The 115,343-nt window shown below is 47.3% G+C and carries 102 protein-coding genes and 1 tRNA gene (1 of these 103 only partly in view); 34 read left to right on the top strand and 69 right to left on the bottom strand.

Features of this window, described 5'->3' with window-relative positions; all coding sequences use genetic code 11:
• Positions 1–142: 142 nt before the first annotated feature.
• The gene (locus QN395_RS02310; RefSeq protein WP_322121135.1) at positions 143–1,144 is read right to left on the bottom strand and encodes a helix-turn-helix domain-containing protein; all 1,002 of its coding nucleotides are present in this window, start codon (positions 1,142–1,144) and stop codon (positions 143–145) included.
• Between the two features lie 177 nt (positions 1,145–1,321).
• Between QN395_RS02310 and pobA the strand changes: the two genes are divergently transcribed.
• The 4 genes from pobA (at position 1,322) to QN395_RS02330 (ending at position 4,687) form a co-directional block, all read left to right on the top strand.
• On the top strand, positions 1,322–2,503 hold the full coding sequence (gene pobA, locus QN395_RS02315) for a 4-hydroxybenzoate 3-monooxygenase (RefSeq protein ID WP_322121134.1): 1,182 nt from the start codon (positions 1,322–1,324) through the stop codon (positions 2,501–2,503).
• A gap of 171 nt (positions 2,504–2,674) precedes the next feature.
• A complete protein-coding gene (locus QN395_RS02320; protein WP_322121133.1) occupies positions 2,675–2,917 on the top strand; it encodes a hypothetical protein in 243 nt (80 codons plus the stop codon).
• A 374-nt stretch (positions 2,918–3,291) separates the two neighbouring features.
• A complete protein-coding gene (locus tag QN395_RS02325) occupies positions 3,292–4,164 on the top strand; it encodes a hypothetical protein (protein ID WP_322121132.1) in 873 nt (290 codons plus the stop codon).
• A 55-nt stretch (positions 4,165–4,219) separates the two neighbouring features.
• Entirely contained in the window at positions 4,220–4,687 is a 468-nt protein-coding gene (locus QN395_RS02330) for a hypothetical protein (RefSeq protein WP_322121131.1), read from the top strand.
• 359 nt (positions 4,688–5,046) lie between these two features.
• On the opposite strand, the gene QN395_RS02335 is transcribed toward QN395_RS02330, so the two are convergent.
• Positions 5,047–6,099, bottom strand: a complete 1,053-nt coding sequence (locus QN395_RS02335) for a catalase family peroxidase (protein ID WP_322121130.1) — start codon at positions 6,097–6,099, stop codon at positions 5,047–5,049.
• 320 nt (positions 6,100–6,419) lie between these two features.
• On the opposite strand from QN395_RS02335, the gene QN395_RS02340 reads away from it, so the two are divergent.
• On the top strand, positions 6,420–7,532 hold the full coding sequence (locus QN395_RS02340) for an NADH:flavin oxidoreductase/NADH oxidase (protein WP_322121129.1): 1,113 nt from the start codon (positions 6,420–6,422) through the stop codon (positions 7,530–7,532).
• A gap of 207 nt (positions 7,533–7,739) precedes the next feature.
• Here QN395_RS02340 and QN395_RS02345 read toward each other — a convergent pair whose 3' ends face one another.
• Together QN395_RS02345 and QN395_RS02350 are read right to left on the bottom strand one after the other, a co-directional pair.
• Positions 7,740–10,043, bottom strand: coding sequence for a xanthine dehydrogenase family protein molybdopterin-binding subunit (locus QN395_RS02345; RefSeq protein ID WP_322121128.1), 2,304 nt, complete (start codon positions 10,041–10,043; stop codon positions 7,740–7,742).
• Positions 10,040–10,546 carry a (2Fe-2S)-binding protein gene (locus QN395_RS02350; RefSeq protein ID WP_322121127.1) on the bottom strand — a complete coding sequence of 169 codons (507 nt, stop codon included), beginning with the start codon at positions 10,544–10,546 and terminating at the stop codon, positions 10,040–10,042. Before QN395_RS02350 ends, QN395_RS02345 begins: the two co-directional genes overlap by 4 nt.
• Positions 10,547–10,851: 305 nt before the next feature.
• Here QN395_RS02350 and QN395_RS02355 point away from each other — a divergent pair, with 305 nt between their 5' ends.
• Positions 10,852–11,631: a hypothetical protein gene (locus tag QN395_RS02355; RefSeq protein WP_322121126.1), complete on the top strand. Its 780-nt coding sequence runs from the start codon at positions 10,852–10,854 to the stop codon at positions 11,629–11,631.
• A 74-nt stretch (positions 11,632–11,705) separates the two neighbouring features.
• On the opposite strand, the gene QN395_RS02360 is transcribed toward QN395_RS02355, so the two are convergent.
• Positions 11,706–12,434: a hypothetical protein gene (locus tag QN395_RS02360; RefSeq protein ID WP_322121125.1), complete on the bottom strand. Its 729-nt coding sequence runs from the start codon at positions 12,432–12,434 to the stop codon at positions 11,706–11,708.
• Positions 12,435–12,829: 395 nt separating this feature from the next.
• Between QN395_RS02360 and minC the strand changes: the two genes are divergently transcribed.
• The 11 genes from minC to prmC all read left to right on the top strand — a co-directional run bounded on the left by minC (position 12,830) and on the right by prmC (position 26,095).
• Entirely contained in the window at positions 12,830–13,753 is a 924-nt protein-coding gene (gene minC, locus QN395_RS02365) for a septum site-determining protein MinC (RefSeq protein WP_322121124.1), read from the top strand.
• A gap of 104 nt (positions 13,754–13,857) precedes the next feature.
• Positions 13,858–14,673: a septum site-determining protein MinD gene (minD, locus tag QN395_RS02370; RefSeq protein ID WP_322121123.1), complete on the top strand. Its 816-nt coding sequence runs from the start codon at positions 13,858–13,860 to the stop codon at positions 14,671–14,673.
• A gap of 1 nt (position 14,674) precedes the next feature.
• Positions 14,675–14,938: a cell division topological specificity factor MinE gene (gene minE / locus QN395_RS02375; RefSeq protein WP_322121122.1), complete on the top strand. Its 264-nt coding sequence runs from the start codon at positions 14,675–14,677 to the stop codon at positions 14,936–14,938.
• 634 nt (positions 14,939–15,572) lie between these two features.
• Positions 15,573–16,268 carry a response regulator transcription factor gene (locus tag QN395_RS02380; protein WP_322121121.1) on the top strand — a complete coding sequence of 232 codons (696 nt, stop codon included), beginning with the start codon at positions 15,573–15,575 and terminating at the stop codon, positions 16,266–16,268.
• Positions 16,269–16,495: 227 nt separating this feature from the next.
• Positions 16,496–18,310 (top strand): FecR domain-containing protein, encoded by a 1,815-nt coding sequence (locus QN395_RS02385; RefSeq protein WP_323491953.1) that lies wholly within the window; start codon positions 16,496–16,498, stop codon positions 18,308–18,310.
• 62 nt (positions 18,311–18,372) lie between these two features.
• The gene (locus QN395_RS02390; protein WP_323491952.1) at positions 18,373–20,832 is read left to right on the top strand and encodes a CHASE2 domain-containing protein; all 2,460 of its coding nucleotides are present in this window, start codon (positions 18,373–18,375) and stop codon (positions 20,830–20,832) included.
• Positions 20,833–21,016: 184 nt separating this feature from the next.
• Positions 21,017–22,297 (top strand): glutamyl-tRNA reductase, encoded by a 1,281-nt coding sequence (gene hemA / locus QN395_RS02395; RefSeq protein ID WP_323491951.1) that lies wholly within the window; start codon positions 21,017–21,019, stop codon positions 22,295–22,297.
• Between the two features lie 146 nt (positions 22,298–22,443).
• Entirely contained in the window at positions 22,444–23,529 is a 1,086-nt protein-coding gene (gene prfA, locus QN395_RS02400) for a peptide chain release factor 1 (RefSeq protein WP_323491950.1), read from the top strand.
• Positions 23,530–23,724: 195 nt separating this feature from the next.
• A complete protein-coding gene (locus tag QN395_RS02405; RefSeq protein WP_323491949.1) occupies positions 23,725–24,375 on the top strand; it encodes a C40 family peptidase in 651 nt (216 codons plus the stop codon).
• 217 nt (positions 24,376–24,592) lie between these two features.
• Positions 24,593–25,102 carry a disulfide bond formation protein B gene (locus tag QN395_RS02410; protein WP_322121115.1) on the top strand — a complete coding sequence of 170 codons (510 nt, stop codon included), beginning with the start codon at positions 24,593–24,595 and terminating at the stop codon, positions 25,100–25,102.
• A 162-nt stretch (positions 25,103–25,264) separates the two neighbouring features.
• The gene (gene prmC, locus QN395_RS02415) at positions 25,265–26,095 is read left to right on the top strand and encodes a peptide chain release factor N(5)-glutamine methyltransferase (protein ID WP_323491948.1); all 831 of its coding nucleotides are present in this window, start codon (positions 25,265–25,267) and stop codon (positions 26,093–26,095) included.
• Positions 26,096–26,137: 42 nt separating this feature from the next.
• Here the strand turns inward: prmC and QN395_RS02420 are convergent, their stop codons facing one another.
• Together QN395_RS02420 and QN395_RS02425 are read right to left on the bottom strand one after the other, a co-directional pair.
• Complete coding sequence (locus tag QN395_RS02420) at positions 26,138–27,445, bottom strand: ATP-binding protein (protein WP_322121113.1); 1,308 nt, start codon at positions 27,443–27,445, stop codon at positions 26,138–26,140.
• Positions 27,446–27,448: 3 nt separating this feature from the next.
• Entirely contained in the window at positions 27,449–28,138 is a 690-nt protein-coding gene (locus tag QN395_RS02425) for a response regulator transcription factor (RefSeq protein ID WP_322121112.1), read from the bottom strand.
• A 736-nt stretch (positions 28,139–28,874) separates the two neighbouring features.
• Between QN395_RS02425 and QN395_RS02430 the strand changes: the two genes are divergently transcribed.
• The 3 genes from QN395_RS02430 (at position 28,875) to QN395_RS02440 (ending at position 32,447) form a co-directional block, all read left to right on the top strand.
• A complete protein-coding gene (locus QN395_RS02430) occupies positions 28,875–31,232 on the top strand; it encodes a Tex family protein (protein WP_322121111.1) in 2,358 nt (785 codons plus the stop codon).
• 287 nt (positions 31,233–31,519) lie between these two features.
• A complete protein-coding gene (gene grxD, locus QN395_RS02435; protein WP_322121110.1) occupies positions 31,520–31,831 on the top strand; it encodes a Grx4 family monothiol glutaredoxin in 312 nt (103 codons plus the stop codon).
• Between the two features lie 28 nt (positions 31,832–31,859).
• Positions 31,860–32,447 carry a UbiX family flavin prenyltransferase gene (locus QN395_RS02440; protein WP_322121109.1) on the top strand — a complete coding sequence of 196 codons (588 nt, stop codon included), beginning with the start codon at positions 31,860–31,862 and terminating at the stop codon, positions 32,445–32,447.
• A 101-nt stretch (positions 32,448–32,548) separates the two neighbouring features.
• On the opposite strand, the gene QN395_RS02445 is transcribed toward QN395_RS02440, so the two are convergent.
• Positions 32,549–32,716: a hypothetical protein gene (locus QN395_RS02445; RefSeq protein WP_322121108.1), complete on the bottom strand. Its 168-nt coding sequence runs from the start codon at positions 32,714–32,716 to the stop codon at positions 32,549–32,551.
• 75 nt (positions 32,717–32,791) lie between these two features.
• On the opposite strand from QN395_RS02445, the gene QN395_RS02450 reads away from it, so the two are divergent.
• Positions 32,792–35,089, top strand: coding sequence for an HYR domain-containing protein (locus tag QN395_RS02450; RefSeq protein WP_322121107.1), 2,298 nt, complete (start codon positions 32,792–32,794; stop codon positions 35,087–35,089).
• A 271-nt stretch (positions 35,090–35,360) separates the two neighbouring features.
• Here QN395_RS02450 and QN395_RS02455 read toward each other — a convergent pair.
• From QN395_RS02455 to petA, 6 genes are all read right to left on the bottom strand, one after another.
• Positions 35,361–35,436 (bottom strand) — tRNA-Thr (locus tag QN395_RS02455).
• Positions 35,437–35,490: 54 nt separating this feature from the next.
• Entirely contained in the window at positions 35,491–36,018 is a 528-nt protein-coding gene (locus QN395_RS02460; RefSeq protein WP_322121106.1) for a ClpXP protease specificity-enhancing factor, read from the bottom strand.
• Positions 36,019–36,153: 135 nt separating this feature from the next.
• Positions 36,154–36,765 carry a glutathione S-transferase N-terminal domain-containing protein gene (locus tag QN395_RS02465; protein WP_262838127.1) on the bottom strand — a complete coding sequence of 204 codons (612 nt, stop codon included), beginning with the start codon at positions 36,763–36,765 and terminating at the stop codon, positions 36,154–36,156.
• A gap of 176 nt (positions 36,766–36,941) precedes the next feature.
• Positions 36,942–37,706, bottom strand: a complete 765-nt coding sequence (locus QN395_RS02470; protein ID WP_322121105.1) for a cytochrome c1 — start codon at positions 37,704–37,706, stop codon at positions 36,942–36,944.
• Between the two features lie 61 nt (positions 37,707–37,767).
• Complete coding sequence (locus QN395_RS02475; RefSeq protein WP_322121679.1) at positions 37,768–39,180, bottom strand: cytochrome bc complex cytochrome b subunit; 1,413 nt, start codon at positions 39,178–39,180, stop codon at positions 37,768–37,770.
• On the bottom strand, positions 39,180–39,794 hold the full coding sequence (gene petA, locus QN395_RS02480) for a ubiquinol-cytochrome c reductase iron-sulfur subunit (protein WP_322121104.1): 615 nt from the start codon (positions 39,792–39,794) through the stop codon (positions 39,180–39,182). Before petA ends, QN395_RS02475 begins: the two co-directional genes overlap by 1 nt.
• Positions 39,795–40,086: 292 nt before the next feature.
• Here petA and mscL point away from each other — a divergent pair, with 292 nt between their 5' ends.
• On the top strand, positions 40,087–40,506 hold the full coding sequence (gene mscL / locus QN395_RS02485) for a large conductance mechanosensitive channel protein MscL (protein ID WP_322121103.1): 420 nt from the start codon (positions 40,087–40,089) through the stop codon (positions 40,504–40,506).
• Between the two features lie 79 nt (positions 40,507–40,585).
• Here mscL and QN395_RS02490 read toward each other — a convergent pair whose 3' ends face one another.
• Positions 40,586–41,338 (bottom strand): Nif3-like dinuclear metal center hexameric protein, encoded by a 753-nt coding sequence (locus QN395_RS02490; RefSeq protein WP_322121678.1) that lies wholly within the window; start codon positions 41,336–41,338, stop codon positions 40,586–40,588.
• A 50-nt stretch (positions 41,339–41,388) separates the two neighbouring features.
• Here QN395_RS02490 and QN395_RS02495 point away from each other — a divergent pair, with 50 nt between their 5' ends.
• A complete protein-coding gene (locus QN395_RS02495; RefSeq protein WP_322121102.1) occupies positions 41,389–42,555 on the top strand; it encodes a Do family serine endopeptidase in 1,167 nt (388 codons plus the stop codon).
• Positions 42,556–42,877: 322 nt separating this feature from the next.
• The gene (locus tag QN395_RS02500; RefSeq protein WP_322121101.1) at positions 42,878–43,567 is read left to right on the top strand and encodes a DUF2461 domain-containing protein; all 690 of its coding nucleotides are present in this window, start codon (positions 42,878–42,880) and stop codon (positions 43,565–43,567) included.
• Here the strand turns inward: QN395_RS02500 and tatC are convergent.
• From tatC to QN395_RS02650, 30 genes are all read right to left on the bottom strand, one after another.
• Positions 43,564–44,328 (bottom strand): twin-arginine translocase subunit TatC, encoded by a 765-nt coding sequence (gene tatC / locus QN395_RS02505; RefSeq protein ID WP_322121100.1) that lies wholly within the window; start codon positions 44,326–44,328, stop codon positions 43,564–43,566. The two genes, QN395_RS02500 and tatC, sit on opposite strands and share 4 nt — an antisense overlap.
• Before the next feature lie 59 nt (positions 44,329–44,387).
• Positions 44,388–44,879: a Sec-independent protein translocase protein TatB gene (tatB, locus tag QN395_RS02510; RefSeq protein ID WP_322121099.1), complete on the bottom strand. Its 492-nt coding sequence runs from the start codon at positions 44,877–44,879 to the stop codon at positions 44,388–44,390.
• Positions 44,880–44,926: 47 nt separating this feature from the next.
• A complete protein-coding gene (gene tatA / locus QN395_RS02515) occupies positions 44,927–45,154 on the bottom strand; it encodes a Sec-independent protein translocase subunit TatA (protein WP_322121098.1) in 228 nt (75 codons plus the stop codon).
• 68 nt (positions 45,155–45,222) lie between these two features.
• On the bottom strand, positions 45,223–45,594 hold the full coding sequence (locus QN395_RS02520; protein WP_322121097.1) for a histidine triad nucleotide-binding protein: 372 nt from the start codon (positions 45,592–45,594) through the stop codon (positions 45,223–45,225).
• Between the two features lie 168 nt (positions 45,595–45,762).
• The gene (locus QN395_RS02525) at positions 45,763–46,101 is read right to left on the bottom strand and encodes a phosphoribosyl-ATP diphosphatase (protein ID WP_322121096.1); all 339 of its coding nucleotides are present in this window, start codon (positions 46,099–46,101) and stop codon (positions 45,763–45,765) included.
• Between the two features lie 24 nt (positions 46,102–46,125).
• Positions 46,126–46,527: a phosphoribosyl-AMP cyclohydrolase gene (gene hisI / locus QN395_RS02530; RefSeq protein WP_322121095.1), complete on the bottom strand. Its 402-nt coding sequence runs from the start codon at positions 46,525–46,527 to the stop codon at positions 46,126–46,128.
• Entirely contained in the window at positions 46,524–47,288 is a 765-nt protein-coding gene (gene hisF, locus QN395_RS02535) for an imidazole glycerol phosphate synthase subunit HisF (protein WP_322121094.1), read from the bottom strand. The genes hisI and hisF overlap by 4 nt, the downstream gene beginning before the upstream one ends.
• Positions 47,289–47,290: 2 nt before the next feature.
• Complete coding sequence (gene hisA, locus QN395_RS02540) at positions 47,291–48,076, bottom strand: 1-(5-phosphoribosyl)-5-[(5-phosphoribosylamino)methylideneamino]imidazole-4-carboxamide isomerase (RefSeq protein ID WP_322121093.1); 786 nt, start codon at positions 48,074–48,076, stop codon at positions 47,291–47,293.
• 66 nt (positions 48,077–48,142) lie between these two features.
• Positions 48,143–48,793, bottom strand: a complete 651-nt coding sequence (hisH, locus tag QN395_RS02545) for an imidazole glycerol phosphate synthase subunit HisH (RefSeq protein ID WP_322121092.1) — start codon at positions 48,791–48,793, stop codon at positions 48,143–48,145.
• 140 nt (positions 48,794–48,933) lie between these two features.
• Positions 48,934–49,530, bottom strand: a complete 597-nt coding sequence (hisB, locus tag QN395_RS02550) for an imidazoleglycerol-phosphate dehydratase HisB (RefSeq protein ID WP_322121091.1) — start codon at positions 49,528–49,530, stop codon at positions 48,934–48,936.
• A gap of 82 nt (positions 49,531–49,612) precedes the next feature.
• On the bottom strand, positions 49,613–50,692 hold the full coding sequence (gene hisC, locus QN395_RS02555; RefSeq protein WP_322121090.1) for a histidinol-phosphate transaminase: 1,080 nt from the start codon (positions 50,690–50,692) through the stop codon (positions 49,613–49,615).
• A gap of 138 nt (positions 50,693–50,830) precedes the next feature.
• Positions 50,831–51,604, bottom strand: a complete 774-nt coding sequence (locus tag QN395_RS02560; RefSeq protein ID WP_322121089.1) for a site-specific DNA-methyltransferase — start codon at positions 51,602–51,604, stop codon at positions 50,831–50,833.
• Between the two features lie 4 nt (positions 51,605–51,608).
• Positions 51,609–52,970, bottom strand: coding sequence for a histidinol dehydrogenase (hisD, locus tag QN395_RS02565; RefSeq protein ID WP_322121088.1), 1,362 nt, complete (start codon positions 52,968–52,970; stop codon positions 51,609–51,611).
• A 12-nt stretch (positions 52,971–52,982) separates the two neighbouring features.
• Complete coding sequence (hisG, locus tag QN395_RS02570) at positions 52,983–53,630, bottom strand: ATP phosphoribosyltransferase (RefSeq protein ID WP_322121087.1); 648 nt, start codon at positions 53,628–53,630, stop codon at positions 52,983–52,985.
• The gene (gene murA / locus QN395_RS02575) at positions 53,630–54,880 is read right to left on the bottom strand and encodes a UDP-N-acetylglucosamine 1-carboxyvinyltransferase (RefSeq protein ID WP_322121086.1); all 1,251 of its coding nucleotides are present in this window, start codon (positions 54,878–54,880) and stop codon (positions 53,630–53,632) included. The genes hisG and murA overlap by 1 nt, the downstream gene beginning before the upstream one ends.
• Positions 54,880–55,116 (bottom strand): BolA family protein, encoded by a 237-nt coding sequence (locus tag QN395_RS02580; RefSeq protein ID WP_322121085.1) that lies wholly within the window; start codon positions 55,114–55,116, stop codon positions 54,880–54,882. The genes murA and QN395_RS02580 overlap by 1 nt, the downstream gene beginning before the upstream one ends.
• A 23-nt stretch (positions 55,117–55,139) precedes the next feature.
• Complete coding sequence (locus tag QN395_RS02585) at positions 55,140–55,895, bottom strand: ABC transporter permease (protein ID WP_322121084.1); 756 nt, start codon at positions 55,893–55,895, stop codon at positions 55,140–55,142.
• Positions 55,892–56,797, bottom strand: coding sequence for an ABC transporter ATP-binding protein (locus QN395_RS02590; RefSeq protein ID WP_322121083.1), 906 nt, complete (start codon positions 56,795–56,797; stop codon positions 55,892–55,894). The genes QN395_RS02585 and QN395_RS02590 overlap by 4 nt, the downstream gene beginning before the upstream one ends.
• 227 nt (positions 56,798–57,024) lie before the next feature.
• Entirely contained in the window at positions 57,025–57,306 is a 282-nt protein-coding gene (locus QN395_RS02595) for an STAS domain-containing protein (protein ID WP_322121082.1), read from the bottom strand.
• A gap of 82 nt (positions 57,307–57,388) precedes the next feature.
• Positions 57,389–58,018: an ABC transporter substrate-binding protein gene (locus QN395_RS02600; protein ID WP_322121081.1), complete on the bottom strand. Its 630-nt coding sequence runs from the start codon at positions 58,016–58,018 to the stop codon at positions 57,389–57,391.
• A gap of 110 nt (positions 58,019–58,128) precedes the next feature.
• Positions 58,129–58,905 (bottom strand): VacJ family lipoprotein, encoded by a 777-nt coding sequence (locus QN395_RS02605; protein ID WP_416200137.1) that lies wholly within the window; start codon positions 58,903–58,905, stop codon positions 58,129–58,131.
• Entirely contained in the window at positions 58,902–59,375 is a 474-nt protein-coding gene (gene mlaD / locus QN395_RS02610) for an outer membrane lipid asymmetry maintenance protein MlaD (protein ID WP_322121080.1), read from the bottom strand. Before mlaD ends, QN395_RS02605 begins: the two co-directional genes overlap by 4 nt.
• A gap of 144 nt (positions 59,376–59,519) precedes the next feature.
• Complete coding sequence (gene mlaE, locus QN395_RS02615) at positions 59,520–60,287, bottom strand: lipid asymmetry maintenance ABC transporter permease subunit MlaE (protein ID WP_322121079.1); 768 nt, start codon at positions 60,285–60,287, stop codon at positions 59,520–59,522.
• Entirely contained in the window at positions 60,284–61,117 is an 834-nt protein-coding gene (locus QN395_RS02620) for an ABC transporter ATP-binding protein (protein ID WP_322121078.1), read from the bottom strand. Before QN395_RS02620 ends, mlaE begins: the two co-directional genes overlap by 4 nt.
• Before the next feature lie 317 nt (positions 61,118–61,434).
• A complete protein-coding gene (locus QN395_RS02625; protein WP_323491947.1) occupies positions 61,435–63,153 on the bottom strand; it encodes a putative bifunctional diguanylate cyclase/phosphodiesterase in 1,719 nt (572 codons plus the stop codon).
• Positions 63,154–63,178: 25 nt separating this feature from the next.
• Positions 63,179–63,619, bottom strand: coding sequence for a response regulator (locus QN395_RS02630; protein WP_322121076.1), 441 nt, complete (start codon positions 63,617–63,619; stop codon positions 63,179–63,181).
• 7 nt (positions 63,620–63,626) lie between these two features.
• Complete coding sequence (locus QN395_RS02635) at positions 63,627–64,928, bottom strand: sensor histidine kinase (RefSeq protein ID WP_322121075.1); 1,302 nt, start codon at positions 64,926–64,928, stop codon at positions 63,627–63,629.
• 369 nt (positions 64,929–65,297) lie between these two features.
• On the bottom strand, positions 65,298–66,761 hold the full coding sequence (locus QN395_RS02640) for a glutamate synthase subunit beta (protein ID WP_322121074.1): 1,464 nt from the start codon (positions 66,759–66,761) through the stop codon (positions 65,298–65,300).
• Between the two features lie 124 nt (positions 66,762–66,885).
• Positions 66,886–71,574: a glutamate synthase-related protein gene (locus QN395_RS02645; RefSeq protein ID WP_322121073.1), complete on the bottom strand. Its 4,689-nt coding sequence runs from the start codon at positions 71,572–71,574 to the stop codon at positions 66,886–66,888.
• A gap of 509 nt (positions 71,575–72,083) precedes the next feature.
• Complete coding sequence (locus tag QN395_RS02650) at positions 72,084–72,782, bottom strand: transposase (RefSeq protein ID WP_322121072.1); 699 nt, start codon at positions 72,780–72,782, stop codon at positions 72,084–72,086.
• A 547-nt stretch (positions 72,783–73,329) separates the two neighbouring features.
• On the opposite strand from QN395_RS02650, the gene QN395_RS02655 reads away from it, so the two are divergent.
• Entirely contained in the window at positions 73,330–75,492 is a 2,163-nt protein-coding gene (locus QN395_RS02655; protein WP_322121071.1) for a carboxy terminal-processing peptidase, read from the top strand.
• Positions 75,493–75,694: 202 nt separating this feature from the next.
• Here the strand turns inward: QN395_RS02655 and QN395_RS02660 are convergent, their stop codons facing one another.
• On the bottom strand, positions 75,695–76,798 hold the full coding sequence (locus QN395_RS02660) for a glycerophosphodiester phosphodiesterase (RefSeq protein ID WP_416200168.1): 1,104 nt from the start codon (positions 76,796–76,798) through the stop codon (positions 75,695–75,697).
• Between the two features lie 107 nt (positions 76,799–76,905).
• Complete coding sequence (locus QN395_RS02665; protein ID WP_322121069.1) at positions 76,906–79,254, bottom strand: TonB-dependent receptor; 2,349 nt, start codon at positions 79,252–79,254, stop codon at positions 76,906–76,908.
• Between the two features lie 406 nt (positions 79,255–79,660).
• Between QN395_RS02665 and QN395_RS02670 the strand changes: the two genes are divergently transcribed.
• Complete coding sequence (locus QN395_RS02670; protein ID WP_322121068.1) at positions 79,661–80,497, top strand: hypothetical protein; 837 nt, start codon at positions 79,661–79,663, stop codon at positions 80,495–80,497.
• Between the two features lie 83 nt (positions 80,498–80,580).
• On the opposite strand, the gene QN395_RS02675 is transcribed toward QN395_RS02670, so the two are convergent.
• The 3 genes from QN395_RS02675 to QN395_RS02685 form a co-directional block, all read right to left on the bottom strand.
• On the bottom strand, positions 80,581–82,050 hold the full coding sequence (locus tag QN395_RS02675; RefSeq protein WP_322121067.1) for a GAF domain-containing sensor histidine kinase: 1,470 nt from the start codon (positions 82,048–82,050) through the stop codon (positions 80,581–80,583).
• Positions 82,051–82,422: 372 nt separating this feature from the next.
• Positions 82,423–83,271 (bottom strand): hypothetical protein, encoded by an 849-nt coding sequence (locus QN395_RS02680; RefSeq protein WP_322121066.1) that lies wholly within the window; start codon positions 83,269–83,271, stop codon positions 82,423–82,425.
• Positions 83,272–83,284: 13 nt separating this feature from the next.
• Positions 83,285–83,809 (bottom strand): RNA polymerase sigma factor, encoded by a 525-nt coding sequence (locus QN395_RS02685; RefSeq protein WP_322121065.1) that lies wholly within the window; start codon positions 83,807–83,809, stop codon positions 83,285–83,287.
• Between the two features lie 152 nt (positions 83,810–83,961).
• Here QN395_RS02685 and QN395_RS02690 point away from each other — a divergent pair, with 152 nt between their 5' ends.
• Together QN395_RS02690 and QN395_RS02695 are read left to right on the top strand one after the other, a co-directional pair.
• Positions 83,962–85,344, top strand: coding sequence for a S8 family serine peptidase (locus QN395_RS02690; protein ID WP_323491946.1), 1,383 nt, complete (start codon positions 83,962–83,964; stop codon positions 85,342–85,344).
• A gap of 269 nt (positions 85,345–85,613) precedes the next feature.
• Positions 85,614–86,486: a hypothetical protein gene (locus tag QN395_RS02695; RefSeq protein WP_322121063.1), complete on the top strand. Its 873-nt coding sequence runs from the start codon at positions 85,614–85,616 to the stop codon at positions 86,484–86,486.
• A gap of 57 nt (positions 86,487–86,543) precedes the next feature.
• Here the strand turns inward: QN395_RS02695 and QN395_RS02700 are convergent, their stop codons facing one another.
• From QN395_RS02700 to QN395_RS02745, 10 genes are all read right to left on the bottom strand, one after another.
• Positions 86,544–87,527: a PP2C family protein-serine/threonine phosphatase gene (locus QN395_RS02700; protein WP_322121062.1), complete on the bottom strand. Its 984-nt coding sequence runs from the start codon at positions 87,525–87,527 to the stop codon at positions 86,544–86,546.
• A 50-nt stretch (positions 87,528–87,577) separates the two neighbouring features.
• Positions 87,578–89,800: a tetratricopeptide repeat protein gene (locus QN395_RS02705; protein WP_322121061.1), complete on the bottom strand. Its 2,223-nt coding sequence runs from the start codon at positions 89,798–89,800 to the stop codon at positions 87,578–87,580.
• Positions 89,801–89,881: 81 nt separating this feature from the next.
• Positions 89,882–91,093, bottom strand: a complete 1,212-nt coding sequence (locus QN395_RS02710) for a hypothetical protein (protein WP_322121060.1) — start codon at positions 91,091–91,093, stop codon at positions 89,882–89,884.
• Positions 91,090–92,490: a hypothetical protein gene (locus QN395_RS02715; protein WP_322121059.1), complete on the bottom strand. Its 1,401-nt coding sequence runs from the start codon at positions 92,488–92,490 to the stop codon at positions 91,090–91,092. The genes QN395_RS02710 and QN395_RS02715 overlap by 4 nt, the downstream gene beginning before the upstream one ends.
• Positions 92,491–92,814: 324 nt before the next feature.
• On the bottom strand, positions 92,815–93,603 hold the full coding sequence (locus QN395_RS02720; RefSeq protein WP_322121058.1) for an FHA domain-containing protein: 789 nt from the start codon (positions 93,601–93,603) through the stop codon (positions 92,815–92,817).
• A 59-nt stretch (positions 93,604–93,662) separates the two neighbouring features.
• Positions 93,663–94,976: a VWA domain-containing protein gene (locus tag QN395_RS02725; protein WP_322121057.1), complete on the bottom strand. Its 1,314-nt coding sequence runs from the start codon at positions 94,974–94,976 to the stop codon at positions 93,663–93,665.
• A 58-nt stretch (positions 94,977–95,034) separates the two neighbouring features.
• Complete coding sequence (locus QN395_RS02730) at positions 95,035–96,243, bottom strand: toxic anion resistance protein (protein WP_322121056.1); 1,209 nt, start codon at positions 96,241–96,243, stop codon at positions 95,035–95,037.
• 490 nt (positions 96,244–96,733) lie between these two features.
• On the bottom strand, positions 96,734–97,873 hold the full coding sequence (locus tag QN395_RS02735; RefSeq protein ID WP_322121055.1) for a hypothetical protein: 1,140 nt from the start codon (positions 97,871–97,873) through the stop codon (positions 96,734–96,736).
• A gap of 58 nt (positions 97,874–97,931) precedes the next feature.
• Complete coding sequence (locus QN395_RS02740) at positions 97,932–98,309, bottom strand: hypothetical protein (RefSeq protein WP_322121054.1); 378 nt, start codon at positions 98,307–98,309, stop codon at positions 97,932–97,934.
• A 44-nt stretch (positions 98,310–98,353) separates the two neighbouring features.
• Complete coding sequence (locus QN395_RS02745; protein ID WP_323491945.1) at positions 98,354–99,274, bottom strand: LysR family transcriptional regulator; 921 nt, start codon at positions 99,272–99,274, stop codon at positions 98,354–98,356.
• 136 nt (positions 99,275–99,410) lie between these two features.
• On the opposite strand from QN395_RS02745, the gene QN395_RS02750 reads away from it, so the two are divergent.
• From QN395_RS02750 to QN395_RS02775, 6 genes are all read left to right on the top strand, one after another.
• A complete protein-coding gene (locus QN395_RS02750; protein ID WP_323491944.1) occupies positions 99,411–100,400 on the top strand; it encodes a fumarylacetoacetate hydrolase family protein in 990 nt (329 codons plus the stop codon).
• A gap of 78 nt (positions 100,401–100,478) precedes the next feature.
• Complete coding sequence (locus QN395_RS02755; RefSeq protein WP_322121051.1) at positions 100,479–101,273, top strand: cyclase family protein; 795 nt, start codon at positions 100,479–100,481, stop codon at positions 101,271–101,273.
• A gap of 68 nt (positions 101,274–101,341) precedes the next feature.
• On the top strand, positions 101,342–102,517 hold the full coding sequence (locus tag QN395_RS02760) for an alpha/beta hydrolase family protein (RefSeq protein WP_323491943.1): 1,176 nt from the start codon (positions 101,342–101,344) through the stop codon (positions 102,515–102,517).
• Complete coding sequence (locus tag QN395_RS02765) at positions 102,514–103,071, top strand: cupin domain-containing protein (RefSeq protein WP_322121050.1); 558 nt, start codon at positions 102,514–102,516, stop codon at positions 103,069–103,071. The genes QN395_RS02760 and QN395_RS02765 overlap by 4 nt, the downstream gene beginning before the upstream one ends.
• Before the next feature lies 1 nt (position 103,072).
• Entirely contained in the window at positions 103,073–103,903 is an 831-nt protein-coding gene (locus tag QN395_RS02770; RefSeq protein WP_322121049.1) for an SDR family oxidoreductase, read from the top strand.
• A gap of 35 nt (positions 103,904–103,938) precedes the next feature.
• The gene (locus QN395_RS02775; RefSeq protein ID WP_322121048.1) at positions 103,939–104,904 is read left to right on the top strand and encodes an NAD-dependent epimerase/dehydratase family protein; all 966 of its coding nucleotides are present in this window, start codon (positions 103,939–103,941) and stop codon (positions 104,902–104,904) included.
• Between the two features lie 268 nt (positions 104,905–105,172).
• Here the strand turns inward: QN395_RS02775 and QN395_RS02780 are convergent, their stop codons facing one another.
• The 9 genes from QN395_RS02780 to QN395_RS02820 form a co-directional block, all read right to left on the bottom strand.
• A complete protein-coding gene (locus QN395_RS02780) occupies positions 105,173–105,952 on the bottom strand; it encodes an EthD domain-containing protein (RefSeq protein ID WP_322121047.1) in 780 nt (259 codons plus the stop codon).
• A gap of 93 nt (positions 105,953–106,045) precedes the next feature.
• Entirely contained in the window at positions 106,046–107,227 is a 1,182-nt protein-coding gene (locus tag QN395_RS02785) for an MFS transporter (RefSeq protein ID WP_322121046.1), read from the bottom strand.
• Positions 107,228–107,380: 153 nt separating this feature from the next.
• Complete coding sequence (locus tag QN395_RS02790; protein WP_322121045.1) at positions 107,381–108,511, bottom strand: FAD-dependent oxidoreductase; 1,131 nt, start codon at positions 108,509–108,511, stop codon at positions 107,381–107,383.
• Positions 108,512–108,560: 49 nt separating this feature from the next.
• Entirely contained in the window at positions 108,561–108,905 is a 345-nt protein-coding gene (locus QN395_RS02795) for a Rieske (2Fe-2S) protein (RefSeq protein WP_322121044.1), read from the bottom strand.
• Positions 108,906–108,907: 2 nt separating this feature from the next.
• Positions 108,908–109,912: a VOC family protein gene (locus QN395_RS02800; RefSeq protein WP_322121043.1), complete on the bottom strand. Its 1,005-nt coding sequence runs from the start codon at positions 109,910–109,912 to the stop codon at positions 108,908–108,910.
• Between the two features lie 124 nt (positions 109,913–110,036).
• Positions 110,037–112,547, bottom strand: coding sequence for an efflux RND transporter permease subunit (locus QN395_RS02805; protein ID WP_323491942.1), 2,511 nt, complete (start codon positions 112,545–112,547; stop codon positions 110,037–110,039).
• On the bottom strand, positions 112,544–113,563 hold the full coding sequence (locus QN395_RS02810) for a WD40/YVTN/BNR-like repeat-containing protein (protein WP_322121041.1): 1,020 nt from the start codon (positions 113,561–113,563) through the stop codon (positions 112,544–112,546). The genes QN395_RS02805 and QN395_RS02810 overlap by 4 nt, the downstream gene beginning before the upstream one ends.
• Positions 113,564–113,619: 56 nt before the next feature.
• Positions 113,620–114,999, bottom strand: a complete 1,380-nt coding sequence (locus QN395_RS02815) for a DUF1329 domain-containing protein (protein ID WP_322121040.1) — start codon at positions 114,997–114,999, stop codon at positions 113,620–113,622.
• Between the two features lie 44 nt (positions 115,000–115,043).
• On the bottom strand, positions 115,044–115,343 hold the 3' end of the coding sequence (locus QN395_RS02820) for a DUF1302 domain-containing protein (protein ID WP_322121039.1). The gene runs 1,371 nt beyond the window's last position; the window shows 300 of its 1,671 coding nt (coding positions 1,372–1,671); its start codon lies beyond the right edge, outside the window; the stop codon is at positions 115,044–115,046.

Below are 115,343 nucleotides of genomic sequence, written 5' to 3' on the forward strand. Positions count from 1 at the left end.
CGGACGATTCCAAAAAAGACGCAATCTCGTAAATATGTGCGATGTACGCACGACTCATTATTTTCATCAAGAATACATGCGGTGTTCCATCTGATTGGCATCTGAGAAACACAAACATTAGCTACCATTTTTTATATATTGTTCATGCACTCGTTCCCGCTTTTTGTTTAAACTCTTTGGGAGACAATCCCACTTGCCGTTTAAAAAATCGCGTGAAATAAGACGGGTCCGAAAACCCCAGCGTATACGACAACACGCTAATACTCATCGATGTGTAGACCAGATTGCGCTTGGCTTCTAATATCAGGCGTTCGTGAATTAAACCCAGCGCCGATTGCCCGACAGTCTGGCGGCATAAGGCATTTAAATGAGCTGCTGTAATACCTAGCTGATCGGCATAGTAAGAGACGGCTTGATGCGTCGTGTAGTGCAACTCAATCAATTCAGAAAAGCGTGGAAAATGCGTTCCTCGACGGGCAGAAGCCTGGCTTAATACTGCGGCACTGAGCTTGCTTTGGAGGCGATCTTTTTGTAGCACATTTGCTGGTGTTAAAGCTACCGTTTCGCTGCGAGTCAGCCAGATCAGGATACTCGCCAGCAGCGACTCAATCAATTGGGCGCGATGCGGCAATCTGCCGCGATACTCGTTGTCCAGCATCGTAAACGCGGCCTGAATATACCGACTCTCTTCATCGTTTTTTAATGCATGAATGTTGGCGACTGTTAACGCGCTGATGTTGTTGATACTAGTTGTTATGTCGCTAGCTTGCAGTCGTGATTCGCCCATCGATTGCGGCGCTCTCTGCATTAGTTGCTGCATCAAATTTTGTATCAGCGGATAAGCAATCGTGACCACATGCCCGATGGCATCACGTTTGAATTTAAAACCATGCACACACATCTGCGGCAGCATCAAAATCTGTCCCGCCTTCATTTCATATTGAAGATCATCCAGTTGAATTTTTGCACTGCCCGCCACCAGATATAAAATCTGGAATAAGCCATTATGCTGATGTGTTGCAATATGCCAATTGTGCAAGCGACTACGTGCGGCAATTGACTCGCAGTGCACCATATCAGCCATCGGCCATGGATCGCTCTCACCATATAACTTGTAGACGGGGATGCTTTTTTGTTCTGTCATACAACGCTCAAGATAGTTCAAAAGAAGAATTTCAAATGGTAATTAATCTGCTAAAAGTACCATTTATAAATAAATAAATCCATTTCAAATAATCCGTTACAGGAACATTATTGTAAAAAAATAGCGTTTCAATTCCATGCAATGACGCCATGGTGAATAACAACGGAGACCATTAAAATGAAAACCCAAGTCGCAATTATTGGCGCTGGCCCATCTGGACTATTGCTCGGTCAGCTATTGCAATTACAAGGTATAGACACGGTGATTTTGGAAGCGAAATCGCCGGAGTACGTGTTGCAAAGAATCCGCGCAGGTGTGCTGGAACAAGGCACGACTGATCTGATCCGGAAAGCAAAAGCAGGTGCCCGTATGGATAAAGAAGGTCAGATTCATGAGGGATTTACGCTGGCGTTTAACGGCCGCAATGAACACATCGATCTGAAATCCTTAACCAATGGTAAAACCGTGATGGTGTATGGCCAGACAGAAGTGACACGGGACCTGATGCAGGCACGATCCGACGCAGGCGCACTGAGTATTTATGAAGCGACCGACGTGCAATTACATGATTTTTATACCGATAAGCCACGCGTCACATTTACCAAAGACGGCGAGCATATCGAACTGAGCTGCGACTATATTGCAGGATGCGATGGCTTCCATGGTGTATCGCGCAAATCTGTCCCGGCGGATGCAATCAAAACCTTTGAACGCATCTACCCTTTTGGCTGGCTAGGGATTTTGTCTTCCACACCGCCGGTTGCACACGAATTAATTTACGCTAATCATGAACGCGGCTTTGCCTTGTGCAGCATGCGCTCCGCCGTATTAAGCCGCTACTATGTGCAATGTCCATTAGATGACAAAGTAGAGGACTGGTCGGATCAGCGGTTTTGGGATGAGTTAAAAAGTCGCTTACCTGCCCATGTCGCAACAGATCTGGTGACTGGCGATTCAATCGAAAAAAGTATCGCGCCGCTGCGCAGTTTTGTGGCGGAACCAATGACCTTTGGTCGCTTATTTTTGGTAGGCGACGCTGCTCATATTGTTCCACCAACAGGAGCAAAAGGGCTAAACCTGGCCGCCAGCGATGTGTACACTTTATACTACTGCCTGCGTAAAACATATCAAGACGGTCGGGTCGATATCCTCGGAAAATACTCAGAACTCTGCCTGCGTCGCATCTGGAAAGCCGAGCGCTTTTCCTGGTGGATGACATCGGTGCTGCATAAGTTCTCCGACGATCCTTTTGCACAGAAAATGCAATCGGCAGAGCTGGAGTACTACACCAGCTCCTTAGCAGGGCGCACCACGATCGCAGAAAATTATGTTGGCCTGCCCTATGAGCAAGTACTTTGAACAAGCAGAGTAAGCAAGTGATTTCACGTGGATCAACATAAAAGGCACAAACTAAAATAAGGCTAAGATATTCAAATATTGAATAGTCGATATGGTTAAATGAAATTAGCGTTATAACTGACTCCGCGATATGCTGCACTGCATCATTACTGCAAACCAACGGAGCCCGTTATGTCTATCATTGAATACTTGCCAATCGCTTTCGTCATCGCCGCATTTGCATTGCGATTCTATGTTTCTTCACAAGATGCATTTGCGAAGGCATTGAGTTCCGTTGCAGACAAATCTGTAGCAGAACAATTTAGCCGGAGATTGCCATCTTCTAAGCCGGAGATTACAACTAAACCACAAGTAACGCGCTCTGTCGCAAACGGCAGAAAAAATACCAGCCATTTAATGGCGGTTCCACAATAAGCTGCATGCCCACCACGGTAAGAGAATTGATGTTGATTCATAGCTAGTAACCATTAACCGTCCCGCTTGGTTAAATTTAACGATTTTTAAAAATGCCAAATTGTGAAAACGGTTTGGCTTTTTTATTTTCACGCAGACACATTCAATATCACCCAAATCAACGCAACAATATTGTGTCGATGATTTATCACGCCCTAAACACCTTGCTTGTTTTTTTATCGTACAAAAGTTTTTAGTAATTTAACGTTTCTGAACTACTTGTAAATAAAATTGTAATTCTTACTTGTAATCCGAAATTTTTTTAGTAATATAAGAACAACGAATTTAGTCGGTAAAAGAAGTTGCCTTTTTTTTGATATTTTGGAGAACTCAAAATGAAATATTTAAATAGGTATTTAGTCGCATTTTTCTTATGTGGTTTAGTCGTATACCTGTTTGTTGAATCTAAAGAAAAAAAAATATTGGAAGCTAGTGTTTCATCCGCGAGTTTACAAAACACAAATTCAACAAAAACAGCTTTTCAAGAAGTTCCAAAGCAATTAGTAAATCAAGTTCCAGTTACTACACAAAGATCGCAAACTTCAAAATCCGATCAGATCGACCAACTGTCGTCTACGAAAAATCCTAGAGATGCTTATAAAGCTTTTCAAATGGTAAATGCATGTATCCAACACGAATCAACATCAAAAGTCGTTTTAAAGCCATCTGAATTAGCGGGCGATCAAAGCCTTAAAGATGCGTTGGCTTTAGAGGAGCAACAAAATGCGCACATCTGTGATGGAATCTCTCAGCGCCAGCGCGACGATCGATTTAAAAATTTAGATGTAGCAATTAAAGGCGGTGTTCGTGGTGCAGCAACTGATTATTTGAACTCTGGTCCGCTTGGAGACGTTAACGCATTAGTTACCAGGAAGACTGATCCATTAGTTGTAGAGTGGAAAAAACAAGCAGTAAATCAATTGGAGCAAACCGCAAAGCAGGGAGATCTTACTAGCTTAATGACCTTATCAAATTTATATCAGTCCGGCGAATTTACAGATCAAAATCAGCAATTAGCGTTGACATATGCTGTAGCAAATACAGAAATTAGAAAAAATAAGCTAGGTGATTCTATACAAGACACGAATCGACTAGCTTTAATGAATAATTATATTAATGCCATGTCAGTTGCTTTAACCAAGGAACAAATTATTAAAGCGACTTCTGATGGTCAAAAATTCGCAACAGAGTGTTGTTTTACGAAGTAAAAAATAACTTAGTAGTTGTATAAAAAATACTAATCAAATTTACAAGGGTGATCTCGTGAAAAAAATATATATTGCTTTGGTTTTAATGACTATTTCCATGTCTGCTAATGCTACTTATTTAGGAAGATTTCTTTGCGATCGATGTAGTTTTCAATCGGGTCCCGGGGTTGCACTTACAGATACTGATGATTTTTTTTCCGCTATGGTGTTTTTGAAAAGTACTAACATTACTAATCGATATGTCCCTGGTGACATAATTGCAATATGTGATGGAGTTTTCTGTTTAAATATTGGATATACAGCAAATGGTAATTTTTATCCGGCAACTGGGCTATATTTAGACAGAATTCAACAAGGGTATAAAAACGTGAAAAAAATTACTCAAAAAAGTGACGGTGAATCTAATGAATATATATTGACTGTTAGTGGATCAATAAATGCTCAGTTTTGTACTTGGACTGACTATTATAGTGATGGAGGATACATTGGAAGTGACTCTTTGTCCTGTACAAATACTCCTTGAAAATCATTAATCTTTGATAGTATTAAGACTACCAACTTTTAGTTAAATGTTGCTTTAATTTAAAGCAACATCTCTTATTTAACATCACATTTTAAATTTCATAATCATCCAAAGTATCGGTAGTTTTGCCACCAGTGCATTAGCCAATTCTACATAGTTGCTATACGTTTTTGGGAGTTTCATTTACATAAGAAATATTTGGCGCAACAGAAGCGCTAGAAAACTGCGCTATGATCTCTCGACAGTCCTTTGTAAGGGTGAAGATTTGGCGATAGGTTACTTAAAGCAATGCCAAGCTAGCAAAATAGCTTGGCATTTTTATTTGCGATTCGCAATCTTGGTTGTGAGCTATAAATTACTTATGGATTGCTCAAACGTCGGCCAAAACTAACAGCGTAAGCCGCAGGTCTTGCCAACAAAATCGGATCATCAGATGGTGCAATCCCCTCCAGTAAAGTGAGTGGATTAAACATTGTGCCTTTTTCAAATTTGCTGCCATCTGCGTGTACCGAACGTAAAGTTAGCGTACCTAACTCGACGATTTTTCTGGTATCTGGCCAGACTTGGGTGCCATCGTTAATGACATCATCTTTTTCTGCCAGCTGAACAGAAATACGGAATTTGACTGGCTCTTTTTTCAACCTGACTGGCAGCTCATCCATCAAGTAATTTGGTGTCGCTTTTTCTGTCTCTTCTGCAGTCAAAAATTGTTGTCCTGCCAGTGGTTCTATCCGGTAACGACCGAAATGACTTTCCCCTTTTGCGTTAGTAAATTTAAATGCATTGACACCGTAAAAAGCCTGGGTCGCAAAGCTGACCGGAGCGGGCTTAGGCATGGTGACAAACTTAAGCGTTGCAGGGTGTGTTGCCAAGAAATTTTCTACTGGCGTTGGCTTGGCAACACCGGGTCCGCTGGTCTCTATCGCTTTAAGGAAAGTCAAAAAATCCTCCGGCGTACCGACCGGAAAACCATTAGTAGAAATCACCACCATGTCTGTGCTGACACTCTTGGGCAAATCAAACCGGATTGCCATACCTTTAGGGAAGCCGTTACCATTGGCATCTGGAATATTTGGTACGCCAGACGCGTTAGAAAAGCGCACTGTGACTTTGCTGGTAGTGCGTTGTAAATGCGCCGCCTTGGTGATGCTGGCCGCGCTTGGCGCTGGCACAAAGTCACCGATAGTAACGATCCCTTTTGCATGGTTAGCGCGATAACCAGCGTGCGGGCCACCTGCCAGTTTGGTCAGAGTATCGACGATCTGTTCTGTGACCGGTTTATTTGAGGATGTATCAGGTGCGGCGGCTGTTTGCGCGTTCGCACTGGTGTAACTGCTTAACGTAGTCAGTGCTATTACGGCAAGCGTCATTGCGGTGATAGAAAATGAAGTAGATCTCAACAATGCTGGCATGATTTTTCCTTTTCTTGATTAATGAAAGTGGGTATAAATTTGGCTGGCGGGAACGGCAAGTACGAAGTTAAAAATTGGGCACAAAACTTCTGTGTGGAGCTTGAGATTTAATGCTCGCATTATTCTGAACTAGATTCCAGAATTGCGCTGAGCAGCTAAAAGTCGTGCGTCCAATGCACTTTGCAATATCACTTTATAATTTGCGCGGCACTCAAATAAGCTTGTCAGCATCAATAGCAATGCGAACGGAAATTTACCTAACTCCGCTGACGAGTTACATCAACATCCTGCACTACAAACTATCTAGACGGAGTCACCCCATGTCCCAACTTTTTTCCGCTTTTTCTATCGGTTCATTAACATTAAAAAATCGTATCGTGATTGCACCGATGTGCCAATATTCAGCGAAGAATGGTGACGCCACCGACTGGCATATGATCCATCTGGGCAGCATGGCCTTATCCGGCGCTGGCTTGTTGATTATCGAAGCAACAGCAGTCGAACCCGAAGGTCGCATTACGCCAGAAGACTTGGGTTTGTGGTCCGATAGCAATGAGGCAGCGCTGAAAAAAGTGATCCATGCCATACGTGCCTATTCCAACATGCCAGTAGCAATCCAGCTCGCGCATGCAGGTCGCAAAGCCTCTAGTCATACACCGTGGGATGGCGGCCAGTTGATATCCGAGGCGGACGGTGGCTGGGCGACTTTTGCACCGTCGGCAATCCCGCAAAATGTAGGAGAAGCATTGCCGATTGGGCTAGATAAAGCGGGCATGCAACGCATCATTCAAAACTTTGTCGCCGCCGCCAAGCGTTCACATAATCTAGGGCTGGATGCGATTGAGGTGCACGCGGCGCATGGTTATTTGCTGCATGAATTTCTATCTCCGATTTCTAACCAACGCAGCGACGAATATGGTGGCACGCTAGAAAACAGAATGCGCTTCCCGCTGGAAGTATTTGCAGCCATCCGCGCAGCGATGCCAGCGAGCATGCCCGTTGGCATCAGAATCTCCGGCACAGATTGGCTTGAAGGAGGTTGGGATATCGATCAAAGCGTGGTGTTTGGCAATGCGTTGAAAAAGCTGGGATGCGACTTTGTACATGTCTCCAGCGGAGGCATCTCACCGTTACAAAAAATCCCGTTAGGCGACAATTACCAAGTACCGATGGCAGAAAAAATGCGCAAAGAAACTGGCCTGCCTACCATCGCAGTCGGCCTGATTACCGATGCAAAAAATGCCGAAGCAATTGTAGTCGAAGGTAAGGCAGACATGGTGGCATTAGCACGCGGCATGCTATTCGATCCGCGCTGGCCTTGGCATGCTGCAGTGGAATTGGGAGCGCAAGTCGAAGCGCCAAAACAATACTGGCGCTCGCAACCACGGGGACTGAGTACCTTGTTTGGCGATGTCAAAATTGGTGGGCGTTAGAAGCCAGGAACCTGTTAAATCCATTCTCCCTCCGGCTCGCCGGAGAGAGAAGTTGAAGATCATCTTCCACGAATTCAACAACATAATACAACTAGGGATAAGAAAAAAATTAATATACTCCCCCTAAAAATCTCAAAAATACCCCAACTGTCCAATCATTATATGGTCTATTTAAAATACCCCATACCAGTATTATTAATACTGAAATTAACTCCAACTTAAATCCACCCGGCTCAAAGGCAACTGACGAACCCGTTTTCCGGTTGCCGCAAAAATCGCATTGCATACCGCAGGCGCCAATGGCGGAAAAGCAGGTTCGCCTAATCCGGTCACTGGGAAGTCCGTTTTTAAGAAATGCACTTCGATTTTTGGTGGCGTTGTGGCGATCCGAAGTAAGGGATATTCGTGAAAATTACTTTGCACAATGCGCCCTTTTTCGATGTTCAGTTCGGGGTACATCAGCGTACTCAAGCCATCAATCACTGAGCCTTGTACCTGACTCTCTGCGCCGCTCAGGTTGACGATTTGCGCGCCGATATCTGACACGACAACAACCCGGTCGACTTTCAATTCGCCTTGTTTTGATACCGTTACTTCAGCGACTTCGGCGATATAGCCGCGATGGCTAAAGTGGAATGCAACGCCTTGGCCCTGACCACGGGCAAAGGTTTTTTTACCCCAGCCAGACTTGTCGGCGACTTCTTGCAATACGCGTTTCATGCGACCGACGTTGTATGGCTGACCGCGCTCGCCAGTACCAGGGACAATTTCTTTATCACGCAATATCTCCAAACGAAATGCGACCGGATCACGGCCTGCAGCATGCGCCAGCTCGTCAATAAAACTGTGGAAAACCCAGGCAAACACATTGCTGCCGGGAGCGCGCCACGGTCCCATGGGAATACCGCATTCAATCGCAGTTTGTTCTAACAAACAATTTTCTACCCAGCGTCCGGGGAACTCATCACCGCTCAAACTACCACCACTACCCGGTTGCAATACGCTGGCGCCATCTCGCGTGACGCGGTTGGCAAAAGTCACAAAGTGATTATGCCAGGCGACCAGTTTCCCTTTTGCGTCCAGCCCACCGCGTAAAAAATGGAAGCCCCCAGCACGGAAATGATCATGTTGCAAATCATCCTCTCGCGACCAGGTCAGTTTGACCGGGGCTCGCACTTTGAGTGCAATCGCAGCGGCTTCGACAACATAGTCCGAACTCAGACGCCGGCCAAACCCACCGCCACTGCGGGTGATGTGTAAGCTAATTTTTTCTTTGGGAATATTCAGCGTAGTCGCCACCAGGTTTTGGCCCGAGGCCGGATTTTGGGTTGGGGCCCACAATTCCAAACTACCATCCGCAGGCTTAAACCACGCGGTACAGTTTTGTGGCTCCATACTGGCATGCGAGATAAACGGATATTGATACGCTCCTTCCACCGTTTTCGCAGCTACTTTTAAGGCAGCAGGTGTATCGCCATCTTTGCGTAGAGTGCTTGCGCCAGCTTGCTTAGAGAGCGCTTTGGATTCGGCGATAAAACCGTCCCAACTTTGGCTGGCGAACTTGCCTTCATCCCACACCACTTTTAGCTGCTTACGTGCGCTGAACGCAGCCCAGGTGGATGTCGCAATAATCGCAACGCCTGGCAACAAGGCATTGACGCTACCGCTGCCTTCCACCGCAAATGCATCGCGGACACCAGGCAATAATTTGATGGCATCTAGGTTGGCGCTGACGACTTTGCCACCAAAAACGGGGCACTTTACAAACACCGCGTACACCATGCCTGGCAATTTAACGTCAATCCCGAACAAAGGCTTGCCGCTGACTACCGCACCGTTATCGACACCACCAATCCGTGTTCCTAGTAATTTGAATTGCGCCGGATCTTTTAAAACCACTTGATTTGCATCGGGTACTGGCAGAGTGGCTGCCTTTGCTACCAAGGCACCAAAGCCGAGCTGGCGCTTGCTAGGGTTGTGCGTGACCATACTATTTTCGGCTACACATTCACTGGCGGGAACGCCCCAGGTCAGCGCTGCGGCGGACACCAGCATGGTACGTGCAGTCGCACCTAACCGATGGAATTCAGTGTAATTGGTCGGGGTGGAAGTAGACCCACCTGCACCCTGACTGCCATACGCCGGGTTCAGATCACCCTGCACAATGCGAACGTCTTTCCAGTTGACCTCCAACTCTTCGGCGATCACCATCGGTAAGGATGTCTTAATCCCTTGACCGATCTCCGGTTGCTTAGAAATCAATGTCACCACACCATTAGGCGCGATGCGGATAAACGCATTAGGAACAAAATCTGCCGCTGAATCTGCCGATGCGAGTGCATCAGGCTTGGCAACTTTGCCTTCTGCGCTATTGGATTGATTCCAATAAAAACCCAGCATCAGACCACCGCTGGCGATCACGGAGTTACGTAAAAACCGACGACGTCCGTTCAGTTCCAGATCGTCTGGGTTGGCAGTATTTGTAATCGGTTGTGATGTAGAGGTTTTCATTTGCTGACTTTCTCTTTTTTGGCCACTGATACAGTAGAAGAGTTAGCAGATATCTCTGCCGCACGATGTATACCCGCTCTGATTCTGACGTAGGTAGCGCAGCGACATAAATTGCCTGACATCGCGCTATCGATATCTGCATCGCTCGGTTGCGGATGCTGCTTCAGTAAGGCCGCAGCCGTCATGATTTGTCCGGCCTGGCAATAACCACATTGCGGCACATCAAGTTCTTGCCATGCCTGCTGCAACGGGTGCATGGCTTTCGCATCTAAGCCTTCAATTGTGGTGACTTTTTTACGCCCCAAAGTCGATACGGGAGTTACACATGATCGCGTTGGCACGCCGTCAATATGCACCGTACAAGCACCGCAAAGCCCCATACCGCAACCATATTTAGTGCCAGGCAAATCCAGGCTATCGCGTAATGCCCATAGTAACGGGGTATCCGGCTCCAGCTCCACAGGGCGGGCTTGACCGTTAATGTTCAAAGTGTATTTACTCATGGCAATGGCGGAGAGAGGAAGGAAATGTATATCCTAACGCAATCCTCTATTTTTAGCTTTGAGGAGCTTAGCCCACGATAGCCAGAGCAAATTTTTATTTTTATTGAGCTTACGTAAATCGATCCCCGCTTCGTTGCAGCGCCTTGCTGGAAAAATTATGCGTAAGTCCTATTTAGGTTTGAGAAGCGCCTACAAATTTAATAACGCAAACCCCATCTCCAATCTACCTGTACAATTGATGCCAGCCATCAAATAATGCTCTACATTGTAAGAATATCTTCACGATTGCAACCTAGAAAATTTCGATGAAACTCAGTCACTACAGCTTGTTACTCCCTCTGCTTAGCGGCGCTTTTTTGGCTGCTATTGCTCCGGCAGCCAGCGCTGCACCGGAAGAAATCCAAGTCTACATGGATGAGATCAATAATCCGCACGAGTTTGGACTTGATCTGCATAATAACTATGTGATCTCGGGAAACGGCACGCCCGATTATCCGGGTGCACAGGCACCGCGACATGTGTTCAGACTGACGCCGGAATTTTCTTACGGACTGACTAAAAATTGGGAATTAGGTGCGTATATTTTGACATCGCGGGACGCCCATGGCGGCTCGAATGTCGATGGCGAAAAACTCCGCATGAAGTATCTGGTCGATAAAGACGGAACATCCCCTTTTTTCTACGGTGCAAATCTGGAAGTCGGTCGGGTGAATCAACATATCGACCAGAATCCCTGGAATGCAGAGCTGAAAGGTATTTTTGGTTATCGTAAAGATCGCTGGACACTAGCGGCGAATGCGAATATCGACTGGAAAATTTCAGGTCCGGCACCCAGCCCGACCAGCCTGGAAATCGATTCTAAAATTGCGTATAAAACCGATCAGGGTTTTGATATTGGTCTAGAGAGCTATAACGAAATGGGAGCAATAAGGCATCTAGGGCAGCTCAATCAACAGAGCCAGACCATCTATGCTGTCATCGATACCAGTATCAAAGGCTGGGATCTGAATTTGGGTATCGGGCGCGGTCTAACGACGGTGTCCGACCGTTGGCTGCTAAAGGCTATTGTCAGTGTGCCGTTTTAAATCCGACTAATTCCAAACCTGTCCTGCGGCATTACGATCCCAAAACGTATTTGAACTGATGTGCCCTCTGCGCATCAAAATACATACTGAACGCGGGATGTGAACATATAACCATGTCGTCCGTAAATCGAACCGATTAAATAAGCCGCCTGATACTTGATGCTGGATTCTTTGCCTACGGGCACGCTGCCAAATAGCGCTGGTCCAGCGCGATGGGATTGCTGATCACGGGGCGCCCAATGGTCCCAGTCGCCTAATTCACCAAAGCCCTGCACGCCTAATTCCAACATCGGCTTCCAGCGATATTTGGTTTGCCACTGGTACTTCATTTGTGTCGCGCCGCCCTCGACCGACCGGTAAGTACGCTCAAAAAATACATTTCCGTTGAGCTGTAAACGCCCAAAATCAGTCTGCACTGCTGGGCCAATTTCTAATGTATAGCCTTCGTCAGTATCATGCCCGCGAGTCAAATTGGTATGCAAGGCAACGTCAACCGGATATTGTCCTTGCGTCAGCAAATAATCATTTTGCCAATTCCAGCTATCTAGTTTTAAGTCGGATTTAGAACTGCCAATATAGCTCGCATAGACCTCGGTGTACCAACGTGAAGTTACACCATAGCCAAATCCCAGCTCCGGCCAGATGGTTTGTCCCCGTCCGGGAAAGTTCGTCGTCCAATAGCGGAAATCGACTGACTTCTGGTCTTTGTTGTCGTACACCGACACAAAGTAGTAACCCGGCTCTGCCAATGCCGCTCCATAAGTCATCAGAATACTTAGTGCTATTGCTAAACGCTTCAACATGAGGACGCCTGGATGGATGGGTGGTTGTTTGTTTATTTGTTTGAATCAAGTTGATAGCATACTGGAAAAATCCAGGTCAACTTGAATAATAAATGTCCAATTAAAATACGCATCACCTAAGCGTTTTGGCCTGTAAGCCACAGAATGATTGGACTACTAAAATCGAGAACTCCTGTCTGTGCGATCAAAATACAAAATCATCGTAACAAAAGTCGACATCCCCAGCACAGTAGTTATCTAAGCTGGATCAGCCGGCGGCTATGGTTGAGCTGATTCAGGTCTGAAAGTGTCAATCAAAATTAAATGCTCACCGTCTCTGATCAATTCAAGAATCAAACTTTTTACTCTTGTGTCTAGCTTACATTCATTGTGTCGCGACTCATCGCTTATAAACGATGAGTGTTATAGAGGATTTTTTGCAATCTGGCTCATCAATTGGTACGATAAGTCTTTTGCAGTTTCGCCGGCAGGCGTTTTACGCCAGCCACATTGCGGCAGTGATTGCCTTTACCTCTCAATATTCGACCCATTTGTTACTTATGCAAAACAGCCTGACGCACAAGCCTGTAGAAATTAAAATCTCCACAGTAGTCGTAGTTGCCCTAATTTTGCATGCTGCACCAGTTGCAATCATAGAAGCAGCGTTAAAAGAAATGACGGCAGGTACGCCAGATTTTTTTGATGACGAATTCGCAGTGATCGATGTCGAGAATATCGCTTCCGAATCATTGGACTGGGTCAATTTGATCCCGCTATTTAAATCATTTGGACTCACTCCGGTCGCGGTCCGGAATGCACCAGAACAAGGCCACGCAGCAATCCGGGCGCATGGTTTGAGTATTGATATGGTGAGCCGACCACGTCAGGAGCCTGCTAGCACAGCAACAACTGCGGTGATTGAGGTGATACCTGAGAAGGCAGCAAAGCCTGAGCCGGTAACTGCACCAGCGCCAGTAGCAGCGACATCTGTCAGCAATTTACCTGCGATGGTGATTGATACTCCAGTGCGCGCAGGTCAGCGCATTTATGCCCGAGGTACCGATCTGATCATCACCGCCTCGGTCAATAATGGTGCCGAAGTGATTGCAGATGGCAGCATCCACATCTACGCACCATTGCGCGGTCGTGCCCTGGCAGGCGCAACTGGCAATACCGAAGCAAGAATTTTTGCCCTGAGCATGGAGGCGGAATTGGTCTCAATTGCAGGGATTTACCGCACGTTTGATACCGGATTCCCGGCCTTATTGCCAAATCATCCGGTACAAATCAAGCTTATTGGCGACAGTATTGAAGTATCATCGGTAAAATCGGCGGGTTGATATTTATTTATTAATATCATTATAAAAAATATATTGATTGCAAGCAGCCAAATAATCAAAAATCGCTTTCAGCAAATTGAGTTAAAAAATTAAAGGAGTTCTTTGTGGCAAGAATCATCGTTGTGACATCTGGTAAGGGCGGCGTAGGGAAAACAACTTCCAGTGCCAGCTTTTCGTCTGGCCTTGCCATGCGCGGACATAAAACTGCGGTGCTGGATTTTGACGTGGGTCTGCGTAACCTGGATCTGATTATGGGTTGCGAACGTCGTGTGGTGTATGACCTGGTCAACGTCATCAGCGGCGAGGCGACATTAAAGCAAGCGCTGATCAAAGATAAGCACTGCGACAATCTGTTTATTTTGCCTGCCTCGCAAACCCGCGATAAAGATGCCTTGACCGAAGAGGGCGTAGAACGTGTTCTGAACGAATTGATCAAGATGGATTTTGAATACATCATCTGCGACTCACCTGCGGGTATCGAGCGCGGCGCAGTGATGGCACTGACATTTGCGGACGAAGCAATTGTCGTCACCAATCCTGAAGTATCTTCTGTACGTGATTCGGATCGTATTTTGGGTATTATTCAGGCCAAATCCAAACGTGCTCAGGAGGGTGGTGAGCCGGTAAAAGAACATTTGCTGGTAACGCGCTATTCACCTAAACGGGTAGAAGCCGGTGAAATGTTGTCCTACACCGATGTACAAGAAATTTTACGCATCCCGTTGATCGGCGTGATCCCTGAATCGGAAGCGGTATTGCATGCGTCTAATCAAGGAAATCCTGCAATTCATATGAAGGGCAGCGATGTCTCTGAGGCGTATGAAGATGTGATCTCCCGTTTCCTAGGCCAAGAAGTGCCCCTGCGTTTTGTCAACTATGAAAAACCGGGTCTGCTGCAACGGATTTTTGGAGGTAAGTAATATGGCCTTGCTATCATTTTTATTTAACAATAAACCAAAGAGCGCCAACACCGCCAAAGAACGCCTGCAAATCATCATCGCCCGTGAACGCACCAGCCGTGACGGCTATGATTTTTTGCCAGCTCTACGTGAAGAACTGATCGCAGTTATTTCTAAGTACACTAAAGTCAACGCTGAAGACATCAAAGTATCACTTGATCGCCAAGGCAATTTAGAAGTGCTGGATGTGAATGTGGTGTTGCCAGACGTGGAATTGCGTAGCTAACAAAGATATAAGCGACTTTAGCGCTGCAACTATTGGATGCATTTGCCAAGTTTTACCCGAGATTTGGACTGCTTAAAAACGGCTCACTCTATACAGGAGTGAGCCGTTTTTTTTCGATTAGTAGCTTAGAAAAAATTATGTTTAACTTAATTTTTAAACATAGTTTTCAGGATTTTTCCAATTTTCTGTTTTTATTTCTTATGAAGAGCCGCTAGCATCAGGTTTTAACTTCAAAGGTCCATCTGACTAAAAATTCATCAAATAAAGCATATACTCCCCATAATTTTCTACAAATATGCCCTGGAAACCAATTTTTATATGGACAATAAATAATACTACTTACCAGTATATAAATTTATGCATTTTTTCTTACGTAAAACCACGTATCATTTTCACCAAAAATATAAAAAATAATCTTTTAGTCAACTTCTATCAGGAGTTGCTAAGCGCCTCTCCAAAACATTTTTATTTGGCAATATTAATTACTGCTTTTGTGACTAATTTAGAAAAAAATGGAGAAAATGCCTATTTATTTTGCTCATTATTACAAGCTTGCCTACAATCATTCTTGTGTTAGGTACAATGCTGTATCTTTACTACTCAATGATTGCTCAACCCCAATCTGTGTGCTCCCATGAGAATTGCCGTACTTGACGATGACAACAATTTATTAGAGCTGGTTTGCACCATCTTGACTGCGGCTGGCCATACCTGCCACCCTTTCCTAAGCGGTAAAGAGATGCTGCACAACTTACGTCGTGATAGCTACGACATGCTAATACTTGACTGGCAAGTTCCCGATTTAAGCGGAACTGAAATCCTGCACTGGGTCAGAGAGAAGCTATCACCCAATCTGCCGGTCTTGTTTATGACCAGCCGCTCTGGCGAAGACGATATCGTCGCGGGTCTGGCAGCGGGTGCAGATGATTACATGATCAAGCCGATACGCCGTAGTGAGCTAGTAGCGCGTGTGCAAGCGTTGTTACGCCGCGCGTACCCGGCGCAAACTATGTCGGAACATTTGCAATTTGGTATTTACAAGTTCGAAACGCGCGCTGGTCGTGTCAGTGTTAATGACGTGCCGGTTGAAATGACGCAAAAAGAATTTGATCTGGCACTGCTTTTGTTCCGCAATCTTGGTCGGCCTTTATCGCGTGCCTATATTTTAGAAGCGGTCTGGTCGCGTGATATTGATATTCCGTCACGCACCATGGATACGCATATCTCACGCGTCCGCAGCAAGCTCGAACTTCGGCCAGAAAACGGCTACCGGCTGGCTCCCGTTTATAGCTATGGCTATCGCCTGGAGCAAGTTACAGCGGAGCAGTAAGATTCATGCTTCAATTTCCTTTTTAAATCTTAGTTAGCACTTTGCCGAGGATATTGATCAGGGTACGGACTGAATAATTAGCAATCATATCTGCCACAGTATCTATTATCGACGTGTTTGATAGCTTGTCTGGCAGCTTGTTTAGGGTTTGATTCCATAGCTTGTTTTTATGACTTGCTAACAAATCCTGATACCAAAGCCAGGCCAATGTACCTTCGGAGATTCACATGTCGCTCGCTTCACGCCCTGCCCTCAATCCTTTGTTGCATTCCTCGCTGTATTCTTCTTTGCGTTCTTATTTTCGTACTTCTTTCTATTTTTCGCTGTCCTCGCAATTGCCATCACTGCGGTCATCGCTACGTAAAAACCTAACCCTGTTAATCCTAAGTATGGCGAGTTTAGTGCTGTCCATATCGAGCAGTGCTGTATTTGCCGCGCCAAAATCGACGGGTGAACCGGGCTCCATCTCGGGAACAGAAACCGATATGGTCTACTACGCTTTAGAGGGCGATACACTCTCTTCAATTGCGCAACGATTTACAGAAAAAACACCCAACTGGGTCATCATCGGTAAGGTCAACAATATTACCAATGACAGAACAATACCCATTGGCTCGCTCATCCTGATCCCATTAGACTTGTTACCCGCCGATCCGGTAGAAGCCAAAGTGCTGGCGATGGCTGGGACGTCAACAGCAAAATTACCCACTGGTGCCGAAGAGAATATTGCTTTAGGAAATGCCTATAAAGAGGGCACCATGATTACCACTGGTAAAAATGGATTTTTGACTTTGGTGCTACCTGACGACTCACGTATCTCAATTCCATCCAATAGTCAGGTCAAGTTGAGCAAATTACGTATCACTAAACACTCTAAAAGCCCGCGCACTGAAATTACCTTATTGCAGGGCCGGGTCGAGTCTAAAGTCACGCCATTGGAATCTAATAAAGGACGCTTTGAAGTCCGTTCGCCACTCGCCGTTGCGGGTGTCCGTGGCACACATTTCCGTGTCAGCGTGAATGATAATGGCATAGCGAATGAGGTATTGTCTGGCGGTGTTGCCGTAGGTTCGGTCAAAAAACCAAATACGCTGGTAATACCGGCCGGTAAAGGCAATGTAGTGACTCAACAAGGGGTGGGTGATGCGGTTGATTTATTACCACCACCTACACTGGTTGGTAGTTATCAATTACAAGAAAAACCAACACTGGTTTTCAATCTGGAAAAATCTAGTGAAGCAAAAAGCTACCATGTACAAATTGCCAGCGACGCGGCAATCCAAAATGTGTTGACAGAAGTTCGCTCAGCTGAAGAGCGTATAAAAATTGATGGTCTTGAGGATGGCAATTATTTTATCCGCGCCAGTACGATTGATAGCGTTGGACTTGAAGGCTTACCGTTAATCCAGGCATTCACTCTTAAAGCTCGCCCTGAACCACCTTTTAACGTACTACCTAAAGCGAAAATACGCGCAGAAAAAGTAGACTTTGTATGGACAGAGGCGGCTAATACGCAGGCATATCATTTGCAAGTTGCCAGTGATAATGCCTTCGAAAAAATCGTGCTGGATCAAAGCGATATCAAGGCAGTGCAATACAGTGCAGACAAACTTACTAACGGCAAATATTACTGGCGAATTGCAAGCATTACACAAAAAAATGGTATGGCAAATCAAGGCCCCTACAGTGACACAAAAGTAGTTAATTTTTTACCGGTTCAAAAGGTAAATCAACCTAGTGACAGAGATGCAAACTTTTTGACGTTTAACTGGCCGTCCGAACCCGGTCAAGTCTTCTTGATACAAATTGGACGTGATCCTAGTTTTGCCGATATCTACTTTTTCAGAAAAATAGATAAACCAGAATTACAAATTCCTCGTGTAGCTCCTGGCGACTATTTTATTCGTGTCAGAGCGACGGATGCAGACGGGTATGTTGGTGAATTTTCAGCACCGCAAAAATTTACTGTTGAATCTCGCTGGGTTAGCCGCTCTGGCGATCCGATCAAATCTGGCGACGCTGTCGTCAAACCGAGCTTTTAATTCCGGCATTAAATCTCTTGTAATTTCATGCGTTGCTATTCAACAGACTCTATAAATATTCAATGAATAAAAACATCAAAGTTGAAAGGATCGCTCTACGAGAATGGCTGGCCATCAGCTTTCTGATGTTATTGCTGACGGTGGGATTAGCATCGACCAATGTACTCAATCGCATCGATTTAAGCTTGTATGATCGGTTCATGCAAGCCAATTCCATCCCTGCCCGTGATGACATTATCATCGTAGCGATTGATGATTACAGCCTTGCTGAACTGGGTAAATGGCCTTTTACTAGAGAGCACCATGCGGAGTTATTGCGGCAACTTTCTGCTGCCAAACCACTGACCATCGGTATCGACGTTTCGTTCACCGAAGCAGAGCCGGTACAAGCGAACCAGACAAGTGGTGACCAACAATTAGCCGAAGCATTAAACCAGAATAATGTTGTTGTGCTGCCTTTATCATCCGAAAGCGCAGGCAAAGGATTAACCATCTTAAAGCCGATACCTATATTTGCCAGCGCCGCACGACAGCTAGGCCATATCCATCTGGAATTAGATCAAGATGGTGTCGCACGCAGCGTTTTTTTACGAGAAGGGATGAATGGTGAAATGTGGCCGCAATTTGCACTAGCGATGAAGGATATCGGCACTAAAATTGCGCCTGGCACAGAGATAAATTTGCCTGGTGCCAGAGCACCTGCCGGCGATCATGCCAAAGACAACCCGGCATTAAATAACTCAACTAAAAACAGCTCAACTAAATCTGGTACGGCACAAAACATCCAAGGCATATGGCAACGTGATTACCAAATGCATATCCCGTTTTATGGCAACAATGGCCACTTCACTTCGGTACCTTATGTTGCGGTCTTGCGCGGCGAGGTTCCCGCTAGTTTTTTCAAAAACAAATATGTCTTAGTCGGCCCTACCGCGATCGGCATGGCAGATGCCTACCCAACACCTGTCTCTGGAGAAGACGGCAATATGGCAGGGATAGAGATCCATGCCAACGTCCTGGCTAGTCTGCTGGATAATCGCTCCATCCATTTTGCTGCCAGCTGGCAAACTAGCTTGTATTGTTTTGCTTCTGTCTTGATCGCATTGCTAGGCTATTTACTTTTATCACCGCGGATCGCTTTAATAGTCACCGTGATTTTGTTTACATGCTTATTGTTGATCAGTTATTTAGCATTGCGCGAAGGCGTATGGCTACCGCCCACTGCGGCATTGTTTATTCTGATTATCGCTTACCCGCTCTGGAGCTGGCGCCGGCTAGAAGCCGCCATTAGGTATCTAGGTGAAGAATTTATCTTACTGGACAATGAACCTCATTTGCTTCCTGAGCTACAGATCGATCTGGATGACGAAGAAAAAAGTCGTCCCTTGCAAGATCGCTTAGAACAACGGATCGATGCAATGCAACTGGCGGCACGCCGGGTGCGTGATCTACGTCAGTTTGTGAGCGACAGCTTAAGTAGCCTGCCTGATGCTACGCTAGTCACCACCACAGACGGCAATGTGTTGATGTCCAACCAGGTTGCCAAAGATTATTTTAGTAGTATAGGCATACCGCAAGTGAACGATGCCTTGGTACCCTATTTATTCGCCAAAATGAGTAATCCGCAAGCGATGGACCAAACTGCCAGCAACGCATTTAGCTGGTGGCATTTGCTAGATTTACATCAAAGCAAAACGATGGCAAGCGGTATAGAAGTGGTAGATCCCCGCAGTCGTGACTTGTTGATCAAAAGTGCACCTTGCTATTCCAGCAGCAAAGAACTGGTGGGCTGGATTGTCAGTCTGATCGACATCACTAATATCCGCGCAGCAGAGCGCAGCCGGGACGAGACCTTACATTTTATCTCGCACGATATGCGCGCTCCGCAAGCATCTATTCTGGCGCTGCTGGAGCTGCAACAAGACTCCGCTACCGCTTTACCACAAGCAGAATTTTTAAGTCGTATCGAAAAAGCTTCCCGTATCACGCTCGGGCTGGCAGATAACTTTGTGCAGTTAGCACGCGCTGAATCGCAAGATTATCGAATGGAAGACACGGACTTCCAGGATATCTTGTTGGATGCGACCGAAGAAATGTGGACACTCACCCGGACCAAAAATATCCGCATCTCGAGTCAAATACCAGCAGGTGACTATCCGGTACGGGTTGATCGGGCGTTAATGACGCGCGCTCTGACCAATTTGCTCTCTAACGCGATCAAATATAGTCCGCCCAACACGATGATCAGTTGCAGCCTGGAATACGAACGGGGTCTGGCAGAAGCCTCCGTCATTTGCTCTATCAGCGACCAAGGTTATGGCATCGCCAGAGCCGATCAGCCCAAATTATTCCAGCGCTTTCAACGTTTTAGAAATGGCGAGCAACCCAAAAATGATGGCGTTGGTCTAGGGATGGTATTCGTCAAAGCAGTGATTGATCGTCATCATGGTCAGATCAGTTTCGTCAGCGCCCCCAACGAAGGCACGACCTTTAATATCAAATTACCAGCATTTAGTATTTGATCTGGTTTGATTTATATTGATCTGGATCAAACCATGTAACTGTGCAGAAACTTGATCTGCGCTAAGCGTTATAATGGCAGCCGTGTTTGCCGGTGTTTGCAAGTGTTTGCAACTACTTCAGCAGGCGATCTAAGCATTTGATCTACATTAAGCTGCCTAAGCCATACGCCCTAACCGCCCAATTATGCAACTACTAGCTGTTGGCCTCAACCACACGACTGCGCCAGTGTCGCTCCGCGAAAAGCTGGCGTTTTCGCCTGACCAGATTGGTCCGGCGGTGGTGGCTGCACGCTCCTGGTTTGGTCGCGACGGATTCAATCAGCAAACGGAAGTGGAGGCAGCGATTTTATCGACCTGCAACCGTACCGAAATGTATGCGGCGAGCCATGTGGATAATCCGGTCGATGCGACTGCGCATTTTTTGGCAGATTTCCACAAATTGCCTTATGCCGAGTTGCGCCATCATCTGTACACGCTGCCGCAAGACAATGCTGTCCGCCATGCTTTCCGCGTAGCGTCTGGTCTGGATTCGATGGTGTTGGGCGAACCGCAAATTTTAGGTCAGATGAAAGACGCCGTGCGCCAGGCAGATGCCGCGGGTGGGCTTGGCACTTATCTGCATCAGTTATTCCAGCGTACTTTTGCCGTCGCAAAAGAAGTCCGCAGCACCACTAAAATCGGTGCGCACAGTGTGTCAATGGCAGCTGCTGCTGTACGTTTGTCGCAGCGGATTTTCGATAAAATTTCTGAGCAACATGTGCTGTTTATCGGCGCTGGCGAAATGATCGAATTATGCGCCACCCACTTCGCTGCACAAAATCCGAAGAGCATCACCATCGCCAACCGCACGCTGGAACGCGGCGAAGTACTGGCGCATCGGTTTAATGGCAAAGCAATCCGTCTGGCAGAACTACCAAATAGTTTGTCCCAATTTGACATCATCATCTCTTGCACGGCGTCGTCATTGCCGATTATCGGTCTAGGCATGGTTGAACGCGCAGTCAAAGCGCGTCGTCATCGCCCTATGTTTATGGTCGATCTGGCGGTACCACGCGATATTGAGTCAGAAGTCGGCGCGCTGGATGACGTGTTTCTATACACCGTCGATGATCTGGGTAATGTGGTGCAAACTGGTAAAGAAAATCGCCAGGCAGCGGTGACGCAGGCAGAAGCAATTATCGAAACCCGTGTGCAGTCCTTTATGCATTGGGTGGACGGACGTCTGGTAGTACCGATCATTCAGGATTTACATGAAAACAGCGAAGCGATGCGTTTGCTCGAACTCGAACGAGCTCGTAAGATGCTTGCCCGCGGGGATGATATTGAAGCTGTGTTAGAAGCACTGTCCAAAGGCATCACCGCCAAATTTCTGCATGGCCCGCAACAGGCACTCCATCAGGCCAGCGGCGATGAGCGCGCCCGACTTGCGACGCTATTGCCACAACTATTCCGCACCAAGCGTTAGCGACGCACAAAACTCATCTGATGACACTGGCAATTTGCTACTCATCATCAAACTCGAATCAAAACTGATGCGCGCCAAGAACGACTGCGTATCTGCAATAATCCCATAGTGACAATCTCACTGTACTCACAATAACAGGTAAGACGATGAAACCATCCATGCTCTCTAAACTCGACCAATTGGCAGAACGCCTGGTTGAAGTGGGTCAACTATTAAATCAGGAAGGCGTCACCAATGACATGGACAACTACCGCAAGCTCACCCGTGAGCATGCCGAGTTGGAACCCTTGGTGGAGCTGTATAAGAACTATCAGCAAGCACAAAACGATATCGATTCGGCGCAAGAAATGATGGCAGATCCTGAGATGAAAGATTTTGCTCAGGAAGAGATCAATGACGCCAAACAGCGCATGGAAGAGTTGCAAGTCGATTTGCAAAAAATGCTTCTGCCAAAAGATCCGAATGACGAACGTAATATTTTACTGGAAGTTCGCGCCGGTACCGGTGGCGATGAGGCGGCGTTATTTGCGGGTGACCTGCTGCGCATGTACACGCGTTTTGCTGAACGCAATCGCTGGCAAATCGAAATGATGTCCGAATCCCCGTCCGAACTGGGCGGCTACAAAGAAGTCATCATCCGCATCGCCGGTTTTGGTGCTTACTCAAAGCTCAAGTTCGAATCCGGCGGTCATCGCGTACAACGTGTGCCAACCACCGAGACGCAAGGTCGCATTCACACTTCTGCATGTACCGTCGCGGTAATGCCAGAGGCAGATGAACTGGCCGATGTCGTGATCAATAATGCCGATTTGCGTATCGACACCTTCCGCGCCTCCGGTGCAGGTGGTCAGCATATTAATAAAACGGATTCTGCCGTGCGTCTGACCCACTTACCGACCGGGATCGTAGTCGAATGCCAGGACGGTCGCAGCCAGCATCAAAATAAAGCCCAGGCGATGCGCGTTCTGGCAACCCGCATCATGGACGGTCAGATGCGCGCGAAACAAGCAAAAGAAGCAGCAACCCGTAAGAGCCTGATCGGCTCGGGCGACCGTAGTGAACGTATCCGCACCTATAATTATCCGCAAGGCCGCATGACCGATCACCGCATCAACCTGACTCTGTACAAACTAGACTTTATTTTGGACGGCGATCTGGTGGAGCTGACCAATGCGCTGGTGGCAGAACATCAGGCAGAATTGCTGGCAGCTTTGGGTGTTGATGGAATTTAAAATGGGCTAAAGCAGGTATGGCAGATTCAACGTGAATTCACACGGGACAAATGCCAAAATACATATACTCCCCCATAAATTAAGTGAAATATAGCATTACGTCCAAATAATATATGGACGATTAAAATATACACAGATGGAGTATTTTAAAATCATTCTATTCAATCTCTGCGCACTTAGCCAAAGCTATCAACCATGATCAGAATTGAACCAGACCAATGGCTGCCGCACACTTACGCAAAAGCGCTAAGTCTGGTCGATATGCTTCGTCACCCGGCAGCCGATTACGAGGCTATGACCGCGATTGAAAAAGACAGCTTGCGGCAATCACAAATGGAAGCGGACGAAGTGGTGCGTATCTTAGGTTTCCATAACGTCCATGCGCTGGTCATGAAATCAGATCAGGTGCTGGGCTGGTTACCAGTAAGCATCCTCGCTGTTGATGCGACGCTGACCGCGTTTGTACTACCGCAATCAGCGCAACTTTCTGCAGAAACCTTCTTTCAGCAATGGCAAAACACTCCCTACATCTGGGGCGGCATCACACTTCATGGAGTAGATTGTTCAGGCCTCACGCAACGTTATTTTTTAGATGTACTGAATCAATGCATTCCCAAAAACACCTACGACCAGCGCCGTGCAGGTATCAGCAAGGCCTTGGCGGATATCACAAATAATGATCTGGTTTTTTGCACTCGCATCGGTGGTCGTGGCATTCATCACGTCGGCATTTATATCAACTCAGACATTTTGCATGCGCATGGTGAGCGCGGTGTGATCAGGCAAACTCTGGATGAATTTATGAGCCAGTATCAACTACTTGATGTCGTCAAGATTGATGTTTGATTTATGTTTTATGTTGCAAAGAGCTATCTATCAAGCATCAGTTAAAGCGTAGCTTACAATTTATTAAGCCCGTCGCCGAACCAAATCGAGCTTTACGTATCCTAATTTGCAGGTGGTGTAATTCCACGAACCAGTACACAATGCGCGTATTGTTTTTATTGATGGCACGTTGTTACTATATTTGCATAGATTGCAACGTAAGCAAACCCAGCTCACTATGAATCCTACAAAACCACTACTAATTTCTATCGCCTCTGTTTGTATTGCCTTACTAGGGATCGCCTTATACCTGCAACTGGTTGAAAAAATGCTGCCCTGCCCTTTGTGTGTAATGCAGCGCTATGCATTTGTTATGGTCGCCTTGTTTTGCCTGCTAGCGCTGGCATTGCCCGATGTTGGGCGTCGGCTCGCCAGTGCAATGGCGCTGACCGCATCGGCTTTCGGACTAGGCGTTGCTGCTTACCATGTGTGGATATTAGCCAATCCGCAATTAACTTGCGGTATCGATCCGCTGGAAACATCGCTGAATAAGATTTTTCCGGCCAAGCTGCTGCCGACGATGTTCCGAGCGGATGGCATATGCGAAACACCTTATGAACCGATTTTGGGTTTATCCATACCAGCGTGGTCAGCCGTATGGTTTGGCACTTTTTCAATTGCGCTCTTGGTTATCCTTATTCAAAACCGTAAAGCGCAAAGGCGCCATTTATTTAGAAGTCTGCGGTGATTAGTTCATATTGAAAACAGGCTTGCCAGTTTTAGAATTACGATCTACATCATTAGCGCAATATCACAAAAAATCTCGACTATATTACCCACCAAGCAGCAAGCGAACAGATACCGACATGTCGATTTCTATAGCAACTTTTTTACTGAATCGGACATAAAAATGGAATGGATTAAAGAAGGCATCACGCTTGCCGACTGCCAAAAAGCAGGCCCTCTGGATTTGATCGACACCCGCATTTTATTGATGCATGCATTAGGTTTAAGCCGGATACAACTGATCACCCAGTCGGACATGCAGCTCACCGCTGCGCAGGCGCAGCAAGTCGGCGATCTGCTGCAACGTCGTTATGATGGTGAGCCAATTGCCTACCTGATCGGTGAGCGAGAATTTTTTGGACTGCCTTTCCACATCACTGCAGATGTTTTAATCCCCCGACCAGATACAGAATTATTAGTCGAGCTGGCAATTCAGCATACGCCGCAAAATAGTCGCGTTCTGGATATGGGTACGGGCTCAGGCGCAATCGCGATTGCAATTGCACATCAACGGCGTGATACGCATGTCAGTGCAACGGATATCAGCGCAGCTGCGGTAGCAGTAGCACAAAAAAATGCTGACAGAAATGTTCCTGACGCGAATATGCATATTTGTGAAAGTGACTGGTATAGCGCACTCGCAGGTCAGCATTTTCATACTATCGTAGCCAATCCGCCTTATATCCAAAAAGATGATCATCATCTGAGTCAGGGCGACCTGCGCTTCGAGCCGACTGTCGCTTTGACGGATCATGCAGATGGTTTAACGAACTATCGGCATATCATCAAGAATGCGGCAGAACATCTGTACCCTCAAGGCTGGCTGCTGATGGAGCATGGCTATAACCAAGCGCAAGCAGTGCGTGATTTATTGACGCAACATGGTTTCATTGAAGTGCAAAGCTGGCTTGATTTATCGGGAATCGATCGCGTCAGTGGCGGTCGCCTGAAGTAAGCAAGCGGTAATTCAGTCGTAACTCCCGCCGCAAAAGTATCCTCAGATATTGCCAGGATGCTCAGGATTACGTAGCGATAATCTAATCTCTACGCACAATCCGCCGTCCTTGCGATTGGAGGCTGAAATACTACCACCATGGGCGAGGATGACGCGCTGAGCGATGGCTAGGCCCAAGCCATAACCATCATCACCCCGGGTATTGGGGCTGTTGTTGGTACTGTTATTGACGTTACTATCGAGCTCTGTACTAAGGCTAGTATTTAAACTAGAGGTCGAGTTACTACCGCGATAAAAAGGCTCAAAAATCGCCTGCAACTCATCCTCTGGTACGCCTTGTCCTTGATCCAATATACGGATCAATAACTCCTGGTCCGCTGATAACAACTGCACCTCAAAAGTAATGATGCCAAGCTTGGCAGTATGTTTGATTGCATTACGGACGACATTTTCAAGGGCGCGATACAGCAATTCATAGCGCCCTTGCAGCATAATGTTGCCACCCAAGGTGACACTCGAAAAAACCAATTGCTTGTGTTTGGACTCTGCCTCAAATCCTGCGTTATCCACCACTTCCGCCAGCAATTCATCAATCTGAATCGCGTCCATGCTAGCCATGACACCAGCCTCAATCCGCGACAAGGTGAGTAACTCCCCCACCAGCTTATCCATCCTTACCGCTTCGCGCTCTACCCGCTCCATGGTGGCCTCGACGCGCTCCGGCTGTTGGCGCGCTAATCCGATCGCCGCTTGCAAACGAGCCAGAGGTGAACGCAACTCGTGCGATACATCGTGCAACAGCCGGCGCTGACTTTCCATTAATTTGGAAAGCTGTTCTGCCATATTGTCAAATTCACGCCCCAGATCAGCCAACTCATCGCGCCGTCGTCCCATGCTACTGCCAACCCGTGTTTGTAAATTACCCGCAGCCAAAGAGAGAAAAGCAGAACGCAAATTACGAATAGGTTTGGAGGTGTACCAGGCCAGCAAAGCGGCAAATAACAGACTAACGATTAAGGCGGCCACCATGGGAACAAACGCAGAAAACCCATCAGGTGGATAAGCTGAATGCAGCCGGTGGCGACGTAAATGCGGCGGCAAATTGTCGTCCTGCTCTGGCCACATTCTCAGCTGATCCGGGTTCGGCGGAACGTACGATTCTGTCGTGGAACTAGCACTACTAGCACTAGCGCCAGTTTCAAGATGCAATTGCATGTGTTCACGAATTCCCGCAGCGAGCATCGCTTGTTCGCTTTGATGTCGCAGCGATAGAGTAACGCCAATCCCGACAATACCCGTGACTTGTGCCAGCCAGATAAAAAAGAAAAACTTCCAGAACAGACGCCCCACCGCCTACTCCTTAGTCAGCAAGTAACCTTGACGATAGACGGTCTGAATGATCGTACGTCCATCAATTAGAGGGCCAAATTTTTGGCGGATGCTGCTGATATGGACATCGATATTACGATCAAATCGCGCGAGCGGACGACCCAATCCCTGTTCTGATAAATCCGTTTTGCTGACGGTATGACCAGCATTTTTTGCCAGTACCTCCAATAAGCTGAACTCTGTACTGGTCAAATCCAGATGCTTGCCATCCCAATCTGCGCGACGCTGCGCCTGCCAGATCGTTAATGAACCAATGACCAGCGGATGCGCCTGCGCTTCGGTACCGGCAACGACTTGTGTACGTCGCAAAATCGCACGAATCCTTGCCAGCAATTCACGCGGGGTGCATGGCTTGGGGACATAATCATCTGCGCCCAATTCCAGACCGATAATGCGATCGACGTCATCGCCTTTAGCGGTCAACATCAAGACGGGCAAACGACTTTCTGCACGAATCCGTCGCAAAGCCTCAATCCCGTTCATACGCGGCATCATTACATCCAGCACCATAATGGCGTAATCCCCCATTAAAGCTTCTGCAACGGCTCGTTCGCCATCATGCACGGTCGTAATGAGATAGCCTTCACGCTCTAGGTATTCTTTGAGCATATCAACTAATTCAACATCATCATCTGCGAGTAAAACTTGGGTCATGTAAAACCTTGTTGTAAAGCGTGGCGTTGAAGGTGGCTAACAGAGTGGCTTATAGAGTGACTTTTAGGGCGGCGGCAAGAATATGATAGGACACATCGCCACCTGTGTGGAGCAGCTTGTACCGAGGCAAACTAAATTCGCTAAACGAAATCATCGAATTATCCTAAAAACGGCAGCTGAGGAGCCGAAAAAGGGGCAATCAGGTTCGTAGTGCTCTCACCAAAACCGTGACGCTGAAAACACTGAAATGATTCAATTGAATCAAATACTAATTAGTACTGACAAGTACTGACAAGCGGTCAACTGCCTTTTGTAGGATTATCATACCTAAAATACCGACTCGGCTAGGATTAGGCAACGATGATTTACCCAGTTTTACAGCAAATACTTGCCTCACGGACAAACTATCATCGATATCCAATATCGGTTTCCGGCAATCCGGCGTAGAAAAAAACTAGATTTTGTCCCGCTCGCACCTTGAAGTCGCTTGCTTATAGCCATCATTCAAAAAATAAAACCTACACATACTGAGGGTAGGTATATCAATATAAAAATGAATTGTCCATATCTTAATTGGACAATACGTGATTATTTTTAGATACTCCCTATATTATTCATATTATCGGCTTGACTACTGCGACTACAGCGTGATGTCAAGACTGGTGCAATCACACAGAGCGCGTATCATCTGCGACTTGATTTTAATTCTCAGAGTTTATCTCTCATACCATTATTTATGCTGCCTTCCATCGAACAACGTCTCGCCCTAGAACTTGCCGCCAAACCAGTACAAGTGGCTGCTGCTATTGCCCTGCTGGATGAAGGCGCGACCGTGCCTTTTATTGCGCGTTATCGCAAAGAGGCGACCGGCGGTTTGGACGATATCCAATTGCGCTTGTTAGAAGAGCGTCTGCGCTATCTGCGCGAGCTCGAAGACCGTCGCTCTGCGATCATTTCTTCGATTGAAGAACAAGGCAAGATGACCCCGGTGCTGCTCGATGCAATCACGCATGCCGAAGACAAAACCCGACTCGAAGATTTATATTTGCCGTACAAACTCAAGCGCCGCACCAAGGCACAGATTGCAATTGAAGCGGGCTTGCAAGATTTGGCCGATGCCTTGCTGGCTGACCCGGGCAAGAATCCAGAAGAAGAAGCTGCCGCCTATTTAAAAGCGCCCTTCAGCACCAGCAATGGCGACAATCCGGGCGTGGCCGATACCAAGGCAGCGCTTGATGGTGCACGCCAGATTCTGATGGAACGCTTTGCCGAAGATGCGTCCTTATTGCAAGCGATCCGCGAATACCTGCTGGACCACGGCATTGTCGAATCCAAAGTCGTCGCAGGTAAGGAAGAAGCTGGCGCCAAGTTTGCCGACTATTTCGATTACTCCGAAACCTTGGGCACCATTCCATCACACCGCGCCCTAGCGATGTTCCGCGGACGCCGCGAAGAAATGCTGGCGGTCACTTTGCGCCTGGATACAGAAGAAGAAAAGCCAAAATGGGATGCGCCGCTCAATCCTTGTGAAAGCCGTATCGCCGCTAAGTTTGGCGTCAGCAATATCGGTCGCCCTGCCGACAAATGGTTAGCCGACACGGTGCGCTGGAGCTGGCGCGTCAAAGTATTTATGCATCTGGAAACCGAATTGATGGGCAATCTGCGTGAGAAGGCTGAAGTCGAAGCGATTCACGTATTTGCCTTGAATTTAAAAGCCCTGTTGCTGGCCGCCCCGGCTGGGCCACGCGCCACTATGGGACTCGATCCCGGTCTGCGTACTGGCGTCAAAGTGGCGATCGTTGATGCCACTGGCAAGGTCATGGAATACGCCACCATTTATCCGCATCAGCCGCGTAACGATTGGGATGGATCACTGCATGTATTGGCGCAGTTGGCGGCGAAACATAATGTCTCTTTAATCTCGATTGGTAACGGCACTGCGTCGCGTGAAACCGACAAACTCGCGCAAGATTTAATCAAGCTAAAGCCTGAACTCAAACTGACGAAAATCGTGGTATCAGAAGCCGGAGCATCGGTGTATTCCGCGTCAGAATTTGCGTCGAAAGAACTACCGGATTTAGATGTATCCATTCGTGGCGCGGTATCCATTGCGCGTCGCTTGCAAGACCCGCTTGCAGAGCTGGTGAAGATCGATCCGAAGTCGATAGGCGTCGGTCAGTATCAGCATGATGTCGGCCAATCGCAACTCGCCCGTTCGCTCGATGCGGTGGTGGAAGATTGCGTCAATGCGGTCGGTGTCGATGTCAATACAGCCTCTGCACCGTTGTTGGCACGTGTGTCGGGTTTGTCGTCGTCAGTGGCGCAAAGTATCGTGAATTATCGTGATGCCAAAGGCATGTTCACCTCGCGTGCCGATCTGCGGTCAGTGCCGCGCCTAGGTGATAAAACATTTGAACAAGCGGCTGGATTCTTGCGCGTGATGGGCGGAAATAATCCACTCGATGCGTCAGCAGTTCATCCTGAATCCTATCCATTGGTGGAAAAAATCCTGGCGGATATCAAGAGAGATGTCGCAGGTGTAATCGGTGATGAACGCTTGCTGAAATCACTCAATCCGGCAAAATATGCAGACGAACAATTCGGTATCCCGACCATTACCGATATTTTGAAAGAACTGGAAAAACCAGGCCGCGATCCTCGCCCTGAATTCACCACAGCGACCTTCAAAGACGGCGTCGAAGAAATCCGCGATCTGCGTCCCGACATGATATTGGAAGGTGTAGTCACCAACGTCGCAGCATTCGGTGCGTTTGTCGATATTGGCGTGCATCAAGATGGATTAGTGCACATTTCTGCACTCTCCAACACCTTTGTCAAAGACCCTCATACCGTCGTCAAAGCGGGACAAGTCGTCAAAGTAAAAGTGCTGGAAGTCGATGAAAAGCGCAAGCGTATTGCGCTGACCATGCGACTGACTGACTCTGCGCCACAACCAGGCAGCACGCCAGAGCAAAAAGCAGATCGTAATGACGCAAAACGTCTGGATCAGCATCGCCAGCGATCGCCGGCCCCAGCCGCACCAAGCACGGGCAGCAGCGCGATGGCGGCCGCTTTTGCCAAGCTGCGTTCATAGTTAGACTGAAATAGAAACTGAGGCAAAGCCCAATATACTCCCCTTATTTTTTATAAAAATAGGCTGATCGTCCAGACTTTATTAGGACGATCTAAATATACAAGAGGGGAGTATATTTATTTGCATAGTATGCCTTTGTCGATTACCTGATCAAAAAAATCGTATCAAGATCAAGTGTTCCTCACATATCCAGCATAAAAAAAACCACGCGGGCTAACAGGCAGAGCATTTTTGCGGAAGTCCTATTTCCTTTATAATGACGCCATATTGTTAACCAAGGAATAGCCATGAGCGACGTTCAAGCCTGGATCAAAGAAACCGTAACCCAAAACCCTATCGTACTGTTCATGAAAGGTACTGCGCAATTTCCACAGTGCGGCTTTTCTGGACGTGCCATCCAATTGCTAAAAACCTCCGGCGCAACAAATTTGGTCACGATCAATGTACTAGAAGACCCAGCGGTACGCCAAGGGATAAAAGATTTTTCTAACTGGCCAACCGTACCGCAGTTGTACGTCAACGGCGAATTCATCGGCGGCTCCGACATCATGAATGAGATGTTTGAAAACGGCGAACTACAAGCCTTGATCAAAGCCTGATTTACTTTAGCATCGTCATCATCCCAATATGCCAACACCCCAACGCCTGATTATCGCCATCACTGGCGCCACAGGCGCGGTGTATGGCGTGCGTTTGCTACAAGCTATCCGCGACTTGCCGCAGATAGAGAGCCACCTACTGATTTCTGAAGCCGGCACATTGACGCTGCATCAAGAATTAGAAATGCGCCGCAAAGACGTTGAAGCACTGGCAGATGTTGTGCATAACGTGCGTGACGTGGGTGCTAGCATCGCTAGCGGTTCGTTTCAATCGGACGGCATGGTCATCGCACCATGCTCGATGAAAACTCTGGCCTCCGTCGCCCACGGCATGGCAGATAATCTGATCACCCGCGCTGCCGATGTCGTCCTCAAAGAACGCCGCCGGTTGGTATTGATGGTGCGCGAAACGCCATTCAATCTGGCGCACTTACGCAATATGACTGCCGTTACAGAAATGGGCGGCATCATCTTCCCCCCGCTTCCCAGCTTTTATCACAAACCTGCCAGCATTGACGAGATGGTGCAACACACCACTGCCAGAGTATTAGACCTGTTTAGCATAGCGACCGAACTGGCACCCCGCTGGAGCGGCATGAAGTCAGGAACAGAATAATTATCTGCTCAACCTGATACTCGTTTGAAATCCTTATTAAAATGAAATTAGTGTTGGTATAATGAAAACGAAATTTCAAGTTAATGCTCTATAACTTGACTTCAACCCAGATTTTCCATTGGAACAGCGACAAGTGTGCCTTTGGCGGACTGACTGGGTAGACGCGACGACGACGCAAGCTGCATCTTGCTAGGAGGAGCAACAACGCCAGGCAGTTCGGCAAAGGTGCAATTGTCGCTGTAGCGGTCTAATGGAAAATCTGGGTTCAAAGTACCGCACTCGGAATCGACCAATTGGGATGTTCAACTTCCATGTATCAAACACTTTTAGCAAAGAGCAAATAAATGAACATCCATTTTTTAAAATTTGCAGTCACAAGCGTCGCGCTAGTAGTAGGGTTGGCAGCTTGCGGTGGTGGCAGCAGCAGTAGCAGCACTTCCGGGGGCGCTACCAGTAACCAGGATACGATTGCGCCTGTCGTCGTAGCGCCATCGGCAACGACCATCAAACTTGCCTTGGGGGAGACTGCAATTTCTTCTGCTGATGTGCGTCTCGCAGCGTTTTTATCCGGCGCCAAAGCGACTGACAATATCAGCGTGGTCGGTGCAATTACTAATAATGCGCCGAGCAGCTTTCCAATTGGTGACACCATCGTTACCTTCACCGCTAAAGATGCTGCCGGCAACGCTGGCACGGCGACATCCACAGTAACCATAGCGACAGCTGTGCAATCGCTGTTGGCTGGTAGCATAGGCGGTCTTGGAAATCTGGATGGCATTGGTCAAGCGGCGCGCTTCAATGATCCAAGCGGCGTTGCGCAAGATGCTAGCGGCAATGTGTATGTCATTGATAACTATACGATACGCAAAATCACGCCGTCTGGCGTGGTGAGCACATTGGCGGGTACCAAAGGTAGCGCCGGAAGTGTCGACGGCACTGGCGCTAGCGCGAAATTCAATTTCAGTACGCTATCGGGAATTACGGTTGATAGCAACGGCAACTTATATGTCACAGAAAATCAACTGATCAGAAAGATCTCATCCACTGGGGTTGTGACTACCTTAGTGTTACGTGCAGCTGCTGGTGATACTGCGTTGACGTCTATCGGGGAATTACGAGGCATCGCGGTAGATAAAAGCGGCTCACTGTATGTCGCCAATTACGGCTTCAATACTATTCTCAAAATAGCATCCGACGGCACGATATCTACCTTTGCGGGCAAGGCTAAAGCCGCAGGCGGTATTGACGGCACGGGTTCTGCTGCGCGATTTTATGATGTTGGAGCATTAACGATAGATCAAAACGGAACACTTTATGTTGCCGCATCAGGGTACGCTACTACAATCCGTAAGATAACATATGATGCGATAGTGACAACAATGAACTTAAGCTATACGAATATTACAAATACCGATGTTATCTACGTGGGTATAACCGCTGATAGCACGGGTAATTTATACACGATAGCTAGAGATTCCTCTAACCTGAATACGATTCTTAAAATCACACCAACCGGCATTGCCAGTTCTGTGTCTGTGCCGAGCAATGACTCTAGATCTTACGGCATCTCAGTAGATGCAACGGGCAATATCATTTTTGCGAACCAGCAATCAGGGACGATTAGCAAAATTAGTCCTGCGGGTGCGGCCACCGTGTTGGCCGGGGCGGCAGAAGTCAGAGGCTACGCTGATGGGGTTGGTAGTGCCGCACAATTTAACTTCAGCTTCTCGCCAAGCTACACCGCCGACACTGGCGGCGGCGCGGCGGTCGACGCTAGTGGCAATATTTATGTAGCCGATACACAAAATTACACCATTCGTAAAATCACCCCGGGTGGAGTAGTGAGCACATTTGCAGGCTCTGCTGGCCTTAAAGGAACCGTCAATGGTACCGGTACCTCAGCCAGATTCTCTGGCCCAAGGTCCATCGCCATAGACAATCGTGGCAATTTATACGTCACTGATTATAGCTTCACTCCTGGCGGCGCACCATACGGCGCTTTTGATCAGTATTCGAACTGCACGGTGAGGAAAATCACAGCAGCAGGTGAAGTGAGTATTTTTGCGGGAACACTTAGCCAGTACATTGGTAGCAGCAGATGCGACCCCCCATTCAACGCACCTGAGGGTATTGCTGTGGATAGTAGCGGTAACCTATTTGTCGCGGATAGATACAATCAAACAATATTCAAAATTACTTCAAATGGCGTCACCAGTACGTTTGTTGATCGCGTAGCATCTTCAAACTTTTATCAAACGCCTTTCGAGCTAGCAATCGATGTCAGCAATAATTTGTACCTAACCACAACTGCTGCACCTGGTATGACTGGTTTTGGTGGCACCGGTAGTGGGATCTTTAAGATATCGCCGACAGGAACTATTTCTAGTCTATCGAGCATTACTACCGCTGCTGGAATTGCCGTCGATTCTTCAGGGAACGTATTTCTAGCCGATCCCACTAAGAATAGCGTTAATAAAATAATACCATCTGGAGTAAGTAGCACTATAGTAGGCACAACTGGCGATGTCGGCATCCGCCTTGGGCAGTTGCCAGCTAACATCTGGCGACCAAAAGGTATTGCAATTACTAACACTGGATTGGTTGTTACAACTCCCGCAGCAGTACTTACTATACAGCCATAAAGTCGTCATTTTCTATCCTTAGTTCTTAATGGAAAATGATGTTTTAAATGAAAAAGCAGCATCTTTTTTTTATTAAAGATGCTGCTTTTCTGTATGATTTTCTTACTGTGATTTATTACCTGTTTTGGCAAAGCTGCCGCGAGGTCTTATATCAACAAAACTTAGGTAACTTCAGAAAGCGGGAAACTTTAACGAACATAAGCAATTATGAAATTTGGTTCTGCTAGAAACACAAAAGCCCTACGTGAAATTCACGTAGGGCTTTGCTTTTTGGTGCCGACTGCCGGAATCGAACTGGCCACCTGATGATTACAAGTCAACTGCTCTACCAAATGAGCTAAGTCGGCGAAACTATTTCAAAAATTAATTTTGCAATCAATCTCGAAGAACGAAATTATAGGCTATTTTATTATTTTAAGCGAGGGTTTTTCTGATTTTTTTTGTGGCTCTTGCGGACTTTCTGATTTAGGCGCTGAAGCAGACGCATTATTTTCTGCTTTTGTATTCACCGCAGCCAAGCCAAGCACTGGTTTGCTACTGGATGTCGCATGCAGCGCACTAGCTGGTGCTTTACTTAAGACAGGACCTGATTCTGATTGCTGTTGCAAAGCCTCGGATAAATCCACTTCAAACGCCATACCCTGACCGTTTTCACTGGCATAGACGGCTTGTACGTTTTCAACAGGAACATAGATGTCGCGTGAAATTCCGCCGAAGCGCGCTTTAAAAGTAACAGCCTCGTTGTCCATCTTAAGCCCACTAGTCGCGCCAAAACTGATGTTAAGAACAATCTCTCCATTACGCACAAACTCCATAGGAACCCGCGATGCGGCATTCACTTTGACTGCCATGTATGGAGTATAGCCATTATCAGTACACCATTCATAAATGGCACGCATGAAATAAGGTTTAGTAGACGTTTCTGACATGCTTGAAAATTTCCTGAACGATAAGTGACTGAAGAATAGACTGTGATTCTATAAACGACAAGGCTGACTTGATTGGATCTCGTCAGCCTTGTTTTGCAGCGCATTAATACTGACTGTGAATACTTATTTAAACGATTAACGACGCATCACTTTTTCGGATGGTGTCAACGCTTCAATATAGGCTGGGCGAGAGAAAATACGTTCAGCATATTTCATCAGAGGCGCAGCCGTTTTTGACAACTCAATACCATAATGATCCAGACGCCACAGTAAAGGTGCAACAGCAACATCCAGCATAGAGAATTCATCACCGAGCATGTATTTATTCTTAATAAACAATGGTGCCAGTTGCGTCAGGCGATCACGAATTTCTGCACGTGCTTTATCTTGTACTTTGGCAGAGGAAGTCGATTTATCGTTTTCCAATGTATGCACATGAATGAACAATTCTTTTTCAAAATTGAACAACATCAAACGAGCACGGGCACGTTGCAATGGATCAGCCGGCATCAGTTGCGGATGTGGGAAACGCTCATCAATATATTCATTGATGATATTTGATTCATACAAAATCAATTCGCGCTCAACCAGAATTGGCACTTGCCCGTAAGGATTCATCGTGGAAATATCTTCCGGTTTGTTGAATAAATCAACATCACGAATTTCAAAATCCATACCTTTTTCAAACAACACCAAACGGCAACGCTGAGAGAATGGGCAAGTTGTGCCCGAGTAGAGAACCATCATTTTTATAGTTCCTTAAAAACGATTAGGGCGAGGCACCAATTTGCGCACCTCACCCTGGGATGACACATCTGCTAAAAAAGTTCAAGCGACACTAAAAACCTAGATTAAGACTGAGCTAAAACCTGAGCTACAACACCAACTAAAACTTCTTTTTACAGACGACTAAATTACCAAAATTACTTAACTTCTTTCCAGAATGATGCATTTAAGCGCCATGCCAAGAAACTCAATCCTGCGAGGAACATCAAAACCCATACGCCGAGTTTGGTACGTGTTTTTTGTGCAGGCTCACCCATCCATTGAAGATATCCAACCAAGTCTGCCACTGCTATGTCGTACTCAGGTCCGGTCAGAGTACCTGCAGTAACTGTTTCAAAACCTTCAAATTTATGCACAGATTTGGATGCGTCATGCTCATCTTTTTCTTCCACAAATTTAGCTGTACGAACACCTTGCAGCTCCCACAGTACATGTGGCATACCAACATTTGGGAACACCATATTATTCCAGCCGGTTGGACGAGTCTCATCTTTGTAATAAGTACGCAGATAAGTGTAAATCCAATCAGCACCAGAACCTGCGCCAGATGCTTTGGCACGAGCTATTACTGACAAATCCGGCGGAACTGCACCGAACCAGGCTTTGGCATCTTTTGCAGTCAAAGTCGTTTTCATCAAATCACCCACTTTTTCGCCAGTGAACAGCAAATTTGCTTTGATTTGATCATCTGTCAGACCGATGTCTTTCAGGCGGTTATAACGCATTGCTGACGCTGAATGGCAGTTCAAGCAATAGTTGACGAATAATTTAGCACCATGTTGTAAGGCGGCCATATCGGTTGAACGATCTGGTGCCTGATCTAATGGATAGCCGCCTTCATTCGCCAGAGCCAAGGCTGGAACAAAAGCCAAAGTTGCGATTAATTTTTTAAATAATTTCATGCTTTTAATTCCTTTGACGCTTACTTGGGTGCATAACATCACATTTAGTCGCGCTGAGTGCCTAGTGCGCAGCAAAAGTAACGCGTTTAGGCGGAGTCTTAAATGTACCCATCGTGCTCCACCAAGGCATCAGCAAGAAGAACGAAAAGTAAAGAACTGCACATACTTGTGAAATACGCTCAAACGTTGGCGACGGCGGCTGAACACCCAAATAACCTAAGGCGACAAAAGCAATACCAAATACGATATAGACATATTTGTGCCACTCTGGACGATAACGAATCGACTTAACTGGAGACAGATCCAACCAAGGCAAACCACCCAGTATCATTACGGAACCGCCAAACAGTACAACGCCCCAGAATTTTGCGTCCAGACCAAAAGGCATCATACCGATGATAGCTAACAAGCCTACCGCAGCAATCGCAATCTTAATCAATTGCGGCAATCTGGTTGTCAGGAAAATCAAAGCGACATAGGCAACGACACCAGCTTGTACCACATATAAAAACTCAGAAGTAGTAGCACGCAAAATGGAATAAAACGGCGTGAAATACCAGGTCGGCGCGATATGTGAAGGTGTTTTCAGTGAATCGGCAGGAATAAAATTATTGTATTCAAGGAAGTAACCGCCCATTTCCGGCGCAAAGAATATAACCGCGCTGAAAATTGTTAAGAATACGGTGACACCAAAAATATCATGGAAAGTGTAATAAGGATGGGAAGGAATACCATCAACTGGATGTCCATCTGCACCGATATTGTCTTTAATTTCAATGCCATCAGGATTATTCGATCCGACTTCGTGCAAAGCGATTAAATGCGCTGCAACCAATCCCAACAAGACCAGAGGAATCGCAATCACGTGGAACGAGAAGAAGCGATTCAGCGTCGCATCAGACACCACATAATCACCACGTATCCATAGAGACAGATCAGGACCAATAAAAGGAATTGCACCGAATAAGTTAACAATAACTTGTGCGCCCCAGTACGACATTTGTCCCCAAGGCAGCAAGTAACCAAAGAAGGCTTCTGCCATCAAACACAGGAAAATTGCGAAACCGAACAACCAGATCAATTCGCGTGGCTTACGGTATGAACCGTACATCAGCGCACGTGTCATATGAAGATAAATAATAATGAAGAATGCAGACGCACCAGTTGAATGTGCATATCGCACAAACCAGCCAGCAGGTACCTCGCGCATAATGTACTCAACGGAGGCAAACGCTAGGTTAGCATCAGGCTTGTAATGCATGACTAAGAAAATACCAGTGACAATCTGTATCACCAGCACCAACATTGCCAGAGAACCGAAGATGTACCAAAAGTTAAAGTTCTTCGGTGCGTAGTATTGACCCCATTGATCATTCCATAGCTTAGTCAACGGAAAACGGGAATCTACCCAATTCAGCGCCTTAGCAGCAATAGGTGCATCTGCTGGCAGCTTCTTTTCAACAAAAGCCATGATTAAGCCTCGCCTTTCTGATCTTTACCGATGACAATTTTAGTGTCCGACAAATACATATGGCGTGGCACGTCCAGATTTTGCGGAGCTGGTTTGTTTTTGAAAACACGACCAGCTAGGTCGAAAGTCGAACCGTGGCATGGGCACAAGAAACCACCTGCCCAGTCATCCGGTAAAGATGGCTGTGCACCAGCCTGAAATTTAGAACTTGGGGAACAACCAAGGTGAGAACAAATACCGACTGCAATCAACACATCTGCATGCTCTTTACGGGAGCGGCTCTGTTTATCGCAATAGTCAGGTAATTCCATCGTGTAAGGCTTCAACGATTTTGGATCGGCAACCTTGTCTTCAGTGCTAGTAAGACTCGCCATCATTTCCGGCGTGCGCTTGAGTATCCAAACTGGCTTACCGCGCCATTCTACTGTTCTCATCTCACCCGGATTTAAAGTCGAAATATCTACTTCTACCGGCGCACCTGCCGCCTTAGCACGTTCAGACGGCTGAAAAGTGCTGACTAGCGCACCTGCCGTTGCTAAACCTGCAACACCACCCGCCGCGCACGTGGCGACGAGTAAGCCGCGGCGGCCAGAATCGACCTGCTTTTCAATACTCATACCAACCCCAATCTGTCAAAAATCAAAACTTGTCGAAGCATAAACCTACTTCTAGCAACCTTAAATTATAAAGGAGCCGAGAGTGGTTTTAAAGCAAAAGTTGTTTATAGGTTCAAACTGCGGCGCTTTTTTTCAGTTTTGTCGGTTATTTTGATGCTTTCCGTTTATTATTTCCTATCAAGCAGAAAATGCTCAAAGTAATCGACACAAAGTTTGACAAATAAACCATCATGTAATTTGCCTTTGCGGATTAAAATATTGCTGCTTTGTCATACATAACCTGGGAGTCAACATGAGCATGATGCAAGAATTTAAGAGTTTTGCCAGCAAAGGCAATGTGGTTGATTTAGCGGTCGGCGTCATCATTGGTGCAGCGTTTGGCAAGATTGTTGACTCTTTGGTAGCTGATATTGTGATGCCTGTTGTCGGTAAAATTTTCGGTGGTTTAGATTTTTCCAACTACTATGTAGCGTTAAATGGTCAGGCTAGCGGCCTTACCTTGGTAGAAGCAAAAAAAGCTGGTGCCGTACTGGCATACGGTAATTTCATCACGATTGCACTTAACTTTGTTATTCTGGCTTTTCTGATTTTTCAAATGGTAAGAATGTTCAACAAGATGAAAAAAGACGAGCCAGCGGCACCAGCCGCAGCGCCGGTGACACCTGAAGATGTAATTTTGCTGCGTGAAATTCGTGATGCCTTAAAAAAGTAACACGCACTTGCGGCAAAATTTAAACATAAAAAAAGCCGCTAATTTCAAAGCAACTTTAAGAATTAGCGGCTTTTTTATATCAAACTGGATTATCGATATCGACAAAATGATGCGCTAACCCAAACTTCTCAGCCAGATGTTGTCCCAAAGCCTGTATGCCGTATCGTTCAGTCGCATGATGTCCGCATGCCAGATAAGCCACACCAGACTCACGTGCCAGATGCACGGTGGGTTCAGAAATTTCTCCGCTTAAATACACACTGGCACCAGCACTGATCGCCTGATCCAGCATGTTTTGCGCTGCGCCGGTACACCATGCGATCTTAGCGACTAGCTGCTCTGGATCACCAATCAACAAAGGCTTGCGACCCAATCGTGCTTCAATTTGTGCGGCCAGTTGTCCGACGCTACGCAGAGAGGCATCCTCAGCGATGCCGATCCAGCCCAGATCATCCTCACCAAATCGCGCTTTTGGTAACAAGCCCAATCGCTGCGCCAGTTGTGCGTTATTACCGAGCTGAGCATGCATGTCCAACGGCAAATGGTAGGCGAACAAAGAAATATCATGCTCTAGCAACAGCTTTAACCTCTTGTGCTTTTGCCCGATGACTCGCATGTCTTCGCCGCGCCAAAAATAGCCGTGGTGTACCAAGATCGCATCGGCTTGTAAATGAACCGCTTTTTCCAGCAACGCCAAACTGGCCGTGACCCCGGTCACGATACGTTTTATCTGTTCACGCCCTTCCACCTGTACGCCATTTGGGCAATAATCACGAAAGCGGTTAATCTGTAGCTCTTCTGCCAAATAGTCCGATAGCTTTGCTCTCGTCACTGATTGCGGCTGTGTCATTTTCACTTGATTCATTTTTTTCTGGTTCCTCTATGCGACGTCTCTGGCTCTTATTTGCGCAAACCATTACGGTGGCTTTAGCACTCTGGTTTATTGTAACCACCTTAAAACCAGAATGGGCAAACAAGGGGTTCAGCGGCAATCAAAGCCTGCGCATGGCGTCCACAGTCACGTTGCAAGAAGCGCCCGTTAATTCGGTCGCCAGCCAAAGTTCGTATCGCAATGCGGCCAAGCGCGCGATGCCATCGGTGGTCAATATTTACACTTCAAAAGAGGCGAAGCAGACCAACAATCCCTTGCTAAACGACCCATTCCTTAAGCGCTTTTTTGGCGACCAGCAAAATCAACAAGCGGAAAAACAAGTCAGCCTTGGCTCTGGCGTCATTCTCAGTCCAGAGGGATATATCCTGACCAACAACCATGTGGTTGAAGCTGCTGAAGAAATTGATATCGTGTTAGCCGATGGGCGCAAATCGATTGCCAAAGTCATCGGCACCGATCCAGAGACCGATTTGGCTGTGATTAAAATTGATTTGCCGGATTTGCCTGCAATCACATTAGGACATCCTGAACAATCCAGCGTCGGTGATGTGGTGCTGGCGATTGGCAATCCGTTTGGCGTTGGACAAACAGTAACGATGGGGATTATCTCTGCGCTGGGGCGCAACCACCTTGACATCAATACCTTTGAAAATTTTATCCAGACCGATGCTGCCATCAATCCCGGCAACTCGGGCGGCGCATTGGTCGATGTCAACGGCAACTTATTAGGAATTAATACTGCGATCTATTCCCGCAGCGGCGGCTCGCTGGGGATAGGCTTTGCAATTCCTGTAACAACCATCAAAACGGTGATGGAATCAATCATCAAAAATGGGCAAGTCGTGCGCGGCTGGATCGGCGTAGAACCGCAAGATATCACGCCAGAACTGGCAGAAAGTTTTGGTATCAAACAAAAATCTGGGGCGATTATTGCGGGCGTAATTCGTGGTGGACCAGCGGATAAAGCAGGCATCAAGCCGGGTGATATTTTGCTGGCAATTGAAGGTAAACCAGTCGCCGACACTACCGAAATGCTGAATCTGATTGCGCAATTGCCACCCAACCAAAAAGCTAAAATTGCCGTTTTACGCAATACAGCTGAATCAACGTTTGAAGTATTTATAGGCAAGCGCCCGGTTCTGAAACGAGAAGAATAAGCGACTCATCGCACTCATGAAAAAAGTTAATATGCTGCTGCGCTAGTATGATTTAGCCGATATTTTATCTGGAATGCATAATCAGCCTGCTAGTGAGCATTTAATATACTCCCATCATGTATATTTAATTGTCCAATCAATTACTGGACAATACGGCATTTTTTATAAAAATGAGGGGGAGTATATTGAAATTGGCGCTAATTTTGATCAATTCAATTGTTTAAACAATGCATGGGGTTTGCTTTACATCCCTGCACTACACAATAAAAAATATCCATTTAATACATGGTTCACCAGCACTTAAAAGACGCAAAGGCACGCAATGCATATCCGTGATTTAAAACGCTTTCTGTTCGAATTATCCGAAAACAATAACCGCGCCTGGTTCGTCATGAACAAGCCTCGCTACGATATTTTACGCGCTGAATTTTTAGAACTCGTGACTGATCTGATCGCTAAAATCAGCAAATTTGATCCTGCGATCATTGGTTGCGAGCCGAAAAAAGCTTTGTTCCGTATCAACCGCGACATGCGCTTTTCTGCGGATAAATCACCTTATAAGACTACTTTTTCGGCCTCGATTTTGCCTAGCGGTCGTAAGAAACCTAGCGAAGGTGGCGGCCCTGCTTATTACTTCCAGATTGATGCAACGGGACGATTGTTCTTCGCTGTGGGCGAATACATGCCGCCATCGGATCGCTTGCGCGCCATCCGCAATCAGATCCTGGCTGATCCAGAGGGTTTTTCTAAAGTCTTAAAAAATAAGGGGCTTAAACAAATTTTTGGTAGCTTGCAAGAGGAAGGGAAATTAACGCGTCCACCCAAAGGCTTTGATCCAGAATCGCCGCACATCGAGCAAATTAAGCTGAAGAATTTTATGGTCTGGACCGAGTTTACGCTGGATGAAACCACGCCAGAACAAATGGGGGAAATCGTCACCGAAGGTTTTAAGGCAGCCTATCCCCTGGTCGGGTGGTTGCGCACCGCCGCTAGTAGCGTGGGTCCCGACTAATCCGAGACTTCATCCGGTGCTTGCGTGGCTTTGACAAAGATCGGAGCCACTAGCAAACCCAATTCAAATAAAAACCACATCGGCAATGCCAGTGAGAACTGGCTGACGATGTCAGGTGGCGTCACAATCGCGGCAACCACAAAGGCGCCGACGATGATGTAAGGACGCATCGCTTTCAACTGCTCTACCGAGACCAGCCCCATACGTACCAACACCACCACCACAATCGGCACTTCAAATGTCATGCCAAAGGCAAGGCACATCGACATCACAAAATCGAGGTAATTTTCTATGTCCGGCGAAACGGTAATCGAGGTCGGAGCAAACTCGCTGATGAATTTAAATACGCGCCCAAACACAAAGAAATAACAAAACGCCACGCCAGAAAAAAACAACAGTGAGGAGGAAATCACTAAAGGCGCCACCAATCTTTTCTCATGGGAATATAAGCCAGGCGCAACAAATGCCCAGACTTGATACAACACCCATGGTAGCGCCAGCATAAACGCCAAAAGCAAGGTCACTTTCATCGGCACCAGAAAAGGAGAAATCACACCCGTCGCAATCATTTTGGCACCGACAGGCAAGGATGCAATCATCGGCTTCGCCAGAAAATCATAGATGGCAGAAGGCCCGGGCCAGGCAAACAAAGCCGCACAGACAATCGCAATACCGATCGATGCTTTGACCAGCCGATCACGCAATTCGACCAGATGCGAGATAAACGTGTCTTCAACTCCCGATGCTTGTGGGTCACTCATGCTGGTGCAGAACCTATAACAATGTGGAAAATGATATGACTAGCGATAAGGCATGTCATTTAAAAGAAACTGGCGGAAGAATTGCGTTTTGCTCTGAACTTGGCAACCCGCGCCGCGCCGGACATCACATGACTGCGACCGCCATGACGATTTTTATACCAGGCAGGAATTGCTGATGTCTTAGCGATCTTTTTACGACGGAAATCTTTTGCCTTAAAAGCCAGATGACTCACGCTGGGCGGATTGAGCAAGGAGGAATCCGTTTCTGGATCTTGCCAGGCAGAGCGAATATCGTTCTGCGTTTCAGACAAACCTTTAGCAATCGACTGCCCGACGTCCTGTACTGCCTCTTGCGCATCTTTATGCATCTGACGCAGCTCATCAAGCTCAATCTCACGACTGACTTCCGATTTGACTTCGTTGATGTAACGTTGGGCACGACCAAATAATGTGCCAGCCATACGCGCTACTTTTGGCAGTTTTTCAGGACCGATTACGATTAAAGCAACCACGCCAATTAACGCCAACTTACTGATGCCAAGATCTATCATGAGTGGTGTCTTTTAAAACCAGAGGCTAGCAATCTGAGGTAGCAACATCAGAGCTTGGATTTTTCTTTAGCATCAACATCAATTGTTGTACCCGATGTTTTATCCGCGACTTTTTGTGCGTCTGCAGCCTTCTCTTCTTCGCCCTTGACGCCGTCTTTAAAACCTTTGACAGCCTTGCCAAGATCGGATCCGATATTACCAATTTTTTTGGTGCCGAATACCAGCATCACAATGACCAACACAATTAACCAGTGCCAAATACTGAATGAACCCATGATATCTCCTAAAACGAGCGTGAACGCTCAGACAAATTATTGATCTATAAGAAGCGGTTAATGCGGAACTATCGCTGACCGCGCCATGGCTGCGGACCGCCAATCACGTGTAAATGAAGATGATACACCTCTTGCCCGCCATCCGGTCCGGTGTTAATCAGCGTCTTGTAACCACCACTGACGTTACCATCGGTATCTTGCGTGAGACCGCAACCTTGCTCTTGCGCCAATTTAGGCGCCAGCGCTAACATCCGCCCCAACATCCCTGCATGCTCCGGAGTTGTTTGCGCCAGAGTTTCTACATGCTGCTTGGGAATAATTAAAAAATGCACCGGAGCAGCAGGATTAATATCTTTAAACGCCAGAAACTCTTCGTCTTCATAAACCACACTAGACGGAATTTGTTTTGCCACAATTTTACAGAAAATACAGTTACTCACGGTGTCCTCATATTGTTGTGCAAGACGGTTGAAATACAGTTAAAAAATTTGCTTAAATTCTTATAGGACTTACGCCAAATTGTCCCAGCAAGGCGTAGCGACGAAGGCAGTACTTTAGTACGACTAGGCGCTGCAACGCAGCTGGGGCGATTTTGCGTAAGTTCTGTCTTAATCTGGGCGGGAAGCTTTTTCCTCAATACCGGATAAGCCTTCGCGTCTTGCCAACTCATTCAAGACATCTTGCGGCGTCAAATCAAACTGTGCCAGCAAGACCATGGAATGAAACCAGAGATCGGCACATTCATACAAGACTTTAGATTTATCACCTGAGACGCGGGCATCTTTGGCGGCCATCACAGTTTCGGTCGCTTCTTCGCCAATTTTTTTGAGTATCGCGTCGTCGCCCTTGGAAAACAAACGCGCGACATACGAAGTTGCCGGGTCGCCGCCGTTAGCAGCTTTGCGGCTCTCGATGACTTCAGACAGTCGCTTTAAGGTTTCACTCATACAATCTTTTCTAATTACTGGTCATTATTTATAGATAGTTTCTGGGTCTTTTAAGACGGGATCAACAGCCTCCCAATCACCGTCATTGACGCCGCCTTCAAACTTTTGGAAGAAGCACGAGTGGCGACCCGTATGGCAAGCGATGCTATCGACTTGTTCTATTTTGAGAAGAACCACATCTTCATCGCAGTCAAGGCGAATCTCCAAAACCTTTTGAACATGGCCGGACTCTTCGCCTTTGTGCCATAATTTTTTCCGCGAGCGACTCCAATAAACCGCTTCGCCTAACTCTACGGTTTTGGTCAGAGCATCCCGGTTCATCCAAGCGAACATCAGCACGTCATTGCTGGACGCCTCTTGCGCAATCACAGGCACCAACCCTTGATCGTCCCAGCGCACTTTATTCAACCATTTTGACGCGCTCATGACAGTCTCATTGAAATCTGTTGTGCTGCCATAAATTGCTTGGCTTCTTGCACGGTATGTTGTCCATAATGGAAAATACTTGCGGCTAGTACCGCATCAGCACCACCAATTTTGATGCCGTCGGCTAAGTCTTGCAGACCACCAACGCCACCGGAGGCGATCACCGGTATTGAGACCGCATCCGACACTGCGCGGGTCAGACCCAAATCAAATCCTACTTTCGTACCATCCCTATCCATGCTGGTCAGCAAAATTTCTCCCGCACCCAAGCGTGCCATATTTCGTGCCCACTCCACCGCATCTAAACCAGTAGCATTACGGCCACCGTGGGTAAAGACTTCCCATTTTCCAGGTGCGGTTTGTTTTGCGTCAATCGCCACAACGATGCATTGTGATCCGTATTTTTGCGATGCTTCAAACACCAATTGCGGATTGGTCACTGCAGATGTGTTGATACCAATCTTATCTGCACCGGCATTTAATAAGCGGCGCACATCGGCCACCGTACGTACACCACCGCCCACCGTTAAAGGGATAAATACTTGCGAAGCGACTGCCTCGATAATCGGTAAAATTAAATCGCGTCCGTCACTGGATGCGGTGATATCAAGAAAAGTAATTTCATCAGCGCCTTGCCCGTCGTAGCGACGCGCGATCTCAACCGGATCGCCGGCGTCACGCAGTTCCTGAAAATTGATACCCTTGACGACACGACCAGCGGTCACATCAAGACAAGGGATAATGCGCTTTGCTAAAGCCATGCTTAGTTTTCTTCGCTATCGTCTATGTCATCAAATTCATCAGCGCGTTCCTGTGCGCTAGCAAGATCTAATGTGCCTTCGTAAATAGAACGGCCACAAATCACGCCTTCTATCCCCTCGCCTTGCACCGCGCACAAGGCTTCAACATCTTGCAGATTATGGACGCCGCCAGATGCAATCACCGGAATACTCACAGCTTGCGCCAGCTTGACTGTGGCTTCGATATTGACGCCGCCCATCATGCCATCGCGGCCGATGTCGGTATAAATAATCGACTCGACGCCATAACCTTCAAATTTTTTCGCCAGATCGATGACTTCATGACCCGACAGTTTGCTCCAGCCATCCGTCGCGACCTTGCCATCTTTGGCATCAATACCAACAATAATTTGTCCTGGGAAGGCACCGCAGGCATCTGCCAGAAATCCAGGATTTTTAACTGCGGCAGTGCCGATAATGATGTAGCTGATACCGTCATCCAGATAACGCTCTATCGTATCCAGATCACGGATACCGCCACCGAGTTGCACCGGGATTTCATCAATATCATTTTCTTCCGCAAACTCACGCACCGCCTTCAAAATCGCTTTGACTGCTGTTTCATTTTTTGGCTTACCTGCGAAAGCTCCGTTCAGATCGACCAGATGTAGTCGTCTTGCGCCTTGCTCTAGCCAATGACGCGCCATCTCGGCGGGGTCTTCGGAGAACACGGTGGCTTGGTTCATATCACCTTGTTTAAGGCGTACGCAGTGACCGTCTTTCAGGTCGATAGCAGGAATGAGCAGCATGGCTGTATAAAGTTAAGTAATTAAAGACAGAATAAATGGGTAAATCAGTTTGACGGTATCACAAGCTTAAGGGTTCCAGTGTACAAAGTTTTTGTATAGTTGCAAGCCAGCATGTGCACTCTTTTCAGGATGGAATTGCGTGGCAAAAATATTATCTCTTGCAACTGCACAGGCGAACGGCGTGCCATAGTCGGTAGTTCCGACTGTGTGCGCAGCATTGGCTGGCTGAGCATAGTAACTATGAACAAAATAGAAATAAGCCTCATCGGCAATATCTTGCCAGAGCGCATGCACTTGGCCTTGCGTCCGTGCTTGCCTGACTTTATTCCATCCCATTTGCGGCACTTTAAAACGCGACCCGTCATCTTGTAGCTGACCGTCCAGCGCAAAACGCACTACTTTGCCAGGCAATAAACCCAATCCCGGCGTGTTGCCTTCATCGCTCAGATCAAACAGCATTTGCTCACCGACGCAAACGCCAAACAGCGGTTTGCTACGCGCGGCTTGCAATACTGCCTCTTGCACACCGGATTCGCGCAGACTGCGCATGCAATCGGGCATCGCGCCCTGGCCTGGCAACACCAGACGATCGGCACTTTGGATATCGGTGATCTCGCCAGAAATTTTGACATCGGCGTCCGGCGCGACGGCACGCAGGGCTTGCGCTACTGAGCGCAAATTGCCCATGCCGTAATCGACTACAACAATTTTATTCATGCTGATGAGTTTATTTGGCTAATGATTTAGCAATTTAAAGAATAAATTCAGAATCAAATTCAAAGACACATTAAGCAGCAAATGTAAGGCCTGAGATTCTGGTTTGATTCTGGTTTGATTCAGATTTGATTCAAGCAGAATTACAAGCTGCCTTTGGTCGATGGAATGGTACCAGCAGCGCGCGCATCTAATTCAGCCGCCATACGCAAGGCTCGGCCAAAGGCCTTGAAGACGGTTTCGCATTGATGGTGAGCATTATCGCCACGTAGATTATCGATATGCAAAGATACCAACGCGTGGTTCACAAAACCCTGAAAAAATTCATGGGTCAAATCGACATCGAACGAACCTATCATGGCGCGCTTAAACGGCACGTGGAACTCTAGTCCAGGGCGACCGGAAAAATCAATCACCACACGCGATAAAGCTTCATCTAGCGGCACATAAGAATGACCGTAACGACGAATACCTTTTTTGTCACCGATAGCTTTTGCAAATGCCTGACCGAGCGTAATACCGACATCTTCTACCGTATGGTGTGCATCGATGTGCAAATCACCCACAGCTTCAATTTCCAGATCGATTAAACCATGACGGGCAATCTGATCCAGCATGTGATCCAGAAAGGGGACGCCTGTATTGAGCTTTTGCTTTCCGGTTCCGTCAATATTGATGGCTACGCGGATCTGAGTTTCGTTAGTATTGCGGCTTACTTCAGCAGTGCGTTGGGCTTGCATGATTTTGATCTTTGAATTTGAACCGGTAATCTGGTCTTTAGTTTGCGGCTTTATAAAAGTCGGGCTTTACGACTAAGCCTGGCTATGAAGCAACCAAGGATGCTTTAAAAGCCGCGAGAAATAAGGCGTTTTCCTGCGGATTACTGACGGTGATACGCAAGCAGTTTTCCAGCAGTCCATGCATTTTACCTACATTTTTGACTAAAATTTTTTGTTCCAGCAATTTGGCAAAGACTTGTTCCGCTTTTGTCACGCGTATCAGTAGGAAATTTGCCGCTGATGGAAACACTTGCACGCCCGGCAGTGCCGCCAAGGCTGCGCTGAGCTCACTGCGCTGGTGACGTAATTCAGCTGCTTGCATATCCAAAATATCTGCATGCTCCAGCACAAACTCTGCCGCGGCTTGGGTTAACACATTGATGTTATAGGGTGGCCTGACTTTTTCAAACTCTTGCATCAGAGCGTTATTGCCAGACATATAACCGAGGCGTATACCAGCCAGACCCAGCTTTGATACTGTACGCATCACAACCAGATTGTCGAATTCGGCCAGACGCGGCATAAAACTGGTTTGGGCAAATGGTTGGTACGCTTCGTCCACAATCACTACACCACTGTCACCGACTGCGTGCAAGATTTCTTCCATCTCATCAGCATTGAATAAGGTGCCCGTCGGATTATTCGGGTAGGCCAAATAAATAATTGCGGGACGATGTTCTGCAATCGCAGCCAGCATCGCGGCTTTGTCCAAACTGAAATCAGGATGAAACGGCACGCCGATAAATTCTAGTCCGGCGAAGCGTGCAGACATCGCATACATGACAAAACCTGGGATAGGTGCCAACACTTTTGCACCTGGCTTGGCACAGGCAACCGAGACCATGCTGATCAGCTCATCAGAGCCATTGCCAAGGACGACATCAAATCCTGCCGGAACACCAAGCTTGTCGCTGATGACAGCTTTCAGCGCGGAATAAGACGGAATGGGGTAACGGTTTAAAGCTACTTCAGACAAACGTTGTGCCAGTTCCGTACGCAGAGACTCCGGCAGCGTGTAGGGATTTTCCATGGCATCGAGTTTGACGAAACCGGCGGAGTCCTGCACATGGTAGGCAGACAACGCACGCACGTCAGAACGGATAATATTTTCAATCAATGACAAAATATACTCCCACTTGTATTTTTAATCGTCCATATATTCTCTGGACTATGCATACCATTTAGTCACATACTCCCTTATTTTTACTCAATTACAGACTCAAATATAGGTTCTGAGCACTGTATTGTAGGGAGTCAAAACTCAAGCAGCTTCCAGACGGCTTAAGCGCTCTTCGATCCGCGCGCAATAGTCCTGATTCAATTCAAAGCCGACATAATCACGGCCACAATTCCTTGCGGCAACCGCGGTTGTGCCGCTGCCCATAAACGGGTCTAAGACGACGCCGCCTGCCGGACATGATGCTTTGATCATGCGCTCAATAATCTCTAACGGTTTCTGCGTCGGATGGTCTTCGCGTTCGGCATGCTCACGGTGCAGGCGAGATACGCTCCAGATATCTTTTGGGTTGTAGCCCAGTTCTAGCCATTTTGCACCTTCAAAAATCTTTCGACTACGCGCCTTTTTTGTGACGGCATCGTAGGGAATGCGAATGGCGTCCAGATCAAAATAATAGTCTTTCGCCTTGACGAAAAAACCGATGCTATCGTGTACAGATGAATACTTGCGTACGCTGCCACCCATTGAAGGAACGCGCCGGTCCCAGATGATCTCGTTCATCATACTCATGCGCTGTTTGAGCATGACAAAGATCTCGGGGGAGTAGCGCCAAGTCAAGAAAATATACAGACTGCCATTTTCTTTCAGCTTCGGCAAAGCCGCGTCTACCCATTGCTCGGTCCATAATAAATACTCAGCGGATGCCATTTTGTCTGAATCATTGCCGTAATCCTTTCCCAAACCATAGGGTGGATCTGCCAGCAACAAATCAACGCTGGCATCGGGAATACGCGCCAAACCTGTCAGCGCGTCTTCACAAAATATCTGATTACGCCAGCTACTCAACGGATCTGCCATGTTCTCATTTGAGGCGTAATTCGGCACTACGTGCGTGGGCTTGCAAGCCTTCGCCGTACGCCAGCTCTGCGGCAACGCGCCCCAAGGTTTGTGCGCCCTGTTCACTGACATAGATGATCGACGAGCGCTTTTGAAAGTCATACACGCCAAGTGGTGACGAGAACCTGGCAGTCCGGGAGGTCGGCAATACATGGTTTGGTCCGGCGCAGTAGTCACCCAGCGCTTCCGACGAAAAACGTCCCAAAAACATCGCTCCGGCATGGCGAATTTTGTCCCCCCATTGCTGGGGATTTTCAGTAGAAATCTCTAAATGTTCTGCGGCGATGTCATTGGCGATATCGCAGGCTTGTTGCATGTCTTTGACTTTGATCAAGGCTCCACGGTTAGTCAATGAAGTCCGAATGACCTCCCGACGCGGCATGGTCGGCAATAATTTATCAATGCTGGCGTGTACCGCATCGATGTAGGCGGCATCAGGACATAACAAAATAGATTGCGCCAGCTCATCATGCTCTGCTTGCGAGAACAAATCCATGGCGATCCAGTCTGGATCAGTGGTGCCGTCACAAATCACTAAAATTTCTGAAGGGCCTGCAATCATATCGATTCCCACGGTGCCGAATACACGGCGCTTGGCTGCAGCCACATAGGCATTGCCGGGTCCGACAATTTTATCTACTTGGGGAATCGTCTCGGTACCGTAGGCCAGAGCACCAACCGCTTGAGCACCGCCGATGGTGAAGACACGATCGACACCAGCAATCGCAGCGGCAGCCAACACCAAAGGATTTTTGATGCCATCTGGCGTCGGCACGACCATGATAATTTCTTTGACTCCGGCGACTTTAGCCGGAATCGCATTCATCAATACCGATGAGGGATAGGCTGCTTTACCACCGGGAACGTAAATTCCAACTCGATCTAAGGGTGTCACTTTCTGACCAAGTACTGTGCCGTCGGCTTCGGTATAGCTAAAGCCTGCCGAACCGCATTCAATTTTTTGCTGCTCGTGGTAAGCACGTACTCTGGCTGCAGCAGTTTCTAACGCATGACGACGCTCCGCCGTCAGCGATGCCAATGCTGCATGCATCTCTTGCTGACTCAATTCCAACGCGCCCATACTGCTTGACTGCAAGCGATCAAAACGGTTCGTGGCTGCGAGGACAGCCGCATCACCGTGTTTTTTCACCTCCGCCAAAATTTGCGCAGCTGCCTGATCAATCGCGGCATCTTCGCTGGCTTCAAACGCCAGCAAGGCACTAAGCGATTGTGCGAATCCTGATGCGCTGGCATCTAATTTTCGAATAGGAAGCGAGCTAGTGGAGGACGGCTGCTGTGAGGAAGAAACAGAAGAATTGGACGACATGATGTTCTCGATCTATTTTTTGGTAGCGCGCTCAAATGCTTCAAGGATAGGTTGCAAGCGCTCACGCTTCATTTTTAAGGCAGCTTGGTTCACCACGAGTCGCGAGGAAATATCCATGATGTGTTCGACCTCAACCAAGTTATTCGCAATCAACGTATTGCCGGTACTAACCAGATCCACGATGGCGTCGGACAAACCAACTAAGGGCGCTAACTCCATAGAACCGTACAGCTTGATCAAATCGACGTGGACACCTTTGCTGGCAAAATGCTGACGGGCTGTTTCTGTATATTTTGTCGCCACTCGAAGGCGAGCACCCTGACGCACAGCACTGGCATAATCAAAACCGACAGATACCGCGACTGACATGCGGCATTTAGCAATATTCAAATCAAGTGGCTGATATAAGCCCTCGCCGCCGTGTTCATGCAGAACATCTTTACCGGCAACACCTAAGTCCGCGGCACCATATTGCACATAGGTTGGCACATCAGAAGCACGGACAATGATCACCCGTATCTGAGGATCGTTAGTCGCCAAAATCAATTTGCGCGACTTCTCTGGATCTTCGGTCACCCAGATACCGGCAGCTTCTAATAGCGGCAAGGTCTCTTCAAAAATACGGCCTTTGGAGAGCGCCAAGGTCAATTGGGTCGACATTATTTGACTCGCTTAATTAGTGCACCTACGCCGGACAATTTGACTTCCATCCGATCGTAACCTCGATCTAGATGGTAAATACGGTCTATCAGGGTTTCGCCCTCAGCAGCCAGACCGGCAATGACCAGCGACGCCGAAGCGCGTAAGTCTGTCGCCATGACTGGAGCGCCGATCAATTTATCAACGCCAGAAATCATTGCCGTATGGCCGTCAATTTCGATATGTGCACCCAGCCGGTTCATTTCCTGTACATGCATAAAACGATTTTCAAAAATCGTCTCGGTCACACGACTACTGCCCTGCGCGATGCAATTCACTGCCATAAACTGCGCCTGCATATCAGTAGGGAAGCCGGGATATTCGGTAGTGCGAAAACTGACTGCCTTAGGACGAGCACCCATTTGTGCGCGAATCCAATCCGTACCACTGGTTAAGATGACACCGGCTTCGCGCAGTTTATCCAATGCCACGTCCAGAATATCGCTACGCACATTTTTTAACGTGATATCGCCACCCGCTGCCGCGACTGCACACAGAAAAGTGGCTGTCTCAATCCGGTCTGCAATCACTGCATGAGTCGCACCGTGCAGACGATCGACACCTTGGATGACCAGACGATCTGTTCCTATACCTTCGATCTTCGCGCCCATAGCAACCAATAGATGGGCAAGGTCAGTCACTTCGGGTTCGCGTGCTGCGTTTTCCAGTATGGTTTCGCCCTCTGCTAACGTGGCTGCCATCAACAGGTTTTCTGTCCCTGTAACGGTAATCATATCGGTGACTACACGCGTCCCCTTTAAGCGCTTGGCTTTGGCGTGGATGTAACCCGCCTCAATCGTAATCTCGGCTCCCATCGCTTGCAGCCCTTTAATATGCTGATCAACAGGACGCGATCCGATCGCACAGCCGCCAGGCAGAGATACTTTAGCCTCGCCAAAACGCGCAAGCATAGGACCGAGCACTAGGATGGAGGCTCGCATGGTTTTTACCAAATCATAGGGTGCTTCCAGCTTGTCGATTGCCGCACCGTTTAAGGTAACTACACCATTTTCTTGCGTCACCCGCAAACCCATTTGACCAAGTAACTTGAGCATAGTAGAGACGTCTTGCAGCGACGGAACATTATGCAAAATGACATCATCCGAACTCAATAAACCAGCACACAAAATGGGCAAAGCTGCGTTCTTTGCACCGGAAATGTTAACGTCACCATTCAGGCGTTGTCCGCCTGTAATCAATAATTTATCCATTATTTTTGAAATTCGTCTGGAGTTAAAGTTTTCATCGACAATGCATGAATTTCTTCACGCATGCGGTCACCCAAAGCGGCGTACACCAGTTGATGGCGCTGTATCAAACGCTTACCGATGAAGAGTTCGGACACAATCACTGCCGTAAAATGTTGCCCGTCACCTTCGACTTCGAGGTGACTGCAATCAAGTCCATCGGCAATATATTTCTTAATTTGTTCAGGAGTTGGAAACACGATGATTCTTTCAAAATACTTTATTAGTGCCTGAGCTTATAACCACGTTTTAGCATCTGTACTGCAATCACGACTAATGCAATAAAAAATACCAGTACGATCGATAAACTGAAAAATGGATTGACGTCAGACTGCCCAAAGAAACCGTAGCGAAATCCATCAATCATGTAGAAAAACGGATTAAAGCGCGAAATGGTTTGCCACAAAGGCGGTAGAGAGTGGATTGAATAAAACACTCCCGATAAGAATGTCGCCGGCATAATCAAGAAGTTTTGGAAGGCAGATAAATGATCAAATTTCTCTGCCCAGATTCCGGCAATCAAGCCCATGGTTCCCAACATTGCTGCGCCTAAAAAAGCGAACATCAAAATCCACAAGGGGGCGACAAAACTGACGTTGGTGATCCAGATCGTCACGATAAATACGCCAAGACCAACCGCCAAACCACGCACGATAGACGCTAATACATAGGCACTGAACATCTCCCAATGCGACAACGGTGGCAAGAGAATGAAAACCAGATTACCGGTGATCTTTGATTGAATCAGTGAAGAAGAAGAGTTCGCAAATGCGTTTTGCAACACGCTCATCATCACTAAGCCCGGGACTAGAAATGCGGTGTACTTAACGTCTTTGTACACTTGCACATGTTCTTCCAGTGCGTGACCAAAAATCAGTAAATACAGTAAGGCCGTCATGATTGGCGCAGTGATCGTCTGGGTTGCCACTTTCCAGAAACGCAAAACCTCTTTGTAAAACAGAGTTTGAAAACCAATCATTTACGATCTCCCATAATTTGCAGGAAGACATCTTCCAGATCCGCTTGCTGAAGTTGCAGATCGTCAATTGCACAGCCACCAGTTCGGATCGCAGCGAGAATAGGCTCAACTTGCGAATACTCGGTGACACGCAAAATATATTCATCACCAGAGTGATGCGTCACCAGATCTTTAAGTCCCTCTGGAAATACGCCTTGTCCAGCGACTAATGTGACTTTGAGCTGAGATCCTGAGATACGTTTAATCAACGCGGCAGTGCTATCAAGCGCGACTACTTTACCCGTTTTTAGCATAGCAATACGATTGCAAAGCGCCTGAGCTTCTTCTAAATAGTGCGTGGTCAACACCACCGTATGGCCTTCTTTGTTCAAGCGCGAGACGAACTGCCACAAAGTTTGACGCAACTCTACGTCAACGCCAGCAGTTGGCTCATCCAACACGATCACAGGCGGCTTATGCACCAGAGCCTGGGCAACAAGTACCCGACGCTTCATACCGCCAGACAATGCACGCATATTGACATCAGCTTTATTGGTGAGATCAAGATTCTCCATGACCTCGTCTATCCATTTATCGTTATTCTTTAAACCGAAATAACCAGACTGCATACGCAAGGTTTCACGTACAGTGAAGAACGGATCGAATACCAGTTCTTGCGGCACAACACCAAGGTTCTTACGTGCTGCACGGTAATCCGTCACAACATCATGCCCCTGAATCTTGACCTGGCCTGAATCTGCACGATTGAGTCCGGCAATGATAGAAATCAGGGTTGTTTTGCCAGCTCCGTTAGGGCCTAGCAAACCGAAAAATTCACCTTCTTCAATAGAAAGCGAAACACCACCTAGCGCTTGCAGCGACTGGTAGCGTTTTTCAACATTAGTAATTTGTATGGCGGCCATGAAGACAATTATTGCGCTGTTGACTAGCGTTTATCCGGTGAGTCGCCAAAGATATGGCGAAAACCTTTGATTATAGGGGATTTTCGTGTCTTGAACCGAATTGACGCGATTGCTGATGACAATCGCTGTGGCGCTTATTAAGCCGCTAAGTCTGTGCAGACTTCTTGCTCACCACATCGATTATTACATTGTCAACCCGACAGTTCGAGAAAACTTTCAGTACAGGATCAATGTCGTTCGACTTGCGAAGGATTAGTGCTGAGAAGCTCAGACATGCCGTAAAGGGCGATTAAGCTAAGCAGATTTGAAGGAATAGATTTGAAATGAATAGTCTTATTTTTAAGACTCGCAGCACGCTGCCAATCAAGCATCACAGCAACTGCTGCTGAATCAACTACAACCAATGCAGACAGATCAAACTCAGTCTCGCCTTGAGAAATCGCAGACAAACCGGACTGCGCCACGCTCACGGCATTTTGCAGGCTAAGTTCACGGTTTGTTTGATACATATTACTTACTCCGTCAGGAATTAACTAATTTTTTACTGCCAATTTAGTTATCTGGCTTATTTATTAAACTTACTTTTAAGACTTATTTCTTTGGTGATCCCGCAGCCAACTTTTTATTTTTCTCAGACAAAGTTTTGATCAAACCATCGATACCAGATTTAGTAATTTCTGCAGTAAAGGTACCTTTGTAAGTTTCTACCAACCACGCACCTAAAACGTTGATGTCATAGATTTTCCATCCTGTCGCCAATTTTTCTAGGCGATAGTTGAGTTGCAAAGCTTCGCCATTTTTTTGGATTACCTGACTACGGACTTCAACGTCGATGTCTTCAGCAGCAGCACGGAAAGGTTTAAATTCCAAACGCTGATCTTTGATTTGAGAGATTGCACCCGAATATGTGAACACCAACAAAGTACGGAATTCATTGATCAACTGTTTTTGTTGTTCTGGTGTGGCATCGCGCCAGCTTTTACCTGCAGCCAACGAAGTCATGCGCTGAAAATCAACGAATGGCAATACCTTGGTTTCGACTAAGTCATATACGCGCTTTTGATTGCCGGATTGAATATCTTTGTCGCTCTTGGCGATATCCATAATTTCCTGGCTCAAACGCTTTACCAATTGATCCGCTGCTTCATCTGCCGCCATGCTACTACCAACAAATGCAAAGCTAGCGAACATAAACAAGATAAATTGTCTAAATAATTTCATGATTTTGCTTTCCCCGCTCTCAAGAGCGTATTAATGATGTTGTTATTAACTACCCAGACTATGGTCTGGTTGACCGCCTTTATATTTACTTACAAAGTGACGGATTGGATTCAATCATCCTCGGCTTTAATTTGACCAGCCCGACGCTGCAGATAAGCATCGCGTAAAAAGACATAGCGATCAAGCGAAGCTTCCTCTAACAACGCACCCGCATCTAGAACAGAAGCCCGTTTATCCACTAAACGCACAACAGTACCAATATTGCGATCCTTGACTGGCGTAACATAAGACCAAAGGTCACCTTTGTAATCAACTGGCGTAGCTACCGCATCACGTAAAGTTGAAGGGCCTAATAACGGGAGTACCAAGTAAGGACCTGATTTAACACCCCAAGTACCCAATGTCTGACCGAAATCTTCTCTATGTTTTTGCATTCCTGCCGCAGAACCAATATCAATGACGCCGCCCAGACCAAAAGTAGTGTTAACAGCAACGCGCATGACATCAGTCACGCCCTCAGCTACTTTGCCTTGTAGCAGATCATTCACCGCAGTCCAGACATCGCCAATATTGCCAAAGAAGTTGCTAATACCCGTTTGCACAAAACTTGGTAATACTGCGCGATATGCCTTCGCTGTCGGTTTTAAAATTGCCTGATCAATAGCATCATTAAAATTGAACATGATGCGATTAAAGCCTTCCAGTGGATCACGCGGATTGTCACCAATGTTGGTTTTCACACTAATCTTCGTGAGAGTCTGGGACGTCGTGTCTTTAATCTCTTTGACCGTATCTTTGACACTCTCTTTGACGGTATTTGTTGCACATCCACTTAGAATCAAAGTCAAAGCCAAGACTAATCCAGTAATTTTTATTTGGGGTTTCATTTTTTTTCGTCCTTACCATCTGCTGCCTTACTGAACAAGAACTGACTAATCAGATTTTCAAGTACAACAGCGGATTGGGTCATTTTAATTCTGTCACCAGCCACCAAATTATTGGTATCACCGCCTGGTTCTAGCCCTATGTATTGCTCACCTAAAAGACCTGCCGTCAAAATTTTGGCTGACGTATCTTTTGGAAATTTATATTTATTTTCGAGTTGTAAAGTTACCGTTGCCTGGTAAGTTTTATCGTCAAATGTGATATTCCCGACGCGACCAATTACTACACCAGCACTCTTGACAGCGGCGCGCGGTTTTAAGCCACCAATATTGTCAAACCGAGTAACGACATCATAAGTCTTATCAAAAGATAAGGTACTCATATTACCTGCCTTCAATGCCAGAAACAGCAAAGCAGCGCCCCCCAATAAAACAAATAAGCCAACCCAGAAATCCAATGATTTTTTTTGCATAGACACCATCCAATTCATTCAGGAACCTCACCTACATGGAGAGTATTCTCTCTAAAACGTTCGAAGCCCTTTTGTCCTCGCACTACCAAACAATTCCTTAAACCAATTAGCTGCCAACTGTTAGTCAATAGCACCAATTGTCGGCTATTGAAACATTAACGCAGTCAACAGAAAATCTAAAGCAAGCACTAACAATGAAGAAATTACTACCGTACGAGTCGTTGCACGTGCTACGCCCTCAGGTGTAGGCTTGGCCTCGTAACCTTGAAATAAGGCAACGAAAGTGACGGCGAATCCAAACACAATACTTTTAATGACACCGTTACCAATGTCCTGAAATACATCAACACCCGCCTGCATTTGCGACCAGAAAGCTCCATTATCAACACCAATAAGTTTAACGCCAACCAGATAACCACCAATGACACCCATAGCATTAAAAATTGCAGTCAGTACAGGCATCGCAATCAAACCAGCTAAAAAACGAGGTGCGAGCACGCGCTGAATTGGATTTACCGCCATCATCTCCATCGCAGCCAATTGCTCGCCGGCTTTCATCAAGCCAATTTCTGCCGTCAACGACGTACCGGCGCGGCCAGCAAATAACAAAGCGGTGACGACTGGTCCAAGCTCACGCGTCAAAGATAAGGCGACTAATAATCCCAAAGCCTCCTCAGAACCATAGCGATTCAAGGTATAAAACCCTTGATAGCCCAATACAAAACCAACAAACAGACCAGACACCGCGATAATTACTAAGGAATAATTACCGATAAAATGAATCTGATCTGTTACTAAACGTGGTCTGCGCCATAATCCCAATGAACTAAACAAAATCGCAAAAAAACTGCGTGCAGCGTAACCAACGTCGGCGGCAATCTCTCGCACGGCTTGCCCAAGGCGAGTAATCATCTTGCATCCCCTTGAGCAGATTGACCCTGCGTCACCAATTTGATGCCCAGATCCTCTGCCAACGATTTGCCAGGATAATGGAAAGGCACAGGACCATCAGTTTCCGCATGAACAAATTGCTTTACATAGGGATCGTTAGAAGCGCGCATTTCCTCAGGCGAACCTTGTGCAACGATTTTCCCTTGCGACAGGAAGTAGACATAGTCAGCAATCGCAAAAGATTCATGCACATCATGCGATACAAGGATGGACGTAGACCCTAATGCATCATTCAAGTTCCGTATTAAGTTTGCGGTAACCCCCATAGAAATTGGATCTAATCCGGCAAAAGGCTCGTCATACATAATCAACTGAGGGTCTAAGGCGACGGCTCTGGCCAAGGCAACGCGGCGCGCCATACCACCTGAGATTTCCGCTGGCTTGAGTTGGGCTGCGTTGCGCAAACCGACTGCCTGCAATTTCATCAGTACCAGATCATGCAGCATCGCGTCTGGCAGATCAGTATGCTCACGCAACGGAAAAGCGACGTTGTCAAATACACTTAAATCTGTGAACAAGGCACCGTGCTGGAATAACATACCCATTTTGCGACGCAAAACATATAGATCGTTCGTATTCAGGGTGTGAACATTTTGTCCATCCACGGTGACCGATCCTTGTAGCGGCAACAATTGGCCACCAATCAGACGCAAAATGGTTGTCTTGCCAGAGCCCGAACCGCCCATTACTGCGATTACTTTGCGACGTGGAAAATCCATCTGGAGACCCGATAAAATCGAGCGATCTCCATAGCCAAAGTGTAAATCACGAATTTCGACGAGATTAGTCACAAATGAGTTTTAGTTTGCAAAGTCGAGATTGTAATGCAGAACTAGAAATTAGGCATGAACGCAATTACTTGCCAATAAAATATTAAAATAAACAATCTCTCAAAGAAACTTATTTTTATAAAATATTCATACTATTTATTTACGGAATACAAACTTATATTTATTTTTCTATGTTAATAGAGGCAATAAATAAATGAATCTATAGTCAGCAATATAAATAAATCTGAAATAGTCTTTGTATTTTGTTTATAAAATACAGCATTGATGGCAGCATCGTACTGAATTTAAGATATTAGTATAGCAACTGCAGTACATCCTTATAATAAAAATGCTGCTTCAAACTCGCTTGCTGGTATTGGCCGCGAATAATAGTATCCCTGCAGTAAGTCGCAACCATATCGAATACAAAAAGCTGCCTGCTCTTTAGTCTCGACTCCTTCAGCGACAACTTTCATCTCCAAGGCTTTGGCAAACGCAATAATCGCCATCAACAGACGCTCACTCTTCGCACTATCCCCAATTGTAGAAATAAAGCCTTTATCAATTTTCAAAACGGTAACGGGGAATAACTTCAAATGATCCAGCGAGGAATAACCGGTTCCAAAATCATCCAGAGAGAAATGAATACCTTGCTCCGCAATAGCAGACAGTACCGCCACGGATGAACTAGGATCTCTGATTAAAGCACTTTCAGTAATTTCTAATTCTAAATTCCCTGCGTCCAAGCCAGATTCGGCAAGCACGTCAAATACAAGTTTCGCCAGTCCAATCTGCTTAATCTGTATTGCCGACAAATTAACAGCAACTACTAAGTTGCTACACTTAGCTGGAAATCGCTGTTGCCACTCTTTAAGCTGCTGACAAGACTGCCGCAAAACCCAGTTGCCAATATCGACAATCAAACCGGTCTCTTCTGCGACTGACATAAACGCAATCGGTGATAACAAACCAAAACGCGGATGCTGCCAGCGTACCAGTGCCTCCATCCCACCCAATGATCCATCAACAGAATTAATTTGCGCCTGATAAAAGACCAGAAACTCCTCCCTCTCCAAGGCTTTATATAAGTCATTTTTCATCAAACTACGAAACTCGACCGTCTCTTGCAATGATGCCGAATAAAATCGACTTTGATTACGTCCATCTTGTTTAGCCTGATACATCGCCACATCGGCAAATTTGAGCAAATCATCGCCATTATTTGTCGATACATCGAGTAAAGCAATACCGATACTCGTCGTAATAATCTGCTCAGTCACTCCCGTTGATATCGGACATTGCAGCATTACTACAATACGGTCGGCGAGCAATGCTGGCTGATCTTCATGCTCAAAATTGGTCATCAACACGACGAACTCATCGCCTCCCAGTCGACACAAAATATCACTGTCCCTGACGACAGTTCCCAATCGTCGCGCAATTTCGATCAATAATCTGTCGCCAGCTTCGTGCCCCAATGTGTCATTCACACTTTTGAAATCATCCAGGTCGAGTAACAGTACTGCCAGATTACTCTTACTTCTCCGCACCCTGGCTACTGCGGTTTCGAGCGCCAATTCAAATCCCCGTCGATTGATCAGGCCTGTGAGCTGATCATGTTCTGATAACTGCCGTAATTGCTCACGACTTTCTTTCAACTCATTTTCGATAACATAGCGCTGCCTCGCTTGTCGTACTGATCGGATCAAACCTCTGCCTGTAACCTCGGTCTTTAGTAAAAAATCCTGCGCTCCTAACTGCAAACAACGTTCAGCGATAAGTTCGTCATCCACCCCACTGAGCATCAGGATGACGACGCTCTCAAACGGCCCGTTTCTCAGCAGTCGAAGAACCTCAATCCCGTCCTGATCAGGTAAGCGATAGTCTAGCAAAATCGCGTCAAAGTGCTGCTCTGAAGCAAATGCTAAACCGCTCTGCGCGTTCGTTGCCTCAACGATCTCACAGACAACGGCGCTCTGACGCAAAGATCGCATCACGGATTGACGATCAAGTGCATCGTCATCAATTAACAATAAGCGAAGCGAAGATTTATTCATCGTTGGACCTGTTGTTTTGTTTGTCTCACTCCATAACCGGTAGTTCGACCACCCGCCAGAAATGATCGATCATCTCCATCACCCGCAAGAAGCCATCGCCGACCTGACTTTTGACGATATAACCTGCAACATGCTTTTGGTAGGCCGCAACCTTATCCTCATCCGTCTTTGATGTGGTCAAAACAAATACGACTGCACTGGAAAGAGAAGGATCATTGCGCAGTACCTCCAACATCTCCAGCCCGTTCATTCTGGGCATATTGAGATCCAGCATAATCAAATACGGTTGACGAACGGCATTTGGCATACGTAATAATTCGAGCGCTTCAATACCATCTCTGGCCCGTACTACCGGATTGATAATTTTCAGTTTTTTGAGGGCGCGCTCAACACCCATGACGTCAACATCATCATCGTCAACCAACATGATTGTGACGTCTTTATAGCGCTTAGCTTTGTCTGGCATGGCGACCTCATTGAGTAATATTGACAGGCCATAGAAAACGGAATGTGCATCCAGTCTGCCCGTCAGAAACCAGTTCAACCGTCCCACCAACCGATTCAACCGCTTTTTTTACCAGCGCCAGACCGATGCCACTACCTTCAACTTCGTCGCGTGGCTTAAGAGTCTGAAACATGCCAAATACGCGTTGCTGATGCTCGGGCGCAATACCTGGGCCATCATCTTTGACGGTGAACTCTATGTAATGAGCGACGCCTTTGTTTGCGTCGTTGTTTAGGTGATTGTTTGCTTCATTATTTATACTAACGGCAATCATCTTTGCTCCGACCAAAATACGCCCATCCGGCTTGTTGTGATGTTTAATCGCATTACTGATTAGATTACGGAGCACCAAATTCAAGGGGACTTTTCGTGTTTGGACCGTAGGTAAATCATCTGCTGCTTCTAGTCGAATTGCCTTAGTAGTTTTGAGTAATTCAAAAATATCGCTTACCAATACGCGGGTATCGACTGTCACGATTTCATCATCTGCCCGCCCGACGCGCGCATAAGCAAGTAAATCATCGAGCAACATCTCCATGCGCTGAATGCGGCTTCTGATTAAATATAAATGCCGTTGTGTGTCTGGATTGAGCGTATCGGCTAAATCCTCAGAAATCCAGTTAGCCAGCTGATCTATGCCTCTTAACGGCGACTTTAGATCATGTGAGGCGACATAGGTAAAATTATTTAACTCCTGATTGATGACAGTGACTTCTTGTATTTTTTTCTCAAGATTTTGTTGCGTCAGGAGAAGCATCTCATTTGTTTCGGTTAATTTCTGGGTGCGCGTGATGACTTGCGCATCCAGCTCTTTGTTGAGTTGAGTCAGATTTCTCTCGGCCAGGTCTCTGCGAGCGACTTCTGACTCTAGCTTTTTAATCGTTTCGTTGAGTAAAGTAGTACTCGGGATCTTAAGTGCGGTTGGCATTAAGCGCCATAGCATCACCGCGGTCACCACCGACAACACAGCGGTAAATCCTTTGACCGAGGCATCAAGCCAATAAGCCGGCTCCCATATCGTTAAAATGGAAATCAAATGGGTCGTTCCGCAAGCAAAGATAAATGCGGAAAACATAATGAAGATCCAGTTAAATTCCAGATCATGCCGTCTGCGAACAAAAAAGATCAATGCAAGGGGGATGGAGTAGTAAGAAATCCCAGTCAGCGTATCGGACGCGACGTAGAGCCAAAGCAAGGATGGCGTCCATAAGTAACAATGCCCGTGCGGCATAAACTCGCTAGTGATAATCCAACTTAGTAGTGAATCCATATCGCACACCTTTCTTGGTGTATGGGACAAACACAAAGCTCAAATTAATACTGTCATGAGTATATTTAAGTCGTCCATATAATCATTGGACACTAAGGCATATTTCAAAAAATAAAGGGGGAGTATATTGAATATTAACCGACTACCCGCGGCTGGCGATTGTAAAAAAACACTGTTTAGTTATCGAGGAAATACTACGTTTGAAATAACTCAGTGTAATTTCCGATAAAAAACTGTATGAGGTCAATGTAACTTAGGACTGCAATATATGCAAATATGTCTATTGTTTTTGTTATTTTTGTTGCTACTACTTACTTGATTATTACCAACGCGACATCTCTGCTCGCGTTGGTAAAGTAGGGACGGGAATTAACGCGGCAACACTGACTCCCCCATCAAAGCAGCATCCACTTCCCGAGCGCATTGACGGCCTTCGCGGATTGCCCAAACCACCAGCGATTGCCCGCGCCGCATGTCGCCCGCAGCATAAACTTTATCCACGTTGGTTTTGTAGCAATCAACACCGTCTGTCGTTGCTCTGGCGTTGCCCCGAGCGTCTTTTTCTATACCGAACGCGTCCAGCACTTGCTGAACCGGAGAAACGAAACCCATTGCCAACAGAACCAAATCTGCCTTCATTTCGAATTCGGAATCCGGCACTTCTTGCATCTTGCCGTCTTTCCATTCCACGCGTACCGCCACTAATTTTTCTACTTTGCCGTTTTTGCCCTCTAAACGTTTAGTCGCTACTGCCCAATCGCGTTCGCAACCTTCTTCGTGCGAAGAAGATGTGCGCATTTTGATCGGCCAATAAGGCCAGACCAGCGGCTTGTTCTCTGTTTCTGGTGGTTGCGGCATCAGTTCAAACTGGGTAACAGACTTAGCACCATGACGGTTAGAAGTACCGACGCAGTCTGATCCGGTATCGCCACCGCCAATGACAACCACATGCTTAGCGCTTGCCATGATCTGATCTTTGACCTTGTCACCCGCGTTCACTTTATTTTGTGAAGGCAAGAAATCCATCGCAAAATGCACACCCTTTAACTCGCGGCCAGGAACCGGCAAATCACGTGGAGTCTCAGCACCGCCAGCGATGATGACCGCATCAAATTCTTTTTGTAGCTGCTCTGGTGAGACTGTTTCTTTCGACCAGTTGGTGACTGTTGAAGGAAAATCTTTACCAACCAAAGTGCTGGTACGGAACACCACACCCTCTGCCTGCATCTGTTCTACCCGACGATCAATATGCGTCTTTTCCATTTTAAAATCTGGAATACCGTAGCGTAGCAAGCCGCCGACGCGATCATTCTTTTCAAACACGGTCACATCATGCCCGACCCGTGCAAGTTGCTGCGCTGCGGCCAGACCGGCAGGACCGGAGCCGACGATCGCCACTTTCTTTCCAGTTTTAATCGCTGCGGGTTGTGGTTTGACCCAACCGTTTTCCCAGCCCTTGTCGATGATGAAATGCTCGATTGATTTAATTCCAACGGGGGCATCATTAATGCCCAAGGTGCATGCAGTTTCGCAGGGCGCGGGACAAATACGACCAGTAAATTCAGGAAAATTATTAGTGGAATGCAGTGTCTCTAAAGCCTGCTCATAATTTCCGGTATAGACCAAGTCATTCCAGTCTGGAATGATGTTATTCACTGGGCAGCCGTTATTACAAAAAGGGATGCCGCAATCCATGCAACGAGCGCCCTGGATTTTTGCCTGGTCATCGCTTAGATGAACTAAAAATTCTTTGTAGTGCTTTTTACGTGATTGCGGTGCTTCGCTCGCTTCTTGCAAGCGCTGGTACTCCATGAAGCCGGTTACTTTACCCATGTCTATTCCTTCAATTTTGATGCGGGCGATGCCCTGTCCAACTTATCAATGTTGTTGTCTATGCTGAGAGATTGGCACGGGACTATATGAAAGTGATCCCGTGCTCTCGATACGCACTGTACGATTAGGCAGCGATTGTTTCTTTCGCTTTACCCGCCTGTTTTGCTGCGTACATTTCAGCCAGAGCGCGCTTATATTCTGTCGGGAATACTTTGACGAATTTAGAGCGTCCACGCGCCCAGTCGTCCAATAAATTACGCGCCCGTGTGCTGCCTGTATGTTTGAAGTGACGCTCTATCATATGACGCAAAATCGCCTCATCGGTCTCACCTTCGCCACCGCGCAAACGGCTATGCCAAAGCGATGGATCAACCGTCGCTGCCTGCACATCGCCCGCCAATACTGGTGCTAGTGCGACCATTGATAAATTACATCTGGCTTCAAATTCGCCATCAGGATCGTAGACATAGGCAATACCGCCCGACATACCCGCAGCAAAATTACGTCCCGTGTCACCCAGCACAATCACGGTGCCGCCAGTCATATATTCACAGCCATGATCGCCAGTACCTTCGACTACCGCCAACGCACCTGAGTTACGCACCGCAAAACGCTCGCCTGCAACACCATTGATAAACGCTTCACCAGAAATAGCACCATATAAAACGGTGTTGCCGCAGATGATGTTATCTACCGCCCAGCCTCGGAACTCGGTATTAGGCCGAATAATGATACGTCCGCCGGACAAACCTTTGCCGACATAATCATTACCTTCACCAACCAGATCCAGCGTAACGCCATGCGCCAAAAACGCGCCGGCTGATTGACCAGCTGTGCCTTGCAATTGAATATGAATCGTATCGTCCGGCAATCCTGCATGACCATATTTTTTAGCGACTTCGCCGGACAACATGGTACCGACGGTGCGGTTTAAATTTTTGATCGGTGAAATAAACGAGACTTTTTCACCCGTCTCTAATGCCGTTTTTGCCTGTGCAATTAACTTATTATCGAGCGCGTTTTCTAAACCATGATCTTGCACATCAACATGCTTGATCGGCGTATCTGCAGGCACATCCGGTTGATAGAAAATACGACTGAAATCCAATCCCTTCGCTTTCCAGTGCCCAATCGCTTTTGACTTATCGAGCAAATCAACGCGACCAATCAACTCGTCATAAGTACGAATGCCCAACTGCGCCATGATCTGACGTACTTCTTCTGCAACGAAGAAGAAATAGTTAACGACATATTCCGGCTTGCCAGAAAACTTAGCACGCAAAATCGGATCTTGTGTTGCAACACCAACAGGGCAGGTGTTCAAATGACATTTGCGCATCATGATGCAGCCCTCGACGACCAGCGGTGCAGTCGCAAAACCGATTTCATCCGCGCCCAACATAGCGGCAATTGCTACGTCACGCCCCGTCTTCATCTGACCATCTGCCTGTACACGGACCCGTCCGCGCAATCCATTGAGTACCAGAGTTTGCTGGGTTTCGGAAAGACCTAATTCCCAAGGAGTACCAGCATGTTTAACGGACGACAAAGGTGATGCGCCAGTACCGCCATCATGTCCCGCAATCACCAGATGATCGGCCTTGGCTTTAGAGACACCCGCAGCAACAGTACCAACGCCGACTTCGGATACCAGTTTGACTGAAATTGAGGCTTTAGGATTCGCGTTTTTTAAATCATGAATCAGTTGCGCCAAATCTTCAATCGAGTAAATATCATGATGCGGCGGTGGGGAAATCAGGCCGACACCCGGGACAGAAAAACGCAGTTTTGCAATATATTCCGATACCTTATGCCCAGGTAATTGGCCGCCCTCGCCCGGCTTGGCTCCCTGTGCCATTTTGATCTGAATCTGATCAGCAGAAATCAGGTATTCCGTCGTCACGCCAAATCGACCTGACGCCACCTGCTTGATACGAGAGCGTAAAGAATCCCCTGGCAATAAGGGCATATCGACTTCGATATTGGCTTTACCAACAATCGACGCCAAGGTGTCACCTTGCTTGATCGGAATCCCTTTTAATTCTTGTTGATAACGCGCAGGATCTTCCCCTCCTTCGCCCGTGTTGGATTTTCCACCGATACGATTCATTGCAATCGCTAAGGTTGCGTGGGCTTCCGTGCTGATCGACCCCAAAGACATCGCCCCAGTCGCAAACCGTTTGACAATTTCTTTGGCAGGCTCTACCTGATCCAGCGGTATCGCTTTAGCAGGATCAATTTTGAATTCAAACAAACCACGTAAGGTCATATGACGTTTAGATTGGTCGTTGATGATCTGAGCGTATTCTTTGTAGGAATTATAGTTATTAGTCCGGGTTGAATGCTGTAATTTGGCAATCGCGTCCGGCGTCCACATATGGTCTTCACCACGAATACGGAAGGCATATTCGCCGCCCGCATCCAAAGCATTTGCCAATACCGGATCATTACCAAATGCCAGACTGTGCAAGCGTAATGCTTCTTCAGCGACTTCAAATACGCCGATACCTTCCACATTGGAGGCAGTGCCTTTGAAGTATTTGTCGACCAATGATTTATTGAGGCCGATTGCTTCAAAAATCTGCGCGCCGCAATACGACATATAGGTGGAAATGCCCATCTTGGACATGACTTTCATCAAGCCTTTGCCGATTGCCTTGGTGTAGTTGTACATCGCTTTTTCTGCGGACAAATCACCTGGCAAATCTTTTGCCATTGCCGCAAGTGTTTGCATTGCTAGGTAAGGATGTACTGCTTCAGCGCCGTAACCTGCCAGCAAGGCGAAATGATGCGTCTCGCGAGCGGAGCCGGTTTCGACCACTAAGCCCGTAATCGTACGCATACCGCGACTAACCAGATGCTGATGCACGGTCGAAGTTGCTAACAGCGCAGGAATAGCGACGTTGTTCGCATCCATCTTGCGGTCAGTGATGATCATAATGTTATGACCAGATTTGACCGCATCGACGACTTCGGCGCAGATTGATGCCAGGCGTGCTTCGATCCCGTCTTTACCCCAAGCGACGGGGTAGCAGATATCTAGTTCATAGGACTTGAATTTGCCACCGGTGTTGGCGCTAATATTACGCAGTTTGGCAATATCGGCAAAATCCAGCACTGGCTGTGATACCTCCAAACGCATCGGAGGATTGATGTTGTTGGTGTCCAGCAGGTTAGGTTTAGGGCCGATAAATGATACCAGCGACATGACCATCGCTTCACGAATCGGATCGATAGGCGGATTGGTGACTTGCGCGAATAACTGCTTAAAGTAGTTATACAAAGGCTTCAATTTATTTGACATCACCGCCAGCGATGAGTCATTGCCCATGGAGCCAATCGCTTCTTCAGCACTGGTTGCCATTGGTGCCATCAAGAATTTTAAATCTTCTTGTGTATAGCCAAATGCCTGCTGCTGATCTAGCAAAGTCGCGCTGGATGGTTCTACTGCTTGCTCTGCTTTTAACGCGTTGAGTTTGATACGTACAGACTGAATCCATTGCTTGTATGGTTTGGCATTGGAGTAGGTATCTTTAATTTCTTTGTCATCGATGATGCGACCAGCATCTAAATCGATCAAAAACATTTTGCCCGGTTGCAGGCGCCATTTTTTGATGATTTTAGATTCAGGAATCGGCAATACGCCGGATTCCGACGCCATTACGACCAGATCATCATCCGTCACGATGTAGCGCGCCGGGCGCAAACCGTTGCGATCCAAGGTGCCACCAATCTGGCGGCCATCGGTAAATGCCATCGCAGCGGGACCATCCCATGGCTCCATCATCGCAGCGTGGTATTCGTAGAATGCGCGACGGTTGTCGTCCATCATCGTGTGATTTTCCCAGGCTTCCGGGATCATCATCATCATTGCTTGTGCAATTGGATAACCAGCCATGACCAAGAGTTCCAGCGCGTTATCGAAGCTGGCAGTATCGGATTGACCTTCAAAAATCAGCGGATACAATTTTTGTAAATCATCGCCTAGTACTGCGGATTTCATCACGCCTTCGCGTGCGCGCATCCAGTTAAAATTACCTTTCACCGTGTTGATCTCACCATTATGAGCAATCATGCGGTAGGGGTGAGCCAATGGCCACTCTGGGAATGTGTTCGTTGAAAAACGCTGATGCACCAGCGCCAATGCAGAAACGCAGCGAGGATCTTGCAAGTCTTTGTAGTAGACACCGACCTGATCGGCCAGCAACAAACCCTTGTAGACGATGGTGCGCGCCGACATCGACGGCACAAAATATTCTTTGCCGTGCAGCAGCTTCAACGCTTCGATCGCGTGTACTGCCGATTTACGAATGACGTATAACTTTCGTTCCAGCGCATCGGTCACCATGATATCTGCGCCACGACCAATGAAAATCTGACGTATCACAGGTTCTTTTTCGCGGACTAATGGCGACATCGGCATCTCGGTATCAACCGGCACATCGCGCCAGCCCAGAACAACTTGGCCTTCTGCTCGCACGGCGCGCTCAATCTCTTGCTGACATGCCAAACGTGAGGCGTGTTCTTTCGGCAAAAAGATCATACCCACGCCATATTCGCCCGGCGGTGGTAACTCTATGCCTTGCTTGCTCATCTCTTCACGGAAGTATTGATCTGGAATTTGAATCAAGACACCAGCGCCGTCACCCATCAGTTTATCGGCACCAACCGCACCGCGATGATCGAGATTTTTAAGAATCAGCAAACCTTGCTCCACAATTGCGTGGGATTTTTTGCCTTTGATGTGTGCCACAAAGCCTACACCGCAGGCGTCATGTTCATTTGCTGGGTCGTACAGGCCTTGCGCTTGCATCATAATTCTCCACTTAAAATTAAGGTTGAATCGTAGAGTAGTGCAGCGCAACAGAAACATCAATAACAATATTTAGGGTCAGTGTTAAAATAAATTAAAATTAAATTCAATAAATTTTAATTGGGGACATAGTAAAAATAAGTGCTATTTAACGGTTCCCATTAAGAATATGGCATTCGATTTAAAGAATGCGTTTGCTGGCACGAAAAAGTCGCGGGAGGACATTCACCCACGAGTGAGCTAGATTTCAGACGATAAAATATGGGCGGATTCTAAGCTTATAGAAATGCTTACTTAAATTACTCCCCATATGTATATATTGGTTGTCCATATATTTATTGGACAATACATCATTTTTCACAGAATTATGGGGGAGTATATTGATATGAATGGGAAAAAGGCATTAAGCAAAGATCAAATTCCAATGGAACTTTCAGCGAATCCATACCAAACGTAAAACCAGATTAGAGCAAATTTAAACTCGCATAGTTGCCAAATTAGTTGCCACCTTAGATGGCAGACAGCACTTTTCTGGGTCGCCCACGCTTCATCGGCTCTACCCGACGCTCGGTGGACTTTGTCATGTCTGCTTTAAATTGTTCAGTGCCGATTAGCCAGCCTTTGAGTGTTGCATCCATCAGTGAATTCAATTCTGAACTCAATAAAGGCTGCTGCATCATGTCCCGATATGCGGCTTCGCGTTGAAACGGCGTATTCCCCAAACTCCAATACAAAGGATGATCAGTAATTAAGGGATCAATTTTCAAACCGATATGGTGCTGGAAGCTAGACCAAGGGTATTCCTGCGCATCGGCCACCAATTTGCTACGAACCGGATTACTTTCTATAGACAAAGAGCAGCGCAAAAAATACAAAGCCGCCTCCATCACCGTCGCCCGATACCGCCCTTGCCACAAACTGCCAGTACGCTCATATTTGCGATTGTAATAAGGGACATAGTGACGACCAATCCACTGCATCATCTTACCCAGCCCCACTTCGTCCACAGGAGTAACGAGTAAATGGACATGATCTGGCAATAAAACATAAGCATGGATGGCAACTTCAAACTGTTTGGCAGCCTCGCCTAACCAAGCCAGAAAAGCGACGTAATCAGCCGACTCACGAAAAATCGCCTGATGATTATTCCCATGCTGAATAACATGATGCAATTGTCGCGGAATAACGAGGCGGCTAAGTCTGGCCATGGTGTAAAAGTCGCTAAATATAAGATTGAGTAAGATTGGTGGGCAAACAAGCATTGCATTGTAAATCAAGCGACCGGGCACAAAGTAATGTGGCGGCGGTATCCAGCAGTAATTAACCGTATTCAGCCTCAACCAGACTGATGCAAATACATGAAAATATCTCGCCGCTTAAATACGGAAAAGACGAAGAGAAAGTTTCATCCATGTATTCTCTGTACTGGGACATCTCTTAGTCCTTTGTATTTTTGTTTTGTGTAAGTCTTAATAAATCGGCAGATTCAGAGGACGGATAATTCACGATAAAATAAACAATGGTAATCTGAGACCGATTGATGCGAACTATTTAGTTCTTTTTTAGTCGAAATAAGCAGATGTCGCCGTACGGACAAATACAGAAAAACAATCAGACAGCGCGTACATTTTGTTACATCATATAGTGTGGTTATCGTGGCGCATGCGCTATATTTTCTGCACTAAAAATTCAAAATTAATTTTCAAAGCTAATTTTTAAAGCTAAATTTCAGAGCGACGATTTGGAGAACCCCACATGAAGAAAAAACTATTGTGCTTAATGCTTGCCTTTGCAGCATCAACGCAAGCCGATACCTTAGAACCTTCTTCAACAAACCAATTACTCATGCCCCTGCCACAACAAGCGCAGGCGGCACGCGTCAGTGCTGGCTTCTTAACCCGCTTCCACTACAAGGCGACGCCCTTAGATGATGCGATGTCTCAAAAGATTTTTGATCGTTATCTGAAATCACTTGACCCAGAAAAATTATTTTTTACGCAGGCCGATATCAATCAAATTTCCAGTGCGCGTAATCAGCTGGACGATGCGATTTATCAAGAGAATCTGAACGTCCCGTTCATGATTTTCAATCTCTATGAAAAACGTCTGGTTGATCGCCTGACGTATGCTCGTGAGATTCTGAAAAAAGGTTTCGACTTCACCCAGAAAGAAAGCTATTCCTACGGACGAGATAAAGCTGTCTGGCCGGAATCAGAAGACGAAGTCCGCGACCTTTGGCGCAAGCGCGTCAAGAACGACTGGCTGCGTCTAAAACTCGCTGGCAAAGACGATGCTGCGACTCGAGAGACATTAGAAAAACGTTATACCAGCTCATTGTCTAGGGTGCGCAAATACAAGAGTGAAGATGTATTCCAGATTTTTATGGATTCCTACGCGATGTCGATTGAGCCGCATACCAATTACCTTGGCCCGCGCGCGTCAGAAGATTTTGATATTTCGATGAAATTATCGCTAGTTGGAATAGGCGCAGTACTTCAAGAGCGTGATGACTACACCACCATACGCGAATTGGTCGCTGGCGGTCCCGCTGCGCTGTCTAATCGTTTAAAACCAGGTGACAGAATTGTCGGTGTTGGACAAGGCAAGACAGGTACTATCACGGAAGTAGTCGGATGGCGTATTGATGATGTCGTCAAGCTGATACGTGGCAACAAAGATTCAATCGTGGTGCTGGACATTCTTCCTGCCGATGTAAGCCTGGATGGAAAACATCAAATGGTGTCGCTGGTGCGCGACAAAATTAAGTTAGAAGAGCAGGCAGCTAAAAAATCGATTATCCCTATCCAGAGCGAGGGCGTTACACGCCAGATAGGCGTCATTTCTTTGCCTACTTTTTATCAAGATTTTGATGCTCGCATGAAAGGTGATAAAGATTTTAAAAGTGCGACACGTGATGTCATCCGCTTATTGGACGAACTCAAAAAAGCCAAAGTCGATAGCGTATTAATCGATTTGCGTGACAACGGCGGAGGCTCCTTAACTGAGGCAATTGAACTCACAGGCTTATTTATTGATAAGGGTCCAGTAGTGCAACAGCGTAATGCGCAAGGCAAAATAACGGTAGAAAGTGATACCAACGCTGGCGTTGCCTGGGATGGTCCGCTGGGGATATTAATCAATCGTGGCTCGGCATCGGCATCAGAAATTTTTGCGGCAGCGATTCAGGACTATGGTCGTGGTGTGATTATTGGTGAAGGTAGTTTCGGTAAAGGTACCGTGCAAACCATCGTCAACCTAGATCAGGCGACCCAAAATCCCAAGGCAAAATTTGGTGAACTCAAAATGACGATTGCCCAGTTTTTCCGTATCAATGGCGGCACAACGCAACTGCGTGGCGTGACGCCGGATATCAGCTTCCCTAGCGGCACTGACACGGAGAGTTTTGGTGAATCTAGCTATGACAACGCACTGCCCTGGACGCAAATTAAAGCAGCAGATTACAAACCCACAGGTGATCTGAGCGATTTGTTACCGATGCTGGCAGTCAGACATGAGTCGCGTATTGCAAAAGATAAAGATTTCCAATATCTGCAAGAAGATATTGCTGAAATCCAGACTTTGCGCAAGAAAAAAACCATTTCTCTCAACGAGGCAGACCGTCGCAAAGAGAAAGAAACATTAGAAGCCAAAATCAAATCGCGTGAAAATAGTGAAGCTGGTGATAAGAAAACTGCCAGCAAAAATAAAGACGCTTTAGATGATGGCCTGCAAGCAAATGAACGAAATCTTGTTGCGGATATCGCTGCAGAAAAAGATCGGAAAAATGCAAAAGATATCTTACTCAACGAGGCCGTTCATATTTTGAGTGACGAAGTTGATTTACTAAAAACCAATGCCAAATTAGCGGCACGGGTTTTGCCAGCAAATGCACTCAACGCCAGCCAAAAACACGATTGAGTAAATTATCACGAGGATTTTTACAACAACAGCAAGTGTGTTTTTGCAAAAATAGAAATTAAATTCGACGTACGAAGTGCACTTAAATAAAAAAGTCCCGCAAGGTAATTTATCCTGTGGGACTTTTTTTTGTGTCACCTTTAAATAACGAACTTATCAAAGACAAATTTATCAAATCAAATCGAGTAGAACTCGCCTTACATCAAGGCCCTACAGCCAAACGACCTAATGCAGTGTCATCCGTAAAAAATCCATCAATCCCCGCTGCAATATAACGTTTCATCTCAGCGACAGAACCTAGTTCATTACGAGCATTCGCGCCGTTAGCATCACGAAAATCAGCCGCGAGAAAGCGATTCTCGGGACGGAAAGTCCAGACATGCACCAGCAACCCAGCAGCATGCGCGTCTGCGACAAATGAAGTTGGCGTACCAAGTAGTCCGTCCACTAATAAGGGAATAATCGCACGCGTTGGTGGCGCGACCACATCAGCATACTGCGCGATTGTGCGCATCCCTTCGGCAGTCGTCATTTTGCCAAATGTCAGATCACCACCAGCGGCAACGACATCACTAGGGCGATAATTGCCCTCGGCGACTAACTGCATCAGACGGATATTTTCACGCTTAGCGGGCGCACCTAACTTGCTACGCAAATATTTGAGATTGGCGATTTCAAAAGATTGAATCTCCAGCGGACAGTGCTTCGTGTACTCATGCGCCTCGATTGTCTTTAAAAACCGGTCTTCCAGAGGTAAGCCGACTTTCGCAAAATACGTAGAACTTTTTAATTCCGGCACCAGACCAATTACACGTCCGCTAGTAGCGGATTGGGCGGCAACAAAATCAATAATTTCTTCCCAGGTAGGTATCTGGAACATGCCGTCATACAAGGTGTTCGCAGGTCGTACTTTTGGCAAACGTTCAACTGCACGCAAGGATTTTAATTCATCCAAGCTGAAGTCTTCTACAAACCAACCAGTGTGAGTTTGACTATCAATTGTTTTGGTTGTGCGCCTGCTGGCAAACTCTGGGTGCTTAGCGACGTCGGTCGTCTCAGTCAAATCTGCCTCATGCCGCGCTACCAAAACACCATCCTTGGTGATCACCAGATCAGGCTCAATATAATCTGCCCCATCGGCAATCGCTCTGGCATAAGACGCTAAGGTATGCTCCGGACGCAACGCGCTGGCACCACGATGTGCGAATACCTCTACCTTCTTAGTCGGCACATAAATAGATTGAACGCCTTGAGTCGATTGTGCTGATTGTGCTGATTGTGCTGATTGTGCTAGGGCAGGAAGCATTGGTATCAAACCTGTTAAACCAATTGCGGCAACACTGCCCAGCGTTGTTGTGAAAAAATTTCTACGATTGAATGTCATGTAAATTGTCCTCAAAAATTCAATGTAAATTAAAAATTAGTGCCGAGCGTCACAAAGAACTGGCGTGGTGCAATCGGGAAGGTGTTGTAAGTACCTGATGCAGCACCAACCACGACCACAGACGCGCCAGTTTGTTGGTTCAGATTAGTAATATTCAACCTGACTTTAGTATTTTTCAGGAAGGCATTATCAAGCATCGGCAGTTTTGCACTTAAGGCTAAGCTAGCCATAAAGTAACCAGGCACGGATAAATCGTTGGTGTAGGTGGCGTAACGTTTGCCGATATATTCACCGATCAGTTGCGCCTCGAAATCACCTTCAGTCGCCGTAGCGACAAACTTGTTCATCCATTCAGGGCTGCCCGGTACTTTTTTGCCAGATGTCGCCACTGTCGCGGCACCATTATTGTAGTTATCCGAATAGATAGAACGGTTATACGACAAGGCGTTATAAAAAGAAAAATTACGTCCAAAATGCAAAGTCCCGGCAATATCAATACCGGTAGTTTGTACGCTACCGACGTTCGCCAAAATTGGATTGCCACCGATAATAGAAGAGATCACTGGCGTCGGGCTAATTTGCAACAAGCGATTACTAAAATCAACGTAGTATAAATTGACCTGACCATCGATTTTATTCAGCGCGCCCAAATTCAAATCGCGGCTGCTGCGCATACCAACCTCATATGTGACTGAAGTTTCTGGCTTTGCGGTACTCTTAAAAAGATCAAATCCTGATTGACTAGCCAGACTCCAAGGTGATGCGCCACCGCCACCATAAGTCACGAACTGTCTTAAATTTTGCTGGATATTAGCGAATAACTGATCACGTGATGATAAGTCCCAACGCACACCAATTTGCGGCAAAAACCATTTACGGGTAATGATCTCACCCTCTGGTAATGCCTTTGAGCCGCCGGAGATTGCACCAATTGCAGGTTGAACCGGGAAGGTACCTTTTGCAAATTGCAGGCTGGATTTAAACCCTGCCAGAACCGTCAAATCCTTCCGCACACTCCACTCATCTTGCAAATGCAACTGCACAACATTATTATCAATCTCGCTGCCATATTGTGTAATCAAAGGATTGCTTGGTCTATCGTACGGTGAGCTTGGATTGTTTACATCCAAAGCGTACCAACGACGGAATGCTGACGATTTATTATGCTCCCACCAGCCACCTACTTCGATCTGATGATCGCCCCATTCTTTACGCAAATTAGAGATCAGACCGCCGCGATCAATTTTGTATTCGGTAGTACGGGTAGCATAGCCGGAATTACCAAAAATTTGCTTCAGATTTTGATTCGGGAAATACACACTAAACAGCGCTGGCAAACCCGCTGCGCCAATCGGACCTGCGACGACACCTGCGCCGTCATCCTTATGGAAATACACCTGATTTGACCACTTGGTAGTCTCATTTAAATTGGCATCGTATTTTGCATAGGCCAAATAATCAGTCCGTTGTGCATCGCTGTAGTAGTTACGATAATTAGACCCATCTGCCGCTGGTGTAGCGCCGGTAGACGATACGTATTTGAGTGCTGTTGCAAAATCGGGATACAGGAAAGGACGGGTATAAGGTGCGCTCGTTTCGCCAGCGACATGCACCGTGCTATCTTCGTTTGGTTCAGTCTTATCGTTGTAATTAAAATAGAGCGTCAACTTGCCGGGAGCAGTGTCATGTACGAATTTTGCATTCAACTGATTGCCGCCCTGCTTACCGTTAAAATCCCACGCTTTTGCATCCTGACGCATCAAAGCGACATACGCAGAATTGCCATCACCAAATAGGCCTGTATCAAAACGAGCAAAGGTACGGGATGTGCTGTAGCTACCAAAAGTTTGCTCTAAACTAGTACGACGCTGCGCCAAGGGATCACTAGAAAATGTCTCTATCGTGCCACCTAAGTTACTGGTTGATGCAGTGGCAAGATCACCCGCGCCAGAAGATAAAATAACATTACGGACGTTCTCGCTTATTACTGCACGCTGTGGCGAAAGACCATTGTAGTTACCATATTGCTGATCGCCTAAAGGTATGCCATCCATGGTGTAGCCAAGCTGCTGGCCACTAAAGCCGTGGATAAACAGCGTTAAATTTTGTTCGTTATTGCCCCAAGGATCGGCAGTTTGAAAATTCACACCCGGCAGCGTTTGTAACGCTTTTACAGGATTAGTACCTGCCAATATTTTTTGAATTTCCAAGCCTCGTACCGATACCGAAGAACGAGTCGTCTGAGATGAAATCACTACAGTCTGCGCACCGGTGGTCGCGGAGTCTGCTACGGAACTTGCGCTATCAGAGGCATTAGCTGAATCGATTACTATCTTTTTTTGTGCTTCATCCGTCGCTACCGCTTTGCTTTGCGCCATTGCTGGCTGAGCAAATGCTAAAGCGAAAAATGCAGAGCTAAGGGAAGCCGCGAGTATCTTGTGTGGGCCTAAATGATTTGATCTGAAGCTTTTCTTGCACGCTGTTTTCGTAGAATTAATTTTCATATTAAAACCCATGGTGACACTATGATGTCGACCATAATCGGACACCACACTGCGATCGTTGAAAAAGAAATAAATAAAGCAATCGCGGTGCAGATTACGTTTTGTTTATTACGACTTGATGAATTAGGCGTTAGACTTTATCGACGTGCCATGTAAAGTCAGGGTGTGTTGTATTTTTCTACTGCGCTATCCATTTTTTATGAATTATTTTTTCACACGAATTACTTTTTTGTTCAAATAAAATTTTTGTTAATGCCTCTCAATATTTTCTGGATTCGTCATGTCTCTCTCATCTGCCGTAGTAAGTAATATAGCCCCAGAGCTGATTTTGCAAGCAGCGACGATCTTGGTAACACGCCGTCAGTCAGGCGTACAAGGTGAACGCTTGCCGCCTAGTTTTCACCAGATGAACAGTGCAGCAGGATTAGCAATTCAGGCTGCGGTGTCGACTCAAATGGGTGACCATACTGGTGCTTGGAAATGTGGAATAGCTGCTGATGTTCGCGTGGATCGCGTGATATTAGCGCCGATTTATAGCAAAACTATTTTTAGCGATCCTATCGCTGCATGCCCGGTCTGGTCACGTGCAGGGCATGTAAAAATTGAGCCCGAACTTGCTTTTATTCTCGGTTGTGATTTGCCTGCGCGCGATACGCCTTATGAGGCTGCAGAGGTCGATGCGGCGATCATTCGTACCCACATTGCCTTAGAGTTAATTGATAGTCGTTATACCAATCCTGACGAAGTCAGTTTTGTAGAAAACTTGGCGGATGGTTTGCTGAATCAAGGTTTATTCCTTGGCCCTGAAGTCGACGGCGCCAAAGCAAAAATCACTACGGATATGGCGATTAAAGTCAGTAGCGGGTTGCAGCAAGACAAAAATTTGATGCCACTAATACAGTTTGAAGGACGCCACCCCAATACCCATCCGCGCGCGCCCTTATATTGGCTGGCAGAATATTTACGCAGTCAAGGGCAAGGTCTGCAAGCAGGTCAGGCAATTATCACCGGGTCTTACGCAGGGAGTTTTGAAGTGGCGCTGGATCAGGATATCTGCATTCAGTTTGGCGATCTGGGCGAGCTCAACGTTAACTTTAGTCGCCGTGAAATTTCATAGGCGTTTGTCTAAATTAGCGTTTGTCTGAATTAGCTTTAGTAAGAGCTTACTTAATTAAGATTCTCACATTCCGTGACCGCTAGCTACAACGGAAACCGGATCGTAAAACAAGTACCACTCTCAGCCGAGCTATCGACATCAATTTTTCCGTTTAATAAGGAGGTGACGATATTATGGGTGATATGCAAACCGAGGCCGGAGCTACCCTCACCTAGTTTGGTGGTAAAAAAAGGATCATAAATGTGCGGCAGATGAGCTGGACTAATGCCGATACCATTATCTTTTATACTTAAGTTGAGCCAGCCAGCGTCGTCCAGGCTGGCGTGAATCTGAATATGATTGTGCTGTTTGTTCAGCAATTTCTGCTGGTCTTGCTCTGCATCGACAAAAGCGTGCACCAGAGAATTATTCAAAATATTGACGATAACCTGACTCAATAGTCCAGGATAAGTATTGATTTCCAAGCCACGCGGAATCTCTACTTTTAAATCGACATGATGCTTTTTGAATATCGCCGATAAGGGATAGATCGTCTCGGCAATAAACGGCGCCAGCGCAAACTGGCTGCGTTGATAATCAGCGCCGTCGACTGCGATCTGTTTAAAACTCACCACCAAATCAGCTGCACGTTGCAAGTTACGTTGCAGGATTTCGCTGGCGTGCGCGGCCTCTGCCATATAAGTTTCTAACGAAGAACGCTTCAAGCCATCGTTATAGGATTGCCTAAATTCTCTGGTGAGGTCGGCCAATGTGCTCGCAACCATTAAGCCATTGCCAATCGGCGTATTCAGCTCATGCGCAACGCCCGCCACCAGTGCGCCAAGTGCGGCCAACTTGTCACGCCGGACTAACTCTTCATGGGTCACGTTCAGATTATGTAAGGCGCTAGCGAGTTCAAGATTGGCTACGCTTAAGGCCAGATTACTGGCTTCGGCTTTTTCTTTTGCTGTGGATAACTCGTTGGTGCGTTGATTGACCAGCTCGGTTAAATGATGGCGGTGGATTTCTAGCTCTTCTTCACGGCGGGTGCGTTCAATGGCGATTACCGCCAGATGCGCGGCGACGCCGATTAATTTAATGTCTTCTGCGTCTGGAACTCGCACTTCGCGGTAGTACATAGCGAAGGTGCCTAAGATCTTATTTTTGTTCAGGTAAATAGGGCTGGACCAGCAGGCGCGCAAACCATGCGGTGCGGCAAAATGACGGTAAGGTTCCCATAAAGGATCGGTCAAAATATCGCTGACGATGACGGTTTCTTTGAGGTACATCGCGGTGCCGCAAGAACCGACAGCAGGGCCAATTTCTTGTCCGTCTAAAGCCTTCATATAGTCTGGCGGCAAATTCGGTCCCGCGCCCATCCGGATATGTACACCATCATCATCCAGCAACAAGACTGAGCACAGCACTCCATCGGATTGTCCCTCGATCAGATACATCAACTTAGTCAAAGTATCTTTTAAGGGCGCACCCTGAGCGATCATTTCTAACAGCTCGTTTTGCCCGTGGCGCAAGCTTTCAGCTAAACGGGCAGCCTGTCTTGTAGCGATATCCATCGTGATGACCTATCTAAACTTGCGTTGGTTTAGTGTAGGTGAATCTTATCGCTTTGTACATGATAGCGGTGCAAGCATGGTGATTATTTACAGGACAGACACAACACTTGGGACTTACGCAAAATCGTCTTCGCTAAGTTGCGGCTTGTAACGGCACTAAACAACGCAAGCGTAATGCGTGTGACGATATTTTAGGTAAATGAATCGCCAGACAACTCTCCCTGCAAGCAATCAGACTACAGGCAACTTAAATATACTGGATATTAGTATATTTAAGTTGTCCATAGAATTACTGGACAATAGAGCACTTTGAGGAAAAATAAAGGGGAGTATATTAAGTTAGCTTGATTTAACTGGGTTCATGCGACATCGCTACGGCGCATTCCGCCAGGCATGCTGCTGCGCCGCCCGTTCTGCCGCTGCATCCAAGGCCTGATCTGCGATACGTTGATCAATCGCTTGCAAAACTGCGGCGGGCATCTCTGCGGCGGCTTGACGATATTGCCCCGATTGTCCGGTTTGTCCACTGCTTGCAGCTGGCTTATCGGTTTGTGCCAACACCGCAATTTGCCAATCGTTGCCGGTCTTTTGTTTGCAGGCGAGGCCAGAGAAACCCGGATTCTGCGTACCATCTTCCGCTAAAAAGCTGCGGCAAAATTGTCCTTCTTTAGATAAAAAACTGACCCCAATTTTGACCGTACTGTCTGCCGCCGGTGCACTGGCAAGCTGTTGCGTCAACGCTTGCGCCAACTTGCCTTGCGCTGTGACCTGACCATTGACTGACGCCAGCATGCCGCCGTTCGGCGACAAGTTAGGCGACAAGCTGGTGCCGTCCTGCCATCCAAATTTACCCACCACCACACCGACGATGAGCATCGCCGCCAATCCACCCAACTGCTGCCAGGACCAGCCAGAGGTCGGCTTTTTAAGTGCGTCTTTGTTTTTTGCAGCATTGAACTGAAGCACGTTATTGCTCGTCTTGATAGCTGCGCTTGCAGACGGGCTTGTGGTCTGTGTCGCAGCCAGCTTTAGCCGGGCAGGAACTGGCTCATCCACGATAGGTGCAAAGGCCGCAAACACATCATTACGTATAGCCTGATGGTGTCCAACACGCTGCGCCAAATCGGCATCTTGCAATATTGCCGCTTGAATTGTCGCCCGCGTTTCGGCATCCAATTCGCCATCGGCAAAGGCCATTAAAGTTTCATCTGAAAAGCGCATCACTATTCCTTTATCAACTAACTGAGCCGGCTGGTTTTGACGACCCGGAAGGATCGGACAGCAAGCCTTGCAAAGTCTCCCGCGCACGTACCAGACGGCTCGTCAAAGTGCCGATGGGGATCTCCAACACCTCCGCCGCCTCTTTGTACGGCAAACCCTCGATCAACACCAGACTGACCACCATACGTTGATCTTCATTCAGCATGGACACCGCTTTTTGCACTGCCAGTTGGTGAACATAGCCATCACTGGGGTCGGCGCCAATATGCTCGCCAGCTTCCTCTGGTGCCAGCACTTCGCTACGTCTGATGCGCCCCCTTACTTCATCAATCCAGGCGTTTTTCATAATCCTGAATAGCCAGCTATCCAGCCGCGTACCTGCCTCCCATTGCTCAGCGCGGCTGAGTGCGCGTTCGACCGCAATTTGCACCAGATCATCCGCATCTTCCCGATGACGCGTGACAGCACGGCCAAAGCGGCGCAGACGCGGCAATAAGGCGGCAATGTCATTTTGAATATTGATTGCTGTTTGATCCATAGATACCAAGTAAACGTTGCAGCGAGGGATTTTAATCCCTGTCTCATTCGTTTTATTTTAAAGCTACAATCAAAAGTGAACTGATGTGGCTAATTACGTGGCTATTGTAATTGATGCGTAGCTGACCTTTTTATATCAACCCAATAATGCCAATGTCACCTAAATTACTCAATATTTGCCGGCTGTTGCTAGTTGCATTCTGTTGCAACGCCGATCCAGTCTGGGCGCAGCTTCGCTTGCCGTCGATTAATCTACCGGTACAACAGTTAGGTAACTTAAATTCTCAAAACTTGTTGAACCGGATTGACCGGCTTGACCAACTCGTACGCACAGATGTGCTAAACGGCACACTCCCGCTGCAAGACTTACGCCTGACGACGATCACGCGATTACTTAAAGAACATCCCCTGCAACTGGAGAGCAACCCCAAAGGCGAGCTGATTGTACGCAAACAAATCACCGCATGGTCACCCTCCGTCACGGCGTTAAAGGCAGTCCGTGCAGCAGGCTTTATTGTGATCAGCGAACATCGTTTAGACGCGCTGGAAGAGACATTAGTCGTGCTACAAGCGCCACCTGATATGAGTACCGCCGATTCACTGGACTTGTTACATCAGCTGGATCAAGACGGTACCTACGATTACAACCATATTTATTTAGAAAGTGGTAGTGCTATCGGGAGTTCGTTCTCAGTTCCATTCCATTCTAACTTCGCCGCACCGTTTGATAGCAGCAATAGCCTCGCCTCGCCCACACAATCTGAAACAGCAAAAACCAAAGCACGCATAGGCTTGGTAGATTCGGGCATCGATACCGAACATATCGTATTTAAAGATGCTCAAATCAAACGTCATGACTGTACAGATAAAAATATTCCTACCGCCCACGGCACTGCGGTTGCTTCACTCATGGTCGGGAAATCAACGCCATTTAGCGGTGTGTCGCCTGATGCTGTTTTATATGCAGCCGACATCTATTGCGGTACCGACACCGGAGGCGCTTTAGATAAATTGATTGACGCCTTGGGATGGCTAGCGCAAGAAAAAGTCGCGGTGATTAATCTGAGCCTGGTTGGCCCGCCAAATCAAACCTTAGAACACATCGTCAAATCCATGCTCAGCAAAGGCTATCTGTTAGTCGCCGCAGTCGGCAATGACGGACCCGCAGCACCACCGCTCTACCCGGCCAGTTACCCCGGTGTGATTGGTGTCACCGCAGTCGATGCAAAAATGCGTGTACTACCAGAAGCTGCTCGCGGCGCACAAGTCATGATCGCGGCACCCGGGAGCAATATGGTAGCCGCCACGATAGGCAAGACACCTTTCCAAGCGGTGCGGGGCACCTCTTTTGCGTCACCCATTGTGGCTGCACTATTGGCAAAAAAAGTCTTTATGCCGAATGTGAAAGACGCCAAAAAAGCACTGGAAGATTTGATCAGACAAGCAAAGACAGACAACCCTGACAAGGTCACGCAAGAGCTAGGTCATGGCATAGTCGGCACATCATTTAGAACCGGGCCTGAGCAATTTCGTTAATCTAGCAATGGTTAACATTAATATCTGTACTTCACTCAAAGACATGGCTCGGGCGCGTCATTCATGCGCACTCTTAGCGGGAATCCAATGGTGTTGTTAAACACCGAATGACGTCATGAACTGAATTTATAAGACTCACTAAGACCCGCTGTTAACGATGGCTTAAATTTTTTAAAAAATATTTTTAACCTGATGGATTAAATCGATCATCCCCAGCGTTCTCCTTTTACTACTACGGATTGTCCGTAGTGACTTTCAGGAGAATCATCATGACAACAGTTAAATTCATTCGTTACGCAACTATCCTCAGTGGTTTAGTGATAGTCACATCCGCTCAAGCTGGCTTATTAGGTGGTGGCGGTGCAATCGGTGGCGGTGGTGGCCTTGGCGGCGCAGTTGGCGGCGCAGTTGGCGGTTCACTCAGAGGCATGTCGTCATTCCCTACCTCTACTATCAGCCGTACTAGCCAAGACAATATGACAGGCAATGTCAGTAATATTGGTAATGCACGCAATATCAGCGGCGACGCTGCAGGCAACCTCACTGGTAATGCAGCTGGCAACCTGACCGGCAATGCCACCAACGCACGGGCGATCAATGGCGACGCAACAGGCAATCTAGTCGGCAACGGTAATACCATCATCAATAAAAGTGGAAATACGGCATCTACACAAGCTAGCGGTAGTGGCTCAGGTAGCAGCTCAGGCACCGGCTCAACTAGTCTGATATCAGGCGCTGTACCTGAAAAAATGAATGCTCCAACGACATCATCAGGAAATCTCATTGGTGGCGCTAATGGTAGCGGTAATACAAATGCAAACGCAAACGGCAGCGCAAACGGAAATGCATCAGGCAGTATGAATCTGGGCACAGCAGGCCAAGCGCAAAGTACCGTATCCGGTGTAAAAAATTCAGCATCAGATATCAGCAAACCTGCCATCAGCAATACAAAAACGCAAGTAGATAACACTCGCAGCTATGCAAGCACCAGCGTAGCGAATGCACGTGATACCGTCAGCGGTACAGCAGGCGCGGCAAAACGTAACGCGAAAGAAACCGTCAACAACACGCAGTTACCATCAGTATCCGCATCAGGTAACGGCAATGTATCTGGCAATGGCGATGTGACTACTAGCAAATAAGTAGATATTGATTACTCACGTAGAGAGTGTTTGGGTTACACCTCTCTACGTGAGTTTTTATATGTTTACCCGACGATGCACGATCAAACTAATATTGTCATGCCCACCTTGATCGTTCGCAAAATCAATGAATTGCGTACATTGATTCACCAGGCTTAAGTCGGCATCAAACAAGCTATGTAGTGCGGTTGGAGCTGCGCAATAATTCCATAAACCGTCAGAACATAAAACGATATAGGTATCCCCGGTTAATCTTGCGCTGCCGGTGTGGATGTCCAGGATGTCGTCACGCATACCCAGACATTGGGTAATGCAATGCGCGTTATTGTCCATCATTGCAGTTGTCACGTTGACGCCTAGTTTGATTTGCTGGTTAAACCAGGAGTCATCTTCGGTCAACAATAATTGGCTGGCTTGATTAACTGCATAAAGACGTGAATCGCCGACCCAGGCAAAATGTATTTGATCGCCTTCGATCAAGGCCAATACTAAAGTCGCTTCTGGTTCAGCCAGTGAGGTGTCGTCGTAGGCTAGTTTGCACACTGCATCGTGGGCGCTGGCTATCGCTAATTCCAAACGTTCTTTGATCGGTAAACCCGTATTATTTTCTAAGCTAGTGAGTGCCACTGTGACCGCGACATCTGCGGCCTGTCGTGCGTGGCAAGAAGTAGAGACGCCATCTGCAAGCGCCATGGCGATAGCGCCATCAATCGCTACCATGCTAACGGAATCCTGATTTTCTGTATGTCGTCTGCCGCGATGGGTCGCGCTGATGGTGTGCTCATCTAATATCTGGACCTCGATCGGGTCGGCGATTTCGGCACGGCGTCCGCAATTTTCACAAATATTGTCTTGGTCAAACTCGGCATGACCGCATTTGCATATCATCTGATTTGTGCTTGATGCAACTTGAGTTGCATTGCTATTGCTAGTTACTTCTGGCGCAGGCGCATTGACAGAAGGTACGTCGACAGCAGCACCGCAGGCTTCGCAAAAAGAAAAAACAGGATCAACTGTTTCTCCGCATTGAATGCAATTCACTAATTACTCCCGGCATAAAAATTCAATCAAGTTCAACTAAGTTCAACACTTTAAAACAAGGTCACTGGTCGTACGCGATTTGCCTGACTCACCCAATAATGCCGTTCTTGATCCGATTTTGCCAGTTTAGCTGCGCGTCTGAATTGCTCTTCTGCGGCAAGACGTAAAGTATGTTCTGTAAAATTTGCGCCTAAAAAAGTGGTGTTGGGCGGCCAGTTCATGCTCTTTGCTTTTTCCACGACCAAATTAATTAAACGACCAGCGATCTGAAAAACCGAACCTCCGGTATTGAGCACTGATTTGACTGCGGCTTCTGCCTTTTGCATGACGCTTGCATCGATCGCGTCCGGGTAAGTCAATAATAGCTCAGCTATCCCTAATTGCACTTGGGTATGCAATACGTGATTACTTGGGACACGCTGCAACATACTGACCGCGTCCATCAAACGTCCGGCTTTTGCATGGCAACGAGCAGCACCTGCATGCGCGCTGACAAATGAGGGATCGACTCGCCCGACACGGTCGTAATAGGGCAATGCCTGTTCGCCATTATTGGCAATTTCTGCTGCAAGCCCCATCGCCAGACGTGGTGCTAACTCTCCTGGCATTTCAAAATAGCAGCGCTCAAAATAGGCTAGCGCTTTGGCACCGTCGCCATTAGTTACTAAGCATAAACCGCGTAACCAACTGGTGCGCCAGTCAAACGGATCGGCAGCCTCAACCGCATCTAACGTGGTTTTGATTAGTGCATCTCGCTGCTTTTCCATCAACCCGGCATTTTGGATCAGGACTTCTGCCAGGCGCAATCGTGGCTCTGCGGCGCGGTCGCCGTATTTAGTCACTAACGCCTGCAACTCTTCAACTTGCTGTACTTCATCCATCAGACTCAAAATCCGAATCACTTCACTGGCTGCTTTGTCTTCCAAATTGACTCTCAGCGTAGGCAGTACATGTGGATCGACTTGCGCTACCAATTGCCGGGCGGTGGCATGGATTAAATTATCACTGGTGAACACTTTGCTATCAACTGGCTTGGGACCAGATTGTAAGGCCACAATCTCACGCAAAACACCAAATAATTGCTCTGCCATTTCATCCGCAGTCTGAAAACGCTCATCGGGATCAACATGGGTTGCACGCAATAGAAATCGGTATAGCGATTCATTCTCTGCCAAGACATCATGATCATCCGGCGATGGTAGCGCGTACTCATAATCGGAAGTGAACTTGAAGTCCATGATCAATACGGCCAGGGCGCGACCCAAGGTATATAAGTCCGAGACAGCAATCGGATCAGTGTCGGCCTCTGGCGCGGCAAATCCCAGCGTGGCATAGATATCGCCGTTTTGATCGCCCGTTTTGCGTACAGCGCCCATGTCGATCAGCTTGACATCGCCACCTTCTATCATGATGTTGTCTGGCTTAAAATCGCAATACACCAGCCCTTGAGTGTGTAGATAAGCAAAGGCGGGAAGTATCCCTAATATGTAGGCAATCGCCTCCGTCACAGGCAGTGGGCCGCGCTGCTTGCGCAGGCTATGCACGGTTTGGCCGCCGACATATTCCATGATAATAAAACCTTCAGCACCCTGATTCACAAAATCGTAAATGTTGACGATCTTGGGATGCTTTAATGCCGCCAGATAACGCCGCTCGGCTACCGCCGCTGCAGCGCTCGCTTCATCATTGGCGTTTAACAAACCTTTGAGCACAACCCAGCGTTGCAAGACTTGATCCCAACCCAGATAAATCCAGCCTAATCCACCGAATGCAATCGGGCCCTTGATCTCGTATTTGCCTGCAATCACATCGCCCATTTTTAAACGTGCCACAAAATCGTATGGCGTGCCGCACGCGGGACAAAATCCTTTAGCACGGTTGACATGCACATCGCACTTGGGGCAATGGCGCTTGTGCGCTGGTACCTCTGGATCTGCCATCAAAAGTTTTAAGGGATCCTGGCTAGGCAAATCCGGTAAAGAAATCAAGCCACCACCAAGCGCTGTGCGGCGCGCGCTAGTGTGGGTAGAAACACCTGCACGACGACGAGTTGATTTGGTCGCACCAGCACCTGGTGCTCTGGCCGGATAATTGACAGTGAAGCGCGCAGAACCGCGAGTGCGGCCAGTCGTCATGCTGGCAGTCGCTACCGCATCTGTAATATCCAGACCGCCGGATGCGGCTGTTACCAAATTTTTCTTCGCTGATTTTCCACAATCTTCGCAGACATCTTCAACAATCGTTCCGCTGCAATAACTACAAGGCATGGTCATTTCAAATTACTCCTGTCTAACTAATTTGTGTGCATTAAGACTTATGCTGCTCGGACGGCTTTGCATAAGTCCTGTAAATACTCAGTCTTTAATTGCTGACACCTTAGTCAGCATGTCCTGATACATCATCAACTTTGATCGCACTACATCTAAATTCAGCGGACGCGATTTTAATTCCGCATCGATTTGCGCCCGCAAAGTCTGTCTTTGTACCTCAGTACCATACTGAAAAGTCAGCGCCTTATCTTTAGCTTTATAGGCGATAAAGCGTCCATTTAAATCTTCTGCCTCAGCGGCTTTTGTCTGTACTTCTGCAATCGCTTTATTGCCGTTGGCAAGTGCTTCTGCGATCGCCAGATTGAGCTTGCTGGCACCAACATTTACAGCAGCCCATTGCCCGGCTTGCAAACTACTTTCTAAGGTTTCGCACCAACTCAGCAACATGGAGACGGGTGACATTGGTGACATGGATAATGTCGGTTGAAACCGCAAAGATGACACCACGTTTTCTCCTAATAAATCACGCACTTGTGCAAGCTGCGATTGATACTCTGTCGTCATTATTTGCAACTGCGCCAGCGCCATTTTTGCTTGCTCAAGCTCGTTCGCTGCGGTAGCTCTGGCATTCTCTAGCTGATCCAATGTTGTAGACCACGCCATCAAGGCGCGCTTGAGTGATTCTTTACCACGCTGCGCATTTAAAGGATCGGATTGCATGTCCTGGATTTCAATAAATGAGGGACGATCTGATACCGCGTTCAAACGCTGGGCACGCTCCTCCATCATGCTGTAATCACGCCTTAAACCGGCCAGTTCTTCTGTGCCATGGGTCTCGGTATAGTCGATCTCATTTAAGCTATCGCGCGCCTGCTCAAACTCTGTCTGCATCACCGCTAATAACTGCTCTGGCGTCATGCTGTCGCTAACCGATGCCGATCCCAATAAGTCACGATTTTTGATGGAGACCTGAGCCGTCGTTCTGACAATCGATGGACCTTCCAGCAGAGCTGTGACCTTTTCATCGGTGTTGGCCCAAGCACTAAACATCCCACCCTTGTGAATACGCGCCGCTTCTTCTACCACCTTAGCCAACAGCACGTAATCATCGACTAAGCTACTCAGCTTGCGAGTCGCGTCTTCTGCTTTGATCTGAGTGTTACCGGTGTAATGTTGCGCCCGCAATTTGATACGGATGCGCTTGGTACTCTCAGCATCTGATAACTCATTTGCGTTAGTAGTGATCGCAGCCAATCGTTGTTGCCATAATTCAATCAGGCTATCCAAGTCACTCACTCGCGGAACTCCGCTAAGCGTTGTTGGATACCCAACGCAATACCAATGACCGGTGCGAATAAAATCGCCAGTAGCAGTATCCATAACCAAGACAAGGCGTGGAATGCTCTGGTCACTGCCAATGCAAATTGCTGTTCGTTCAAATTTAATGTGGCAGTCAGCGACTTCATAAACTGATCAAATGCCCAATCGGATTGTCCGACCTGCGTACCCAAACATAAAGCGATAGCGGCATCATGTTGACCCGCGGTTTCGAGCTGCCGAATTTGCGCATCAATACGGACGTATTCCAGCCATCCTTTTAAGGTATCTCTGGCCAAATTTTCTTCACCGTCATAGGTAATATTGGCCAGTTCCTCCGCCAATAAGCCATTGCCTTTGAGACTTTTTAAATCGGATGGAAGTTGTTTCACATCAAGGAGTTTGAGCGCAAATAATTTTTTGGCAGTCTCTTGGAATAGCGTTGTTTGTGCTTGCTGCGCCTCAGACTTGGACAACAACAAATACACGCTCTCTTGTGCATTCGCAGTGTAAGCCAGCGCTTTGGCCTGAGACAACGCGTGGACAGAATCAAATGCATCCTCCTTCGCGGATCTGACCTCGGATACGACTTGACCTGCCTTCGCCGCAAACAGTAAAGCACATACAATAAAAACGGCTAGTCCGGCTGCAATGGCAGGGTTGAACATACGTTTAAAGGTGGCATACAACTTCATTTGCGTCTCTACATATACCAAAACGAGCAACGCAGATAATAGTAAGAATGCGATCAGCCATAACAAGGCTTTATGCTCACCTTCCGTATAGGCAGACGATAAATGTTTGAAGTTAGCATCATCCAATGCCACTACTGCTGGCAAGATGTGCTCACGCATCAGCGCATCTGCTTTTAATAAGGACTGGTGCTGATCCGGTTTAGCAAGTGCCATACCGACCAATCTCTCATAGGCAGATAATTGCGTCATCAACTCTAAAATCGGCTTACGTTCTTCATCGCCATAAGTAATATTTTGTGCCGCAACCAGCAGGTAGTCATGTGCCTGCGCAATCGATTTGACATAGGCTTGCGTGTTTTTACCATCACTACCGTCGACCGCTTCTTTAGTTAAAAACACGTTCACAATTTGTGTGTGCGCGCTGGCTAAGGTCATACGGATTTTTTCTGCTGCGACGATCGACGGCACCGCGTCTTTACCCACCGTATTAACGACATAGGCATAGCTTTGGTAAGTATAAAATCCGACGATAGAAACGATTAGCGCGAGACCAATACAAAGTAATTGCCGGATTCTGAGCTGGCGTACGACGTCCTCGGTCTGGGGAAGAGTTGCCTGGTCAGGATGGCCGTGGTGACTGCTTGTAAGTCCAACTGTGCCAAGTTGTAGGGTTGATGACATAGACTGCTTATCCTTGATGAATACAAATTAATTAGCTAAAGACCTGACAGGACTCTTGATTAACACGGCAATCCCGGAAGGAGCTTTCCACTCTGATTAGATGCAAACCATAGCTGTAAATCCATATACTCCCCATCTTTTTTCAAAAAATCGGCTTATAGACCAGCAAATGTATGGACGATTAAATATACTTACTACGAGTATATCAATTTATCTAATAGCTGATTCTTCGCTTAGATAGCAAGAAGTGCACAGGAATAAGTGCACGGTTTGCAATGTCCAATGAGCGATCAGCTGCGGCCAAATCATATCTGCCTTAACGGATCAACGCGACTCGACGCATATCCTCGTCCACATACCTAAGGTGAGTTGATCACCCGCTTTTAAGGCGGTCACCACGCCCGGTTCGAGATTGGCTTGATTTAACTCAGTACCATTGGCGGAGCCTAATTCCAGTACCGTGATTTGGCCTGCACCATCCCGCATCAACTTTAAGTGTCGGCGCGAGATGCCGGGGTCTTGCACCACGATTTCTGGATGTATGCCCCTGCCTTCAAACTGACGTCCCAAGGTTTGCTCATCCAGATCGAGGTGATACTCTTTTTCTGCCGCGGCGATAGGACATGGCAAACTTGGGTCGGGATCTTTGTACAAACTACTGTCCACCAAAATACGCAACTTAAGTCGTACAGACGGATGTACTGATGCATCTGCTGCAAGGCTTATCTGTGTCGCATCGTCCACCGGAGTAATGGCTGTGTTTTTAGTATCAACAGAATTGACCGCCGCTACTGCATCAACTACCACTGCATTCAACGCAGGCAGCGGCTGTGCAATTTGTAAGCCACTTTGCAATCCACTAAACGACATCGCTTTTTCAAAATCATAACGACACACTTCGCAAAACCGTGCATCAGGCCGACGCACCGTCATGCAATCAGGGCAGCTTGTTGTGGCTTTGTTACCGACTAAATTTTGTCCTGCTAACTTATCTAAGTTACTAGCCGAGCCAGCAGAGCTACTCGCACTAACTGGTAATTTGATCGCGGAACCGCACTCAGAACAGTAATCAATATCAGTCGAAAAATGACCCTTGGGGCAGATATTACTCATCGCTTGCTCACCGGTTATACGTCCTGTTTTTAACTATAGAATTTTGCTAATTTACTTAATTATGATTGTGCTGATGGTGTCGCTGCACGACGGCGAACTGTTCGGGTACCGCCTAGTTCCAGTTCCATATCCGCTGCTTTATCTGCCTTTTTCAAACGGACAGTACCGGTGCTGGCATCGACCATATCCACTACTTTTTTCAAGCGTCTGGTCACTTCCTCATTGCCTGACTCTTGCGCTAACTGAGCGGCGCGTCCGAGTAAGCGGGTCGCACGATCTTCATCACCTTTGGCTTTTGCATCTAAGCCTTCTTGAATAGAATCGGCTAATTCTTTTTGACCGGTGTAGTGCGCAACTTCCTTGCTAATGCGGGTCGTGAGGGTATCGTCACCAGACCATTTAACCGCAATAGGATCACACGGGACTTTGGTTTCGACACCGGCGTGTTGATACACTACCGCAGCTCTGCATGCCAGAATTTCGTCATCAATCGCGCCTACCGGCAACTCAAATGCCAGCTGAAAATCTCTTGCTTCCGTACCCCATGCGCCTAACGGTACGTCGATAGTTTTATCATCCAAGCGTTTTGCGACAGGCATCAAGTCCATGATCTCTGGACTCATTTGCTTGACGGTCGTGAGCTTGACGACTTTAGGCGACCAGATGCGTAAGACTGCACCAGAAATGCCTTTGGACATAGAGCGCGTTAAGAAAGAACGCAAGTCTTCTTCCAGTCCGGCAGGGTCGGTCACGGCATCGGCGGTGCCCAATAAGGCAGAAGCAATCGTCCGCAGCTCAGCTGGTTTCCAGTCGGTGCCAATACCACGGCAATCACATTGAAATACACCTTTGCATTGCTCAATAACGGAGGCTAGCTGGGTATCTTCGGAACTGTTTTCACCATCGGTCTGAAAATACACGCTGGCCAATGCTGCGCCGCTGCGTTTGACTTCAATCAAGGCAAACTTTAGACCCTCTGACATGGCTGTGGAACCCGATGCACGCAACGCTTGTATCGCTCTGTGTGCATCTGCTTTGTTGGTAGCGGTGGCAGGGCACGCCCGCACAATCACATCGGCAGCGCCAGAAAAGGTGACGACAAAGAACCACATGTCTTCACTTAATAAATCAATCCCACGGCGTGCTGCATTTTTGGCTTGCGATAATTTCTCACCGCCCATAGAACCAGACACATCTAAAACAAAGCCTACGACTTTACGACCGGCAGCATTTGCGGCGGCGCTTCCAATTACACTCGCACCGACATTAGCAACCCCTTCAGAGACGGTATCAGATGTGATCGTCAGCACGGCATCTAAGCGGGATTGCCCCGTTACCAAATAAGGATTAAAAAAACCTTGAACGCGGAACATAACAACTCCAAAAAAACGGGAACATACAATAACTACCAATAACTCTTTTCAAACCATGTCAGGATGCGATTTTTTGTACGAACTGATCTCCAGACTGGATTAAACCGTCTGTAAATGTGCGGTTAATCGCGCTCAGTTCGGTAATCGCTTTCTCACGTTTGCCTACGTTAGCAATATCGAGTTTTCTGCCTAGCTCTATGGTTTGCAATAGCTTGTCTGCCGACATGGCAAGAGCTGCAACATCGGCCGCAAAGTCACCCTGACTGTCTTTTGCTTTCAAATAGCTGACCTGCAATTCATCGCTACCGATACTATTTAACTCACGCGACAATGCGCGACGGGCATCGGTTGCCTTAGACGCTTTGGCAACTTCAGATAAAGCGGCGACATTGATGATTGCCCTCTTAAGACTTGGCAAATCAAACAGAATGCTGTCCATGACATTATTCATTTCTATCATCGACGCCGTCTGCGTTGCACGAATTTCTGGTACCGAAATAATCGACTGGCTGTGTGCCATATGGATGCGCACAATACGGGTTTCAAACGCATTTATCTGCTCGCCAAAGTCCCGCAGTCTTGCGATCTCAATCAGGTCACGCGATTGCTCAACTGCGGCTCGCTTCTGTTCAAATTCGACGCGCGCACGCTTCACCAGGATCTGCCCCGCAGCCATGTATAACTCCATATTTTTGATATGGTCGATCGTGCCTTGCACCATGCGATCTAACTTGTCATTCGTTGATCTGAGCGTAGTTAATTGCGCTTGAGATTTTTTCTCAATCGCAGTCAGATGATCAGTAATTTTTTTGTGATTTTGCTGAAGCGCTCGCAATGCAGAAAACCAATCACCGACGAAGGGAATTTTTCCTAAGGCATCTGTCAGACTATGGTGACCTTCTACCTCTTGCTTTACTTTCGGTAAATTTAAATCCCTCAGCGTCGTCGCTAAAGCAATCGTAATTTCACCTGCACGCCCGGCTTCGCTGGTACGCATGCCTTCTAATAATTGATCCAGATGCTGACTCAATTCACGCTGCACATCAGAGCCAAATGACATCAGGCTATTGGTATCTGAAAAAGACACGCTGGACGCAATTTGATTGATACGATTTTTTTGCTCATCGCTAAATTTGTTCAAATCAATTTGACGCTCAGCTTGCAACTCATATTTAAGCACTGGTACAGGCAAATTATCTGAGTACAGTGGTGCCATGGCGCTTGTTGATAAAGTTAATTCTGATGTTTCAGTTTTTTGCTCGCTCATAAGTGTCTCTTTAACTCGTTCTCTAAATTCGTTTCCGCAATTTTCTGATTGCTGATTAAAGTAATTCTCGATTACTGATTTAATTTTTAAGTGGTGCTCATGATGTCATTGCCGCAGCAAGATTTAAACGGTAATTGATTTGTAATTTAACCGGATACAAGCAAATAATAGCGGGCATAAAAAAACCAACTTTGCTAAAAGCGAAGTTGGTGAGTTTGTCGTTACATCGAAAGTCGTACTTGCGTTTCATACCTGTTGTTACTGGTTATTACAAAAACTGCTTATTCTTCTCGTAAAAAGGAAGCGCAAATTTATGCAAGATATCTTGCGATTAAATCGGGCTAAGTTGGTAGGCATTATCTCAGCAGATTGCGTGCGCAATACACTGCTGAGCTTGATCAATGAATATATTTAATAGAATTGAGACAAATTTTTACGACTTTTTTACGACTTCGTTTACACCTTTTTTACATACATCAAGCAAAAGAGATTATCGCGGTGCGCGGCAACTGGCAGCAGCCATATTTTTTGATTCAGGTAGAGCAAATATCGCCAGTGCGCCACAACGTGATCCCAGCATCTTTGATTGATTATGTCCAACACCGACAACTTCAAAATACTGATGCTGAATGACTTGCTGGGATGTTGCCAACAACCGCTCATAGCGCCAATAAGCACGTGCCCGCTGCAAACGCGTCGCACCTTCGGCCTCTGCGCCGCAGGCTTTATCCAATACCGGATGATTGGGATCGTTATCATCCGAGCCGACTAAATACGTCATTTGCCGCTGAGCATATCTACGATATAAAGTCATACCATCAGTACCTTGCGCATACGGCACCATGTTACGCATGCCATAGCGATACTTGTCGTAGTCGGCGCATACTGCGGTGTCGTAAGGAGCAAAGCCGGAAGCGGCAGAATTGTTTGGGCGATCAGAAGTGAAGTACAGGTAAGAAGAGGGATTCGCAATCACATAAGTCAAGGCAATACCACGTGCGCGTAAGCCTTCATCCACATTGTTTAACACCGCGTACCGGTGTACCAATTGCGCGCCACCAGAATGTCCTGCTACCGTCACCCGCATCACCGCCGGTAAGCGTTTTTTATCGGTGACAAAAGCGAGTAAATCATCCAGTACTTGCAAAGAGCTGACAGAAAAAGACGCGTTCACTGCGTTCTCGCCACTCATCCAGCCTTGTCCGCTCCACATCGGCATATTCACAAAACCCTTCCTGGTGTCGGCAGTGCCCGGGAAGTTTGGCGCGATCAGCAATATCTCTGCAGGATCGCGGCCAGTCTCCTTGAGTAACTCGGCCGCAGTGGCATAGTAATCATCGCCGTTTCGCTGTAATCCATGCTGAACAAAAATCACTTCTCGAATAGTATGCAAGTCACTGTCTAAAGCATGGTTTGCATACACAGGAAAATCATACTGCTGACTGCTGCTACCTAAATGAACTCGCTGCCACCCTGCCAACTTTAAGCTCGATGGCGCAGCAATACCCCCGTCTGTTGGCTCAATTGTTTTGGCTGTCCTTGCAATAGGATTTTCAATAGAATTTGCGAAACCGGACTGAGCAATCATCGCAATGATTGCGCTCATGAAGATGGAAAGAATCAGTTTCATGCGTCACCTTTTTTGAGTGAGACTAGGGCGTGTTGACTGTATTGATAAGCTCACAAAACTATTTAGTTTGAGACTCTGGTGCAGCAGCCCACCAAATCGCAGCTAACAACAGAACCTGCAATATCAGCCTTAAGCCTAATAGCAACTCCGGTATTTTCGGGAATAGCTGAGGATTAAGCCACATATAGACGTTTGCAGGTGTAACAGTAATGGTCAGCAAAAACAAGCCAATACCTGCCCATTTACGATACTGAACATGCAGCAAACCCAGCGCACCAAGTACCTCAAAAAACCCGCTGATGTACACCGCTTGAATACGCAGCGGCAAAGACGGCGGGACAATTTTCAGAAAAAAGTCCGGGGCGATGAAGTGTCCGATGCCTCCCATAAAGAACCATAGGAATACTGTCGTTAAGGCTATTTTTTTGCTAGTCATGGTTGCTTAGTAATCGCTTATTGATGTTAACTTGCGCGATAAAATTAAGCTGCTAGCGGAGAACGGCGTGCATTGGCAACTTCCTTGAGTAGCGTGCGAAACCAGATATGTGCAATATCTTTATCGACAAATTTATGCCATTGCATCATCTCTACCAAGAGCGGAATATCCATCGGAGGTGGTAATAAGCGAATCGGGAAATAGTCGGCGAACATATCTGCCAATCGGGTATGCATGGTGGCGATACGATTGGTACCAACTAACAATAAGGGCAAGGAACTAAAATTACTGGTGCTGACTTCAACCCGCCTTGCAAAGCCTGTGCTTTGTAAAAACCATTTTTCAAAACTAGGCTGCGCTTTACCAAATTTGGTCGAGACGTGCGCCAGACTCATATATTGATCCAGCGTCAAACTGTCACCAACAATCGTATTATCCTTCCACACAACACAACTGTAGCTGTCCTGGAATAGCACTTCGCTAGCATGACCCTCGACTAAATACTTGGCTGGCATGATGAGTAAATCAATTTCGCCACGATCAAGCTGTATCTCGTGATCGTCGCCAGGCGCCATAATTTCGAGAGTAACATTCGGTGCCAGTTCACTCATCTTACGTGCCACCTCAGCCATCAGAACTGAAGTGGGATAATCTGAGGCAATCACTCGAAAATGCCGGGTCGATTCTTCTAAAACAAATCCTGGCTTGGTTTCGATGGTCGATTGAATCTGCAACAACACCTCCCGAACTGGCGCTTCCAGGCTAGCTGCCAACGGCGTCATGACCATATTTCGACCAATCTGAGTCAATATTTCATCCTCAAAATAATCACGCAACCGCGCTAACACGCCACTCGTCGCCGACTGGCTCAAATTGAGCCTTTGCGCAGCGCGCGTAATACTGCGCTCAGCCAGTAGCGCATCCAGCGCTACCAACAGATTTAAATCAAGTTTATTAAACCGCATGCCTGTCTCCGTTATTTTTAGGTATTGCCACAACCGATTTATGCAATCAAGAAAATCGATTTTACACATATTGCCTGCGTCCTTAGCATGCGGTATTGGCTTTTTTGTCAGCCAAAAAAATAATAAGGACGGAGACATGAAACTCGCAAGCTTAGCAAGCAGCAGTCGAGACGGGCAACTTGTTGTCGTCTCAAAAGATGGTACTCGAGCAGCATCAGCACAAAATATTTCACCCAGTCTTATTTGTCTTTTAGAAAAATGGCAGAGTTTATCACCCGCATTGGATCGCTTGTACCAGTCACTCAACCGTGGTGAAGTCGCTGAGGCCTTTGCATTTCAGCCGCAATTAGCGACGGCTCCGCTACCTCGCGCACCGCAATGGTGTGACGGCTCTGCTTTTATCAACCATGCGCGACTAATGGAAACTGCATTCCACACGCCACCGATTGCCGATCTCGATACGATTCCCTTGATGTATCAGGGTGCCTCCGACGATTTTCTTGGACCACATCAGGATATTGCCTTACCAGACGAAGCACAAGGCATCGATTTTGAAGGGGAGTTTGGAGTTATTTTGGATGAAGTCCCACTCGGTTGCCCTGTCGATCAGGCCCTATCGTACGTTCTACTAATCGTACTAATTAATGATGTCAGTCTGCGTCACTTTGGGCCACGAGAAATGAAAACGGGCTTTGGATTTTTACAGGCAAAGCCATCTTCCAGTTTTGCACCCTTAGCAATTACTCCAGATGAATTAGGTAGCGCATGGCGCGATGGCCGAGTTGCTTTGCCCTTGCAAGTGCGCTGGAATGAAGTCTGGTTTGGTAACCCGAATGGTGCAGAAATGAGCTTTGGCTTTCAACATCTGATTGCCCATGCAGCCGCCACCCGCAAGCTGTCAGCGGGGACGATTATCGGCTCTGGCACGGTCTCTAATAGTGAGAGAAGCGCAGGTTCCGCGTGCATAGCAGAGCGACGCGGCCTGGAGATGATTGAGCACGGTGCGATTTCAACCCAATTTATGCGCTTTGGTGATCGTGTTCAGATGGAGGCACGCGATGCTGCCGATCAATTGATATTTGGCGCAATTGACCAACGGGTCGTCAAATGCCCTGTCCTGTCCTGAGGCGCGGAAATTTTAAGTTTCAAATCAAGACTCTCACCATAACCAACATAAGCACAGCAAACCAGACCAGGAGACTACATGTCACGCCGTTTTGTCGATTTATCGATCTATCTTGAAAATGATGTTCTTTCCGATCCCCCGATGCTGGCACCAAAGATTGAGTATCAAACCCATGGCGATACCTTGCCCGAATTTATGCATATGCTGCCGGGTACAAAAGTGGAGGATTTTCCCGATGGAGAAGCGGCTGCAGCTGAATGGGTGAGATTAACTACGCATAGCGGCACCCATCTGGATGCACCCTACCATTTTCATTCAACAATGAATCGCAAACTGGGAGAAGCAGAACGCTCCATCACGATTGATGAAGTACCGCTGGACTGGTGTTTTCGACCCGGGGTCAAACTCGATTTTCGTCATTTGCCTGACGGTCACGTTGTCACCGCAATGGAAGTTGAAGCCGAGTTGGTACGCATCGGTCATACCTTGCAAGAATTCGACATCGTCGTCATTAACACCCGTGCTGGTGAGCGCTATGGTCACTCGGATTATGTCAATGCGGGTTGCGGGATGGGTTATGAAGCGACCATGTATTTACTAGAACGCGGTGTCAGGCTCACGGGTACCGATGCGTGGAGCTGGGATGCGCCATTTTCATTTACCGCGAAAAAAATTGCAGAAACTGGTGATGTCAGTCTGATCTGGGAAGGTCATAAAGCGGGGCGCGATATTGGTTACTGCCATCTCGAGAAAATGCATAACTTAGAAGTCTTGCCTGGCAATGGTTTTACGATCAGCTGCTTCCCTCATAAAATTCGCGCCGCTTCTGCTGGATGGACCCGTGCGGTAGCCATTTTTGATGATGCTGACTAATAATTTTTCGATTTTTTATGAACTGGCAGCCAAATTTAAACGCTGCACCACCAAAGGACTAATTCATTATGTTTCGTTACTTCCCTACTAATTACGTCTGGAATCTGTCGGTTGACCTTGCCATCGAAATGGGTGCGCGCATCGGTGAGATCGAGGAGATGTGCGCACCTCTGCTAGAAGTAGCACGCCAAGGTGACGATGAGGGTACGGTCAAATTCATGCAATCCTGGGTTTCGATGGGTGACAAGCTAGTGGATATGGCAAACGAGGATGTTGCGCTCGGACGCAGATTATCCGCAGGCGACAAACTCAATCGCGCAGCAATTTATTTCTTGGTAGCAGAGCGTATGCAGAGTCATGGGGCACCGGACCGGGTTGCTTTATATGCCAAATCTCAAGCGACATTTTTGCGCGGCGTGGCGCTCTCACATGAAAATTGCGAGCGGGTAGAAATCCCTTATGGTGACAGCCATTTATCAGCGCTGTACGTCCGTGCAGACACCACTAAAGGCGCGGATGACGTTGCGAAGCCAACGCCATTATTGGTGCAGGTAAATGGCCTAGACAGTACCAAAGAACTGAAATACCGGATAGGTCTGCCACAAATGCTGGCGCGGCGTGGTGTATCGTCACTGATTGTGGATCAGCCAGGCACTGGTGAAGCCCTGCGTTTGCAGGGATTGACAGCGATATATAACACTGAAGTGTGGGCTAGTAAGGTAGTCGATTATTTGGAAACCCGTGCCGATGTCGATCATGCTCGCATCGGTATGGAAGGCGTCTCTTTGGGCGGTTACTACTGCCCTCGCGCGGTCGCTTTTGAGCCGCGTTTTGCATGTGGTGTGGTATGGGGTGCTAATCACGATTGGCGCGAAGTCCAAAAGCAACGCCTCGCACGAGAAGGACAAAATCCAGTGCCCCACTATTGGGAGCATGTGTGCTGGGTATGGGGCGCAAAAGATGTAGACGATTTTATGACCATCGCAGAGCAAGTGCATCTTAATGGAATTTTGGACAGAATCAAGGTGCCATTTTTAGTTACTCATGGCGAAGCCGATAAACAGATTGCACTGAAATATGCGCACCAGACTTATGAACAGCTGGTCAATAGCCCAAAACGCGAGCTGAAAATTTTTACCCCGCGCGAAGGCGGCATACAACACAGTAGTTTCGACAACAGCGCCAATGCAGGTAATTTTATTGCTGATTGGGTAGCAGAAACTCTGAACGGACGGTTAGCATGACCGCGCCGGTACGGCGAGTAGTTACGGGCCATAGCGCCGATGGCCGCGCCATCATTATCAGTGACACGTCCGCGCCACAGGTCTTTGAGGTAGCGGCACAGCCCGGTCTGGCATTTACTGAAATTTGGCGTACGGACTGCATGCCAGTCAGAGTCGACAATGCGGCGGATCCGACCTTACGTCCATTGCAATTAGCACCAACACCAATGGGCAGTGTAATTCGCGTGACTGACATACCGCCAGAGTCTGAAGACGACGGAGCGCTTGACCCAGCTAAAGCAGCAGCACATTTTGCACAGCTAGGTGGCGCGAAGGCTTCAACAGGTAATGCCGCGGCACCGCATCCTTTAATGCACAGGACTGAAACCGTTGATTACGGTATGGTATTGGAGGGCGAAATTTATCTGGTGCTGGACGACAGCGAGGTATTGCTGCATCGAGGCGATGTAGTGATACAACGCGGCACCAATCACGCATGGGCAAATCGGTCGGGCAAATCGACACGCATGTTATTCATTCTGCTGGATGGAAAATTTGCCGATGGACTGAACTGAAATGAGCCAGCACTTAATTCAGCACCAAGTACAACACCGAACACAACAAAGAGAACAGCACCAGGCATTATTTTCTCTTGCCGATAAAGTGGCACTCATCACAGGTGCGGCCAACGGTATAGGGCGTGCAATTGCCTGGCAAATGGCGCATGCCGGTGCATACGTCTTACTTAGCGATATTGACAGTGCTGGTGGTTCAGCGCTGGCGGCAGAAATGACCGCCGCTGGCTATGCTGTGGCGATATTTCCGTGCGATATGGGATCACGGTCAGAGATACAAACTTTGTCCAGCGAAGCGCTAGCAGCCTTCGGGGAAATTGATATCTTAGTTTGTAACGCTGGAGTCGCGCCCCATGCCGGACCGATTGCCAGTGCTTCTGATCGGGACTATGAACTGACGATGGAGATAAATTTACATAGCAATCTACAGCTGTGTAATTTACTCATTCCACAGATGGCGGCGCGTAACAACGGCAGTGTCATCATCATGTCGAGCATTGCAGGTGTCAGGGGTAATAAAAATATCGGTTTGTATGGTTTATCAAAAGCGGCCAGCGCTCAACTGGTGCGTAACTTGGCAGTGGAATGGGGGCCGTCGAATGTCAGCATCAATAGTATTTCGCCCGGCGTCATAGACACTGCGTTTGCTAAACCAATCTCAGCTCAACAAGAGTTGGCTGCAAAACGGATTGCCCTGACACCGTTAAGACGCTTTGGGCAGGTTGATGATGTCGCAGGCGTTGCAGTATTTTTGGCCTCACCAGCAGCGGCATTTATGACTGGGCAAAACCTGATCGTTGATGGCGGCACCACCATCGGCGATGGTAATTAAATCCCCACTCTCAAACTCACAGTAAAGGGTATTGAATGCATATTTTGATCACTGGAGCCAACGGCTTTGTCGGTAGCGAATTGGTAAAGCGCTTGCTAGAAAATAAGGGCAGTACTGAGCTGCATCACTTTAATCAGCTCACCTTAGTTGACATGGCATTCGATCAGGTAGCAACTGACGCTCGAGTTCATCAATTATGCGGGAGTATTGGCGATCCCGGCGTCTTAATACAAGCGCTGCAACATCCGGTGGACTATGTATTCCATCTGGCCAGTATACCGGGTGGTGCAGCCGAGGCCAACTATGAGTTAGGTCTTAACGTCAATCTGCAAGCGAGCTTACAGTTGTTAGAGCTTTTACGTATTCAGTCACAGCAAGGTCGGTTAGCAAAATTAGTGTTTGCGAGTAGTGTTGCGGTCTACGGAACCGCATTACCAGCCTTGATTGACGATACAAGTTTGCCGCGTCCGGTTCTCAGTTATGGAACACATAAACTGGCGATAGAGTTGCTGCTGGAAGATTACAGCCGACGTGGCTGGATAAACGGATGTGCATTGAGACTACCAGGTATTGTGGCGCGGCCAACAGTGAGTAATGGTTTGATGTCAGCATTTATGAGTGATATTTTTTGGCGCTTGCGAGATGGCCAGCCGTTTACTTGCCCGGTCTCGGCTCAAGCAGTCATGTGGTGGATGTCACGTGATTGCTGTGTCAATAATTTGTTGCATGCAGCGAGCTTAGACCAGCAACAACTGGCAAACTGGCGGGTAGTTACTCCACCAGTATTACACTTAACCATCAGCGAGTTAGTCAACCAGCTTGCGAGTATGTTTGGCGCAGATCGCCTGAGCTTAATTAACTATCAACCCAACCCCAAACTAGAAGCCATATTTGGAGTTTATCCACCGATCAATACCAGCACAGCCGAAGCAATGGGATTTAGTCATGATGGCTCCATCAAACAATTGGTTGAAAATGCGGTAGGGATTGCTACTAAGTGATACCCACCTCAATCAGCGAGTCGTATCGGCTATGCGGGAATAGGAAAAATAACTCATAAAAGCAATATACTCCCCATATTTTTTATCCGAACTCCGATACAGATCAAAAAATATATGGACAATTAAAATGTACTGAATGGGAGTATATTTTATTACTGCTATAAATTTTTTCGTTTGAGCGCTCTAAACCATCAGTATTCGAGACACAGCCCCTTCATTACGAAAACAAATTGGTGCGTTAAAAACCCGCTTTTCAAGCACAGGCAATTTATAGTGCCGCACCAGCAAACATCACATGCTCATGCGCCATGAGTACAAAAGTCGAACCTGATACCAACAACTGGCTCAGCGGACTGGGCAAACTAGCGTCTGATAATGCAAGCCAATGCTCACCCAATGCCAGCGCTGCCTCGTCATCTTTTAACCATACCTCGTCGATCAGATCAACACTGATAGCGTGCCCGGGACGTTGCAATGTCTGATTACGGGTAACACGGTCGATACCGCTACTCGCATCAGCCAACATCGTTTGCCAGACGTCGTCCGTTGCGGACAGTAATTCATCAACTGAAACACCGTCAGCAGCCCGATAGAAGACAAATAATTTACTGGCAATTTTAGTATTGTCCTTATTACTGTCATCAGCGGTGTTAGCAGTATTAGCGTCAGCAGCAAGCTTGATTTTTTCAATCACCGGCATTTTTACTACGCTTGCCTGATCAACAAAGCGATCTTCGTCTGGCTGTAAATGCTCTAGATAAAATGGTGCGGCAAGTGCTGCAGCAGCCTGTTCTGGATGATCAAACCAGACTTGCGTGACAAAATCACGGCCATTAGAAAGCGTATCCGGCATCGCACCTGAAAAAGCTACCGGGACTCGAAAACTATTCTCAAAAACGTGATTTTGTATATACCGTCTTGGCGCTAAATCAGGTGATTTACCGATAAACTGTACTACATCTGCACCGTGGACATTCTTCATATAATGATGTGTCTGGCGCAGTGTTATGCCTCCGCGACGGCGTCCAACTATCATCATCTTAATCATACTATTTCCTTTGATATCGTTATAAAAATATACCGGACATGGTCGTATAAATTGGCTCTATACACACCAACAAAGACCAACAAAGACCAAAATTTAGACCAACGCTACTTTGACTTCTTCTGACACCATCACTCGACGAAAACTCGCTACCGCAAGTATCGCGATCACAACCGTGGCGATGCCCAGACTTCCATAGCCGGCATTCTTAACAAGCGTCCCACCTAAAATTGGCCCTATCGCAGCCCCGATCATTAACATGGCTGGGGTTGATGCTGCCGCTCGCCCGGATGGATCAAGCTTGGACAAAACACCGAAGGCAAACGTATGGGTAAAAATCAGCAACCCAGCAAATACCGACGTCGCCACTGCGTAAGGCATAAAGCTTGTGCTCTGCGTGACCGCCAGCGCAATCACCGCTTGTAATACGGGACCAATCAAGAGTACGCGATATGCTGAAAAACGGCGTTCCAGCAATACCGCCAGCGGTGCGGGCAATAAATTTACAATGCCAAGTGCGATCAAAACGCCCGACACCGCCGCGACACCAAAACCACGATCCATGCCGATCCGTTGGATAAAACTGAAAATCATGGACTGCACCAAGCCCATGCAGCCGACGCCAAACACCATAAACCAGATACGAGTATCAAGTCGGTCTTTTGGTAAGTTTGATCGCTGATTGTTGGCATTAAGCACACGATTACTCATGCGCTCAATAGCAGTATCAGATTGCGGAAAAGCTAAGGCACTCGCCACCGTAGCTACCGCCATAACGATAGCAAAAAGACGAAATAATGCCGGGCCGCCATAGTTAGTAATCAACGGCGGTGTGATAATGAAAAATCCCAATGCGAACACCCCAATTGCGATTCCTACCGTAGCAAACAAACGATGCGGCTGAGCACTGCGGCCGATACTGCCGTGGGTAAAACTTAACGCACAGCCTGCAGACATACCCGCAATCGCGTGCAACAGCAGCATCATGACAAAATCATGCGTGAAAGATAGTGCGATAAAACTCAGCATCGCCAGTCCAAACCCCAGCGCCGCAGCGACGCGTCCGTTTAAGCGATTTAGTCGTGGAGCAAAAAACAAACTACTCGTCACTGCGCCAAACAGGAATAATGTCACCATCCCACCTGCCTGTTGCGCATCAAAGTGATAATACGAAATCAGCGTGCCAACCCATAATGGCAATGCCACCAGATCAAGCATCCCCGCGCAATGTGCGACCATTAATACAATATGTCCTGACCTGCTATCTGCCTTCGTCATACTTGTCTCCTGTTTGTTGCATTATTAATGCATTCATTACGCTATTTAGCGTGATCTTATTTTTATGTTTTTTCTGACTACAACACTTAACTTAGTGTTTGGTGTTTTGCACTTTATTAGACTTGCTACCAAGTACAACTTTTCGATAACAATTTAAATCGGTTCAGCGAGCGCCATCAGCGAAGCGCGCATGATGTTGGTGTGTTCTTGTTTATCACCACCGGATATCTCGATTTCACCAAGACGACCAGAGTTTTCCACAACCATGCGGCAACGTTCAAAACGTCGTTGCTGGAAGCGATCAAGCCCCTCTGCCACAATACTGGCACGTGTTAACTCTTCAGCTAAAACAATACCATCTTCGATTCCGATACATGCCCCCGATGCTAAATGCGGTGTCGTCGCGTGTACGGCATCACCAATCAACACCACGCGTCCGGAAAACCAGGGTTGCGGCAATAACAAACTGACTAGGGGACGATAAATGACCTGGGACTGAGCCGTGATCTGCTCTCTGATCTGTTGCATCAGCGGTGCGGAAAATGGCGCTAATAAATCACGCAACATTTGCGGTTGCTGATCGGCGGGGATATGCGTATTGGTCTCGCGGTCTTCAGTGACAAATAAATACATTTCACTGGCGGATACCGGATTAATACCGGTTTTGATTTTCGGCCCCATCCACATTTTAGTATTAACTACATCAACAGGACGTGGCAATACAGCGCGCCATACACCTTGTCCTGTGTAGCTAGGCTCTGGTGCATCCGGAAACAGCAAAGTACGTACCTTTGATTGCAAGCCATCAGAACCAATCACGACATCATACCGTTTGCAACTGCCGTCAGTCGTCTGTACATCAACACCATCAAGGTCTTGTTCGATTGATGTGAAGCTACACCCCAAACGTACACTAACGCCAGCACGTCGAGTCGCAGCAGCCATCAACTTAGCCAGCGCGGGCCGCATAATACCAGCGCCGCCCGGAACATCTGGCCCGGCAAGACGTGGTGTAGGTAAATGACCAACATGCATATCAGTCACTGTATAAATATCTAAGCCGTCACTGCCATAACCTTCTTGTAAAAACTGATCGAGTATTCCCAATGTGCCAAAGGCACGCAGAGTGGCGCCGCCCAAGCTGATTCCAGCACCATAAGAACGCCAGTCCGCATCAATTTCAACCAGATCAACCTGCACCCCGCGCTTGCTTAGCTCGATTGCCGCTGCCATTCCAGAAAATCCACCACCAATAACAAGGGCAGTACGTACAGCTGTAGTCATTTTAAAACTCCTTAATTGATCTTTAATTCAATCTCTAATTCTTCGATAGTTAGAGTCTGTTATCACTCAAATCAGCGCAGCGCAAATCGCCGTTCGCAAGTATCGTCAGCGGCACTTTTGTCAAGGTTTGTCCCAGACACGGCCCCAATAAACATTTGCCCGTCACAGGCTCAAACTGAGCACCGTGAGCAGCACAGGTGATCCGTGTGCGATCAGCATTGAAATATTCGTCCTTGCGCCAGGCAAGCGGGGTATCGCCGTAATGCGGACACGCGTCCCTATAAGCATGTATCTCACCTTGATAACGCAGTACAAAAATACCCAACTGCACAAAGCCCTTACTGGCGCCCTCAATCACCTCGTCTGCATTACAGAGATACATGCCGTCGCTCATGGCTAGTGCGCCTCTGATACGATTGGCGCGCCGGAAAGTGTCGTATCTAAAGCAGCTTTATCTAAGGCAGGCGTATCTGATGGCAACTTAGTTGGAGGCGGTCCACCCGGGGCCCATTTTTCACGATGCTGGAATAAAAATAGCTGCGATCCATCCGCGCCCATCGGTGCCTGGCGCGCCACCCATTGATCGTCATGCAAATCCATATCTGCATCGTATTCAACATGACATCCGAGCGGACTATTGAAGTACCAAAACCAGTTCGATCCAAACAAATGACGACCCGGCCCCCAAAACGACTGATAACCCTTTTCTACAAAACGAGTACCAGCCAGCATGACCTCGGTCGGGCCTCCCATATGAAAAGTAAAGTGCTCACAGCCGGTCATAAACGGAGGCGTCTGAATCAAAAATAGAGTGTGATGGTCTACCGTTCCTGCTGGTCGCAAGAATGGACCTACGCCAACAAAGCTGTCTGTACAAACAAAGCCGATACGCGCATAAAAAGCCTCTGCTTTAGCTGCGTCTGGCACAAAATAAACGACATGCGATAAGCTCCTTGGACGTGGCTGATCGTCTGGATCAAATGCGATTTTATTCACAGCACGCTGGGGCACTGCACCTGGCGCATTGACTGTCTCTGCCGGCAGCGAGATAGCGCGACGTACCGTAATCTGAAAGCCAAGAGCAAAACCAGAATCGTCGACTACTTCAATCGAGCCATCATCGAGCCTGAGTACCTGACGATCTCGTTCAAGCTCCTCGGCGATCGCATTGAGTGAAGCCTGATCGGTCACACCATAAATCGTTTTTCTTAGCATAGTGGCGGTTGGTAGCGGTGCAGGCAGTGATATGTCATTCCGGTTTGCCAAAATAATTGCAGTACCGTCCAGCGCTTCAAAACGGTTATCGCCAACTGGTGTCAGACCATAGTCCGTCAAATACTGGGTACATGCAGCCAAGTCGTCAACACCAAAAACAAGAGCGTCTGGTCCGATAATATTCATTGTGATAAGTCCTTTAAAATTAAGCTTGTACAAATTGGGATGAGTTACTTTTTTCAGTAAAGTAAATCAAAGACATCAAAGAAATACGCTTGCTTGATCACGAGCAGAAGATCGTGATCAAGCACTATAAAGCGGTAACAGAATTGGTTAAGTTGTCGGCTGCTATTGGTGTTGCTGATGTGCTTAATGAGTTAACTGAATTTCCTGAATTTCCTGAATTAGCTGAATGCGCCACTGCAGCTAATGGCATAACAGGTCGCAATAAAAAGTACGCTAATGCAGGTAATAAAACTAATGCGCCGAGCATGTTCCATAAAAACATAAATGCCAGTAGCAAACCCATATCTGCCTGAAATTTGATGGGACTAAAACTCCAGGTCACCACGCCGATTGCCAGAGTAACCCCCGTCAGCATCACGACCTTGCCCGTAAATAGTAGCGCCCGGTAGTACGATTCCGAAAGACTTTGACCTTCCCGCATCCGAGCCAGCGTAATGCTGAGGATGTACAGCGCATAGTCGATACCGATACCAACACCCAATGCAATCACCGGCAGCGTTGCAACCTTGACACCCATTCCCAGAGCCACCATCAGCGCCTCGGCCAAGATCGAGGTCAGCATCAACGGGAGTACCGCGACCACCACCGCCCGCCATGACCGGAAGGTAATAAAGCACAACACAATCACTGCGGCATATACCAACAGCAGCATTTGACGCCACGCATTATGTACAACAATATTGGTCGCAGCTTCTATCCCCGCACTACCTGCAGCTAGCAGAAATTTTGTGTCGTTAGTATCGTTTTCTTTGGCAAATGCTTCCACATGCTGGACTATCGCCGTCAATGTGTCAGCACGGTGATCCCGCAGATAAACATACATCGTGAGTAAGCCACAGCTGTCGTTATACAAGCCGCGCGGCGCTCCGGCAGTGACTGTATTGAGCATCGCTTGATTGGGTAGAAATGCATACCATTTTGGATTGCCTTCATTCAGACCGGACAGCACTCGACGATTTAGCAAAGCCAACGTATTGGTGCTTTCTACTCCATCTAGCTGACGTAACTCCCACTCCAGCGCATCTACTTTATTCAGTGCCTGGTATTGCGAGCAAGCGCCCTCCGGAGTCTTCACCATTACTGCCAGCACGTCGCTAGAAGCGCCGTAAGCAGACGTCATAAATGCAACGTCTTTGTTATAGCGGCTATCAGGACGTAACTCTGGCGCGCCTAAATCAAGATCACCTATCTTCAAGTGTGTGCTGGCGACATATCCACCAATGCCCATTAACACCGCGACTACCACGGCACCGGTAGCCCAGCGACGTTGCGTAAAGCGATCCAATAGCGCCCATAGAGGATGCTTCACTTCACCGGCAGCATCACCCGCTTCTGCACGTAAGCTGCGCTCGGAAGCGCTGGCACTAACGCCGCTACAACTGAGCAAAATCGGCAGCAAAATCAAATTGGTAAAAATCAATACGGCCACACCTAAGCTGGCGGCAACGGCTAGTTCCCGAATTACCTGAATATTGATCATCAGCAATACGGCGAATCCCACCGCATCGGCGACTAGTGCCGTCAATCCAGCCAAAAACAAGCGGCGGAAAGTAAAGCGTGCCGCGACTAATTTATGCATACCGCGACCAACGTCTTGCATGATGCCGTTCATTTTTTGTGCACCATGACTCATACCGATAGCGAAGACTAAAAATGGCACCAAAATCGAATACGGATCGAGGACATAGCCAAGCATAGGCAACATTCCAAGCTGCCAGACCACAGCAATCAGTGACGCGGCAACCACCAGCAAAGTGGAACGTATGCACCTTGTGTACCAGTACACCATTAAGGTGGCGATGAATACCGCCAGCGCAAAGAATGCGAGTACCGTTTTGACGCCCTCAATCAAATCGCCAGTTAGCTTGGCAAAACCAGTAATATGGACCTTGACACCACGCGCCTCATACTTAGTGCGTAAGGCTTCGAGCTTTTCAGAAAAACTACGGTAATCCAGAGGTCGCCCTGCGCTATCCTGATTGAGCAGCGGCACATAGATCACGCTAGATTTTGCGTCCAGCGCTACGATCTGACCGATCTCGCCGGAGCGGGCAATATTTGTGGCGAGCAATTGCAGCGACTGGGCAGAACCATCATAAGCATCAGGGATGACTGGCCCCCCTTCCAGACCATCCTCAGTGACACCAACCCAACGTGTGGTTGGCGTCCATATCGACTTCATCTGAGTTCTGTTGACGCCTGGAAGTAAGAACACCTCGTCGCTGAACTGACGTAGAGTTTCAAGATAATTTTTGTCATAGATGGTCAAATTACCCAGCGCATTTACCTGGTTATTTGCGACCGCGATACGGACAGCATTGCCCAGCCCGGTAAGATCATTCTGGTGATCCAGTAAATGACGAATATACGGATGTTGAGCAGGAATAGTTTTCTCAAAACTGGCATTTAGCTCCAGTTTGCTGGCTTGCCAGCCGAGCAAAATCGTGATCAGCGCACATACTGCAACTACAATAAGACGGTGATTAAACAAAAGACGCTCGACCAGCGAACCAGACCGGGGATCAAAGTCAGACAACTGCCCCGACCCGATCGGAGAATGAGAGGAAGGCATCATGGCTTAACTCCGGCCACGGCTGACGCTAAGTCTAGGCCAATCGCGCCTTGCATTGTCAGCGAAAGTAATGAGCCATCTCGACGTACAAGTACTGCATTTAAAGGCGGTAAAAGCGGCGTTTTTAGTGGTGTTAAAACACCATCGTGCCCCTGTAGAATAACGCTGGCCTGATTGACCATGACTAAGGAACCATCCGCCCGCAATGCAGATCCTGTGATCGAAGCGGGCATTGATACGGGCACCTGCGACCATTGACTACCGGCATCAATACTGCGCCAGATATTGCCTCGCAAACCAGCGACAACAATCTCATTGTCGTTTGGTAGTTCTAGCGTAAAAAAACTACCTTTGTATGGCGTGGTGATACGTTCAAAATGCTGGCCACCATCGATTGAGCGTAATAACAAACCTTGCTCACCAGCGATGACAATTTGCTGGCCTCGCGCACGGGCTGCATAAAGGTGTAAGCCTTGCGGATTATCGGCAGCAGACATGCGTGAAATCCAGGTTTTTCCACCATCCTCAGTCGCAAAGATTAAGCCGTACGCGCCCACTGCGATTGCGCGACGTGCGCCAATGACTAATACATCTAAAAATGGCTTATCAGGACCATCCGCAACTAGCCGCAAGGCAATTTTCTCTGTAATTAGATCACCAGATTTTTGCGCCGTTTCAAGTACCATTTGTGCTGCAAGACGGCCGTCAAATTGGCGTGTCCAAGTAGAACCTGCATCATCACTGGTCAAGATAATACCGCCGTGCCCGACAGCAATCCCATGTGAGCCATTAAATCGCACAGAGGTCAATGTCACACTGACTGGAGCTGGCACCTGACGCCAAGTGGCGCCATCATCCTCAGATAACACGATCACGCCACGCTCACCGACCGCAACCAACCTTCCGCCAACTTGAGCACCGCTAAGCAGTACGACCTTTGCTGCCTGGCGGGACGTGAGTGCCGGACGATCGAGCGCGTCACCAATGGGCGTCGCTTGCGCAGATATCGTAATTATCATGAGACTTAGTGCGAATGACTTAGCCACGGCTGGCAGATAACGATTACAACAGTTCATCAGCGCACACTCTCGCTTGCCATCGCATCCGGTGTGAAGGTGCTGTCTGAATAGCGTGGCTTGACCGCGTAATGCACCGACTTACTGTTATAGAGATCGCCAACGTAGGAGTTGCCTGACAACAGATCATTGAAGCCGAAAGAACCAATCACGTTACCCGGCAAATCTGGCGCAACAAAACTAGCCGACCAAATTGTTTTCCACAATTGACCGTTTGAATCAAAGCGATCTGCCAGCACGCAAATCCAGGTGTCTTCGTCACAGTAATAGCGGCTCTTGGCAGCCGGATGGCGCTGACCTGCGCGTAGCGCCGAATCAATCACCCATACCCGATGCAATTCCCAACGCATGTAGCTTGGATTGACACCTGTCTTACTCAGCACTTCTGCATCGGCCTTCGGTTGCAGCATTTTGTTCACGTTATACGGAACAAACATTTCTTTCTTACCGGCGATTTTAAATTCGAAGCGATCCAACTTACCTGACCAAGTCTGTACCTCATCAAAACTCATTAAACCTGCGGTCACCGGGGATGGCGTGTCACAACACGGATTAGGTAACTTACGTACCCGGCGCTGCCCCGTCAGATACACCCAGGCTTGGGTTTTAGCAGGGTCGAGCTGATCGCGACCAGTAATAGCTTCACCAGCGCGGATAGGAGGACCTACGTTGACTAATCGGATCAGTTGAATCTCGGGCGATATCGCAAACGATTCTAAAGTAGCCTCGGGATAGTAGTAGGGAATCTGAAAATCAATAATGCCATCCGTGGTCATCACAGGACGGCCATCGGCAGTAATTTGGTACTGTGTTACCTGCGACTGAAACGAAGTACCACGCCAGCGCAGCATATGATTCCAAATCACTTCTGCACCGTTTTTAGGAATCGGGAAAGGAATACCACCGACGACATCAGCCGCAACATCGCCGACCAATTTGCCGCGTGTCGCGTTCTTCAATGTATTGTCATAGACCCATTGCGGCGCGGCAGCAGTGCGATGCGTTGGATAAACATCCACCCGGTAATCCGGATATTTTTTTAATAGCGCTTTAACGCCATCAGTCAGCTTATCGGCATATTGATCCGCGTTTTTAGCACTGATTGAGAAGATTGGTTTTTCATCCTTAAACGGATCGCCGCGACGTCCTCCCGCTTTATCGCCTGCAATAGCAGTCGTCATACCACCAGTCCAGGCCGGGATGCTGCCATCTTTATTGCCAGCTTTTTCAGCGCCGAATGGGGTTAATTCGGTCTTTAACTTAGTCGCTTCTTCTGCAGTTACACCAGCCATGACGGGCAGAGTTACTGCACTCATCATCATGCTAATAATGGCGGTGAGGATGTGATTATGATGATTGTTGCGATTGAATTTCTTCATGATGTTGTCTCTTTATTTAATAGTCAAAGCAAAGGTAGACCGACTTAGAAAGTCCGGCGCACGCTGAGGGAGATATAGTTGCGGTCGCCTAGCGGATTACCATCACTGAATTGACCGAGAGCGTAATCGTTGTAAGGTTTGCTATCACCGATATAACGCGTGTAATTCATCGCGAATTGCCACGTATTAAGGTAATTACCTTCCAGTCCAATGTTTGCGTTGCCGGTGCCTTTAGCACCCCAGGCAGTCACGCTGGATCGACCATCAAGAGAATAGCGAGCACCAACGGGTACGCTCAAATCCAAGCCCGGCAGCACCTGACGATAAGTAGGTGTGTAGATCAG

The sequence above is a fragment of the Undibacterium sp. RTI2.2 genome (assembly GCF_035018705.1).
GTDB lineage: Bacteria > Pseudomonadota > Gammaproteobacteria > Burkholderiales > Burkholderiaceae_D > Undibacterium.

Excerpts from the sequence above, each read along its gene's own strand:
- QN395_RS02310 (WP_322121135.1), bottom strand. The coding sequence starts at position 1,144 with ATGACAGAACAAAAAAGCATCCCCGTCTACAAGTTATATGGTGAGAGC.
- pobA (WP_322121134.1), top strand. The coding sequence starts at position 1,322 with ATGAAAACCCAAGTCGCAATTATTGGCGCTGGCCCATCTGGACTATTG.
- QN395_RS02320 (WP_322121133.1), top strand. The coding sequence starts at position 2,675 with ATGTCTATCATTGAATACTTGCCAATCGCTTTCGTCATCGCCGCATTT.
- QN395_RS02325 (WP_322121132.1), top strand. The coding sequence starts at position 3,292 with ATGAAATATTTAAATAGGTATTTAGTCGCATTTTTCTTATGTGGTTTA.
- QN395_RS02335 (WP_322121130.1), bottom strand. The coding sequence starts at position 6,099 with ATGCCAGCATTGTTGAGATCTACTTCATTTTCTATCACCGCAATGACG.
- QN395_RS02340 (WP_322121129.1), top strand. The coding sequence starts at position 6,420 with ATGTCCCAACTTTTTTCCGCTTTTTCTATCGGTTCATTAACATTAAAA.
- QN395_RS02345 (WP_322121128.1), bottom strand. The coding sequence starts at position 10,043 with ATGAAAACCTCTACATCACAACCGATTACAAATACTGCCAACCCAGAC.
- QN395_RS02350 (WP_322121127.1), bottom strand. The coding sequence starts at position 10,546 with ATGAGTAAATACACTTTGAACATTAACGGTCAAGCCCGCCCTGTGGAG.
- QN395_RS02355 (WP_322121126.1), top strand. The coding sequence starts at position 10,852 with ATGAAACTCAGTCACTACAGCTTGTTACTCCCTCTGCTTAGCGGCGCT.
- QN395_RS02360 (WP_322121125.1), bottom strand. The coding sequence starts at position 12,434 with ATGTTGAAGCGTTTAGCAATAGCACTAAGTATTCTGATGACTTATGGA.
- minC (WP_322121124.1), top strand. The coding sequence starts at position 12,830 with ATGAGTGTTATAGAGGATTTTTTGCAATCTGGCTCATCAATTGGTACG.
- minE (WP_322121122.1), top strand. The coding sequence starts at position 14,675 with ATGGCCTTGCTATCATTTTTATTTAACAATAAACCAAAGAGCGCCAAC.
- QN395_RS02380 (WP_322121121.1), top strand. The coding sequence starts at position 15,573 with ATGAGAATTGCCGTACTTGACGATGACAACAATTTATTAGAGCTGGTT.
- QN395_RS02385 (WP_323491953.1), top strand. The coding sequence starts at position 16,496 with ATGTCGCTCGCTTCACGCCCTGCCCTCAATCCTTTGTTGCATTCCTCG.
- QN395_RS02390 (WP_323491952.1), top strand. The coding sequence starts at position 18,373 with ATGAATAAAAACATCAAAGTTGAAAGGATCGCTCTACGAGAATGGCTG.
- hemA (WP_323491951.1), top strand. The coding sequence starts at position 21,017 with ATGCAACTACTAGCTGTTGGCCTCAACCACACGACTGCGCCAGTGTCG.
- prfA (WP_323491950.1), top strand. The coding sequence starts at position 22,444 with ATGAAACCATCCATGCTCTCTAAACTCGACCAATTGGCAGAACGCCTG.
- QN395_RS02405 (WP_323491949.1), top strand. The coding sequence starts at position 23,725 with ATGATCAGAATTGAACCAGACCAATGGCTGCCGCACACTTACGCAAAA.
- QN395_RS02410 (WP_322121115.1), top strand. The coding sequence starts at position 24,593 with ATGAATCCTACAAAACCACTACTAATTTCTATCGCCTCTGTTTGTATT.
- prmC (WP_323491948.1), top strand. The coding sequence starts at position 25,265 with ATGGAATGGATTAAAGAAGGCATCACGCTTGCCGACTGCCAAAAAGCA.
- QN395_RS02425 (WP_322121112.1), bottom strand. The coding sequence starts at position 28,138 with ATGACCCAAGTTTTACTCGCAGATGATGATGTTGAATTAGTTGATATG.
- QN395_RS02430 (WP_322121111.1), top strand. The coding sequence starts at position 28,875 with ATGCTGCCTTCCATCGAACAACGTCTCGCCCTAGAACTTGCCGCCAAA.
- grxD (WP_322121110.1), top strand. The coding sequence starts at position 31,520 with ATGAGCGACGTTCAAGCCTGGATCAAAGAAACCGTAACCCAAAACCCT.
- QN395_RS02440 (WP_322121109.1), top strand. The coding sequence starts at position 31,860 with ATGCCAACACCCCAACGCCTGATTATCGCCATCACTGGCGCCACAGGC.
- QN395_RS02450 (WP_322121107.1), top strand. The coding sequence starts at position 32,792 with ATGAACATCCATTTTTTAAAATTTGCAGTCACAAGCGTCGCGCTAGTA.
- QN395_RS02460 (WP_322121106.1), bottom strand. The coding sequence starts at position 36,018 with ATGTCAGAAACGTCTACTAAACCTTATTTCATGCGTGCCATTTATGAA.
- QN395_RS02465 (WP_262838127.1), bottom strand. The coding sequence starts at position 36,765 with ATGATGGTTCTCTACTCGGGCACAACTTGCCCATTCTCTCAGCGTTGC.
- QN395_RS02470 (WP_322121105.1), bottom strand. The coding sequence starts at position 37,706 with ATGAAATTATTTAAAAAATTAATCGCAACTTTGGCTTTTGTTCCAGCC.
- petA (WP_322121104.1), bottom strand. The coding sequence starts at position 39,794 with ATGAGTATTGAAAAGCAGGTCGATTCTGGCCGCCGCGGCTTACTCGTC.
- mscL (WP_322121103.1), top strand. The coding sequence starts at position 40,087 with ATGAGCATGATGCAAGAATTTAAGAGTTTTGCCAGCAAAGGCAATGTG.
- QN395_RS02495 (WP_322121102.1), top strand. The coding sequence starts at position 41,389 with ATGCGACGTCTCTGGCTCTTATTTGCGCAAACCATTACGGTGGCTTTA.
- QN395_RS02500 (WP_322121101.1), top strand. The coding sequence starts at position 42,878 with ATGCATATCCGTGATTTAAAACGCTTTCTGTTCGAATTATCCGAAAAC.
- tatC (WP_322121100.1), bottom strand. The coding sequence starts at position 44,328 with ATGAGTGACCCACAAGCATCGGGAGTTGAAGACACGTTTATCTCGCAT.
- tatB (WP_322121099.1), bottom strand. The coding sequence starts at position 44,879 with ATGATAGATCTTGGCATCAGTAAGTTGGCGTTAATTGGCGTGGTTGCT.
- tatA (WP_322121098.1), bottom strand. The coding sequence starts at position 45,154 with ATGGGTTCATTCAGTATTTGGCACTGGTTAATTGTGTTGGTCATTGTG.
- QN395_RS02525 (WP_322121096.1), bottom strand. The coding sequence starts at position 46,101 with ATGAGTGAAACCTTAAAGCGACTGTCTGAAGTCATCGAGAGCCGCAAA.
- hisI (WP_322121095.1), bottom strand. The coding sequence starts at position 46,527 with ATGAGCGCGTCAAAATGGTTGAATAAAGTGCGCTGGGACGATCAAGGG.
- hisF (WP_322121094.1), bottom strand. The coding sequence starts at position 47,288 with ATGGCTTTAGCAAAGCGCATTATCCCTTGTCTTGATGTGACCGCTGGT.
- hisA (WP_322121093.1), bottom strand. The coding sequence starts at position 48,076 with ATGCTGCTCATTCCTGCTATCGACCTGAAAGACGGTCACTGCGTACGC.
- hisH (WP_322121092.1), bottom strand. The coding sequence starts at position 48,793 with ATGAATAAAATTGTTGTAGTCGATTACGGCATGGGCAATTTGCGCTCA.
- hisB (WP_322121091.1), bottom strand. The coding sequence starts at position 49,530 with ATGCAAGCCCAACGCACTGCTGAAGTAAGCCGCAATACTAACGAAACT.
- QN395_RS02560 (WP_322121089.1), bottom strand. The coding sequence starts at position 51,604 with ATGGCAGATCCGTTGAGTAGCTGGCGTAATCAGATATTTTGTGAAGAC.
- hisD (WP_322121088.1), bottom strand. The coding sequence starts at position 52,970 with ATGTCGTCCAATTCTTCTGTTTCTTCCTCACAGCAGCCGTCCTCCACT.
- hisG (WP_322121087.1), bottom strand. The coding sequence starts at position 53,630 with ATGTCGACCCAATTGACCTTGGCGCTCTCCAAAGGCCGTATTTTTGAA.
- murA (WP_322121086.1), bottom strand. The coding sequence starts at position 54,880 with ATGGATAAATTATTGATTACAGGCGGACAACGCCTGAATGGTGACGTT.
- QN395_RS02585 (WP_322121084.1), bottom strand. The coding sequence starts at position 55,895 with ATGATTGGTTTTCAAACTCTGTTTTACAAAGAGGTTTTGCGTTTCTGG.
- QN395_RS02590 (WP_322121083.1), bottom strand. The coding sequence starts at position 56,797 with ATGGCCGCCATACAAATTACTAATGTTGAAAAACGCTACCAGTCGCTG.
- QN395_RS02595 (WP_322121082.1), bottom strand. The coding sequence starts at position 57,306 with ATGTATCAAACAAACCGTGAACTTAGCCTGCAAAATGCCGTGAGCGTG.
- QN395_RS02600 (WP_322121081.1), bottom strand. The coding sequence starts at position 58,018 with ATGAAATTATTTAGACAATTTATCTTGTTTATGTTCGCTAGCTTTGCA.
- QN395_RS02605 (WP_416200137.1), bottom strand. The coding sequence starts at position 58,905 with ATGAAACCCCAAATAAAAATTACTGGATTAGTCTTGGCTTTGACTTTG.
- mlaD (WP_322121080.1), bottom strand. The coding sequence starts at position 59,375 with ATGCAAAAAAAATCATTGGATTTCTGGGTTGGCTTATTTGTTTTATTG.
- mlaE (WP_322121079.1), bottom strand. The coding sequence starts at position 60,287 with ATGATTACTCGCCTTGGGCAAGCCGTGCGAGAGATTGCCGCCGACGTT.
- QN395_RS02625 (WP_323491947.1), bottom strand. The coding sequence starts at position 63,153 with ATGAATAAATCTTCGCTTCGCTTATTGTTAATTGATGACGATGCACTT.
- QN395_RS02630 (WP_322121076.1), bottom strand. The coding sequence starts at position 63,619 with ATGCCAGACAAAGCTAAGCGCTATAAAGACGTCACAATCATGTTGGTT.
- QN395_RS02635 (WP_322121075.1), bottom strand. The coding sequence starts at position 64,928 with ATGGATTCACTACTAAGTTGGATTATCACTAGCGAGTTTATGCCGCAC.
- QN395_RS02640 (WP_322121074.1), bottom strand. The coding sequence starts at position 66,761 with ATGGGTAAAGTAACCGGCTTCATGGAGTACCAGCGCTTGCAAGAAGCG.
- QN395_RS02645 (WP_322121073.1), bottom strand. The coding sequence starts at position 71,574 with ATGCAAGCGCAAGGCCTGTACGACCCAGCAAATGAACATGACGCCTGC.
- QN395_RS02650 (WP_322121072.1), bottom strand. The coding sequence starts at position 72,782 with ATGGCCAGACTTAGCCGCCTCGTTATTCCGCGACAATTGCATCATGTT.
- QN395_RS02655 (WP_322121071.1), top strand. The coding sequence starts at position 73,330 with ATGAAGAAAAAACTATTGTGCTTAATGCTTGCCTTTGCAGCATCAACG.
- QN395_RS02660 (WP_416200168.1), bottom strand. The coding sequence starts at position 76,798 with ATGCTTCCTGCCCTAGCACAATCAGCACAATCAGCACAATCAGCACAA.
- QN395_RS02665 (WP_322121069.1), bottom strand. The coding sequence starts at position 79,254 with ATGGCGCAAAGCAAAGCGGTAGCGACGGATGAAGCACAAAAAAAGATA.
- QN395_RS02670 (WP_322121068.1), top strand. The coding sequence starts at position 79,661 with ATGTCTCTCTCATCTGCCGTAGTAAGTAATATAGCCCCAGAGCTGATT.
- QN395_RS02675 (WP_322121067.1), bottom strand. The coding sequence starts at position 82,050 with ATGGATATCGCTACAAGACAGGCTGCCCGTTTAGCTGAAAGCTTGCGC.
- QN395_RS02680 (WP_322121066.1), bottom strand. The coding sequence starts at position 83,271 with ATGCGCTTTTCAGATGAAACTTTAATGGCCTTTGCCGATGGCGAATTG.
- QN395_RS02685 (WP_322121065.1), bottom strand. The coding sequence starts at position 83,809 with ATGGATCAAACAGCAATCAATATTCAAAATGACATTGCCGCCTTATTG.
- QN395_RS02690 (WP_323491946.1), top strand. The coding sequence starts at position 83,962 with ATGTCACCTAAATTACTCAATATTTGCCGGCTGTTGCTAGTTGCATTC.
- QN395_RS02695 (WP_322121063.1), top strand. The coding sequence starts at position 85,614 with ATGACAACAGTTAAATTCATTCGTTACGCAACTATCCTCAGTGGTTTA.
- QN395_RS02705 (WP_322121061.1), bottom strand. The coding sequence starts at position 89,800 with ATGACCATGCCTTGTAGTTATTGCAGCGGAACGATTGTTGAAGATGTC.
- QN395_RS02715 (WP_322121059.1), bottom strand. The coding sequence starts at position 92,490 with ATGTCATCAACCCTACAACTTGGCACAGTTGGACTTACAAGCAGTCAC.
- QN395_RS02720 (WP_322121058.1), bottom strand. The coding sequence starts at position 93,603 with ATGAGTAATATCTGCCCCAAGGGTCATTTTTCGACTGATATTGATTAC.
- QN395_RS02725 (WP_322121057.1), bottom strand. The coding sequence starts at position 94,976 with ATGTTCCGCGTTCAAGGTTTTTTTAATCCTTATTTGGTAACGGGGCAA.
- QN395_RS02730 (WP_322121056.1), bottom strand. The coding sequence starts at position 96,243 with ATGAGCGAGCAAAAAACTGAAACATCAGAATTAACTTTATCAACAAGC.
- QN395_RS02735 (WP_322121055.1), bottom strand. The coding sequence starts at position 97,873 with ATGAAACTGATTCTTTCCATCTTCATGAGCGCAATCATTGCGATGATT.
- QN395_RS02740 (WP_322121054.1), bottom strand. The coding sequence starts at position 98,309 with ATGACTAGCAAAAAAATAGCCTTAACGACAGTATTCCTATGGTTCTTT.
- QN395_RS02745 (WP_323491945.1), bottom strand. The coding sequence starts at position 99,274 with ATGCGGTTTAATAAACTTGATTTAAATCTGTTGGTAGCGCTGGATGCG.
- QN395_RS02750 (WP_323491944.1), top strand. The coding sequence starts at position 99,411 with ATGAAACTCGCAAGCTTAGCAAGCAGCAGTCGAGACGGGCAACTTGTT.
- QN395_RS02755 (WP_322121051.1), top strand. The coding sequence starts at position 100,479 with ATGTCACGCCGTTTTGTCGATTTATCGATCTATCTTGAAAATGATGTT.
- QN395_RS02760 (WP_323491943.1), top strand. The coding sequence starts at position 101,342 with ATGTTTCGTTACTTCCCTACTAATTACGTCTGGAATCTGTCGGTTGAC.
- QN395_RS02765 (WP_322121050.1), top strand. The coding sequence starts at position 102,514 with ATGACCGCGCCGGTACGGCGAGTAGTTACGGGCCATAGCGCCGATGGC.
- QN395_RS02770 (WP_322121049.1), top strand. The coding sequence starts at position 103,073 with ATGAGCCAGCACTTAATTCAGCACCAAGTACAACACCGAACACAACAA.
- QN395_RS02775 (WP_322121048.1), top strand. The coding sequence starts at position 103,939 with ATGCATATTTTGATCACTGGAGCCAACGGCTTTGTCGGTAGCGAATTG.
- QN395_RS02780 (WP_322121047.1), bottom strand. The coding sequence starts at position 105,952 with ATGATTAAGATGATGATAGTTGGACGCCGTCGCGGAGGCATAACACTG.
- QN395_RS02785 (WP_322121046.1), bottom strand. The coding sequence starts at position 107,227 with ATGACGAAGGCAGATAGCAGGTCAGGACATATTGTATTAATGGTCGCA.
- QN395_RS02790 (WP_322121045.1), bottom strand. The coding sequence starts at position 108,511 with ATGACTACAGCTGTACGTACTGCCCTTGTTATTGGTGGTGGATTTTCT.
- QN395_RS02795 (WP_322121044.1), bottom strand. The coding sequence starts at position 108,905 with ATGAGCGACGGCATGTATCTCTGTAATGCAGACGAGGTGATTGAGGGC.
- QN395_RS02800 (WP_322121043.1), bottom strand. The coding sequence starts at position 109,912 with ATGAATATTATCGGACCAGACGCTCTTGTTTTTGGTGTTGACGACTTG.
- QN395_RS02805 (WP_323491942.1), bottom strand. The coding sequence starts at position 112,547 with ATGATGCCTTCCTCTCATTCTCCGATCGGGTCGGGGCAGTTGTCTGAC.
- QN395_RS02810 (WP_322121041.1), bottom strand. The coding sequence starts at position 113,563 with ATGATAATTACGATATCTGCGCAAGCGACGCCCATTGGTGACGCGCTC.
- QN395_RS02815 (WP_322121040.1), bottom strand. The coding sequence starts at position 114,999 with ATGAAGAAATTCAATCGCAACAATCATCATAATCACATCCTCACCGCC.